The sequence below is a fragment of the Corynebacterium sp. HMSC074C01 genome, from assembly GCF_001814605.1.
Classification (GTDB): Bacteria; Actinomycetota; Actinomycetes; order Mycobacteriales; family Mycobacteriaceae; genus Corynebacterium.
In genome coordinates this window covers 1-112,800 of the sequence record NZ_KV817297.1, presented here as the reverse complement: position 1 = coordinate 112,800, position 112,800 = coordinate 1, and the positions used below count along the sequence as shown (strand labels likewise).

General features: G+C 60.5%; 100 protein-coding genes and 1 pseudogene (1 of these 101 only partly in view). 52 read left to right on the top strand and 49 right to left on the bottom strand.

Translation table 11 applies throughout. The annotated features are described in order from the left end of the window. From trxB to HMPREF2978_RS09830, 7 genes are all read right to left on the bottom strand, one after another. Window positions 1-813 carry the 5' portion of a thioredoxin-disulfide reductase gene (gene trxB / locus HMPREF2978_RS09860; protein WP_010188061.1) on the bottom strand. The gene continues 114 nt to the left of window position 1, outside the view, so the window shows 813 of its 927 coding nt (coding positions 1-813); its start codon is at window positions 811-813; its stop codon lies off the left edge, out of view. A 54-nt stretch (window positions 814-867) separates the two neighbouring features. Beyond that, window positions 868-1,410 carry a sigma-70 family RNA polymerase sigma factor gene (locus tag HMPREF2978_RS09855; protein WP_070745328.1) on the bottom strand — a complete coding sequence of 181 codons (543 nt, stop codon included), beginning with the start codon at window positions 1,408-1,410 and terminating at the stop codon, window positions 868-870. Window positions 1,411-1,549: 139 nt separating this feature from the next. Then, window positions 1,550-4,078 carry an aminopeptidase N gene (gene pepN / locus HMPREF2978_RS09850; protein WP_070745325.1) on the bottom strand — a complete coding sequence of 843 codons (2,529 nt, stop codon included), beginning with the start codon at window positions 4,076-4,078 and terminating at the stop codon, window positions 1,550-1,552. A gap of 163 nt (window positions 4,079-4,241) precedes the next feature. After that, entirely contained in the window at window positions 4,242-4,775 is a 534-nt protein-coding gene (locus tag HMPREF2978_RS09845) for a YceI family protein (RefSeq protein ID WP_010188054.1), read from the bottom strand. Window positions 4,776-4,995: 220 nt separating this feature from the next. Beyond that, window positions 4,996-8,238 carry a murein biosynthesis integral membrane protein MurJ gene (gene murJ / locus HMPREF2978_RS09840; protein WP_070745322.1) on the bottom strand — a complete coding sequence of 1,081 codons (3,243 nt, stop codon included), beginning with the start codon at window positions 8,236-8,238 and terminating at the stop codon, window positions 4,996-4,998. An 8-nt stretch (window positions 8,239-8,246) separates the two neighbouring features. Next, window positions 8,247-10,388, bottom strand: coding sequence for a hypothetical protein (locus HMPREF2978_RS09835; RefSeq protein ID WP_070745319.1), 2,142 nt, complete (start codon window positions 10,386-10,388; stop codon window positions 8,247-8,249). After that, complete coding sequence (locus HMPREF2978_RS09830; protein WP_010188049.1) at window positions 10,385-10,987, bottom strand: NUDIX hydrolase; 603 nt, start codon at window positions 10,985-10,987, stop codon at window positions 10,385-10,387. Before HMPREF2978_RS09830 ends, HMPREF2978_RS09835 begins: the two co-directional genes overlap by 4 nt. A gap of 28 nt (window positions 10,988-11,015) precedes the next feature. Between HMPREF2978_RS09830 and HMPREF2978_RS09825 the strand changes: the two genes are divergently transcribed. From HMPREF2978_RS09825 to HMPREF2978_RS09810, 4 genes and pseudogenes are all read left to right on the top strand, one after another. Continuing rightward, a complete protein-coding gene (locus HMPREF2978_RS09825) occupies window positions 11,016-12,449 on the top strand; it encodes a CCA tRNA nucleotidyltransferase (RefSeq protein ID WP_070524923.1) in 1,434 nt (477 codons plus the stop codon). Between the two features lie 2 nt (window positions 12,450-12,451). After that, window positions 12,452-13,051 (top strand): YqgE/AlgH family protein, encoded by a 600-nt coding sequence (locus HMPREF2978_RS09820; protein WP_070524921.1) that lies wholly within the window; start codon window positions 12,452-12,454, stop codon window positions 13,049-13,051. Window positions 13,052-13,086: 35 nt separating this feature from the next. Then, a pseudogene (locus tag HMPREF2978_RS09815) lies at window positions 13,087-13,804 on the top strand (AzlC family ABC transporter permease). Beyond that, window positions 13,789-14,121, top strand: a complete 333-nt coding sequence (locus tag HMPREF2978_RS09810) for a branched-chain amino acid transporter permease (RefSeq protein ID WP_070524917.1) — start codon at window positions 13,789-13,791, stop codon at window positions 14,119-14,121. The pseudogene HMPREF2978_RS09815 and the gene HMPREF2978_RS09810 overlap by 16 nt, the downstream one beginning before the upstream one ends. On the opposite strand, the gene HMPREF2978_RS09805 is transcribed toward HMPREF2978_RS09810, so the two are convergent. The 5 genes from HMPREF2978_RS09805 to HMPREF2978_RS09785 form a co-directional block, all read right to left on the bottom strand. Continuing rightward, window positions 14,118-14,426 (bottom strand): hypothetical protein, encoded by a 309-nt coding sequence (locus tag HMPREF2978_RS09805; RefSeq protein ID WP_070524915.1) that lies wholly within the window; start codon window positions 14,424-14,426, stop codon window positions 14,118-14,120. The genes HMPREF2978_RS09810 and HMPREF2978_RS09805 overlap by 4 nt on opposite strands. Before the next feature lie 6 nt (window positions 14,427-14,432). After that, a complete protein-coding gene (locus HMPREF2978_RS09800) occupies window positions 14,433-15,392 on the bottom strand; it encodes a bile acid:sodium symporter family protein (protein WP_070524913.1) in 960 nt (319 codons plus the stop codon). A gap of 75 nt (window positions 15,393-15,467) precedes the next feature. Beyond that, the gene (locus tag HMPREF2978_RS09795; protein ID WP_070745316.1) at window positions 15,468-15,839 is read right to left on the bottom strand and encodes a Rieske (2Fe-2S) protein; all 372 of its coding nucleotides are present in this window, start codon (window positions 15,837-15,839) and stop codon (window positions 15,468-15,470) included. A 51-nt stretch (window positions 15,840-15,890) separates the two neighbouring features. Continuing rightward, window positions 15,891-16,223 (bottom strand): hypothetical protein, encoded by a 333-nt coding sequence (locus HMPREF2978_RS09790; protein WP_143342286.1) that lies wholly within the window; start codon window positions 16,221-16,223, stop codon window positions 15,891-15,893. A 113-nt stretch (window positions 16,224-16,336) separates the two neighbouring features. Then, on the bottom strand, window positions 16,337-16,801 hold the full coding sequence (locus HMPREF2978_RS09785) for an SdpI family protein (RefSeq protein ID WP_070524908.1): 465 nt from the start codon (window positions 16,799-16,801) through the stop codon (window positions 16,337-16,339). Between the two features lie 157 nt (window positions 16,802-16,958). Here HMPREF2978_RS09785 and HMPREF2978_RS09780 point away from each other — a divergent pair, with 157 nt between their 5' ends. Then, entirely contained in the window at window positions 16,959-18,194 is a 1,236-nt protein-coding gene (locus tag HMPREF2978_RS09780) for a dicarboxylate/amino acid:cation symporter (protein ID WP_070745313.1), read from the top strand. 440 nt (window positions 18,195-18,634) lie between these two features. Further along, a complete protein-coding gene (locus tag HMPREF2978_RS09775; RefSeq protein ID WP_246818763.1) occupies window positions 18,635-19,753 on the top strand; it encodes an HNH endonuclease signature motif containing protein in 1,119 nt (372 codons plus the stop codon). Window positions 19,754-20,031: 278 nt separating this feature from the next. On the opposite strand, the gene trpA is transcribed toward HMPREF2978_RS09775, so the two are convergent. From trpA to HMPREF2978_RS09745, 6 genes are read right to left on the bottom strand one after another with little or no spacing between them, the layout of a single operon-like run. Further along, window positions 20,032-20,862: a tryptophan synthase subunit alpha gene (gene trpA, locus HMPREF2978_RS09770; protein ID WP_070745310.1), complete on the bottom strand. Its 831-nt coding sequence runs from the start codon at window positions 20,860-20,862 to the stop codon at window positions 20,032-20,034. After that, entirely contained in the window at window positions 20,862-22,076 is a 1,215-nt protein-coding gene (gene trpB, locus HMPREF2978_RS09765) for a tryptophan synthase subunit beta (RefSeq protein ID WP_070745307.1), read from the bottom strand. The genes trpA and trpB overlap by 1 nt, the downstream gene beginning before the upstream one ends. A 45-nt stretch (window positions 22,077-22,121) precedes the next feature. Further along, complete coding sequence (gene trpCF, locus HMPREF2978_RS09760; RefSeq protein WP_070745304.1) at window positions 22,122-23,504, bottom strand: bifunctional indole-3-glycerol-phosphate synthase TrpC/phosphoribosylanthranilate isomerase TrpF; 1,383 nt, start codon at window positions 23,502-23,504, stop codon at window positions 22,122-22,124. Beyond that, on the bottom strand, window positions 23,482-24,519 hold the full coding sequence (gene trpD / locus HMPREF2978_RS09755; RefSeq protein ID WP_070745301.1) for an anthranilate phosphoribosyltransferase: 1,038 nt from the start codon (window positions 24,517-24,519) through the stop codon (window positions 23,482-23,484). Before trpD ends, trpCF begins: the two co-directional genes overlap by 23 nt. Further along, window positions 24,519-25,163 carry an anthranilate synthase component II gene (locus tag HMPREF2978_RS09750; protein ID WP_070524896.1) on the bottom strand — a complete coding sequence of 215 codons (645 nt, stop codon included), beginning with the start codon at window positions 25,161-25,163 and terminating at the stop codon, window positions 24,519-24,521. The genes trpD and HMPREF2978_RS09750 overlap by 1 nt, the downstream gene beginning before the upstream one ends. Continuing rightward, window positions 25,160-26,659 carry an anthranilate synthase component 1 gene (locus HMPREF2978_RS09745; protein WP_070745298.1) on the bottom strand — a complete coding sequence of 500 codons (1,500 nt, stop codon included), beginning with the start codon at window positions 26,657-26,659 and terminating at the stop codon, window positions 25,160-25,162. The genes HMPREF2978_RS09750 and HMPREF2978_RS09745 overlap by 4 nt, the downstream gene beginning before the upstream one ends. A 432-nt stretch (window positions 26,660-27,091) precedes the next feature. Between HMPREF2978_RS09745 and HMPREF2978_RS09740 the strand changes: the two genes are divergently transcribed. Genes HMPREF2978_RS09740 through HMPREF2978_RS09730 form a run of 3 tightly spaced genes read left to right on the top strand, consistent with a single transcriptional unit; the run spans window position 27,092 to window position 29,721 of the window. Further along, a complete protein-coding gene (locus tag HMPREF2978_RS09740) occupies window positions 27,092-28,075 on the top strand; it encodes an ABC transporter substrate-binding protein (protein WP_070745295.1) in 984 nt (327 codons plus the stop codon). After that, entirely contained in the window at window positions 28,072-28,929 is an 858-nt protein-coding gene (locus tag HMPREF2978_RS09735) for an ABC transporter permease (RefSeq protein WP_070745292.1), read from the top strand. The genes HMPREF2978_RS09740 and HMPREF2978_RS09735 overlap by 4 nt, the downstream gene beginning before the upstream one ends. Before the next feature lie 3 nt (window positions 28,930-28,932). Beyond that, a complete protein-coding gene (locus tag HMPREF2978_RS09730) occupies window positions 28,933-29,721 on the top strand; it encodes an ABC transporter ATP-binding protein (protein WP_070745289.1) in 789 nt (262 codons plus the stop codon). 142 nt (window positions 29,722-29,863) lie between these two features. Here the strand turns inward: HMPREF2978_RS09730 and HMPREF2978_RS09725 are convergent, their stop codons facing one another. After that, window positions 29,864-31,714, bottom strand: a complete 1,851-nt coding sequence (locus tag HMPREF2978_RS09725) for an FAD-binding monooxygenase (protein WP_070745286.1) — start codon at window positions 31,712-31,714, stop codon at window positions 29,864-29,866. 223 nt (window positions 31,715-31,937) lie between these two features. Continuing rightward, window positions 31,938-33,302, bottom strand: a complete 1,365-nt coding sequence (locus HMPREF2978_RS09720; protein ID WP_070745282.1) for an MFS transporter — start codon at window positions 33,300-33,302, stop codon at window positions 31,938-31,940. A 124-nt stretch (window positions 33,303-33,426) separates the two neighbouring features. Here HMPREF2978_RS09720 and HMPREF2978_RS09715 point away from each other — a divergent pair, with 124 nt between their 5' ends. The 7 genes from HMPREF2978_RS09715 to HMPREF2978_RS09685 all read left to right on the top strand — a co-directional run bounded on the left by HMPREF2978_RS09715 (window position 33,427) and on the right by HMPREF2978_RS09685 (window position 41,429). After that, on the top strand, window positions 33,427-34,902 hold the full coding sequence (locus HMPREF2978_RS09715) for a fumarylacetoacetate hydrolase family protein (protein WP_070745279.1): 1,476 nt from the start codon (window positions 33,427-33,429) through the stop codon (window positions 34,900-34,902). Beyond that, window positions 34,899-35,561 carry a GntR family transcriptional regulator gene (locus tag HMPREF2978_RS09710; RefSeq protein ID WP_070745276.1) on the top strand — a complete coding sequence of 221 codons (663 nt, stop codon included), beginning with the start codon at window positions 34,899-34,901 and terminating at the stop codon, window positions 35,559-35,561. The genes HMPREF2978_RS09715 and HMPREF2978_RS09710 overlap by 4 nt, the downstream gene beginning before the upstream one ends. A 16-nt stretch (window positions 35,562-35,577) precedes the next feature. Continuing rightward, window positions 35,578-37,092, top strand: coding sequence for a 5-carboxymethyl-2-hydroxymuconate semialdehyde dehydrogenase (gene hpaE, locus HMPREF2978_RS09705; RefSeq protein ID WP_070745274.1), 1,515 nt, complete (start codon window positions 35,578-35,580; stop codon window positions 37,090-37,092). Between the two features lie 49 nt (window positions 37,093-37,141). Further along, window positions 37,142-38,218: a 3,4-dihydroxyphenylacetate 2,3-dioxygenase gene (gene hpaD, locus HMPREF2978_RS09700; RefSeq protein WP_070521828.1), complete on the top strand. Its 1,077-nt coding sequence runs from the start codon at window positions 37,142-37,144 to the stop codon at window positions 38,216-38,218. 158 nt (window positions 38,219-38,376) lie between these two features. After that, window positions 38,377-39,162, top strand: a complete 786-nt coding sequence (hpaH, locus tag HMPREF2978_RS09695) for a 2-oxo-hept-4-ene-1,7-dioate hydratase (RefSeq protein WP_070524878.1) — start codon at window positions 38,377-38,379, stop codon at window positions 39,160-39,162. Beyond that, window positions 39,147-39,932 (top strand): HpcH/HpaI aldolase family protein, encoded by a 786-nt coding sequence (locus tag HMPREF2978_RS09690; RefSeq protein ID WP_070745271.1) that lies wholly within the window; start codon window positions 39,147-39,149, stop codon window positions 39,930-39,932. Before hpaH ends, HMPREF2978_RS09690 begins: the two co-directional genes overlap by 16 nt. Window positions 39,933-39,941: 9 nt before the next feature. Next, window positions 39,942-41,429, top strand: coding sequence for an NAD-dependent succinate-semialdehyde dehydrogenase (locus tag HMPREF2978_RS09685; RefSeq protein ID WP_070745268.1), 1,488 nt, complete (start codon window positions 39,942-39,944; stop codon window positions 41,427-41,429). Window positions 41,430-41,514: 85 nt separating this feature from the next. Here HMPREF2978_RS09685 and HMPREF2978_RS09680 read toward each other — a convergent pair whose 3' ends face one another. After that, window positions 41,515-42,435: an AraC-like ligand-binding domain-containing protein gene (locus HMPREF2978_RS09680; protein ID WP_070745265.1), complete on the bottom strand. Its 921-nt coding sequence runs from the start codon at window positions 42,433-42,435 to the stop codon at window positions 41,515-41,517. Between the two features lie 151 nt (window positions 42,436-42,586). Between HMPREF2978_RS09680 and HMPREF2978_RS09675 the strand changes: the two genes are divergently transcribed. The 4 genes from HMPREF2978_RS09675 to HMPREF2978_RS09660 all read left to right on the top strand — a co-directional run bounded on the left by HMPREF2978_RS09675 (window position 42,587) and on the right by HMPREF2978_RS09660 (window position 46,314). Further along, window positions 42,587-43,996 (top strand): aldehyde dehydrogenase family protein, encoded by a 1,410-nt coding sequence (locus tag HMPREF2978_RS09675; RefSeq protein ID WP_070745262.1) that lies wholly within the window; start codon window positions 42,587-42,589, stop codon window positions 43,994-43,996. Between the two features lie 30 nt (window positions 43,997-44,026). Further along, a complete protein-coding gene (locus HMPREF2978_RS09670; RefSeq protein WP_070524133.1) occupies window positions 44,027-44,290 on the top strand; it encodes a hypothetical protein in 264 nt (87 codons plus the stop codon). Window positions 44,291-44,293: 3 nt separating this feature from the next. Continuing rightward, window positions 44,294-45,082 carry a zeta toxin family protein gene (locus HMPREF2978_RS09665; protein WP_070745259.1) on the top strand — a complete coding sequence of 263 codons (789 nt, stop codon included), beginning with the start codon at window positions 44,294-44,296 and terminating at the stop codon, window positions 45,080-45,082. A gap of 257 nt (window positions 45,083-45,339) precedes the next feature. After that, complete coding sequence (locus HMPREF2978_RS09660; RefSeq protein WP_070745256.1) at window positions 45,340-46,314, top strand: NAD-dependent epimerase/dehydratase family protein; 975 nt, start codon at window positions 45,340-45,342, stop codon at window positions 46,312-46,314. A gap of 265 nt (window positions 46,315-46,579) precedes the next feature. Here HMPREF2978_RS09660 and HMPREF2978_RS09655 read toward each other — a convergent pair whose 3' ends face one another. Beyond that, window positions 46,580-46,939: a VOC family protein gene (locus HMPREF2978_RS09655; RefSeq protein ID WP_198530976.1), complete on the bottom strand. Its 360-nt coding sequence runs from the start codon at window positions 46,937-46,939 to the stop codon at window positions 46,580-46,582. A gap of 104 nt (window positions 46,940-47,043) precedes the next feature. Here HMPREF2978_RS09655 and HMPREF2978_RS09650 point away from each other — a divergent pair, with 104 nt between their 5' ends. Beyond that, entirely contained in the window at window positions 47,044-47,769 is a 726-nt protein-coding gene (locus HMPREF2978_RS09650; protein WP_061925377.1) for a TIGR02391 family protein, read from the top strand. Between the two features lie 491 nt (window positions 47,770-48,260). On the opposite strand, the gene HMPREF2978_RS09645 is transcribed toward HMPREF2978_RS09650, so the two are convergent. The 6 genes from HMPREF2978_RS09645 to HMPREF2978_RS13475 form a co-directional block, all read right to left on the bottom strand. Further along, window positions 48,261-50,153, bottom strand: coding sequence for a heavy metal translocating P-type ATPase (locus HMPREF2978_RS09645; protein ID WP_070745253.1), 1,893 nt, complete (start codon window positions 50,151-50,153; stop codon window positions 48,261-48,263). Further along, window positions 50,150-50,509, bottom strand: a complete 360-nt coding sequence (locus HMPREF2978_RS09640; protein WP_070745250.1) for a Cd(II)/Pb(II)-sensing metalloregulatory transcriptional regulator CmtR — start codon at window positions 50,507-50,509, stop codon at window positions 50,150-50,152. The genes HMPREF2978_RS09645 and HMPREF2978_RS09640 overlap by 4 nt, the downstream gene beginning before the upstream one ends. A gap of 507 nt (window positions 50,510-51,016) precedes the next feature. After that, window positions 51,017-51,460, bottom strand: a complete 444-nt coding sequence (arfB, locus tag HMPREF2978_RS09635; RefSeq protein ID WP_070745248.1) for an alternative ribosome rescue aminoacyl-tRNA hydrolase ArfB — start codon at window positions 51,458-51,460, stop codon at window positions 51,017-51,019. A gap of 31 nt (window positions 51,461-51,491) precedes the next feature. Next, a complete protein-coding gene (locus HMPREF2978_RS09630) occupies window positions 51,492-52,082 on the bottom strand; it encodes a putative glycolipid-binding domain-containing protein (protein WP_210398346.1) in 591 nt (196 codons plus the stop codon). Further along, entirely contained in the window at window positions 52,010-52,465 is a 456-nt protein-coding gene (locus tag HMPREF2978_RS13480; protein WP_083312556.1) for a Fic family protein, read from the bottom strand. Before HMPREF2978_RS13480 ends, HMPREF2978_RS09630 begins: the two co-directional genes overlap by 73 nt. Further along, window positions 52,465-52,797 carry a Fic/DOC family N-terminal domain-containing protein gene (locus tag HMPREF2978_RS13475; protein WP_005530810.1) on the bottom strand — a complete coding sequence of 111 codons (333 nt, stop codon included), beginning with the start codon at window positions 52,795-52,797 and terminating at the stop codon, window positions 52,465-52,467. Before HMPREF2978_RS13475 ends, HMPREF2978_RS13480 begins: the two co-directional genes overlap by 1 nt. A 354-nt stretch (window positions 52,798-53,151) precedes the next feature. On the opposite strand from HMPREF2978_RS13475, the gene HMPREF2978_RS09620 reads away from it, so the two are divergent. Continuing rightward, the gene (locus HMPREF2978_RS09620) at window positions 53,152-54,711 is read left to right on the top strand and encodes an ATP-binding protein (protein ID WP_062036601.1); all 1,560 of its coding nucleotides are present in this window, start codon (window positions 53,152-53,154) and stop codon (window positions 54,709-54,711) included. Here HMPREF2978_RS09620 and HMPREF2978_RS09615 read toward each other — a convergent pair. Together HMPREF2978_RS09615 and HMPREF2978_RS09610 are read right to left on the bottom strand one after the other, a co-directional pair. Then, window positions 54,686-55,336 (bottom strand): MOSC domain-containing protein, encoded by a 651-nt coding sequence (locus HMPREF2978_RS09615; protein WP_070745245.1) that lies wholly within the window; start codon window positions 55,334-55,336, stop codon window positions 54,686-54,688. The genes HMPREF2978_RS09620 and HMPREF2978_RS09615 overlap by 26 nt on opposite strands. Before the next feature lie 29 nt (window positions 55,337-55,365). After that, a complete protein-coding gene (locus HMPREF2978_RS09610; protein ID WP_070745452.1) occupies window positions 55,366-57,894 on the bottom strand; it encodes a hypothetical protein in 2,529 nt (842 codons plus the stop codon). 115 nt (window positions 57,895-58,009) lie between these two features. On the opposite strand from HMPREF2978_RS09610, the gene HMPREF2978_RS09605 reads away from it, so the two are divergent. Together HMPREF2978_RS09605 and HMPREF2978_RS09600 are read left to right on the top strand one after the other, a co-directional pair. Beyond that, the gene (locus HMPREF2978_RS09605; protein WP_143342285.1) at window positions 58,010-58,732 is read left to right on the top strand and encodes a helix-turn-helix domain-containing protein; all 723 of its coding nucleotides are present in this window, start codon (window positions 58,010-58,012) and stop codon (window positions 58,730-58,732) included. Beyond that, window positions 58,732-59,466 carry a Fic family protein gene (locus HMPREF2978_RS09600; protein WP_070745239.1) on the top strand — a complete coding sequence of 245 codons (735 nt, stop codon included), beginning with the start codon at window positions 58,732-58,734 and terminating at the stop codon, window positions 59,464-59,466. Before HMPREF2978_RS09605 ends, HMPREF2978_RS09600 begins: the two co-directional genes overlap by 1 nt. 416 nt (window positions 59,467-59,882) lie before the next feature. Here HMPREF2978_RS09600 and HMPREF2978_RS09595 read toward each other — a convergent pair whose 3' ends face one another. Next, window positions 59,883-60,491 carry a CueP family metal-binding protein gene (locus tag HMPREF2978_RS09595; RefSeq protein ID WP_070745236.1) on the bottom strand — a complete coding sequence of 203 codons (609 nt, stop codon included), beginning with the start codon at window positions 60,489-60,491 and terminating at the stop codon, window positions 59,883-59,885. A 115-nt stretch (window positions 60,492-60,606) separates the two neighbouring features. Between HMPREF2978_RS09595 and HMPREF2978_RS09590 the strand changes: the two genes are divergently transcribed. From HMPREF2978_RS09590 to leuS, 7 genes are all read left to right on the top strand, one after another. Further along, entirely contained in the window at window positions 60,607-60,990 is a 384-nt protein-coding gene (locus HMPREF2978_RS09590) for a zinc ribbon domain-containing protein YjdM (RefSeq protein ID WP_070745233.1), read from the top strand. Window positions 60,991-61,081: 91 nt separating this feature from the next. Further along, window positions 61,082-62,653 carry a type I restriction-modification system subunit M gene (locus tag HMPREF2978_RS09585; protein WP_070745230.1) on the top strand — a complete coding sequence of 524 codons (1,572 nt, stop codon included), beginning with the start codon at window positions 61,082-61,084 and terminating at the stop codon, window positions 62,651-62,653. A gap of 1 nt (window position 62,654) precedes the next feature. Beyond that, on the top strand, window positions 62,655-63,851 hold the full coding sequence (locus HMPREF2978_RS09580) for a restriction endonuclease subunit S (protein ID WP_083316524.1): 1,197 nt from the start codon (window positions 62,655-62,657) through the stop codon (window positions 63,849-63,851). Further along, window positions 63,851-64,792 carry a restriction endonuclease gene (locus HMPREF2978_RS09575; protein ID WP_070745226.1) on the top strand — a complete coding sequence of 314 codons (942 nt, stop codon included), beginning with the start codon at window positions 63,851-63,853 and terminating at the stop codon, window positions 64,790-64,792. Before HMPREF2978_RS09580 ends, HMPREF2978_RS09575 begins: the two co-directional genes overlap by 1 nt. Before the next feature lie 110 nt (window positions 64,793-64,902). After that, on the top strand, window positions 64,903-65,379 hold the full coding sequence (locus HMPREF2978_RS09570) for an excisionase family DNA-binding protein (protein WP_246818762.1): 477 nt from the start codon (window positions 64,903-64,905) through the stop codon (window positions 65,377-65,379). A gap of 482 nt (window positions 65,380-65,861) precedes the next feature. Continuing rightward, complete coding sequence (locus HMPREF2978_RS09565) at window positions 65,862-69,575, top strand: type I restriction endonuclease subunit R (protein ID WP_246818761.1); 3,714 nt, start codon at window positions 65,862-65,864, stop codon at window positions 69,573-69,575. An 83-nt stretch (window positions 69,576-69,658) separates the two neighbouring features. Continuing rightward, on the top strand, window positions 69,659-72,508 hold the full coding sequence (leuS, locus tag HMPREF2978_RS09560; protein WP_070745219.1) for a leucine--tRNA ligase: 2,850 nt from the start codon (window positions 69,659-69,661) through the stop codon (window positions 72,506-72,508). 168 nt (window positions 72,509-72,676) lie between these two features. Here the strand turns inward: leuS and HMPREF2978_RS09555 are convergent, their stop codons facing one another. The 4 genes from HMPREF2978_RS09555 to HMPREF2978_RS09540 form a co-directional block, all read right to left on the bottom strand. Next, window positions 72,677-72,970, bottom strand: coding sequence for a type I restriction-modification enzyme R subunit C-terminal domain-containing protein (locus HMPREF2978_RS09555; protein ID WP_246818760.1), 294 nt, complete (start codon window positions 72,968-72,970; stop codon window positions 72,677-72,679). Between the two features lie 441 nt (window positions 72,971-73,411). Next, the gene (locus HMPREF2978_RS09550; protein ID WP_070745444.1) at window positions 73,412-75,154 is read right to left on the bottom strand and encodes an ATP-binding protein; all 1,743 of its coding nucleotides are present in this window, start codon (window positions 75,152-75,154) and stop codon (window positions 73,412-73,414) included. A 231-nt stretch (window positions 75,155-75,385) separates the two neighbouring features. Next, complete coding sequence (locus HMPREF2978_RS09545; protein WP_070745216.1) at window positions 75,386-76,669, bottom strand: hypothetical protein; 1,284 nt, start codon at window positions 76,667-76,669, stop codon at window positions 75,386-75,388. 27 nt (window positions 76,670-76,696) lie between these two features. Continuing rightward, complete coding sequence (locus tag HMPREF2978_RS09540; RefSeq protein ID WP_012715369.1) at window positions 76,697-78,397, bottom strand: FAD-binding dehydrogenase; 1,701 nt, start codon at window positions 78,395-78,397, stop codon at window positions 76,697-76,699. A 342-nt stretch (window positions 78,398-78,739) separates the two neighbouring features. Here HMPREF2978_RS09540 and HMPREF2978_RS09535 point away from each other — a divergent pair, with 342 nt between their 5' ends. Then, entirely contained in the window at window positions 78,740-80,359 is a 1,620-nt protein-coding gene (locus HMPREF2978_RS09535) for a sodium-dependent transporter (RefSeq protein ID WP_070745214.1), read from the top strand. A 25-nt stretch (window positions 80,360-80,384) separates the two neighbouring features. Then, entirely contained in the window at window positions 80,385-80,549 is a 165-nt protein-coding gene (gene metS, locus HMPREF2978_RS09530; protein WP_070525148.1) for a methionine/alanine import NSS transporter subunit MetS, read from the top strand. A 30-nt stretch (window positions 80,550-80,579) separates the two neighbouring features. Here metS and HMPREF2978_RS09525 read toward each other — a convergent pair whose 3' ends face one another. Continuing rightward, window positions 80,580-81,545 (bottom strand): MDR family oxidoreductase, encoded by a 966-nt coding sequence (locus HMPREF2978_RS09525; RefSeq protein WP_070745211.1) that lies wholly within the window; start codon window positions 81,543-81,545, stop codon window positions 80,580-80,582. A gap of 86 nt (window positions 81,546-81,631) precedes the next feature. Here HMPREF2978_RS09525 and HMPREF2978_RS09520 point away from each other — a divergent pair, with 86 nt between their 5' ends. Next, window positions 81,632-82,204: a VanZ family protein gene (locus HMPREF2978_RS09520; protein WP_168166446.1), complete on the top strand. Its 573-nt coding sequence runs from the start codon at window positions 81,632-81,634 to the stop codon at window positions 82,202-82,204. Window positions 82,205-82,207: 3 nt separating this feature from the next. Here HMPREF2978_RS09520 and HMPREF2978_RS09515 read toward each other — a convergent pair whose 3' ends face one another. Genes HMPREF2978_RS09515 through HMPREF2978_RS09505 form a run of 3 tightly spaced genes read right to left on the bottom strand, consistent with a single transcriptional unit; the run spans window position 82,208 to window position 84,980 of the window. Further along, window positions 82,208-83,218 carry an NAD(P)-binding domain-containing protein gene (locus HMPREF2978_RS09515; RefSeq protein WP_070745208.1) on the bottom strand — a complete coding sequence of 337 codons (1,011 nt, stop codon included), beginning with the start codon at window positions 83,216-83,218 and terminating at the stop codon, window positions 82,208-82,210. Further along, complete coding sequence (locus HMPREF2978_RS09510) at window positions 83,219-83,839, bottom strand: response regulator (protein ID WP_070524185.1); 621 nt, start codon at window positions 83,837-83,839, stop codon at window positions 83,219-83,221. It abuts the gene before it with no gap. Next, window positions 83,814-84,980, bottom strand: a complete 1,167-nt coding sequence (locus HMPREF2978_RS09505) for a sensor histidine kinase (RefSeq protein WP_070745205.1) — start codon at window positions 84,978-84,980, stop codon at window positions 83,814-83,816. Before HMPREF2978_RS09505 ends, HMPREF2978_RS09510 begins: the two co-directional genes overlap by 26 nt. A gap of 115 nt (window positions 84,981-85,095) precedes the next feature. Here HMPREF2978_RS09505 and HMPREF2978_RS09500 point away from each other — a divergent pair, with 115 nt between their 5' ends. Genes HMPREF2978_RS09500 through HMPREF2978_RS09490 form a run of 3 tightly spaced genes read left to right on the top strand, consistent with a single transcriptional unit; the run spans window position 85,096 to window position 87,616 of the window. Next, window positions 85,096-86,091: an ABC transporter permease gene (locus HMPREF2978_RS09500; protein WP_070745202.1), complete on the top strand. Its 996-nt coding sequence runs from the start codon at window positions 85,096-85,098 to the stop codon at window positions 86,089-86,091. Next, a complete protein-coding gene (locus HMPREF2978_RS09495; protein ID WP_070745199.1) occupies window positions 86,091-86,738 on the top strand; it encodes an ABC transporter ATP-binding protein in 648 nt (215 codons plus the stop codon). Before HMPREF2978_RS09500 ends, HMPREF2978_RS09495 begins: the two co-directional genes overlap by 1 nt. Before the next feature lie 53 nt (window positions 86,739-86,791). Then, a complete protein-coding gene (locus HMPREF2978_RS09490; RefSeq protein WP_070524193.1) occupies window positions 86,792-87,616 on the top strand; it encodes a YwaF family protein in 825 nt (274 codons plus the stop codon). Window positions 87,617-87,777: 161 nt separating this feature from the next. Here the strand turns inward: HMPREF2978_RS09490 and HMPREF2978_RS09485 are convergent, their stop codons facing one another. Next, complete coding sequence (locus tag HMPREF2978_RS09485; protein ID WP_070745196.1) at window positions 87,778-89,391, bottom strand: NAD(P)H-hydrate epimerase; 1,614 nt, start codon at window positions 89,389-89,391, stop codon at window positions 87,778-87,780. A gap of 10 nt (window positions 89,392-89,401) precedes the next feature. Then, window positions 89,402-90,217, bottom strand: coding sequence for an Fpg/Nei family DNA glycosylase (locus HMPREF2978_RS09480; RefSeq protein WP_070745192.1), 816 nt, complete (start codon window positions 90,215-90,217; stop codon window positions 89,402-89,404). 78 nt (window positions 90,218-90,295) lie between these two features. Between HMPREF2978_RS09480 and HMPREF2978_RS09475 the strand changes: the two genes are divergently transcribed. Together HMPREF2978_RS09475 and HMPREF2978_RS09470 are read left to right on the top strand one after the other, a co-directional pair. Further along, window positions 90,296-91,792, top strand: coding sequence for a DUF1846 domain-containing protein (locus HMPREF2978_RS09475; RefSeq protein WP_070524200.1), 1,497 nt, complete (start codon window positions 90,296-90,298; stop codon window positions 91,790-91,792). 53 nt (window positions 91,793-91,845) lie between these two features. Beyond that, window positions 91,846-92,775, top strand: coding sequence for an oxygen-dependent tRNA uridine(34) hydroxylase TrhO (locus HMPREF2978_RS09470; RefSeq protein ID WP_070525647.1), 930 nt, complete (start codon window positions 91,846-91,848; stop codon window positions 92,773-92,775). Here the strand turns inward: HMPREF2978_RS09470 and HMPREF2978_RS09465 are convergent. The 3 genes from HMPREF2978_RS09465 to HMPREF2978_RS09455 form a co-directional block, all read right to left on the bottom strand. Beyond that, window positions 92,772-93,254: a hypothetical protein gene (locus HMPREF2978_RS09465; protein ID WP_070525645.1), complete on the bottom strand. Its 483-nt coding sequence runs from the start codon at window positions 93,252-93,254 to the stop codon at window positions 92,772-92,774. The two genes, HMPREF2978_RS09470 and HMPREF2978_RS09465, sit on opposite strands and share 4 nt — an antisense overlap. A gap of 11 nt (window positions 93,255-93,265) precedes the next feature. Continuing rightward, the gene (locus tag HMPREF2978_RS09460) at window positions 93,266-94,249 is read right to left on the bottom strand and encodes a universal stress protein (protein ID WP_070525643.1); all 984 of its coding nucleotides are present in this window, start codon (window positions 94,247-94,249) and stop codon (window positions 93,266-93,268) included. 83 nt (window positions 94,250-94,332) lie between these two features. Further along, window positions 94,333-94,812 (bottom strand): MarR family winged helix-turn-helix transcriptional regulator, encoded by a 480-nt coding sequence (locus HMPREF2978_RS09455; protein WP_010187909.1) that lies wholly within the window; start codon window positions 94,810-94,812, stop codon window positions 94,333-94,335. A 170-nt stretch (window positions 94,813-94,982) separates the two neighbouring features. On the opposite strand from HMPREF2978_RS09455, the gene HMPREF2978_RS09450 reads away from it, so the two are divergent. The 8 genes from HMPREF2978_RS09450 to dnaB all read left to right on the top strand — a co-directional run bounded on the left by HMPREF2978_RS09450 (window position 94,983) and on the right by dnaB (window position 102,882). After that, window positions 94,983-95,342 carry a DUF5318 family protein gene (locus HMPREF2978_RS09450; protein ID WP_070525641.1) on the top strand — a complete coding sequence of 120 codons (360 nt, stop codon included), beginning with the start codon at window positions 94,983-94,985 and terminating at the stop codon, window positions 95,340-95,342. A 76-nt stretch (window positions 95,343-95,418) separates the two neighbouring features. Continuing rightward, window positions 95,419-97,635 carry a transglycosylase domain-containing protein gene (locus HMPREF2978_RS09445; protein WP_070745189.1) on the top strand — a complete coding sequence of 739 codons (2,217 nt, stop codon included), beginning with the start codon at window positions 95,419-95,421 and terminating at the stop codon, window positions 97,633-97,635. 63 nt (window positions 97,636-97,698) lie between these two features. Beyond that, window positions 97,699-99,054: a glycosyltransferase family 87 protein gene (locus HMPREF2978_RS09440; RefSeq protein WP_070745438.1), complete on the top strand. Its 1,356-nt coding sequence runs from the start codon at window positions 97,699-97,701 to the stop codon at window positions 99,052-99,054. Beyond that, window positions 99,051-99,233: a hypothetical protein gene (locus HMPREF2978_RS09435; RefSeq protein WP_010187901.1), complete on the top strand. Its 183-nt coding sequence runs from the start codon at window positions 99,051-99,053 to the stop codon at window positions 99,231-99,233. Before HMPREF2978_RS09440 ends, HMPREF2978_RS09435 begins: the two co-directional genes overlap by 4 nt. Before the next feature lie 147 nt (window positions 99,234-99,380). After that, window positions 99,381-99,671, top strand: coding sequence for a 30S ribosomal protein S6 (rpsF, locus tag HMPREF2978_RS09430; RefSeq protein WP_010187899.1), 291 nt, complete (start codon window positions 99,381-99,383; stop codon window positions 99,669-99,671). Window positions 99,672-99,722: 51 nt separating this feature from the next. Then, the gene (locus HMPREF2978_RS09425) at window positions 99,723-100,313 is read left to right on the top strand and encodes a single-stranded DNA-binding protein (RefSeq protein ID WP_070525637.1); all 591 of its coding nucleotides are present in this window, start codon (window positions 99,723-99,725) and stop codon (window positions 100,311-100,313) included. A gap of 46 nt (window positions 100,314-100,359) precedes the next feature. After that, window positions 100,360-100,812 (top strand): 50S ribosomal protein L9, encoded by a 453-nt coding sequence (rplI, locus tag HMPREF2978_RS09420; protein ID WP_010187895.1) that lies wholly within the window; start codon window positions 100,360-100,362, stop codon window positions 100,810-100,812. A gap of 645 nt (window positions 100,813-101,457) precedes the next feature. Further along, complete coding sequence (gene dnaB / locus HMPREF2978_RS09415) at window positions 101,458-102,882, top strand: replicative DNA helicase (protein WP_010187892.1); 1,425 nt, start codon at window positions 101,458-101,460, stop codon at window positions 102,880-102,882. A 1-nt stretch (window position 102,883) separates the two neighbouring features. On the opposite strand, the gene HMPREF2978_RS09410 is transcribed toward dnaB, so the two are convergent. From HMPREF2978_RS09410 to HMPREF2978_RS09395, 4 genes are read right to left on the bottom strand one after another with little or no spacing between them, the layout of a single operon-like run. Continuing rightward, complete coding sequence (locus HMPREF2978_RS09410; RefSeq protein WP_070525649.1) at window positions 102,884-103,348, bottom strand: VanZ family protein; 465 nt, start codon at window positions 103,346-103,348, stop codon at window positions 102,884-102,886. Between the two features lie 28 nt (window positions 103,349-103,376). Further along, complete coding sequence (locus tag HMPREF2978_RS09405) at window positions 103,377-104,711, bottom strand: MFS transporter (RefSeq protein WP_070745186.1); 1,335 nt, start codon at window positions 104,709-104,711, stop codon at window positions 103,377-103,379. 11 nt (window positions 104,712-104,722) lie between these two features. After that, window positions 104,723-106,894, bottom strand: a complete 2,172-nt coding sequence (locus HMPREF2978_RS09400) for a heavy metal translocating P-type ATPase (protein ID WP_070745183.1) — start codon at window positions 106,892-106,894, stop codon at window positions 104,723-104,725. Window positions 106,895-106,899: 5 nt separating this feature from the next. Then, window positions 106,900-107,100, bottom strand: coding sequence for a heavy-metal-associated domain-containing protein (locus tag HMPREF2978_RS09395; protein WP_070745180.1), 201 nt, complete (start codon window positions 107,098-107,100; stop codon window positions 106,900-106,902). Between the two features lie 147 nt (window positions 107,101-107,247). Between HMPREF2978_RS09395 and trxA the strand changes: the two genes are divergently transcribed. Both trxA and HMPREF2978_RS09385 read left to right on the top strand, forming a co-directional pair. Next, window positions 107,248-107,613, top strand: a complete 366-nt coding sequence (trxA, locus tag HMPREF2978_RS09390) for a thioredoxin (protein WP_010187883.1) — start codon at window positions 107,248-107,250, stop codon at window positions 107,611-107,613. A 158-nt stretch (window positions 107,614-107,771) separates the two neighbouring features. Then, window positions 107,772-108,587, top strand: coding sequence for a PspA/IM30 family protein (locus HMPREF2978_RS09385; RefSeq protein WP_070525631.1), 816 nt, complete (start codon window positions 107,772-107,774; stop codon window positions 108,585-108,587). Between the two features lie 107 nt (window positions 108,588-108,694). On the opposite strand, the gene HMPREF2978_RS09380 is transcribed toward HMPREF2978_RS09385, so the two are convergent. Then, on the bottom strand, window positions 108,695-109,933 hold the full coding sequence (locus HMPREF2978_RS09380; RefSeq protein ID WP_070525629.1) for an NYN domain-containing protein: 1,239 nt from the start codon (window positions 109,931-109,933) through the stop codon (window positions 108,695-108,697). Between the two features lie 226 nt (window positions 109,934-110,159). Here HMPREF2978_RS09380 and HMPREF2978_RS09375 point away from each other — a divergent pair, with 226 nt between their 5' ends. From HMPREF2978_RS09375 to HMPREF2978_RS09365, 3 genes are read left to right on the top strand one after another with little or no spacing between them, the layout of a single operon-like run. Beyond that, window positions 110,160-110,534: a GntR family transcriptional regulator gene (locus HMPREF2978_RS09375; protein ID WP_070745177.1), complete on the top strand. Its 375-nt coding sequence runs from the start codon at window positions 110,160-110,162 to the stop codon at window positions 110,532-110,534. Further along, the gene (locus HMPREF2978_RS09370) at window positions 110,531-111,331 is read left to right on the top strand and encodes an ATP-binding cassette domain-containing protein (RefSeq protein ID WP_070745174.1); all 801 of its coding nucleotides are present in this window, start codon (window positions 110,531-110,533) and stop codon (window positions 111,329-111,331) included. The genes HMPREF2978_RS09375 and HMPREF2978_RS09370 overlap by 4 nt, the downstream gene beginning before the upstream one ends. Next, a complete protein-coding gene (locus tag HMPREF2978_RS09365) occupies window positions 111,331-112,317 on the top strand; it encodes a hypothetical protein (protein ID WP_070745171.1) in 987 nt (328 codons plus the stop codon). Before HMPREF2978_RS09370 ends, HMPREF2978_RS09365 begins: the two co-directional genes overlap by 1 nt. Window positions 112,318-112,800: the final 483 nt, after the last annotated feature.

The following is a 112,800-nucleotide window of genomic DNA, read 5'->3' as shown; positions in this document are numbered from 1 at the left end:
ACCTGGCAGCGAGGTCTTGGTGGAGGGCTGCTCCACCACCACGTAGCCAGCCTCATCGGTCTCTACCTGGCCGTTTAGGAAGCCAGAGCGCGGATCGTGGCCAATGGCCACGAACATGGCGGTTAGGTCCAGCTCGCTGGTCTCACCGGTCAGCACGTTCTTGACCTCGAGAGCACCGACCTTGCCGTCCTTTTCCAAAACGCGCTCGACGGTGGTGTTGGTCAGCCACTTGATTTTTGGGTTCTCCTTGGCGCGTTCCAGCATGATCTTGGAGGCGCGGAAGTTCTCCGAGCGGTGAATAATGGTGACGGTCTCGGCGAACTTGGTGAGGAAGGTGGCCTCCTCCATGGCGGAATCGCCGCCGCCGACGACGGCAATGTTGTGGTCCTTGAAGAAGAAGCCATCGCAGGTGGCACACGCGGACACGCCGCGGCCAGTTAGCTCCGATTCGCCCGGAATACCCAGGTAGCGCGGAGCGGCACCGGTAGCGAGGATGACAGCACGGGCTTCATAAACCTCGTCGCCCACATGCAGCTTCTTCACCTCACCTTCGAGCTCGACGGAATCTACAACTTCCATGCGCAGGTCGGCACCGAAGCGGATGGCTTGGGCGCGCATCTCTTCCATGAGCTCAGGGCCCATGATTCCCTTCTGGAAGCCCGGGTAATTCTCTACCTCGGTGGTGTTCATGAGTTCGCCACCGTATTCAAAGCCCTCGAAGACGATGGGATTGAGTTCGGCGCGTGCTGCGTAGAGCGCTGCGGTATAGCCGGCAGGGCCGGAGCCGACGATGGCGACATCGTGGATAGTCACTAAAAACTCCCTTGTAACGATAATTTTTAAGTAAGACTCAGATTCTACTCGCCCTCAGTCTATCGCCGCACGCAACACTTGCCGAGCTCGAGCTCGCCGTGACTTCACCGTCCCAGGCGCCACGCCTTGTACCTTAGCCACCGTATCGATGGGATAGCCTGCAACATCGGTGAGGTAGAGCGCCTCGCGCTGGTCCTGGCGCAAGGTTTCCATCGCTTGGGCCACCGTGATGCGTTCCGCCAGGTTTTCGCTAGGGTTGTGCGCGAGCGCATAGTTGCGGTCATCCTCAATGATCTCTGCATCCAGGGAGGCGTTCTCTCGGTTCGAGCGGTGGTTGAGGAAGTCATAGCCGGAGTTCATCACCAGTCGGTGCAGCCATGTGCTCAGCGTGGCATCGTGCCGGTAGGAGGCCATATTGCAGCTGGCCTTGAGCAGGGCCTCCTGCACGATGTCCTGTGTATCATCATCGTTGCGCGTATAGCGCCGCGCCATGGCGGTCAGGCGCGCGCGGTGCTTTTCGACGATTGCTGAAAAGGCCTTGGTATCTCCGCCAATGAAGGCGTCGACGAGTTCACGATCGGTCGGCTGTGCTGACACTAAGAATCCCCCCGGAAACTTGAGCAATGACAAGTGGGTCAACACAGTCCCCCAGCCGAAGCTGACGGTTTGTGATTGTCCCCCCGTTAATGTGTCTGCGAGTTTACGGGAAGATTCTGCTGTCCGCTACGCGCCGCTTCTAACGTGCCGCGATCACTGCGCGGCACGCACGCACGCGTTGCGCGCGACGCAGCGCATCCTGGCATTCCAGCAGCACGCGGCGAAGTGCACGCGGACGTTCACTGCTCAAGAAATCGCTGGTAGCGGCGTCGGCCATTGCGAGATCCGGGTAGAGCCCGCGGACGAGGCGGTTGGCAATCTCGATGGGGTGCTCCTCCCAGAGCTTCGCCAGAGAATCGAAATACTCCTGGGCGAAGGCCTCGGTGAGGTGGGCCGAGCGCGGCGCGTTGAACGCCGCGAGCAGGGAATCCACCTCCGCGTTAGAGTACTTGCCCGGCGTGCGCACGAGGTCGAAGACTTCGCGCTTGAGCTCGGCAGATGGGAAGGCGTGGGAGGCACCCAGGTACGCGGCGGCACCGGTGAGCGTGTTATCGTGCTCCTTCTCCGCCTCCAGCTCTTCGGTGCTGACGGCATCGCGGGCGGCCAGCGCGCGCAGGATGGCCCAGCGGATATCCGGGTCGAGGGCGAGGCCGTCCAGGGAGCCGTCGTACAGCGCACGCAGGCGCTGCGTGCCGGATTCCTCCGGGGTGGCGGCGAGCGCCTGGATGGCGGCGCGTGCGAAGGTGAGCTGCGCGTCGGAACCTGCCGGTGCCTGCTGCAGCACCTCCCAGAGGCGCTCGGCATAGTCGGCGCGAATCTCTTCGCGAACACCCTCGCTCACGAAGTGGTCGATGGCATAGCGGGCATTGGCAAAGGCCGTGGTCAGAAGCGTCGGGTTGGACTCCGCCGGGGCATGGTTGAGCACCGTGTCCAGGTAGGAGCGTACGGGCCACTCGCCATCGCGGGTGAGGTTCCACAGGGAAGTCCAGATGACCGCGCGGGAAAGCTCATCCGGAACCGCAGACAGGCGCGTGCGGATGGTCTCCAAGGAGGTCTCGTCGAAGCGGACCTTGGCGTAGGTGTGGTCGCCGTCGTTCAGCAGGAGCAATGCCGGCGCCTGAAGTCCAGATGCCTCGTCGAGGATGGTGCGCTCGCCCTCCAGATCGACGTCGAGGGTGGCGTATTTGTTCAGGGAGTTGTCGAATAACGTCACGTTGAGGCGGTGCGGGCGCGTGGTGTCCTCGGCCTCGACCGCGATGGCGAGCTCGTGAATCTTGTCTCCGTCTGCGTGCAACTCCGGGGTCAGTGTATCCGGGCCCCACGTGCGCAGCCAGGCGGTGGACCAGGCGTCGAGATCGCGGTCGGTGTGCTTCTTCAGCGCCTTGAGAAGGTCGTCGAAGGTGGCGGCAGCAAAGGCGTGCTCCTGGAAGTAGTCGCGCGCGCCGGCGTAGAAGTTCTCCCGGCCCACGTAGTGCACCAGCTGCTTGAGCACCGCCGCACCCTTGGCATAAGTGATGCCGTCGAAGTTCTGGCGTGCGGCATCCACGTCCGGGATCTCGGCCTTGATCGGGTGCGTGGTGGGCAGCTGATCCTGCAGGTAGGCCCAGTTCTTGCGCTGGCCAGCGAAGTTTACCCACGCCTCGGTGTACTCGGTGGCGTGCACGGAGGAATCCGCGCCCATGAATTCCGCGAAGGACTCCTTGAGCCACAGGTCATCCCACCACTGCGGGGTGACCAGGTCACCGAACCACATGTGCGACATCTCGTGCAGGATGGTGTTCGTGCGCCCGGCATGCTGCGCGCGGGTGGCGGCAGAACGGAAGAGGTAGTGCTCCGTAAAGGTCACGAGGCCGGGGTTCTCCATGGCGCCCAGGTTGTACTCCGGAACGAAGATGGAATCGTACTTGCCCCACGGGTACGGGTAGCCAAAACTGCTGTGGAAGAAGTCCATGCCTTGTGCTGTGACCTGCAGGATTTCATCATCCAGGTATTCAGCCATGGAGGCGCGGGCAAAGGCGCGCAGCTCCACTTCCAAGGAGCCATCGGGTGCGGTCCAGGTGCTGTGCTTCTCGACGTACGGCCCCGCCGCAAACGCCGTCAAATACGTCGACAGCAGAGGGGTCGGCGCGAAGTGTGCCACTTCCCCGCCCTCAGTCTTCTCGCGGCCAACCTCCGGTTGATTGCTGAGCAGCTGCCAGCCCTGAGGGCCGGTGAGGTGTACCGCGTAGCTGGCCTTGAGATCCGGCTGGTCAAAGCAGGGGAAGATGCGGCGGGCATCGGATGGCTCGAGGTGCGAGTAGAGGTACGTAGTGTCATCGGCCTGGTCGTGCATGCGGTGCAGGCCCTGGCCGGTGCGGGAGTAATAGGAGGAGCCGGTGATCTCCACGGTGAGCTCCTCTCCCACTGGAAGATCCCGCAGGTAGACCCGTCCGCCGTCGAAGGTGTTCTCCACCTCCTCGCCGTTGACGCGCACTGCGTGCACGGCCTTGCCCAAGTAATCCACGAAGGTCTCGGGCTCGGTGGTGGTGAACGTGATACGCGAGGTGACCTCGTAAGAATCGGCGTCGGTGGGCGCGCTCGTGACGTCGAGGTGCAGCTCGTAGGTGCTCAGGCGCAGCGCGGCGCTGCGGGCGGTAGCTTCTGCATGGGTGAGGTTTGCGGTAGTCATGCGCTACATCTTAAACGTCGCTGCGGTGCGTATCACATGCCGGTCACTCAAAGTTGTTTCAAACAACTCCGCAACAAAAAAGCCGTTGCCCGCAGTACCAAAATGGGCACTACGGGCAACAACTAAGAACTACTTCCTACGAATAGGTTTCGCGCTTTATGGCTTACTGCTTGATGGCAGAAACCTCGAGCTCGATCTTGATCTCCTCGGAGACCAGCACGCCGCCGGTCTTCAGCGGAGCGTTGAAGTCGATACCGAAGTCGAGGCGGTTAATGGAGGTCTTAGCCTCAAAGCCCAAGCGGGTGTTGCCGAAGGGATCCTCGGCCACGCCGGCTTCGTCAACCTTGAAGTCGACGGACTTAGTGGTGCCCTTGATGGTGAGGTCACCAGTGACGGTGCCCTCGCCTGCCTCGTTAACGTCGAACTTGGTCGCGGTGAAGGTCATCTCCGGGAACTTCTCAACGTCGAAGAAGTCCTCGCCCTTCACGTGTGCATCGCGATCAGCGTTCTTGGTGTCGATGGATGCGGTCTTCACCGTGGCGGTGGCGGCGGAGTCAGCAATGTTCTCCCCTACGGTTAGGGTGCCTTCGAACTCGTTGAAGTTGCCGCGCACCTTGGTGATCATGGCGTGGCGTGCGACGAAGCCAATAGTGGTGTGTGCTGCGTCCAGTGCGTAGGTTCCTGCGGTGATAGTCATGGTTTCCTCGTTTCTTCTAGGTTTCTCTAGGTTGTTGACGTGACAACAATAATTATACGCTCCTTCTCTTATCTGTCAAGGGAGGAAATCGCAAGAACAATAAAGCCCCAGACCTGCAACCCGAAACCTGGGTGGGCGTCGTCAAGCGCGTTGCACGTCTGAGTCAGCGAGCCCAGGTAGTTTCGGGTTTCAGGTCTGGGGATGTGTGTGAGGCAGTGCGTTAGTTGGTGGGGATGCCCACCAGTGTGGCCTCCTTCAGAGTGACAGAACCGGACTTGGGCATGTCGGTGAAGATGATCAGGGCGCCGTCGAAAGCCACCGACTTCTCCTTGAGCTCGATGTCTTGGCGTGCGCTCGTCAGGGTGCCGTGTGCGAGCTCGGTCAGCGTCGCGGCTTTAGGGTTCGTGGGATCGAAGTCCTTGGTATTGACGCCATAAACCTCATACTTCGCGCCGGTGGACTTGCTCTGTTGCAGCGGAAGCGCGTGAAGTTGCGTGGGCTTGTCAATGCTGAGCAGGAGGCCGGTGTCTGCTTCCTTCGTGGACCAGGAGCCGGATACCTCCTTGCCTTCTGGGACGGAGGTGGTCTTTACGTCCTTGAAGAGCACCGGCGGCACGTTGGGGAAGGTCGTTTCCGTCGTGGATTCGCTCTTCGTCACCACTGGGGAAGTCTTTTCATTACCCACCTGGGAGAGAATCCACACGCTGAGTGCGGCCATCGCCACGACGAAGAGGGTGGCGAGTACGCCGAGCACGATGATGCCGGAGCCAGAGTAACCGCGGCCGCCGAAGCCCGGTGCAGGGCTCGGGTCCTCCTTGCGCGGGGTCTCCTCCACCGGTACCTGGAGGGTTTCCTCGCCGTCCTCGCCATCGCCGGCGAAGGCCGCCAAGCGGTGGGCGATGTCCTCGAGGTCGGAGTCCTCACCCTCTTCAGCGTCGGTAGCGATCTCCTGCAGCACCTCCGGTGTTGGGCTGGTGGACTCCACCAGGAGCGAGATTGCGGAGGCCAACGCTGAGCGGTCAGTTTCCTCATCGTTGCTGTGCAGTACCGCGGGGAAGGCCAGCGTGGCAATGCCCTCGGTGGAGATGCGGATGCGGTTGCGGTTTTCAATGCCCAGCACGAGACCTGCCGCGTGGGCGGCGGCCGTGGTGCGCACCAGCGGTGCCAAGGCATGGGCGACGGCGCGGGGATCGAGGTCCTCATCCTCCGAGACCGTCTTCAGGGGCGTGCCCTCCACCCAATCCGCCACGACGAGGCAGCCCTGGCGGTAGGACAGGATATCGATGTTCTTCGCCATGGCATCCAGCTCCATCTCCGCCAAGCGGCGCGTGGAGCGGGATACCTCCGCGGAGCGGCGGGCAGCCACGGCCGGGGTGGCCGGTGCCATCGGAGCTTCGCCCGTGGTGTCCACGAAGGTCAGAGATACGAGGCGTCCAGTTGCTTGCTCGCGGGCCTTCCAGAAGCGGGTACCCGGTGCGGAGCCATAGTCCTTGAGGAGGCGGAAGCGACCGTCGGAGACTGGGGCACCCGGAACCAGGCGCGGGCCGCGCACGATACCGGCAGACATTGGCGGCGGCACCGGCGAGGAGTTGAAGGCATCCACGCTGAAGATGGGCTGGAACTCCAGCTGCTCCGGGGCTTCGACCTCGATAGCCTCTGCATGCTCGATCTTGATGAAGCGGGACATGCCCGGAATACGCTGCAGCTGGCGGCCCAGGTTGATGACTTCCGGCAGGCCCGAACGCGAGAGCACGATGCCGGTCACGATCACGAACACTAGGCCCACGACGGCTAGCTTCAGCAGGTGTACGAAGGGCGGTAGCTCTTCCGGCAGCACCAGGTTTATGGCGTAGTTGATGACGAAGGCCACGAGGAGGCCCACGAGGGAGGCCAGCACTGACCAGATAGTCGTCGCGATAACCGCCCGGCCGCCCAGGCTGCCCAGCTTGCGCTTAAGCAGGAAGCCGCCGATCACCGCGCCGGCCACGAAGCCGAAGCCGTTGGCCGTACCCAGCAGGATGACCACGCGCTCCGGGGAGTCCGCAACGTGCGGGGCCAGCAGGGAAAGCACCACCTTGGTCAGCGTGATGCCGGCGATAATAAACGTCGGCGTCCACGCTTCCTCACGGGCGTAGAAGACGCGCAGGTGCAGCAGCACGAGGGCGTAGGGGATGAGGGTAAAGGCGGAGAAGCTCAACGTGAGGCCGAGCAGCTCGGCCGCGTCGGCGTCGAAGGCGCCGTACTGGAAGAGGCCGCGGGCGATCGGGATGCCGAAGCCCGTCATAAAGATGACGATCGGGATCAGGGCGATAAACGTCAGCTTTGTGCCGAGCGTGAGATCCCGGACCACGGCCTTGACGTCACCGTCCGCGGCGTTGCGGGACAGGCGCGGCATAATTGCCGTCAGCAGGGTAACGCCGATGACGCCATAGGGCACCTGCAAAAGCAGCCAGGCCTGCTGGTAGGTAAAGGGCGCGCCTTTATCCGCATGCGCCGCCACGCGGGAGGTGATGACGTAACCCAACTGGGAAATCGCCACATAGGCCACGATTGCCATGGCCATGCCGCCGAACTGCTTGAGGCGGTCATCCAAGCCCCAGAGCGGCTTGAGGTTAATGCCCGCCTTCTTAAGATAAGGGAAGAGGATGAGACATTGCACCACCACGCCCGCCGTGGTGCCCAGCGCAAGGAGCAGCACGTGCCTGTCCGTAATCGGCGAGGGCGCATCGGGATGCAGACTGCCCGGCACCAGCTGGTAGGCCACCAGCACCGAAATCGAGATGATGTTGTTGACCACCGGTGCCCACGCGCCCGGCCCGAAGATGTTCTTGGTGTTGAGCACCGCTTGGAAGAGCGCGAAAAGCCCGTAGAAGAAGATCTGCGGCAGCAGCAAGTAGGCAAACGAGGTTGCCTGCACGGCATTGACCTCGCCGTCTTCTGGCAACATCATGCGCGTTAACTGCGGGGCAAAAATACAGGAAAGCACCGTGATCGTGGCCAACAGGGAGAAGGCCAGTGTGAAGAGGCGCCGGACAAAGTCCTCGCCGCGGTCGGCATCTTCCTTCTCTGCGCGCACCAGCACCGGAACCACGAGGGAGGTCAGCACCGCACCCAGCACGATCTCCGTGATGAGGTTGGGCAGCTGGTTCGCCGTGGTAAAGGCGGAGGAAATGGCCGGGCCAAGCGAAGAGCCGATGAGCACGTTGCGAATGAATCCCGTGATACGGGAAATCAACGTGGCGATAGCCATGGAGCCGGTCGCGCGGACGACGGCGCCGTCGGAGTTCTTCTCGCCGGCGGACTCACTCGGGGCCGAGGCAGCCTTGCCCTTCAGTCCCGAACGGTCCTCGAGTTCGTCGTCGACAGCAACAACGCCGCTCGGCGCGCGCTTTTCCGGGACCGGTGCCGGCGGCGAGGGCGTGACAATGCGTCGACGGGCACCAGACATAGGTTCATGTGTCATAGAGAAAACTATCCGTGAGACTTCTTTTTCTTCCGCTTACCCAGCCGGAACAGTGCAGCTAGGACGAGGGCGAGCGCGGCGATCGCGCCGACTCCATAGACGCTAACGATACCGGCACGCGTCTGCACCGTGATGTCGATTGGATCCGAAATCAGGTGCTCAGATGGTGTTGCTAGCCACAGGCGCAGCGACATCTGGTCAGCATTGCTGGGCAGGTCAGCGGTCATGGACACGGTAATGGATCCCTTGGCCGGGATGTGAATCATGTTCTGCGTGTTCAACGTGGCGCCGTCGGGGGCGTCATAAGCCAAGTGGGCGTCGACAGGCAGCGGCAGGCCGTTTTCTGCCACGATGAGCAGCGGCGATGACTCTGAGACGCGGGTATACACGTTGCCCGGTGGGATGAGAGATACGGAGGCGCGGAGCTCGCGAAGCATATCCGCGTTCTTCTCCAGCCGGGAGCGGCTCTGCGTCACCGAAGTCGGAAAACCGTGCAGACTGGAGCGGCCCGTCGCGCTGAGCGCTGTGAGCAGATCGTGGCGCAGGGGCGCCGTGAAGTCGTAGCGCGTCATGGCAATATTGGGGTCGTTGACCATGATGGACATCAACTCGTCGGTATAGCGCGCCTGCTGTGTGACCTGTGTGATCTCGGCGTCGTGAAATGCTGAAGGGTCCGGGTAGGGGCTGCCGGGACTCCCATTTCCCTCCTCCACCTCTAGCGTGGTAACGGGGCGAGGCTGGAGGCGCCCAGAATCGAGGAGCCGCTGCGCTGCTTCCATCACCGCACGTGCGGCGGCAGGGTCCTGGTAATTCGGCAGTTTGGCCACGGTCTCCTCTTGTGCAGACGCCACGCTTATCGACGCCCCCGCCGTCAGCGCCCTCGCCTGCTCCGAATCGATCGAGAAGTCGTAGCGCAGCTCCGGATTGGAGTACCCGGTGGTTTGCGGCTTCGACCCGGTTTGGGCCAAAAGGGCACCGAGGGAGGCATCAAAGGTGGCGGCCCTGCCGGCCCACTCGGAGTTATCCGCCACCAACAGAGGGACGGGCATCGCATGCTCGCTCGTCCCAGAGGCAGGTGCGGTGAGCTGCGTGCTGAGCGGGGCACCGAGGATGCGCTCGATGGTGTCGGCGCCTTGCTCGACGGCCTCGTGGGTGAGCCACTCGTTGCCCACTTTGGCTACGGCGTCGGTGTCTGCGTTGGCCCAAGGCAGAAGCATGCGGCAGTCTACCTTTTTGAGCTTCTCCAGCCACGCGGCGGCGTCTCGGGCACCCGCGCCGGGCGTGCCACGATCGGAATCGGCGCTGCTGAACCAGGAATCGCGCAGGCGTGTGGGGTGTTTGGCTGTGGAGGGGCGTGTCTCGTTGACGGTGTAGCCGGCGGACATGCGGTCGGCGGCGTTGACAAGCGCGGGGTCCAAGGCCATACAGCCGGAACCGTGCAGATCATGCTGCAGGTATGCATCGAGCAGCTGATCGAGCCGCCCGCCCGGGGAGAGCTGCTCAGCCAGCTGCTCGCTTTCCAGGATGAGCTCCTCGCCACCGGTATCCCCCGGCACCACATCTACCTCGGCGGTGACGGGATAGACCAAGGAAAAGGAATGCTCGCCCTCGTCTTCGGGAGCCGTTTCTTCTCCTTGGAAATCCAGGATTGTCCGCTCCTCCGCGAAACTGGCAGCCTGGCCGTCGCGGGTGCCGGTGAGCGTGAACAGGAGCGGGTAGGCGCCAGGTTCCGTGATGGCGAGCGTGGAGTCCTCGCCCAATGCGGTGGGAACTTCCACGGTCAGCTCGCGGCTCTCCCCCGGTTCAAGCTTTCCTGCGCTGAGTGTCGCCCCATAATAAGGAAAGGATCCCGCAGCGAGCTCTTGGCGGGCCTGGGTGGTGGAGTTCACGGCAGTGCTGCGCCTGGAGGTTATCTGCAAGTCATCAACGGCGCTCTCGGTTGGGTTGTGGATGCGCAGTTGTAGCTTGAGCGTCTCCCCTACCCGCGCCTCCGTTGCGCTGAGCAGGCTGAGCTCCAGCTCGTCGGGACCGCGGGAGCCGAGCCAATAGTGGGAGTCAGTGATCCCAGTTTCGGGAGTTTGTGCCTGGGCCACGGGGACGGCGCAGCCCACCGCCAGCGCCGCGATGGCCGCCGCTGCGCGCCACCTCACCGTGGGGTCGCCTTTCCTGCGGCAGCTTCCTTTCGCGCGAGATCCGGGAGGAGGTCGTGGGCAATGCGAGCCAGCTTGCGTTCGTCCGCATAGGCCAAGTGCTCGATGAGCTCGGAGACCGGGATCCAGGACACCTCCGTGACCTCGGGATCCTCGTCATTCATGATGCCGTCCACGAAACGCAGCAGGTGGTGGTGCACGGTCTTGTGAATGCGCACGCCATCGGAGACGAACCAATAATCAATCATGCCGAGGTCTGCGAAGACCTTGCCGTGGATTCCCGTCTCCTCCCAGACCTCGCGCTCAGCGGTGAGCTCCTTGGCTTCGCCATTTTCCACATGCCCCTTCGGCATGGACCACAGCAGGCGCCCGCGGCGGTCCAACCTGCCGATGAGCGCCACATAGATCTGGGACAGGTCTACGTTGCCGTCTTCGTCGACGGCCTCCGCCAATCCGGACACGACGAGTCCGCCGGCGGAGGTCTCATCCCGCGTGGTCATGCGGTTGGTGGACGTGCGCTGGGGGCGTCCCGTGCGGTGGTTCCGGTGGCCCGCGCCCCGCCGGCGGCGGCGTTTGGACCCTGGCGTGTTCTTAGTCATCCCTGCTAATCGTAGTAGACTTCGATCCGTGAATTTTCAGGACACTCAGCTAATCGGCGTTCTTGCCCGCGCGGACGCTACCGTCAGCCGGCTCAGTGGCCTCTTAAGCGGCCTGGTGGAGCGCTTTGCGCTTCACGACGCCCCCCTCTACCTCGTTGGCGGCTCCGTCCGCGATGCCCTACTTGGCCGTTTGGGCAACGATCTCGACTTCACCACTCCGGCTCGGCCCGATGTGGTCTATTCCATTCTCGAAGAGTGGGCGGAGACCGTGTGGGATACCGGCATTGACTTCGGCACGGTTTCGGCGGCCTATAAGGGCCAGCAGATTGAGATCACGACTTTCCGCTCAGATAGCTATGACGGGCAGTCCCGCAACCCCGAGGTCATGTACGGCGATACCCTCGAGGGTGATCTCGTGCGCCGCGATTTCAAGGTCAATGCCATGGCCATCGAGCTGCGGCCGGACGGCACCCGTGAATTCCACGATCCGATGGGTGGCCTCGACGACCTAGCGAACCGCATTCTCGATACCCCGGATGCTCCGGAGATTTCTTTCCACGATGATCCCCTCCGCATGCTTCGTGCTGCGCGGTTTGCGGCGCAGTTGGAGTTTGAGGTCGCCCAGCGCGTGCGCGATGCCATGAAGGACATGGCCGCTGAAATCCAGCGCATCACCGTGGAGCGCGTGCAGGTGGAGCTCAACAAGCTCATCTGCGGCGTCGCGCCGTGGAAGGGTATTGACCTGCTCGTTGACTCCGGTATTGCGGACTATGTGTTTCCGGAGATCCCGGCATTGCGCATGGCCCCTGACGAGCACGCGCAGCACAAGGACGTGTACGCGCACTCGCTCACCGTGTTGCGCCAGGCCATGGACCAGGAAGAGGACGGTCCCGACCTGATTCTGCGGTGGGCGGCGCTGCTCCATGACATTGGCAAGCCGGATACCCGTGACACTACCGACGGCAAGGTCAGCTTCCACCACCACGAAGTCGTGGGTGCGAAGCTCACCCGCAAGCGTCTGCGCAAGCTGAAATTCCCCAAGGCAACGACGGAGGACATCGGCCAGCTGGTCTACCTGCACATGCGTTTCCACGGTTTCGGCGATGGCCAGTGGACCGATTCCGCCGTGCGCCGCTATGTCACCGATGCCGGTGATCTCCTCCCGCGCCTGCACAAGCTTGTGCGCGCCGATTGCACTACCCGTAATGAGCGCAAGGCCCGCCGCCTGCAGCGCACCTACGATCAGCTGGAGGAACGCATCGCGGATATCGCCGCCAAGGAGGATCTCGCTCGCGTACGTCCCGATCTCGACGGCAACGAGATTATGGAGATACTCGGCCTTGAGCCCGGTCCCGAGGTGGGCAAGGCCTGGTCTTACCTCAAGGAGCTGCGCCTCGAGGAAGGCCCTCTGGAGCGCGAAGTTGCTATTGCGAAGCTGCGCGAGTGGTGGAATTCTAGATAGGGATGTACGCAGACAGACTCTTCAACGCCCTTGAGCGCAACGATCCCGCCCCTGGCCAGCTTCTCGTGGCGGCTCCCGACGTCCTTGCGCCCCATTACAATCGCTCCGTCATCCTCATCACCGAACAGCATGCTGGGCGTACCTATGGCGTGGACCTGACTAAACGCTCCGAAGTCGCCGTTTTCAACGTCATGCCGGAGTGGCTACCCGTTGTGGCTAAGCCGCAGGCTCTTTATATCGGTGGTCCGCACGACCAGCAGGCGGCCATTGGTGTGGCGTTGACCAAGCAGGGCGTCGACATCGAGAAGCAGCCTTCGTTGAGCCGTCTCGCCCCGCGCGTGGCTCTCGTCGATCTGCGCGTCGGTCCGGATGCCGTCACCGAATTAGTGGAGGGCATGCGCCTTTTTGCCGGGCATTTCGAGTGGGGACCGGGCGAACTCGATGAGGAAATCGATCGCGGTGAGTGGTACGTGGCCCCCGCTCTGCCCCAAGACGTGGTCTCCTCCGGATCGACAGACACGTGGTCAGACGTCATGCGCCGCCAAGCCATGCCCCTGCCGTTGTTTGCCACCTTCCCGCGCTATATCGATGAAGATAATTAGAGTTCCTCTTCACCCTCTGCGCTAACATCTCTGCCATGCGTGCGGAGATCATCAAGGCAATACGGACCTGCATGCCCATCGCCGTGGGGGTGGTGCCGCTGGGCCTCGCCTTCGGCGTGCTCATGGTTCAGACCGGTTTCGACTGGTGGTGGACCCCCATCTTTTCCATCGTTATTTACGCCGGCTCGATGGAATTCCTCGCCATTTCCATGGTGACCGGTGGCGTGACGCCCGCCGTTTCCGCGCTGACGGGTTTCATGGTGAACTTCCGCCACATCTTCTATGGGTTGACCTTTCCACGCGATGAGATTCGGAATCGTTTCGGCCGCGCCTATTCCACGTACGCGCTGACCGACGAATCCTATGCCGTCCTCTCCGCCCTTCCCCGCGGTTCGCGCCCGAGCGGTGCATTTGTCTTCACCGTGCAGCTTTTCTGCCAGGTGCTGTGGGTTGTTTCGGGCATCATTGGTGCGCTGGCCGGCCAGGCTATTCCGCCCTCGGTGAAGGGCCTGGATTTCGCCCTCGTCGCCTTGTTCATCGTCCTGGCGATTGACCTCCTTCCAGAACAACAAGGACTACTCGCTTCCCCTGTCCGCGGCGGTCCTGGGCGTCCTCGCGGGATTCCTTTTCCCCGATCAGCTACTCATGGTGGCGCTGAGTGCCTACTTCCTGCTCTTGGTGGTGCGCTACTTTTCCCCGCGTATCGATAGCGCGATGATTCTACGGAGGGAGCCGTCTTGCCAGTCGGAGTAACCCTAGGGAGCATCCTCGCAGTTTTGATTCCTGTGGGGGTAGTGACCGTTCTTTTGCGTTGGCTGCCTTTCGGATTCGTCAAAGCGCTTAAAGGAAGCCAGTTCATCAGCATGCTGGGGTTCACTATGCCCGTGGGTGTGATGACTGTTCTGGTGGTCTATACCTTGTTTAGTCAGACTCAAGACACGGGAAGCGTGGTGGCTCCCCTCGTCGGTGCAGCGGCTACTGCCGTGCTGCACCTCTGGCGCCGCAATTCCGGCTTGTCCATCTTTGGTGGAACGGCCGTGTACATGGTGTTGGTGAACTTGGTGCTTTAAAAGTCGCCGTACAGGGCGATGGCCTCTGTCCACAGGGAGTGGAACTGGAAGGCGTCGATAAGCTCGGCGTCGATGTCGGGGAACTTATCGTAGGTATCGGGGTGTGGCACTACTTGCTGGGGGATGTTGGCATCACCCACGGAGGCGGTCGGGGTTGCGGCGCCGACGATGGCGTCATTCGGCGCGAGCGCGATCATGCGCAGCATCGAGCAGGCTTCCCCGTTAATCTCCTCAAGTTCTGCGATATGGATGGCGGTGCCGACCTCTGGGACAGTCATGGTGGTGCGAACGTAAAGCTTTTTCATGTGCTCTCACTCTACCCGCGCGTAGCGAGCCGCCATAGACGCGCAAATCATAAGCTGCACTTGGTGGTAGATCATGAGCGGGAGGATGAGCAGCCCCAGAGAGGTACCGCCAGAGGCAAAGATGACCGATGCCATGGGAAGGCCCGTGGCCAAGGACTTTTTCGAACCGCAGAACTGGATGGCGATGGTGTCTTCTCGGTCGAAGCCCAGCTTTCTGCTCACCACTTTGGTCAGCCAGAGCATGAAGAAGACGAACACAGTTGAGAATGCAATCTGGAAAAGGATCTGCCAGACGCTAATCGACGCCCATATCCCGTCCACCATTCCCTTTGAAAAGGCGGCATACACCACCATCGCGATGGAGCCGCGGTCTACTACTTTCGTGGCTTTACTGGCTGCGAAATTCCCTACCCATTTTCTAGTAAGTTGGCCGAGCACGAAGGGAAGGAGCAGGAGGATTGAGATCTCAAGGAATACTGAGCCATCGATGTGGATCCCGTCGCCGGCACCCATGAGCGCCATGACCAGTAGGGGCGTGAGGAAGACGCCGGCCAGATTCGATGCGGACGCGGAGACAATTGCGCCGGGAACGTTTCCGCGGGCGATTGACGTGAAGGCCACCGAAGACTGCACTGTGGACGGCACGAGCGTCAGGTAAAGGATTCCCAAGTAGAGGTCGGTCGGGATGAAGGAGGTGAGTGGCCGGAGAACAAGGCCGATGACTGGGTAAACCACGAAGGTGAATACCAGAATGGTCAGGTGAAGCTTCCAATGCTTGATGCCGTTGATGGCTTCGCGCGTTGAGAGTCGCGCGCCGTAGAGGAAGAAGAGGAGAGCGATTCCGATGTTGGTGAGGACATCGAAGCTTTCCGCAAAACTCCCCCGCGCGGGGAAAACGATCGCGAGCGTGACGGCGCAGAGGATGAGGACAATGAGGGGGTCGAGTCTTTTTAGGCGCTCAAGCATATAAGAGAGTGTAGACCCGCACCCACTGTTTCACGTGAAACACCGCTTTAGCCTCGTGAGGCCGCGGGGATTGTCCTAGGCGGTGACGTTCTTGATTGTTCCGCCGTTGGTTTCCACGCCATATTCCGTGAGCGGCTTGGGGCTGGGGCCGCCGGTGACCTCGCCATTACTGAGATCAAAGCTGGAGTAGTGGCTCGTGCAGGTGGCGGTCATGCCCTCAATTTTCGTAATGAGGGAGCCCTGGTGCGGGCAAGTTTGCGAATATGCCTTGAATTCGCCCTGGGTAGGTTGTGCGAAGATCACCTTGTCCACAATGATGGCTGAGCCAACGGGGATTTCCGTGGCAGCGATCTCCGCCGAGGGCTCCTTGCCGCAAGCAGCGAGGTAAGCTCCGGCAAAGGTTGTGGCGGTACCAAGCAGGAAGAGGCGGCGCGAACACGTAGTCATGTGGTTTACTCTATCTGATTCCCCGCCTTTGGTGGGGACCGTGTTGAATTGCTAGCTGAGATTGCCATCCCACAAGGGCAGCTCTTCTTCCCTACTGCCGCTGAAATCGTAGGCGCCGTAGGTTGTGCCGACATCGCTATAGATGGTTCCAGCTACGTTGCGCACGCCGCGGCTATCGCCTGCGAACGCATAGGTCGCTCCCGCGCCAAGAATGGTGAAACTGAACGCAGCTGCAGCGATGATTTTAAGCGCGCGAATATTCTTCCTCTTGTTCATGGGATCCATGGTGCGCCGTCGATAGTGAACATTCACTGTGCCGCGCCATCCTTCCATTGAGTTGGTGCGTGGTTCCCAGTGCGGACACAGGATAATTAAAAAGGTCACGCCAACAGTAGAGTTTCCCACTGTTGGCGTGACCAAGTATTAATTTAGTTGTTACGAAATGGGGGAAACGTCATTACGCGTACCTATTACGTCACTGTGCCATAATGACAGTGCTAGTCATTGTTCACGTTGTCGGCACGTTCCGCAGCTGCGCGGGCCGCGGAGACGTCGACTGTCGGCGCTTCTCCCCCGCACCCGCCATCGCCGCAGTTGCAGGAATCACCACAACCCTCATCCTCCTTGTGTGCCTGGTCCCACAGGTAGGCTGCGCGGGCACCCATGTTGGAACCGATGGAGAGCGCGAGGATCGCTACGACGAACGTGAGTGCAGGAATCAGCCACATCCATCCCTCGGCGCGCAGTGCGATGATGCCGCCGAATACTAAAGCGACGCCGCCCAAGAACCAGAACGGGCCCGCGACAGCGTGGGCGTTATCCCAGGCTTCTTTAGATTTGCGGATCTCGGCCAGGCGTAAACCAACGACGCTATTTCCAGGAAGCTTACGGAGCGTGGCAAGGCCGCCGACGATAATAAGTACCGCGGCCAAGATGAGGAAAATGATTCCGACTACGAGCATGCCCCTTAGTCTATCCCGCTTCCTAGCTGGCGAGAAAGCCAGTTCAAATTATTCGCATCCTGCTGTATTATACATTTCGTGTCGCTTGGTAGATATTAATGTACTTATCATCGAGCGAGAAAACCGACGTGGTAGCAACCATAGAAAAGACTCAATCATGACATTTAAGAGTGTTCTCAACTCTCTGTTGTTCAAGATTATCGTCGCGATAGTTTTGGGCATCATCGTTAGCCAGTTTGCCCCAGAGTGGTTTGGCAGGGCTTTCGCCACATATAACGGCCTGTTCTCAAACTTCCTCGGCTTCTTCATCCCCATTCTTATTCTTGCGCTCGTGGCTCCGGCAATTGCCGGCCTCGGGCGGGGTGCCGGCAAGTGGCTGGGCATTACTGCAGGAATTGCCTATGGCTCAACCATCGTGGCGGGCCTTGTTGCGTATGGTCTGACCCAGGCCCTGTACCCCACTTTGCTGGCTGGGCAAACGCTCAATACCGAGGTATCCGACATCGATGCTGGTGCACTCGAGCCCTATTTCACTGTTGAGATGCCAGCACCATTTGAGGTGATGACGGCCCTACTTCTGTCCTTCTGCATTGGCGTGGCCATGACCACTGTGAAATCCGACAATCTCTATGCGATTACCAAGGAATTCGAAAACGTTGTCATCAAGGTGATCTGGGGCTTCGTTATCCCACTTCTGCCGATCTACATTTTCGGTATGTTCCTCTCGCTGGGCATGAACGGAAACATCGGCACGGTTCTGATCGCCTTCACGAAGGTACTCTTACTCGCAGTTGTGATGACCTTGGTTTACCTTGTGCTCCAATACGTCATTGCTGGTGCCATCGCAGGTAAGAATCCGTTCAGCGCTTTGAAGAACATGGCACCGGCCTACTTCACGGCGCTGGGTACATCCTCCTCGGCGGCTACGATTCCGGTTACCTTGGATGCCACTTTGAAGAATGGGATTTCCAAGCCTGTTGCTGGCTTCGTTATCCCCCTTTGCGCGACCATTCACCTCTCCGGTTCGATGATCAAGCTGACTCTATATGCCTTTGCGATCGTGTTCATGGCTGACGGTATGGAAGCTGATTTGGGTAAGGCTCTCGGATTCATTCTTCTTCTTGGCATTATGATGATCGCTGCCCCTGGCGTTCCGGGTGGTGCTGTGATGGTCGCTGTGGGTCTGTTGCAGGCCAATATGGGCTTCGATGATTCGATGGTGGCATTGATGATTGCTGCCTACATTGCCATCGACTCTGTTGGTACTGCTGCGAACGTTACTGGCGACGGCGCTATTGCGATGATCGTTGACCGCTTCGCACGGGACAAGATCGAAGGCTTGGAAGCTGAAGTTGACTCCTCTGCCGCCAACGAGGAGGCCGCCACAGCCTAAGTTTCACGTGAAACGCTGATAGCTTCCCTCTCCCCTAGCCCGCTTCACTTCGGTGGTCTATTTACCGAGACCAACCTTCTGGAACGCGGGCTCTGGGAGGGGGACTTTTGTTTGCCCGAATAGTTCCTTCGCTAGTTGCGCAACCGCCTTCCGTGACTGGGGAGCCCTCGGTGGAAAGATTTTAGTTAACCCTTGCGGGCTCTCGTTCGAACAGGTATTCTATAGGTGGGCGTGGGGACGTCATTGTTCGGCTAGTTTAGGGGGTGCAACTACCCATGGGAACCACAACAAACTCTTCAACGTCAATACCTACCGCGTACTTCTCTCACTCAAACCCGCACGATCCTGATTGCAAGGCGGGCCAACTGATGCGGAGAATAGAGTACGAGTTTTGGTCCAGTGTCCAACCACCGCTCGATGCAGACTCAGGTACTGCCTTCATGCGCATTGGGCAAAAGACAGGAAAGTCTCTTGCCCATGTGGCGCGGAATGTTATGGGACTCATTCGTCTCAATGAGTTGCCGAAGGTAAAGGCTTTGCAAGACGCTGAGTTCTTGCTTGACATGCAGGCCTTGGTCGCTATCGATCAAGTAATGGCAAAGCTCGGAAACCCTATTTCATCAGTTGTTGCCGAGATTGATAGTCAATTGGCGGCGTGGTTAACGCCGACTAAGCCGAACCAACTTTTCCCAAGCGCAGATAAGATCCGGCGCAAGGTGCGTGACATTGCGAAGGTCTTAGATGATTCAATCGCCTTCCGAGACAGTCGGAGGAAGAATCGCTACTCGCTCCTCACTCGCGGAGAGCGTGCCTCGATTGAACTTGAGGTAGACAGCAATGTCGGCATCGTCATCCACGAAACCATCAAGTTGGCCGCTAAAGAGCACGACGTCTCAATGGCGGATGCCTTGATCCTCCTCATTACGGGCAAAATCAAACCTGAGGTAGGAAAGGTGGTCGTGCATGAATACAAAGCCACGGATGTGGAAGGAGCCCCAGTTTACGTCCAAGGACATGGATGGGCCGGCGAAGGAGTCCCGGCGTCGAAGACAGTGGCGCGCGACTTTAGTGATGCTCCAGAACCGTGCAAGGGTTACCAGCCTTCAGATGTCACACGAAAGTATGTCGAGGGGCGCGACGGGACTTGTCGCGCCCCCGGCTGTAATCGTCCAGCATGGACTTGCCAATTGGACCATCGGATCAACTATTCCGATGGTGGCCAGACGCATGCATCCAATTTGGTTGCTCTTTGCCAGCACCACCACAACATGAAAACTGATGGGCGGGCCTTCTATATCCTAGACCCAGTTACCGGTGACGTTGTGTGGTTGTTTGAGGACGGAACCTGGGCGGTGACCGAGGCAACTGGCCCCCTGGCTCCGGCGTCAAAGGTGTGGGCGCGAACCATTGCGGAGGATGTCATTTCTCACCGTCGGAAGATGCACGAAGAAGCAAAAGCCTTGAAGGTGGAGCTGGACGGCGGTGAAATGGTCGAAATATTCGACAGGACGGACCCAGCAGATCGTTACTCGAGTGGGCACGAGGATATCCCCTTCTAGGGGTCTAGGGTCGGAAGTTGTTAGGAACGCACGGGGAAGTGAGGAGGCATCTGGAGGGACATGGATTAGGCTCCACGGGTTGTTACCTATTTCGACGTCGGTAGTCATCAGGTTAGCGCACGCGGACAGTGCGTAGTTTCACGTGAAACGGCCCCTTCCATCGCGATGCGCGGCGGCGGACGACGTGATGGAAGAGGCCGAGGTGAGTTGACTAGTCTGGGGCGCTCCTAGTCATGGTTGCCCGAAAAGGCGTCCAGAAGGGTGCCTAGAAAGCTTGTTTAGGATTCCGCATGTTTGGTAGCGGCCTTCATCTTGGAGACAAAGTCGGTGACCGCAGTGGCGAGCCCGTCGGCGGGGCGGCCTTCTTCGTCGAGGTGGGCGTCGACAATCTTCGTTAAAGCGGAACCGGTGATTGCACCAGCTGCGCCGGCGGCGATTGCGTCGGCGACGTGCTGAGGCGTCGAGATACCGAACCCAAGAAGAATCGGCGCTCCACCGAAGCGCTTCACGTTATTCACCACTTCATCGAGCCCGCGGGTTTCTGACTCCTTCTCGGTGCCAGTGACGCCGTCGCGCGAGATAGCGTAGATATATCCCTTGGAGTACTGAGCCACTCCCTGGAGAGTCTGTTCAGATGCTTGAGCCGGGGCGATAAAGATTGGGTCAATTCCGGCTTTTTCGGCGGCGGCGACGAAAGGTGCGCCTTCGCGAACGGGGACGTCGGGAAGCAAGATGCTATCGGCACCCGCTTCCTGGAACTCGGAGTAGAAGGTCTCTAGCCCGCGAGTGAAGGGAACGTTTCCGTAGATGAGCATGCCGATTGGTAGGTCGGGGAATTCGCTTCGGATGCGGCGGATTTGTTCGATCGCGGAGTCGACCGTCGCGCCGCCTGCAAGTGCGCGGATATGGGAGGCCTGAATGGTGGGGCCGTCGGCGACCGGATCGGAGAAGGGGACGCCGAGCTCGAGCGCATCGGCACCACCGGCGACAGCGGCGCGAACAATGGCGAGAGCGGTGTCTGGGCTGGGATCGCTCAGCATGATGAAGGGGACAAATGCCCCTTCCTTGCGGGCGGCGAGGCTGGAGAAAAGTTTCTCGTAGCGGCTCATTACTTGTCCTCCGTGATCTGGAATTCGGGGTGCGCGTCGAGGGTGCGGCGAACGTGGTCGATGTCCTTGTCACCGCGGCCAGAAAGGGAAACGAGAATGGTGATGTCCTCATCTTTGCGCTTGAGTGCATAGGCAAGGGCATGCGAGGATTCGAGAGCTGGGATGATGCCCTCCCGGCGGCTGAGAATCTGGAAGGCTTCGAGTGCTTCGGCGTCGGTGATGCCGACATAAGTGGCTCGGCCGGTCTGTGCGAGGTGGGCGTGTTGTGGGCCTACACCCGGGTAGTCGAGGCCGGCAGAAATAGAATAGGATTCCTCAACTTGCCCGTCAGCATTGCGCATGAGGTAGGAGCGGGCACCGTGGAGGATGCCAATGGTGCCGTTGTTGATCGTGGCGCCATGGTGGCCGGAGTCTAGGCCCTCTCCCCCAGGCTCGGCACCGACGAGTTCGACTGATTCCTCGTCGATGAAATCCGCAAACATGCCAATGGCATTGGAGCCGCCGCCGACGCAGGCGACGACCACGTCGGGGAGCCCGCCAGTGCCCTCCAGCATTTGGGCCTTGGCTTCTTCAGAAATGACTTTGTGGAATTCTCGAACAATCGTCGGGAAGGGGTGAGGGCCGGCCGCGGTGCCTAGGAGGTAGTGAGACTCGTGGAACGTCGCGGTCCAGTCACGGAGAGCTTCGTTGACAGCATCCTTGAGGGTTCCTGAGCCGGAATCCACGGGCACCACCTTGGCGCCCATGAGTTCCATGCGGTAGACATTGGGCTGCTGCCTCTCGACATCCTTTGCGCCCATGTAGATCACGCAGTCGAGGTCAAGCAGCGCACAAGCGAGGGCGGTCGCCGTGCCATGCTGGCCGGCGCCGGTCTCCGCGATAATACGGGTCTTGCCCATTCGCTTGGCCAAGAGCGCTTGGCCGACTACCTGGTTGGTCTTGTGAGCGCCGCCGTGCACGAGGTCCTCACGCTTAAGGAAGATGCGTGCCTTTCCGCCAAGCTTGGTCGCTTCGGTGAGAGGCGTAGGGCGGCCCAGATAGTCCCGTAGGTAGCCGGCAAGTTCCTCGCGGAAGGCCGGATCATTCTGGGCGTCGACAAAGGCTTGCTCGAGCTGGTCGAGTGCTGGAATGAGTGATTCGGGAACAAATTGTCCGCCAAACTCACCGAAGTAGGCGGGAAGAATGGTCTCCCTGGTGTTCTGATCGTTGGTCATGATTGTCCTTTTGTCTCGGGCTGTTGCTAGGGCTCGGGTTGGGAATTAATACGTAAAGTGACGAATAGTATGGAAGGCCTGGGCGATGAGCGCACTGTCCTTTCGACCGTTGACTTCGACTCCTGAGTTAATGTCCAATCCGGCGGTGCCGACGCGAAGAGCCTCGGTGAGGTTCTCTGGATTCAGGCCCCCAGCGAGAAGTGACTTTGCCTTGACCTCGTCCGGGACAGACGTCCAGTCGAAGGAGGTGCCGGTGCCCCCGGTGCCGGAGTCGAGGATGAGGAGGTCGACGGCGTCGGCAAGCGCGGAGGCAAGGGCCGGGCCGTGGGGTGCCGTCATGTCGATGGCGCGCCACACCTGGCGCTCCCCCGCTGCTGCGCGTACGGACTCAATGAGTTCGAGCTCGGCCTTCGTGCTCCCCTGGTATGGCGCGTGGATTTGCAGGGCGGAAATACCGTCGAGGGCCAGTTCCTCCCAACCGGTAGTGCGGCGTGAGACCGCGACATAGTTAAGGTCGGGCTCATGAGCGATGATATCGAGCGCGGTTTCACGTGAATCATTGCGCGGCGATGCCTCTTCGAAGATGAGACCACCGTAGACCGCACCGGCGGCGCGGGCGGCTTGGGCCGCAGACCACGAGGTGAGGCCGCAAACTTTGTTGTGGCCATAGACAAGCTCACGGGCGGCGCGGTCGATGTCAGGTGTGCCGGTGAGCTGCGAGCCAACGAGGAAAGCATTGGCGTGAGAACCCAGGCGGCGAACGGTTTGGTTGTCGCGGATACCGGACTCCGAGACGATGACCTTGCCAGACGGCACGTGGTGCGAAAGGCGCTCGGAGCGAGTGAGATCGATGCTGAGGTCGTGGAGGTTTCGGTTATTGATTCCGATCACGTCAATGCCGAAGGCAGTGGCGCGGGCGACTTCCTTCTCGGTGATGGCTTCGGTAAGGACATCAAGTCCAAGGGAATCCGCGAGCTGCTTGAGTTCCGCGTAAGTCTTGTCATCGACGATCGACATCATGAGCAAAATAGCGTCAGCGCCGAAATAACGCGCGGCATAAATCTGGATCGGGTCAACGATGAAGTCCTTGCACAGCACCGGCAGGTGCGTCGACAGCGCTACGGTCTGCATGTGGTCATAGTCGCCGCCGAAGCGATCAGGCTCGCAGAGGACGGAGATAGCCGAGGCATAACGCGAGTAGACGCGAGCGATGGCCCCAGGCTCATAATGTTCCCGAATGAGCCCGAGCGATGGCGAGGCGGACTTGCACTCCATGATGAAACGGTTGGTGCCGTTGAGCGCATCGTAGAAGGAACGTTCTGAGCGCGGGAGGGCAGCGAGATCCACGTGTGCCAGGCGCTCACGGATGGCGGGCAGGTGCGTGCGGCGCTTGGCGACGATCCCCTCAAGCACGGTCGGCAGAGCCATAGTTCGCCTCCTCGTGCTTCTTCAGCCATGCAGCCACGGTGCCATCCTTGATGAGCTGGTCAGCATGCACAACGCCCTCGTGAATGGAGCCGGTAGTGCCATTGAGGTAGAACATCGCGCCGGCGGTCGCGGCGATCGCATCATGGTGGGCGGGCTTGCCGGTGCCGGCGAAGACGGCGCGCAGGGCCTCGGCGTTTTCCTTGCCATTGCCGCCGGCGAGGTCAGTTAGCTCGTGGCGGGAAATGTCCAGGTCCTCCGGGGTGAGCTCGTAGTGGGTTAAGGTGCCGTCGCGAAGCTCCCAGACCTGGGTGGTGCCGTGGACAGCGATCTCATCGGTGCCGGCGCCGTGGACGACGAGCGCGCGTGTGCGGCCAAGATCCTTGAACACCTCAGCAATGAGCTGACCCTGTTCGGGGTTGGCGATGCCCATGATCTGGAACTCCGGGCGGCCCGGGCTGAGCAGCGGGCCCATGGTGTTGAAGAGGGTCGAAATCCCGAGTCCTTTGCGCACCGGTTGCGCGTGGGCAACCGCCGGGTTATAAGCCGGCGCAAAGAGGAACGTGAAATTCGAGGCCTCGAGCTGGCGGACCGCGCGGTCCGGATCGAGATCAAGCGGAATACCGAGGGCCTCGAGGACGTCGGCTGAGCCAGACTTGGAAGAGACAGAGCGGTTGCCGTGCTTGACCATCTTGACCCCACCGGCGGAGGCGACGAGGGAAGCGCCGGTGGTGACGTTGATGGTGTTAGCGCCATCGCCGCCGGTTCCCGCGGTGTCCATGAGCCCCTCGCCGGTGACCGGGAAGGGGCGGCCGGCGTTGAGGAAGGCGCGGGCCGCGCCGGCGACATCGGCGAAGGTCTCCCCGCGGGTGCGGATGTGGGTAAGGAGGGCGGCGATATGGATGTCGTCGTACTCCCCCACCGTCAGTGGGGTGAAAACCTCGATAGCCTGCTCGAGGGTCGGCTCGGAGATATCGAGGAATGCCTGCAGCGTCTTTAGTGCTTTATTGTCTGTCATTACTTGATTGCCTCCATAGTAGGTTGAGTAGAAAGTTGTTTGATGCAGCGTTCGATCATGATTGGTCCCGTCGGAGTGAGCACCGACTCCGGGTGAAACTGCAGGCCGAGGGCCATACCGTCGAGAGTTTCCGCCGCCATCGTGACAGGACCGATGTCGGTCTCCGTCTCCGCGAGGCTGCGCATCTGGGCGGGAATGCGAGCACAGCCCAAGGAGTGATACCGCGCAACGGGGACGAGGCGGCCCACGTAATCCGGGTTATCTGGCTCGGAATCAGTAGTAAGCCCTTGGAAGAGTGGGTGCTTCGCGCCAGCGTCGGTCAGCGTCATGGGCACAGAAGAACCGTGTACCGGCCCGCAGGCTTCGACCGTGCCGCCGAAATGCTCGAGCAGCGCCTGAAAGCCCAGGCAGATGCCGAGGATGGGGATGCGGCCGAGGGAGGCGTCGATAAGCTGCATCATCGATCCGGCGTCGCGGGGATGGCCCGGCCCCGGCGAGAGGATGATGATGTCGGGCTCGGCGGCGAGGACCTCCTCCACCGGCACGGTGTTGCGGAAGACGGTGGTGTTATAGCCGGCGAGAGAATCGACGAGGTTATAGACGAAGGAATCGTGGTTATCGATGAGGACGACGTGTGGGTTCATCGGATGACCTCCAGGGAAGCGTTGTGGGCTTGGGCGATGGCGCTGAGCACCGCGTAGGCCTTGTGGACCGTCTCATCGGCCTCGGACTGGGGGATGGAATCGCGGACGACGCCCGCGCCGGCCTGGACGACGGCCGTGCCATCCTTGACATAGGCGGAACGGATAACGATGCAGTTATCCATCGAGCCATCGCCGCGCAGGTAGCCGATTGCTCCGCCGAAGGAGCCGCGGCGAGTACCTTCGGTTTCGCGGATGAGCTCCATGGCGCGCAGCTTCGGAGCGCCGGTGAGCGTGCCCATATTCATGCAGGCTCGGTAGGCGTCGAGGGCGTCGAAATCCTCGTGCAGCGTGGCGACGACCCGGGAAACCAGGTGCATGACGCGCGAGTAGCGGTCCACCTGGAGCAGGTCGGCGACCTTTCGGGTGCCGGGGACGGCGACGCGGGCGAGGTCGTTGCGGGCTAAGTCCACGAGCATGATGTGCTCCGAGACTTCTTTGGAGTCGGTGCGCATCTCCAGTTCATTGCGGATATCCAGCTCGTGAGTGGCACCGCGCGGTCGAGTGCCGGCCACCGGATAGAGCTGTACCTGCCGGTCAGAGGCCGTGTACTTGAGGTTGGATTCCGGAGAGGCACCGAAGAGCTCGTGGTCGGCACCGCGCACGTAGAACATGTACGGCGAGGGGTTGGTCTCACGCAACGTGCGGTAGGCGGCAAAAGCATCGGGGCACTCGAGGCTAAAGGCGCGGGAAGGAACGACCTGATAGATATCGCCCGCATGGACGTTGCCCTGGAGGCGCTCGACGTGGCGGCGGAAAGCAGCGTCATCAATCGAGGCGTGGGTGCTGATGGTCTCGCGCGGTGCCGGGGCCTCTGGGGTGATGGGCTCGGTGGCGGCGGCCCGGTCGAGCTCCTCTTCGAGGGCGTGCTTGTCGACGCCCCACCCCTCAATCTTTGCCGTCTGCGTCAGGTGGTCCACCGTGAGGACGTGCTCGGCTACGAGAAATTCATAGTCGGGGTATTCGTTAGGGCCATCAGGAATCGGCGGCAGTGCCTCGAAGGTATCGACGTAGTCGAAGGCGAATCCCCCACCAAGGAAAGGTAGCGATTCGCCGGAATAGAGCTGGCTAAACTGCAGCGTGCGAAGGATATCCGCGGTTGAGGTGGCGCGGAGGCGGGCGCGCTCATCGTGCTCGGTTGAGAGCTCAAAGCTAAAGGTGGCGGTCTCCTCACCGTTCTGCCTCATCCTGGAGCGGAAGTCCTGACGAAGCTCATCTAAGAGTAGGTGACCGGCTGGCGTTAAGGCCGTTGCGGTGACCTCCTGGCCACGGCATACGACCTTGAGTGCTGCCTTGGTGATGGCGATGCAGGTGAGGTTCTTCTTGGACTCGATGTCCGCGGATTCTAAGAGCAGGGAATCCTGCGGTGTGGCGAGGGCATAAAAGAGCGCACTGGCGTCGGGTGTGTACCTGACCTCGCGTTTGGCTGTAAACGGCATACTGTGTCTTTCTTTAACGATTTTGTGTGCTGCCGCGAGCTTCGCAAGAGAGCAAAACGCCGAAAAGCCCGCAGCTGCGGGCCTTAAATATGGGAGAACAACGAGGCCCGCGGGTTACGCGCGCCACCACCAAAGGTTAAATGTGTTCTTCACATCACTGACTCTAACACCGATACCTTCTGCCGTACAGATAAAGGGCGTGTGGGTACCCCCGTGCCCGAAAGGTGGTACGCCTTAACCAGCGATAGAGTGAGATAGGAAACATGCAGCTAAACGGTGTGATGTAGAACTCTAAAACTGTAGGACTATAGCTTTTGAGGGGCTAAGAATACCCCCGGCCGGGAAAAACATTCATAAAACTGCTGGTTAGAGGGATGGAAAAAGGATTAAATAGCGGTCACTACTGTCACTCTCGAGTAGATAAGGACCGATATGTTCTCTAAAACTTCCGCCGTTCTCTCAGCTATCGCCCTGAGCGCTGCTGCCCTCGTGGGCTGCTCCTCGTCGTCGGAAAGCGCCAGCGGGGATTCCGGGGGCGGAGACTCCTACTCCATCGGAATTAACCAGCTGGTTCAACACCCCTCCCTCGACGCCGCCGCGGAAGGGTTCCAGGAAGCCTTCGAAGAGGCGGGCGTGGACGTGGATTGGGATGTTCAGAACGCCAACGGCGAGCAAGGCACCGCGGTGTCCATCTCCCAGCAGATGGCGAACGCCAATCACGACCTCTACCTGGCAATCGCCACCCCAGCCGGCCAGGCCATGAGCAAGTCCATCAAGGACAAGCCGCTTCTGTTCACCGCGGTGACGGACCCCGTGGAGGCGGAGCTAGTGGAGTCGCTGGATAAGCCGGGCAAGAATGTCACTGGTACCTCTGACGCCGCGCCCATCGAGGAGCAGGTTGAGCTGATTACCCAGCTGGTCCCAGACGCCAAAACTGTGGGCGTCGTCTACTCCTCCGCTGAGGTGAATTCCAAGGTGCAGGTCGAACAGCTGACGGAAGCAGCCAAGCCGAAGGGCATTGAAGTGAAGTCGCAGACGGTGACCTCCGTGACGGAGATCCCGCAGGCCGTGGAGGCGCTGGGTGATGTCGATGCCATTTACATCCCGACCGATAACATGGTCGTCTCCGGCATCTCTTCGCTCATCAAGGTTGCGAATGACAAGACCATACCGGTCATCGCTGCGGACTCCGGTGCCGTTGAAGGCGGCGCTGCAGCCACCATCGGTATTGACTACAAGGAGCTGGGCCGCCAGACCGGTGAGATGGCGCTGCGCATCCTCCAGGACGGCGCTGACCCGGCCGAAACCCCGGTGGAAACCGCCTCCGAGTACACGTACGTGATCAATGAAGACGCAGTGAAGGCTCAGGGCGTTGAGGTGCCGCAGGAAATCCTAGACAAGGCTGAGACGCTGTGATTGGAGCACTCGAGCTAGGTCTCATCTATGCGGTCATGGCCGTGGGCGTTTACCTGACGTTCCGCGTGCTTGACTTCCCAGACCTGACAGTCGACGGCTCCTTTACCACCGGGGCTGCAACAGCCGGCGTGCTCATCACAAATGGGGTCAACCCCTTTGCGGCCTCGTTGGCCGGCTTCGCCACCGGATTCGTGGCTGGCTGCATCACCGGACTCCTCCATACCAAGGGCCGCATCGATGGGCTGCTTGCTGGCATCCTCACGATGATCGGTCTGTGGTCCATCAACTTGCGTATCATGGGCAGCGCTAACGTGCCGTTGCTGACGCAGGATTCGGTTTTCACTCCGCTGGATGCCGTCATGGGAACTTGGGCCGGGGTGGGGTTGCTCGCTGTGGGCGCGGTGGTGCTCTGTCTACTGATCGTGTGGTTCCTGTCCACGGACTTGGGCCTCTCGCTGCGCGCCACCGGTGACAACCAACAGATGATCACCTCCTTTGGCGTGTCCACGGATTTCACCAAGATTTTGACCTTGGCTCTGTCCAACGGTCTGGTGGGTCTGTGCGGTGCGCTCATCGCGCAATATCAAGGCTTTGCCGATATCTCGATGGGCATTGGTCTCATTCTGGTGGGTCTGGCCTCCGTCATCCTTGGGCAGGCGGTACTCCCCCAGTCGCGCCTGTGGATGGCCGTCGTGGCGGTGGCACTGGGTTCCGTGATCTACCGACTCATCATCTTCGCCGCTTTGCAGGTGGGCCTCAACCCGAATGACATGAAGCTCATTACGGCGCTGCTGGTTATCGTCGCTCTCCTGGTGCCTCGCATGACGCGGGTACGCGGCAAAAGGAAGGCCTAAATCATGCTCAACATAGACAAGATCTCAAAGACCTTCTTTCCGGGAACGGTTAATGAACGCCGTGCGCTTCGCGACGTCTCCCTGGAACTCGTCCCTGGTGACTTCGTTACCGTCATCGGTTCCAACGGTGCGGGAAAGTCGACACTGTTGAACTCCGTTGCGGGCCGGCTGATCCCGGATTCGGGAAGGATCTCGATCGACGGCAAAGACGTGACGAACCAGCCGGAGCATAAGCGTGCGAGGAAGGTTGGGCGCGTCTTTCAGGATCCTATGGCGGGTACAGCGCCGAACCTGACGATTGAGGAGAACCTCTCACTCGCTTATCTGCGCGGCAAGAAGCGCGGACTCGGCCTGGGCCTCAACTCCGCGCGCCGGGCTGTTTTTGTGGAACAGCTGGAGTCGCTCGAGCTGGGCTTGGAGAAGCGCCTTGGAACGAAGGTGGGCTTGCTCTCCGGCGGTCAGCGCCAGGCGCTGTCGTTGCTCATGGCCGGCTTTACCAACCCGAAGGTGATGCTTCTGGATGAGCACACGGCTGCCCTCGACCCGCAACGCGCGGAGCTGGTGACCACACTGACGAAGCGCATTGTCGAGCAAGGGCAGCTCACCACGCTGATGGTGACGCACAATATGGCACAGGCCCTGCAGGTGGGAAACCGCCTCATCATGATGCATGAGGGAGAGATCATCTACTCCGCTGATGCCGAGGAAAAGGCAAAGCTCACGGTGGAGGATCTCATGGCAGAGTTCGCGAAGATCAAGGGCGCGACTTCCGACAGGACCCTCTTGCAGTAGCGTTCCTCCGTGGTTGTTTCACGTGAAACCTAGGTGCCGCCTCTTCGGCACCTAGGTCTCTTTATGCCTTGTGCTGCGCCATTCAAGCACAAAAAGGGCCCAGCGTTGTGCTGGGCCCTTTTCGTTTTACGTGAAACCGAAACTACTTGAGCTTGATGAGCGCGGAGGAGAAGTAGTCCTCGACTGCTGATGGGTCATCGAGAGGGAGAACAGCGCCTACGTACTGGTCCGGGCGAACGATGACCACCGCTCCGTCACGGGAAATTCCGCGGGCATCGAAGATGTCTTTGTCGCCAGGGAGAGCGTTGAAGACATTTTCCCAATTCGGGATGTTGAACTTGCCGTTGCGCGGGCGGAACAACAGTGGGGCGTCAAGAATCTCATAATCGTGATGGTTGGTCTGCTGGTAGATAACCTTCACGTCGAAGTAGGTATTCTCATCAGCTCCCTCCGGGGTGAACTTGTCCAGGATGGGGCCGAGCTTCTCGGCCCACTCGCTCAGAGTGGAGTTCTCTCCGGCCTTGGGGGCATCGGCAAAGGCGTAGATGCGGTAGCGGCCATCGGCCGTGTGCTGGTGCCCCAGGTGCTGAGGGTAAGCATCGCAGCGGCGAAGAACCTCAAAGGACTTGAAACGCTTGCCCACCGGGAAGCCGGAAGCCAGATCTTGGTGCTGTGTTGTTCCGACGATCAGGTTTTCTTCGTACTGCGTCATCATGCCAGCGGCGAACTCCTCCGCGGCGACGTAGTACTTCTCCACTGCCTCCGGATCATCGAGTTCTTCGGTAGGTGTGGCCATGAGGGTGGACCACTCGCGGTCGAAATTAATGAGGTTCTGAGCAGCTGGCTGACGCTCGCCGTGGTAGGTGGTCAGGAGTTCCTTCGGGGCGCGGCCGTCGAGGACGTGACCGAGCTTCCACCCGATATTGAAGCCATCCTGCATGGAGACGTTCATGCCCTGGCCGGCCTTGGCGGAGTGGGTATGGCAGGCATCGCCGGTGAGGAAGACCCGTGGATCGTCGTCGCTATCGTCGAAGGCATCGACGAGCCGGTGGCCCACCTCGTAGACGGAGTGCCAAGCAACCATCTTGACGTCGATGAAGTAAGGCGAGTAGATCTCGTTGGCCTTCTCGATGATCTTCTCAATCGGGGTGGAGCGGACCTTGTGGTTGTCATCCTCGGGCACGACGCCGAGGTCGACGTAGATGCGGCAGAGGTAGCCGCCCTCACGCGGGATGTGCAGGATTGAGCCGGCCTGGGAGTGGATGGCACACTTGGTGCGCCAGTCCGGGAAGTCGGTGTCAACCACGACATCCATGACGCCCCACGCGTGGTTAGCCTGGTCGCCCTTGAGCGAGCGGCCGATGGACTTGCGGACGCGAGACTTAGCACCATCGCAACCGACGACGTACTTGGCGCGTACGTCGCGCGGGTTGCCGTCGACATCCTCGAGGTGGACCGTTACCGGGTATTCGCCCTCCCCTACCTCAAGGGAAACGAAGGTCCAGCCGTAATCCGGGGTGATGCGGCCCGGGGCGCGGTGCGCATAGCGAGCGAAATAGTCCAGCACGCGGGCTTGGTTGACAATGAGATGGGGGAATTCAGAGATGCCCTGCTCGTCATCGATGGGGCGAGCACCGCGGATAATCTTGGAACGATCCTGCGGATCCGGGTTCCAGAAAGACATCTCCGTGATCTCGTAGGCCTCTTCCGTGATTTCCTTGGCAAAGCCGAAGGACTGGAAGGTTTCCACGGAACGGGACTGGATGCCGTCGGCCTGGCCCAACTCAAGGCGGTGAGGACGGCGCTCAATGATGCGCGTGTTGACGTCGGGGAACATTGCTAGCTGAGCGGCTGCGATCATGCCGGCCGGACCGGAGCCCACAATGAGAACGTCCATTTCATCCGGAAGTTCAGAGACGCGATCGATGCCGTATCCGGCAGGTTCGTGCACGCGGGGATCTTCCGAAACATAGCCGTTGTGGTGGAACTGCACTGTGGACTCCTTAGTTGGCGGTTGTAGTGGACGAGAACAAAGAGAGTGATGGGGGTGGTGACTGCTCCCCCACTTCTATGTGAGCTTCGCTCGTTGTATTGGTGACTCAGTTCAAGGCTTCAGGAGGATGTGAGCTGGGTCGTATATGAGAATCATATATGATGCGCCCCCCGCGCACAATGGCTTGTGCAGAAAGGGGAGCGCATGGGGGGGGGGGCGTCGTCTAGCGCTGGCTGAAGATGAAGTGGCCCTGGGATTGCTCGGCCTCGTGCTCTGCGCCGAGGTCTATTCCCTTGCGCTCACGCAGGATAAATGTGCAGATAAAGCCGATAATCGAGGCCGAAACCAGGTAGCCCGACACTGCAAAGGTGGTACCCGTTGCCTCGACGAGCGAGGCGGCAATCATGGGGGCGAAAGCGCCGCCCAGGACAGAGCCGAGGGCATAGGTAATGGAGACGCCGGTGGCGCGAATGGAGGCGGGGAAAAGCTCGGCGTACATCGCGGACTGTGCACCGTAGGTGAGACCCAGACCCACAGTGAGGAAGAGGAGCGCACCGTAGAGCATCCCCAGGCTACCCGTGTTGACCAGGGGGAAGAGTGCGGCGGCGCCGATGCCCTGCAGGATGAACCCGAGGAGATAGGTCTTCCGACGGCCGATGTAGTCGGAGATGAATCCGGCGAGCAAGGTGGTCAGGGCCCATGCGAAGGCGGACACGGTCACCGCGTTAAGAACATCACCGCGGTCGAGTGCGACGGGGCCGTCGGGGTCGGTAGCGTAGCGCTGGATGTAGCCGCCCGTGGTCATGTAGCCAACGGTGCCGTTACCTGCGAAGACGAGCGCGGCGACCAGCACCAGCGGGGTGAAGTTCTTGAAGAGTTTGCCAATGGGGTTGGTGGCCTCTTCCTCTTCGCGCTCTGCGATTTCCTCAAAGACCGGAGACTCGTCGACGCCCATGCGGATGAGGTAGCCCACCAAGATGAGGACGAAGGAAAGGAGGAAGGGAACGCGCCAGCCCCAGCTCATGAAGGCGTCGCCAGGCGCGATGGTGTTCATGATGGAGAGCACGCCGGAAGAAAGCAGCAGACCGGCAGGAACGCCGATCTGAGGTCCTGCGCCGTAGAGGCCGCGCTTGTCATTCGGCGCGTGTTCCACAGCCATGAGCACGGCGGATCCCCACTCGCCACCTGCGGAGATGCCTTGGATCATGCGCAAGGTGATGAGGAGGATCGGCGCCCAGATTCCAGCGGTCTCGTAGGTGGGCAGAAGGCCGATGAGGGTGGTCGCACCTCCCATGGCGATGAGCGTGACCATGAGAACCACGCGGCGGCCAAGCCGGTCAGCAAAGTGCCCTGCTAGGAACGCGCCGACCGGGCGGAACAGGAAGGACAATCCCACGGTCAGGAAGGAAATGATGGTGGCTAGGCCACCCTCGAGCGGGCCGAACATGAGCTGGTTGAACACGAGTCCGGCCACTGCGGCATAGAGGAAGTAGTCGTACCACTCGATGGCGGTACCGATGGTAGTCGCGGCGACGACGCGGCGGCGTTCGGCCGTCGAAATTGCCGGCGTGACAGATGTGTGCGACATGGTGTGATTCCTTTCGGCATGTGGTGTGCCATATACGGAAGTGCGTGTGAGTTGAACCACTTGCGGTGGTGGTAGGGATAATATACGATCTGGGCAAGGATTTATTCACAATTAAGGATTCTTCATGGCTGTACCTGAGTTCTTGCCGGTTAAACCGGGCAAAATGATCGCTGTTCATGTGGCCTTTGAGTCCCGCGCAGCGCAGCGCGGTCGCTGGCCCAAGACCCCGAGTTACTTCCTCAAGGCAACCAGCACGCTGGCTGAGTCGGGCGGGATCGTCGAACGCCCCCAGGGGACAGAGCTGCTGGCTTTCGAAGGCGAAATTGCACTCATCATTGGCACTCCGGCCCGTAATGTCTCTCTCGAAGATGCGTGGAAGCACGTTGCGTACGTGACGGCTTCGAATGACATCGGCCTGTATGACTACAAGGTGCAGGACAAGGGTTCCAACACCCGCTCCAAGTCCCGCGATGGCTACACCCCCATCGGGCCGGAGCTTATCGACGCCCAGGGGATCGACCCGAAGGGTCTTCGCCTCCGCACGTGGGTCAATGGCGAAGTTGTCCAAGAGGGAACCTCTTCCGATGAGGATCTCATTTTCCCGCTCGCACAGTTTGTTGCCGACCTTTCCCAGCACATGACACTAGAGACCGGTGACATCATCCTCACCGGTACCCCGGCCGGCTCCTCTGTCATTGAGCCGGGTGACGTCGTTGAGGTCGAGGTTGACGTGCCAGGTGGCGTGAGCTCCGGCAGGCTGAAGACCACCGCGAAGGAAGTCCCCGCCTCCTTCGACCCGCAGCTGGGCAACCTGCCCTACGTGGACGATAAGCAGCGCGAGGACGCCTATGGTGACCGCGAATCCGCCGGCCTTCCTCCCAAGGATGAGGGCGGCCTCGACCCAGAGCTCAAGGCGGCTCTGGAGAAGGCCCCGACCGCTGGCTTGTCCGCCCAGCTGCGCAAGCGCGGCATCAACCAGTCCGTAATCGAAGGCGTGTACCCGCAGGCTAAGGGAACCAAGATGGTGGGCGTTGCCCGCACCCTGCGCTTTGTGGCTGGCCGCGAGGATCTGTTCAAGTCCCACGGCGGTGGCCTCAACGAGCAGAAGAAGGTTTTCGACACAGTCAAGGAAGGCGAGGTCATCGTCATTGAGGCTCGCCAGGAATCCGGGTCCGGAACGCTGGGTGACATCCTGGCGCTGCGGGCGAAGGTCCGCGGTGCAGCCGGTGTTGTCACCGATGGTGGCGTGCGTGACTACGAGGCTGTGAAGGAGATTGGCCTGCCCGTCTTCACTCAAGGCGCACACCCCTGCGTTCTCGGCCGCAAGCATGTCCCGTGGGATAGCGATATCGCTGTCTCCTGCGGCAATGCCACCGTCCTCCCGGGCGACATCATCGTTGGTGATGATGACGGCGTCGTGGTCATTCCCCGCGATATTGCAGCCGAGGTCGCTGAAGACGCGCTGGCTAAGGAGCACGAGGACGAATGGGTCGCCTCCCAGGTGGAGACGGGCGCCAGCCTGGATGGGCTCTTCCCGCCGACCGGAGCGAATAAGGAAGCCTACATCGCGTTCCGTGATGGAAAGGCGGGTGGTCAATGACGGAACCCGCACTACCAGCTGGGGAAAGCAAGTCCCAACAGGCCTATAACTGGATAAGCGAAAAGATTCGTACTCGCGAGTATGAACCCGGGTACCGCCTCGTATTGGCAACAATCGCGGATGACTTGGGTGTCAGCGTGGTCCCCGTTCGCGAAGCCATTCGGCAACTAGAAGCGGAAGGCATGGTTACCTACGAACGAAACGTCGGTGCCAGCGTGACCACTCACAATCGCGAGGCCTATTACGAATCGATGGACATCGTGGCCACCGTGGAAGCAAACGCTACCGCCCAATCCGCCCCGCATCTTGACGCGGAGGATCTTGCCCGGGCACGGGAGATCAACCAGCGCATGCGGGAGCTCGATATCCACCACGATCCAGAGGAATTTACCCAGCTCAATAAGGAATTTCATAGCGTTCTCTTCTCCAAATGCCCGAACGAGAGGCTGAAGAACTTGGTGATGGACCAGTGGAAGCAACTGGAATATCACCGCGTCTCCACCTTTCGGTACGTGCCCGAGAGAGCCCAAGAGTCAACGCGCGAGCACGAGCAATTGGTCAGCCTCATCGAGGCTGGCGCGGAACCCGCCTACATAGAAAAAGTGGCCAGGCAACACCGCCTGACCACCCTCAGCACCTATCGCAAGAAAAACGACTAAGGAGTCTCAAGCACCCATGGCTATCAACAACGATGCTGCTAAGCCCACCGATCTTCCCGAGAAGATTCTTCACTACATCAACGGCGAGTTTGTTCCGTCGATTGACGGCGATGAATTCGAGGTCCTGGATCCGGTAACGAATAAGACCTACATCAAGGCTGCTTCCGGCAAGCCGGCAGACATTGACAAGGCTGTCGCTGCCGCCAAGGAGGCCTTCGAGAACGGCCCGTGGTCCAAGGCCCTGCCGCGCGAGCGCGCACGCGTCCTCAACAAGATTGCGGACATTGTCGAAACCCGCGCAGACAAGCTTGCCGCGTGGGAGTCCTTCGACTCCGGCCTGCCCATCACCCAGGCCAACGGCCAAGCTAAGCGTGCTGCTGAGAACTTCCGCTTCTTCGCAGACCTGATCGTGGCGCAGGCTGACGACGCCTACAAGGTTCCGGGCCGCCAGATCAACTATGTCAACCGTAAGCCGATTGGTGTCGCGGGCCTGATTACCCCGTGGAACACCCCGTTCATGCTGGAGTCCTGGAAGCTTGCCCCGGCCATCGCCACCGGTAACTCCGTCGTCCTGAAGCCGGCCGAGTTCACTCCCCTCTCCGCACAGCTGTGGGCAGGAATCTTTGAGGAGGCTGGCCTGCCGAAGGGTGTCTTCAACCTGGTTAACGGCTTTGGTGAGGAAGGCTATGCAGGTGACCCGCTGGTCAAGCACCCGGATGTGCCGCTGATCTCCTTCACCGGCGAGTCCCGCACCGGCCAGATCATCTTTGGCAACGCAGCCCCGCACCTCAAGGGTCTGTCGATGGAGCTGGGCGGCAAGTCCCCGGCCATTGTCTTCAGCGATGCCGATCTAGAAACTGCCATCGACGCCTGCATCTTCGGCGTCTTCTCCCTCAACGGTGAGCGTTGCACCGCCGGCTCCCGAATCCTGGTTCAGCGCGATATCTACGATGAGTTCGTGGAGCGCTACGCCGCTCAGGCTAACCGCGTGAAGGTGGGCCTGCCCTCCGATCCGACCACCGAGGTTGGCGCACTGGTACACCCGGAGCACTACGAGAAGGTCACCTCCTACATTGAGATTGGCAAGCAGGAGGCCACCTTGGCTGCCGGTGGCGAGCGCCCGGAGGGCTTCGAGGAGGGCAACTTTGTTCAGCCGACCGTCTTCGTTGACGTCAAGCCGGACGCCCGCATCTTCCAGGAAGAGATCTTCGGCCCCGTCGTTGCCATTACCCCGTTTGATACCGATGAGGAGGCACTCGAGCTGGCCAACAACACGAAGTACGGCCTTGCCGCCTATGTCTGGACCTCAGATCTGAAGCGCGCCCACAACTTCGCTCAAAACGTTGAGGCCGGCATGGTGTGGCTCAACTCCAACAACGTCCGCGACCTGCGTACCCCGTTCGGCGGCGTCAAGGCTTCCGGCCTGGGCCACGAGGGTGGCTACCGCTCGATCGACTTCTACACCGACCAGCAGGCCGTTCACATCAACCTGGACAAGGTGCATAACCCGGTCTTTGGCAAGCAGGACTAAGACGTCCACTCTCTACTCCCCCACCACTACTTCTATCTAAGGAGCCATCATGGCTGACATTCAGGCCCCCGACATTCTGCGTTGCGCCTACATGGAGATCATCGTTACTGATCTCGCTGCATCCCGAAAGTTCTACGTTGACACCCTCGGTCTCGTCGTCACCGAGGAAAACGAGAACGAAATCTACCTGCGCACCTACGAGGAGTTCATCCACCACAACCTCGTGCTGCGTCAGGGCCCCGTCGCTGCCGTCGCTGCATTCTCCTTCCGCGTCCGTTCCCCGGAGGACCTGGACCTCGCGGAGGAGTTCTACAAGGCACGCGGCTGCGAGGTGCGCCGCAACAAGGATGGCTTTGTCAAGGGCATCGGTGATTCCGTGCGTGTGCAGGATCCGCTGGGCTTCCCGTACGAGTTCTTCTATGAGGTAGAGCACGTCGAGCGTTTGGCCTGGGCATACGACGCCCATATCCCAGGAGCGCTGGTCCGACTCGATCACTTCAACCAGATCACCCCGGATGTTCCTTCCGCTGTGAAATACATGGAGGAGCTCGGCTTCCGCACCACCGAGGACATCCGCGATGAGGAGGGAACTGTTTACGCTGCATGGATGCGCCGCAAGCCGACGGTGCACGACACCGCAATGACCGGTGGTGATGGCCCGCGTATGCACCACATCGCATTTGCTACCCACGAGAAGCACAACATCATTGCGATTTGTGACAAGTTGGGTGCGCTGCGCGAATCCGACCGCATTGAGCGCGGCCCTGGCCGCCACGGTGTCTCCAACGCCTACTACCTCTACCTGCGTGATCCGGATGGACACCGCGTAGAGATCTACACCCAGGACTACTACACCGGCGACCCGGATAACCCGGTCGTGACCTGGGATGTTCACGATAACCAGCGTCGTGACTGGTGGGGAACCCCGGTTGTTCCTTCTTGGTACCGCGATGGCTCCACGGTCCTCGACTTGGATGGAAACCCGGTGCCGCTGGTTGCCCGCGAGGATGAGTCCGAGCTGGAGGCCACCATTGGCGCGGATGGCTTCTCCTACACCCGCAAGGAAGATGCGGAGGAGATGCCGGAGTGGAAGCAAGGTGAGTACAAGCTGGGACACCAGCTCTAAACGACTAAGTACTCAGGTTGATGAACGTGGCCCCGTGGCGTCGAGAAGCGAGCGCACATATCGCGGGGCCGCGTTGTCGTTTCACGTGAAACCTTCAGGTTCAACAAACCTCTTAAACAGAACAAACACGTTCTACAACACCTTAAGGAGCGAAGTACATGCTGGATGAGAAACAGCACATCGCTATCGCAGATGAACTGGCGCAAGCCGAAAAGGACCGCACGATGGTCCCGCTGCTGACTGCCCGTTTCCCAGAGATGAGCATCGAGGATTCCTATGCGGTGCAGCGCGAATGGGTGCGCCGTGGTACCGAAGACGGCCGTCGCCTCGTCGGTCGCAAGATTGGCCTGACCTCGAAGGTCATGCAGGAGGCCACGGGAATCACTGAGCCGGATTACGGCGCAATTTTTGAAGACCAGGTCTACGAGAACGGTTCCACCATCGAGCACGCACAGTTCTCTAACGTCCGCATCGAGGTCGAGCTGGCCTTCGTGCTCAAGGAAGAGCTGAAGGGACCGAATTGCAGCATTTTCGACGTGCTGCGCGCGACGGAGTACGTCGTCCCAGCGCTGGAGATCCTCTCCTCCCGAATCGAGATGGAGGGCCGCACGATCGTCGACACGATTTCGGATAATGCGGCGCTCGGCGCCATGGTTTATGGCGGCAATCCGGTAGACCCTGCGGATGTCGATCTGCGCTGGGTGTCCGCGCTGCTCTACCGCAACGAGTCCATCGAAGATACGGGTGTGGCGGCTGCCGTGCTCAACCACCCGGCCATGGGCGTGGCATGGCTTGCCAATAAGCTCCACGCGCACGGCGATAGCCTGGCCGCCGGTGACATCATCCTGGCCGGTTCCTTCACCAAGCCCATGTGGGTCGAACCGGGCGATACCGTCCACGCAGACTACGGAAAGTTGGGGTCCATCACATGCCGATTCCAGTAAAGTTGCCGCCCACCTTCGCGGACGTCCTCGAGAAGGCTGAGCAGCCGCTCGTTGGCGCATGGATTTGTTCTGGCTCGGAGGCCGCGGCGGAGATCATCGCCTCGGCTGGCTTTAGCTGGACGCTGATCGATGGTGAGCATTCGCCCTATGGCCTGGAAACCATTCTTTCCCTGCTGCGAGCCACCGATGCCTATGGTCTTACACGCGTGGTCCGCGTGCCCGTGAATAACACCGCGTTGATCAAGCAGTACCTAGACCTCGGCGTACAGAACCTGATGGTGCCCATGATTGATACTGCCAAGGAAGCTGAAGCGGCCGTGGCGGCTATGCACTACCCGCCCCGCGGTGTGCGTGGAGTCGGTTCGGCGCTGGCCCGCTCCTCGCGGTGGAACGGCGTGGAGAACTACCTTGCGAACGCTTCGGACACGGTGAGCCTTACGGTGCAGATTGAATCTGCGACCGCAGTGGAGAACGTCGAAGAGATCGTGGCTGTCGAAGGCGTGGACAACATCTTCGTCGGCCCCTCGGACCTAGCAGCCTCAATGGGGCTTTTGGGCCAGCAGACCCATCCGGATGTACTCGAGGCGGTCAATCACACATTTGAAGTAGTCCGTGCTTCCGGAAAGAAGGTAGGCGTCAACGCTTTCAATCTTGAACAGGCCCAGAAATACATGGCTTCTGGCGCATCATTTGCGCTGGTTGGGGCGGATGTTCAACTTCTTTCGGGTGCGGCACGTCAACTGGCAGACAAATTCCATTTGGGAGGGTAAAAAAGAACCATGAGTGAAAACAACAAGGTCAATATTGACGAGCTGCTGGCCAAGGTTCCGACCGGCTTGCTGATTAACGGTGAGTGGGTAGACGCCTCCGATGGCTCCACCTTCGATGTAGAAAACCCGGCTACCGGTGAGGTTATCGCTACCCTCGCGTCCGCTACCTCTGAGGACGCGAAGAAGGCTATGGACGCTGCCTGTGCAGTACAGGATGAGTGGGCGCGCACGTCCACCCGTGAGCGTTCTAACCTGCTGCGCCGCGCTTTTGACCTGGTACAGGAACGTAAGGACGAATTCGCTGCGCTGATGACCCTGGAGATGGGCAAGCCGCTGGCGGAATCTTATGGTGAGGTCACCTACGGCGCGGAGTACCTGCGCTGGTTCAGCGAGGAAGCCGTCCGCAATTACGGCCGCACCCTGCCGGCGCCGGAGGGCACCCTGCGCATGGTGACCCGTCGTAAGCCGGTGGGTCCGTGCCTGCTCATCACTCCGTGGAACTTCCCGCTGGCCATGGCTACCCGCAAGATTGCACCAGCCATCGCCGCTGGTTGCACCATGGTGGTGAAGCCGGCCAAGCTGACGCCGCTGACCACCCAGTACTTCGCACAGACCATGATCGATGCCGGCGTTCCGGCAGGCGTGGTCAACGTGGTGTCCGGTAAGTCGGCCTCTGCCATCTCTGAGCCGATCATGGCGGATTCCCGCCTGCGCAAGGTGTCCTTCACCGGCTCTACTCCGGTGGGCAAGACTCTGCTCAAGGCCGCTGCCGACAACGTCCTGCGCACTTCGATGGAGCTGGGCGGCAACGCTCCGTTCATCGTCTTTGAGGACGCCGACATTGACCAGGCCGTCGAGGGTGCAATGGGCGCCAAGATGCGCAATATCGGTGAGGCCTGTACCGCGGCCAACCGCTTCATCGTTCACGAGTCCATCGCCGATGAGTTCGCGGAGAAGTTCGCCAAGCGCATCGGTGAGCTCAAGGTCGGCAACGGCCTCGACGAGGGCGTCACCTGTGGTCCGCTCGTGGAGCAGAAGGCGCTGGACAACATCACCGCGCTTGTCGACGATGCCGTGGCCAAGGGCGCCAAGGCCCTCGTCGGTGGCAAGCCGGGTGAGGGCAAGGGTTACTTCTACGCCCCGACCGTTCTGACGAACGTCTCCCGTGATGCCCGCGTGGCACAGGAGGAGATCTTCGGCCCGATTGCTCCGATCCTGACCTTCTCCGATGAGAAGGAAGCGATTGAGATTGCTAATGACACGGAGTACGGCCTGGCCTCCTACGTGTTTACCGAGGATTCGGACCGCATGTGGCGTATCGGTGACGGCCTCGAGTTCGGCCTCATGGGCTTCAACGCAGGTGTCATCTCCAACGCCGCTGCCCCATTCGGTGGCGTGAAGCAGTCCGGCATGGGCCGCGAGGGCGGCGCTGAGGGCCTGGACGAGTACACCTCGCTGCAGTACATCGCTATGCGCGACCCGTACGCGAATGCATAAATAGTGCATTAAATTCGCTGATAATGATGCTGGCACCTCCTTTGTGAGAGGTGCCAGCATTTTCTTTTATGCATACTCGCCTGCGTTAACCGCTAGCTGCCGCGCGGTATGCACTCGGCGACTTGTGGTACTCCGCCTTGAAGATGCGTGAGAGGTGCGAGGGATCGTGCAGACCATAGCGGGCGCTGATGTGGCTGATTGATTCCTCGGAGTGCCGCGGGTCCACGAGCTCGCGGCGGATGTGCTCGAGGCGCCTCGTTCTGATGTAGCTGCCTACGGAAAGGCCTTGCTCGGAGAACTTGGCGTGGAGGTGGCGTACCGATACGAAGAGTGCCTGGGCGATGCTGCTGGGGCCTAGGTCCGGGTCGCCCAAGTGCTTCTCGATGTAGGCGGTGGCCTGGTTGAACAGGAGTGTGCCTGCAGAGGGTTCGTCGGCGACGTCGGAAGCCAGGACTGACACCAGCATGGTCAGCGCCGAGCGGACTAGGGCCGTGGCGTGCGGGCCCTTCAATAGGTCCAGGTTCTTGGCCAGCTGTTCAAAGAGGGGCACGGCCACCGCGCCGAGGCCGTGTGAGCGTGAGATCGGATTCGCGGTGAGGCGTTGGATCTGCGCGGGTGAGATGTCGAGGAAGCTCTGCGGGAAGTGAACAACGAGGGTGTTTTGTTCCTCCGGATAGTGCAGGGTGTAGGGCCGCTGGGTCACATACAGAGCAAGGTCCCCTGGACGCAGTTCACAGGTCCGCCCGTCTTGGCTCATGGTTGAGGATCCGGTGATTTGTAGGCTGAGCTTACAAAATGGTGTCTCATCAGTGGCTATCTTGGAGCGATTCACGGTGTGCGGGGAGGTGCACATATCGAAGAGGGAAATATCCCCCACCTTCGTTGAGCGCAGCGTTGCGTGAAAGGAAGAGGGGTCCTCAGCGTCCACGTCGAGTTGGCCAAAAGACTCGGATGACGCGGTGCGCCATGACGCGATATCGAATTGTTCAACGGCGGAAGCAGACATAACTGGAATCATATCGTGAGAGCTGGCACATTTTTGGACAAATTGTGTGCACTCAGAGTCAATCCTGTAGATGTGGTGCAGGTAACATCGTGGGCAAAAGTTTCTTTGGGCTTTGTTCGCGGGGCCCACGACTTCTTCACAAGGAGATCTCATGACTCAGTTCGCCACCTACGCTGATCTGCTCAACGCCATCACGGACGAGAACGGACGCGACATCCTCAACCCCGCCACCGGAGAGGTTGTTGGCCGCGCGCCAGAGAACACCGTTGAGGACCTTAACGCCGCAGTTGAGACCGCACGCGCAGCGCAGAAGGGCTTTGCCAAGCTTAGCGACGAAGAACGTTGCGAGCTTCTCACCAAGGCAGCCGCCGCCATCGACGCTAATGCAGAGGCACTCGTTGAGCTTCTCTCCCGTGAGCAGGGCAAGCCGCTCAACGGCCCGAACGCCCGTTTCGAGGTCGGTGCGTGCTCCGGCTGGTTGAATGCTACCGCCTCCTTCGAGCACCCCAACTACACCGCTGTCGATGATGACATCACCGCCACCGTTAACTACCGCCCGCTCGGCGTCGTCGGCGCCATCGGCCCGTGGAACTGGCCGATGATGATCACCATCTGGCAGATTGCGCCGGCGCTGCGTATGGGCAACGCGGTCGTCGTCAAGCCCTCCGAGTACACCCCACTTTCCGTGCTGGGTCTGCTCAAGGTGGTCAACTCCGTGCTGCCGGAGGGTGTTCTCCAGGTCATCAGCGGTGATGGCGAGGTCGGTGCCGCGCTGACCACGCATGAGGACATCGAGAAGATCATGTTCACCGGCTCCACCGCCACCGGTAAGAAGATTGTGGAGGCCAGCGCGGACAATCTCACCCGCCTCACGCTGGAGCTCGGCGGCAATGACGCGGGCATCGTACTGGATGACGCTGACCCGAAGGAGATCGCCGGCGACCTCTTCTGGGGCGCGTTCATCAACACCGGCCAGACCTGTGCGGCGATGAAGCGCGTGTATGTGCCGGAGTCGCTGTACGACGCCGTCTGCGAAGCCCTCGTCGAGGTAGCCAAGGCCTCCCCGATGGGCGTGGGCCTCGAGGAAGAGAACGTGCTCGGCCCGCTGCAGAACAAGCAGCAGTTCGACATCGTGGACAAGCTCGTCAACGCCGCCAAGGATTCCGGCGCCCGCGTACTGCTGGGCGGCGACCCGGACTATGACGCGCCGGGCTACTTCTACCCCACCACCCTGGTGGCGGACATCGACCCGGATAACCCGCTGGTCGTCGAGGAGCAGTTCGGGCCTGCCCTGCCGATTGTGAAGTACACAGACCTGGATTGGGCCATCGAGCAGGCCAACAAGCTTGACGTGGGCTTGGGCTCCTCCGTGTGGTCCTCCAACCGTGAGCGCGCTCTGGACGTCGCTGCGCAGCTGGAGGCAGGCACTACCTGGATCAATGCCCACGGTGCTGTGGATCCGCGCGTGCCTTTCGGTGGCATCAAGTCCTCCGGCTACGGTGTGGAGTTCGGTACCGAGGGCCTCAAGGGCCTGGCGTACCCGCAGATCATCAACGGCTAAAACCGCCATGGCGCTGCTATTCTTAGCGCCATGAGCACCGCCAAAGTCCCGGAGATCGAGTACGCAGCCTTCGACGCCATGAAGGAGGTTGCGTCCTCGCTGAAAGCTGCCTACCTCACTCGGGCCGCTGAAGCAGGCAACGATGTTGAATCACAATGGTGGATTCGTCAGAATTGGCTGGTAGAGGACATAGTCAGTGGTGTTGATTCAACCGACATTGAAGCCATCCGCGCCGCTGCGGCTCTCTTTGCGCAGCGGCTTGAAGCCCTCTCCTCCGAGCACAAAGCGGCATAGCCTATGCTTTCCGCCGCTGACTTCCCCGTTGATCCGCAGGTCATGGAGCAACGGCTAAAGACTCTGCAAACTAGCTATTTTGGTCGGTCGAATGCTCATGGTCCGGCTGTTCCAGAGGTCATTTATGTGGCGGGGCAGCCAGCGTCAGGCAAATCAACGGCTATTGAATCTGTAAAGAATGGTCACGCGGTCCTTGATTCCGATGAGGTTCGGAAGCTGCACCCCGCCCTCGACGAGATCATGGAGCGCGACCCCCTGCGCATGGACGTGCTCACCAATGGTCCGGTGCCCTATTGGATGTCCTCGCTGATTGAGTATGGCCGGCAGCACGGGCACTCCCTCATCATTGAGAACACGCTGTCCAACCCGGAATTCATCGCAGGAGAGATAGCCAAGTTTCGCTCCGTGGGTTTCCGCGTAAAGGTCGTGGGGCTGGCGGTGGCGCAGGCGGTCTCCAGGCTGGGCGTCGCCCAGCGCTACCTGGAGGCGCAGCGCGTGAGCCGCTACCCGCGTTGGACCAATGAGGTTTCCCACACGTCGGGTTTTAAAGCCATCGTCCCAGGGCTTCAGGCTATTGCGCCGCTTGTCGACGACCTCGAGATCCGCACCCGCGACGGCCGCACTTTGAGCGGCATCGAGGATATTGAGGCTGAGCGCGCAACCTGGTTCGACTCCCCCGCTGTTCGGGCCGACTGGCTGGCCCGTTTCGACAGCTGTGACTTGAGTGGGCTTGAAGCTGAGAAGCTCACGCACAACCTCGTGGCTGATGCAGAGCGTATCCGGAAACTTTAAGGCTGTGCCCGTGGAACTGCGCGCCCGGTAGGCGGTGAGAGCCTCGTGTCGAAGCGGCTGCTGGCGAGCTGGCGGTCTGCGAGGTCGAGCAGGCTGAGGATGTCGTCTGCGTTGAATTTAAGTTCAATGTGTAGGTTAGCCGAATAAGAAGCTCTGACAGATGGTGGGGTAATCCTGCTCTGACATCTTATTCCAGCTTGGATGCGCTGGGATTAGGACTGGTCACGTGTGAGAAGGTTTCGTGTACAACTAGTGACATGAACTTTTTATTGCTCGGTGGTACCGGTTTCCTTGGAGGACACATTGCGGCGGCAGCAATCGACCGAGGACATCAAGTTACTTGCCTCGCGCGGGGTAACGGGAAGGTTCCCAACGGAGCCGAATTTGTGAGTTCAGACCGTGACCGTGACGGTGCGTACGATGAGGTTGCGGGGAAAACTTGGGACACCATTGTGGATCTGACGAGTCAGCCGAAGCATGCGCGGGATGCGGCGACGAAACTCCAGGCCAAGCATCGTATATTTGTGTCTTCGAGCAGCGTATATGAGGACCAAGGAAGTATTTCTTCCGAGTCTGATTCCGTAGTCACTCCGCTTGAAATTGACTACATGGAGAACATGGGGCAGTACCCGGCCGCAAAGTCTGCTTGCGAAACGATTTATCGCAACATAAATAGGTCGGTAATGGTAGTTCGACCCGGTCTGATCGCCGGCTACGGCGACGAAACAGGGCGCAGTGGTTACTATCCGTGGCGCTTCGCGCATCCCACGGGTGAGAACGTGATCGTCCCAGACCCGGCGTTTCCCGTCGCTATGATTGATGTGAAAGACCTTGCAGACTGGATAGTTGAGTCTGCAGAAGTTGGAACTTTCGGAACCTTTAACGCCACGGGGTTTGCTACTTCCTTGTCCGATGTGTTCAAGATTTCGCGTGAGTTAGCCGCATCGGAGGCTACGGAGCGACCTTGCTCTGATGAACTGCTTCTCGCTAATGATGTAACCCCGTGGATGGGCCCAAAATCGTTGCCGTTGTGGGTACCAGGTGAACAGTTTCGCAACATCGCGCTACTCGATTGCGCCACAGCCTACGAAGCTGGCCTGCAGATTCGCCCGTTGAAAGAAACATTGGCGGATGCGCTGCGATTCGAAGAAGAACAGCAGGGAGAAAGACTCGCTGGGCTCAGCGATGAAGAGGAAGTCGTGCTTCGCCAGCGGTTAGAAGATGGCATTTAGTTTCGGCAGGAACAGTTTTAGTTGCAGTCGGGACCGTACTAAGTTGGTTTTCGTTCCGCGACTGACTGTGAGAATGAGTCCGAATCTGACTTGAGGGGGACTTCGGCGGTGCTAGCTCTTCATGACGCGGAACGATCTAGCCTGCGGAGGCTGCCTTTTCGAGCAGGAAACGCCTTGCGGCACACTTTTCGGCTTCTCGAATCGCTTACAACTGAGTGAGGTAGCCTTCTTTCGCCACTCCGTCGAGTTTAAGTTCAATTTGTAGCTAGGCCCCGAGGTTGCCCACGCAGAACTCGTTGCCTTCCGGATCCTGCATGACGGTCCACACCAATCCCGGCGCCTCGTGGGTGGTGAGTTCGGTAGCGCCTAGGTCTTTGAGGCGCTCTACCAAGGATTCGCGCTCCGCCCCGCCAACGTCGATATGCATGCGGTTCTTGCCAGGCGTGGGATCCTCAACGCGCTGAAACCCTAGCGCCGGGGTCGAATCGACCATCACGAAATCGCCGTAATCCGCGGCGATTTCGCAGCCGGTTGCGACCGCCCAGAACTCGGCGAGCCTAGACGGATCGTGGCAGTCGAAGGTGATTTGGCGGATGATGAAGTTGGCGTCGCTCATGGTTTCCATTGTGGGCGCGCGTTAGCGCGCCTGCAATAACGAGGGGTGTTTCTGGTTGGGGTATCAGAACAGTTCTCTCCGGCCATGTCAGCCCCATACGTCATAATGGAGGCATGGCCGAGCTAGACCCCGAGTGGGCGATCAATGAGATAGACGCGTTCCTGCAAGTCACAGAGAAGGTAGTCCCCGACATGGGCCCGGGCATCGCCTACCTTGGAACCGTTATGAGCGGATCGCCGACTGAGGCTGCGGCACGTGCCCACGTCGTTGAAATGATCCTTGACCGAGCGCTTCCCGGGTGGAGACAAGGACTCCCAGTCCAGGACAAGGAGTATAGCTGGCTGAGGGACCAAGCCTCCCGGGCCAAGACAGTGCTTGAACGTAGGTCTGAACTCGCTGAAAAGCTCGGAGACAACACGCCAGACTTAGACGCCGCCAATCTGCATCCGTGGGCGTGGGAGAATGGCAAGGGTTACTGGAATCATGGGCACTACCATCAAGCCGTGATGCAGGCTGCCATCCGCATCAATGCAGAGACCCAAGCGAAACTGAACCGCCTAGACATATCTGAAACAGCACTTTTCAATGAGGCGTTTTCACTCCATGATCCGAAGCGTAATGTGCCGCGCCTTCGGCTTATGGAAAATGATGGCAGTAAGACGTTTGAGAACCTACATCGGGGCGCCCGCGCCTTTGCAGAGGGCTTGTACGCGGCTATCCGCAATCCCGGGATGCATGTTCCACACGACGGTGGTGAGGAGCAAGTCGCGTTGGAGCAGCTCGCGGCTTTCAGTCTATTGGCTCGCTGGGTTGATAAGGCTACCGTCCTGGAGGGGTGACTACATCGGTTTACGGAATAGCAGTCTGCTTTGAGCGAAGGATGTGGAGCACGAACGTCTGTGATGGGGGTGCCGGGCGCTCAGTCGGCAAGGCCGTACAGGGACCATCGCCGTGGCTGTGTGCAAGGTTCATGCCAGCGAGTGGGGTGGGGTCCAGAAATGATCCTCGCACACGTTAAATAGCGACGACACTCCGTCGAGTTCAAGTTCAACGTGTAACGCGAGGCGCTAATGACGTTTCGCGTTATTGGGGGTATGTTGAAGAGCGCTGTCTCTAACTCCGGTTTTCGTTCGGCCTCGGTCCATTCCGCTACCTCGTGTGAAGAATCTGCAAGCGCTATCGGGCCGTTGAACTATTAGGTTCACCCACAGTTCCCGTGCCTGCACGCATCGAGAAGGACCAGGTGGTGAACTCGAATGACTCGCCTGGTCCAACGTGTGTGTGCGCTCGGCGCGTGGTTTAACCCTTATAAGACTTGCCGGTCACAGCCTCAGCGTTTCGCTCGTGCAGCCCGCAGGCCGTTCAAGATCACGATGACTTCGGCGACTTCGTGTACCAAGACGACGGCGGCCAGGCCCAGTACACCGCTGATCGCCAGTGGCATCAACACGATGATGATGGCCAGAGACAGCACGATGTTTTGGTTGATGATCCTGCTGCCTCGGCGGGCGTGCTGCAGCGCCTGCGGGATCAGCCGGAGGTCGTGGCCAGTGAAGGCGACGTCAGCGGACTCGATCGCGGCGTCAGAGCCGGTTGCTCCCATCGCAATGCCCACCGTTGCGCCCGCCAGTGCCGGCGCGTCGTTGATGCCGTCGCCGATCATCGCCGTCGGCGTCTTGGAGGAGAGTTCGGCGACGATGCTTGCCTTGTCCTCCGGTCGCAGCTCGGCGCGCACGTCGTCGATTCCGGCGATTTCAGCCAGTGCCTGGGCGGTGCGAGTGTTATCGCCGGTGAGCATGCTCACTTCCACGTCGTTGTCGTGCAGGGATTGCACGGCATCGGGCACCTCGGGCCGCAACTCGTCGCGCACCCCGATCGCCCCGGCGAGAGCGTCATCGACGGTGACTAGGACGCAGGTCTGGCCTTCGGATTCCATGCGCTCAACGTCTGCCTTCAGTGGTCCGGCGTCGATCCATCGGGGGCTGCCGACCAGCACCCGTCGGCCTTCGACGGTGCCGCCGATGCCTTGACCGGCTTCCTCGCTGATATCCAAGGCGGTGGGTGCTTCGGGCTCCGCTGCCGCGATCGCCGCGGCGAGGGGGTGCGTCGACTGCTGCTCAACCGCCGCCGCGAAGGAAAGCACCTGCGCCCGATCGAATCCGTCTGCCGGGACCACTCCGGTAACCTCGGGCTGGTTGCGGGTAAGGGTTCCGGTTTTGTCTACCGCTAGGTGACGGATGCCGCCGAGTCGCTCGAACGCCGCGCCGGACTTGATGACTACTCCGAACTGGCTGGCCGCGCCGATCGCGGCCACGACCGTCAGCGGCACGGAGATTGCCAGCGCGCACGGCGACGCTGCGACCAGGACCACCAGCGCACGGGTGATCCAAGTCTCGGGGTCGCCCAACAGCGAGCCGATCACGCCGACCAGCACCGCCAGGATCATCACCCCGGGCACGAGGGGTCGGGCAATCCGGTCGGCGATCCGGGCGCGGTCACCCTTCTCCGCCTGCGCTTGCTCGACGAGGTCGACGAGTGTGGTCAGCGAGTTGTCCGTTCCAGCTGCGGTCGTCTCGACCTCCAGCACACCGGCGGAGTTGATCGCTCCCGCGGGTACCTCGTCGCCGGGCGCAACCACCTCCGGAATGGATTCTCCGGTGATCGCTGAGGTGTCAAGGCTGGAGTGTCCGGACCGAATGATGCCGTCCGTGGCGATCCGCTCCCCGGGGCGTACGACCATTAGCTCGCCAACCTCAAGGTCCTTCGCAGTGACCTTGGCCGTCGTACCGTCGCGCAGCACGGTCGCGGTTTGCGGTACCAGCTTCAATAGTGCCCGCAGTCCGCCTTGGGCCCGGTCCATCGCCTTGTCTTCCAGCGCCTCGGCGATCGAGTACAGGAACGCCAGCGCCGCGGCCTCTCCGACGAAACCAAGGATCACCGCGCCGACCGCGCTGATCGTCATAAGCAAGCCAATGCCGAGCTTGCGCTTCGTGACAAGGTTCCGGATCGCTCCAGGTGCGAACGTGTAAGCGCCCAACAGCAGGCCAAGCCAATACAGTACCGTTGCGGGCGTCTCCAAGTCGGACCAGTCCAGCGCCAGTCCTGTAATGAGGGCTACGCCGGAGAAGATCGGTAGCAGTAGCTCGGGGTCCTTCCACCATGGCCGATCGAGCTCTTCGATCTCCGTGGCGGGTTCGTGTTCGCATCCACATGCTGAACTCATGCGTCCGTTCCTTTCTCGCCGCAGCCGGGCACCGAGCACTCAGTGTCGATGCAGGGGGCATTCTCGTCGACGGCCAGCGTCGCGTTGACCAGCGCTTCGAGCGCCGCCGCGAGGTGCGGATCGGAAATTTCGTAGCGGGTCTTACGGCCCTCCGGCTCAGCGACGACGATGCCGCAATCGCGTAGGCAGGACAGGTGGTTCGAGACGTTCGAGCGGGTCAGATCCAAGCTTTGCGAAATCTCGGCCGGGTAGCCCGGACCGTCGAGTAGGGTCATCAGGATTCGGGAACGCGTCGGATCAGCCATGGCCCGGCCGAGCCGGTTCATGACGTCGAGGCGCGAAGCAATAGTCAGCATGTGCTGAATAATACAACGTGTGCTGAACTATTCAAAATGCACTGAACTGACGGTTACGCGTAGGTCCTGCGACCTGCAGGAATTAGTCGATGGGATAGCAGATGACTGATCCTTTGTGGTTCGGCTGCCACCCAACGCGGGAGCGACGTGGGCGGCGAGATTCTCCAGAATCTCACGTTGACGTCCACGCCATCCCGCAAAACCTTTACGTGTTTCCATGCGCCCATATGTTCTCTGTGCGCTGACGTAATTACAGTTTTCTGATTGTTGCAGGCTAACGAGAAAGTAACTTTGCAACTACATACCGTGGAGTTCAAACTTAACGTGTAGCGTTATTGATGTTTCGCGTTATGGGGGATAGGGTGAAGCATGATCCAGTCGTTCGCTGACAAGGACACTGAGCGTCTGTGGAATCGAGAGCGGATTCAACCGGTCCAAGCTGTCTCAGCGTAGCGGTTACCCGAACCAGGTCCGTCAGCGTGAGGATATGCACGCGGATGGTTCGAACTAGGAAATTTGGGGCCGCCGTCGCGTGGACTTGAGTTCCGAGCGCCGCTTTTTCGCTTCGAGACGGCGTCGCACCGAGCTCTGCGTCGGCTTGGTCCTGCGCCGCGGAGGAGGAAGCGGAGCGAGCGCCTCACGCAAGAGGGCGGCCATGCGCTCTCGCGCCTCGGTGCGGTTACGGACCTGCGAGCGCTGCGTCGACGCGCTCACGGTGAGCACTGTGTCGTCCAGGCGGTGTTCGAGGTTGTGAAGGACGCGGCGACGCTGGGCGTCGGAAAGCGATGAGCACGTAGCGATATCGACGGAAAGCTGCACTTTGCTGTCCGTAGTATTGACGCCTTGGCCACCTGGTCCCGACGACTTCGCGAACCGCTCCGTCAGGTCGGCGGCGACGATGACCAGACCCCCGGGGATCCCTGGGCCAGGCGCGATGGTCAGGTCGTTCATACCGCCCAGCTTAGTTAGAGTTGCTTCCGGATCAGACCCGCCGTGCGAGATCAGGGTAGTGTACGACCACGCCGTCACCGTCGACCTCCAACTCGACGTCGACTCCCCGTGTTCCGCTTTCATATCGGACAGTTTCAGCATCGACGGAGCTGTAGTACTGGTCTGATGCGATCACCTGGAGGGACGGTATATCAATCCAAGCCATGATCAGCTGCGTTTTCGGAACCTGAGTCTCAAGCAGCGTCAAGCGACGAATAGGCATTGTGTTGGTGAGAGGGCACAGACCGAGATCGCAATCGAGTGCGGCTTTCAGGTCGGCTGACTGGACGATACCGGGGGAGGGCAGCTCTTCAGGCTGGGCGCCCTCTTCATTGGTTTCCGCCGACCACACGCCTTGTTCGGACCTTAACAGCTCGAGGCTTCGCCCCCATCCGTCGCCTTCAACGTTCACCGACACACGTTCGGTCACCCAGTTCTCCGCGGCGCGCAGCTCCCACGTGGCCTTGTATCCATCGCCGTATTGCACTCCGGAAGCGGTCAAACCGGCTCCTAAAAAATGAACTGCGGCCTCGTTCCGGATGAGGGGAGTCTCGACATGCTCCCACTTATACGTGCGCTCCATGGTGAGGATTTTACCACGCTTGATGGTGCGAAAAGGCAGGTAGCTTTCGATTTGGACCACGTATCGAGGACGAGGCTTACCGGCAGAATGGTGTATTCAGTAGGTCCGCGACGCAGAAGAATCCCATGAATGAGAGCACGGCCCACACGGCCGTTGCCATCTGCAAATGGGTGAATCGTTTTGAATTGAGCGTGAGCAATCGCGGCTTGGATAAGAGCACCGTGCGAAGCGCCATCGAGGTAAAGACATAAGTCGTCTACGAGGTCATGGACTAGACGTGGGGGCGCTGGGATGAACTCGGCCCCAAAGAGTGTGTGGTTACTTCCACCAATCCAGTTTTGAATAGTGCGGAGACCAGTGGGGATAGAGCCCTTCTCCCCCATCAACTCTCTTTGGAGCTTTTCAAGAAGGCCGATGGAGATGTTGGTTCGGTGGCAAAGCTCTTCTCAATGGAACACAGAACGGTGAGGTTACGCGCAACCTCTTCCGCGCTTTCCTTAAAGCCGCGGACTTCCTCCTTTTGGGCGAGTTCCGCGAGGACAACCTTGTCGACGTTGGGCGCAATACCTTCAATGCGTGAGGAAGAAATCGCCTCAGAACGCATGAGTAAGCGGGCCACAGATTCCAACTGGCCAGAAGCAGCATGACGGTTGAGATCCAAGATCTCTCGCTCGATACGTGCTGCCCGGCTGGTGAGCTCTGGGGAAAACTCCATGCCTTACTTACAAGATGGTCAGGGACATAGACCTAAAAAGGACCTCCGGCCTTATCGCGCCGGGGAGTGCCGGAGCCTGATTCGGGGATCCAGCTCTCGGTAACGTAGTGAGGCTTGTAGAGGCTATCCATTCGTCAGACAGCAAATGAGTGGTTGGATAACTCTTATCCAACCACTCATTGCGGTTTATGCGCTAGATAAAGCTTAAACATACGGGGTTTCAGGGCCATAATTTGGCCTCAATGAGAATGTCAATGACACCTCAATGGGAAGATCAATGAGAACTCTTGTCATTGAAGAGGAATGAAGTTAGCATTGAGCCGTCATTGTTAACATTGAGGGCGGGTATTCATCGTGAACAATTGGTCCGAGAATCAGCTGAGAGAGCTATTGGCTGAGCTTGAGTTGCGCGGCGGTGATTCAACAACAGTCGAGGTCAAAACCGCTCAAGGGGGCATTCCGGACTCTCTACCGCAGACATTGTGCGCGTTCGCAAACATGCCGAGTGGCGGCCTTATCATTCTCGGTGTCAATGAGAAGGAAGGATTCATTGTCACTGGCATTGAGAATCCTTCGGAGATGGAGGCTGCTCTGGCCTCGCAGGCGCGTCATGCCATCACCCCTCCAGTCACAGTGCATACCGACAGTGTGGCAATAGATGGCACGCATGTCGTGATTGCGGAGGTTACGGGTCTTCCGATTATTGATAAGCCTGCTATCTACAGGGGAGAAGCGTATCTTCGAATGGCTGATGGGGACTACCGTATGAGTGCCTCGGAGCTGCGCATGATGGACGTGGCAAAGCTGCATGCCGAAGAGGCAGTGTCCTATGACACGACGATTGTGGAAGGCACGAGCCTTGCAGACCTAGATAGCGACGTGGTGCAAGATTTCTTGGTTCAGGCGCGGAAAAAGAATCGGCGACTATCGGGACTTACTCAAGATGAGGACGTCTTACGGGCGCTAGCGGTGACGACCGCGACTGGAGAGCTGACGCTTGCTGGCCTGTATGCGCTGGGTTTCTATCCCCAAGGGCATTTTCCCTCCTTAGCAGTAACGGTGGCGCAAAGGCTACCAAATGGTTCGAAGCACGGGCGAGTGTTGGGGTTGGAGACCTTTGAGGGGCCCGTTCCGGTGCTGTTGAACTCGGTAATGGGATGGGTAAGGCAACGTTTAGCCGCCGTACGGCGATATCGAGAGGACGGATCAATGGTGGAAGTTCCTGAACTTCCCCTTCCGGCCATTCGAGAGGCCGTGGCTAATGCATTGGTGCACCGTGATCTTGGGCCAAATACGTTGGGTGCGGGTAAATCGATTGATGTCCGCCTATTACCGGACAAGATGGTTATCTCCAGTCCAGGAGGCCTACGGGATCTGACGGTTGAACAGCTCAAGTCGAGAGATCTGGCGCGCCAGGAGATTAACCAGCGGCTCTATAGACTGTGCCGATATCTCAAAGCAGACGATGGCTCTTTTGTTATTGAGGGCGAAGGCGGCGGCGTGCAGCTCATGCTGGATGCCGCGCGAGAGCAAGGATTACCGGAGCCTGACCTGATAGATTCTGGCGTGCAATTTACGGTGAAGATGTGGCGGCCGGACACTCGTGGAGAGGCCCGTATCTGGGAGCCACTACGCAAGGAGGAATCAGGCACCGGCCCGGAACGACGAGTGGATGCACCAGTGACCTTGGAACGCCTGGGTGTTAACGCCCCGCGCGTAGCGGAGGCGCTGCGTACGGCGGCACAACCGCTGTCTATCGGCGAAATAGAAACAGCCACAAACCTTACTCGAGCGCAGGTCCGATATGCGCTGAAGTCACTGGTGAAGGCACGATTCGTGCGTATGGATGGCACGCGCGGTTCACAAGCGACAACCTATGAATGGCTAGCTAACCGCGGGGCTGCAGGCGCTTAACCAGCTGATCGTGGTGGACTGCGGCAAGGCAGCCGGCGTCCACGACGCGCCGGGCTAGCTCCTTGTCCCCCATCTTGGCCGCGAAGGCCATGCCCATGGTGATGTCATGGTCGGGGCGGCCGATAAGCGTAATTTCATCGCCAGGAGTGATGCGGCCAGGCTCGATGATGCGCAGGTAGGAACCGCAATCACCGCGCTCCGTGAAGGACTTGAGCCAACCGGGCTCGTCCATCCAGCCGGAGAAGGTGGCACAAGGCGTGCGCGGGATAGACACTTCAAGCACGCACTCCCCCACCTGAATCTGCTGGTTGATCAGCATATTCGACCAAGAAATCCCTTCGGTGGTGAGGTTCTCCCCGAAGTAGCCATCACGCAGCACGCGGTTGAGCGTGCCCTCCCAGTAATCGAGCTCCTCACGGGCCACCGCATACACGGCCTTCTCAGCGCCGCCGTGGTGGGCGTGGTCACCGATGGAATCCCCCACCACGCCAGAGCCGTCACCGTAGTTGGGCCCGGGTATTTCCAGATCCAGGAGGGGGCGTGGCTGCTTATCGATGCCCGTGTACTCGTGCCGCCCGTGCGGCTCGGGGCGGCGGACAGCGACGTTCGTGGAGATAACCTTCATGCTCACCTATTGTGGCACACCTCACGCGCTCACATGTCGCGATCGTGGAAGAGCGCCTCCGCGGTCACGAGGTCGTAGAAGAAGAGGCGGGGGGCGAGGGGGAGGACGTCGGCAAGCATGGGCATGTCCTCCTTGAGCAGCGGGCTTTCCATGATGATGTCATTCGCCGCAGCGCGGGAGGCCAGGGCGAAGGCATAGGAAATATAGGGCATCCAGGCAGCGGCGTTGAGCTCATCGGCGGTGTTGCCACTGGCAAAGGCGCCCAACGCGATAAGGGTGTGGCTGACGGACATGTCAACGCCTGCGTTTTGCACCAGCGAGGCCAGCGCCGTGGCGTCCTTGCGAAGGTGCTCGATGGTGCCCAGCGCATCGAGTGCGCCGTTGTTGGCAAAGCACTCGCGCAGCGCGGCGACGCGGCCGGCCTCCCCCATCAGATCATCGACGGGCGGCGTGGGGCTGTGAATGGTCGCAGCATTCAGCAGCATCGGGCGGGTTAGGCCATCGGCGCCGGATTCACGCACGGCGTTCAGCTCCGCGTTCTCGCTGGCGGAAGGATCGAGCAGGAGATCCAGGTAGCTATCGGCGCTCGACTCGGCGGTGGGCTCCAGCGGCGAGTGGAACAAGCGCGTGCGCGCGAGCGAGCGGGCCTGCTGGTTCACGCTAACGCCAGTGCGCGCCAGGGCGTGGAGCGCGTCCTCCGGTTGGGCGCGCAGGCGATCAATCGTGCTGTCGAACATCGCCTGCAGCTTTGGGTTCGGGCTGCGCTGCGAGAGCACGTGAAGCGCGCGGAAGGTGCCCCAGAGCTGCTCCGGGGTCCAGTCCTTCGAGGCGAGCGCCGCCGGCGAGCCTTCCGGCGTGACCACGATGGAGGCGCTGGAGGGGCGAGCGGGGGCGGCGAGGTTGGAGGAGGCGCGGAGCTCGCGGACGTCGACAAGCAATGAGCCCTGCTCGGCAAGGTCGGCGGGCAGCTCAAACCCCTCTTCGGTGGGAGTGAGTTGGGTAGGCGCCACGGTGGGCTCGGCCAATGGCCAGGCCCAGCCCACTAAATCTGCCTGCGGTTCTGCGTTCTGCTCGATGATAATCTCATCGCCGTTGAGCAGGCCGCGGCTGACGAAGGGGGACTTGCGGACGGTGGCCAGCGCCGCATAGATCAGGCTGGTGGATGCGGAAGCCTCGTACTCGACGATGCGCCGCTCCAGGCTGCGGGCCTCGTGGGCCGCGCGCTCCTCTGCCGGGAGCGAATCCAGGTAGTCCTCGTAGGACAGCGTGGACCACATGAGGAAAAGTTCGGCAGAGGGCTGCTTGCGCACGGCGTTGGCCAGCGCGGCGTTGGGAACGGCGAGGCTGGTGACCGCCTGCGTTGTCTTCGAGGTGCGCGCCAGCTCCTTGATTTTCTGCCGGCCATCGATGGTGACGAACTTCGCCAGCGGCAGCGGGCGCGGTGAGTGGACGGTAAACATGTCGTCCTGATCGAGCTGGCCGGCAAAAATCACCGGCTTATCGGAGTGCTCAGTGGGCTCCAGGCCGATGCGCTTGACGCGGCTGAACAGGGCCTCGGGCCAGACATCGAATTCCAGTTCATAGCCGGCCTCGCTGGCCACGACCTCGCGGCGCGAGACCTCGGTGTCCTCGAAGGTGCGCAGCCCCTTTTCCAACGCGATGGGCTTCTTCGGCGGGGAAGCCAACGTGTAGCTAAAGGCCGAGTGCGCGCCGAGAGCATCGATGATGCGGAAATCCATGCCGCGCGGACCGTCGTTGGTGGCGCGCATGTGGAGGCCCTCGGCGAGGGAAATGAAGCGGACGTCGACAAGCTCCTCGTCGTGCCACAGCGACACTTTGTAGCGGCCCACCCACGGGTCTTCGTAGAGGTCACCCGGGAAAGGTTCGGCGATGCCCGCGTCGAAGGTCTGCTCCGAAATCTCCTCCTGCTCGCCGCCGAGGGGCGCATAGGTGAGATCGATGCGCCACTCCCCTTCCGCGATGAGGTGCACGCGCGGGGACTTGGTGAACACGGGCTCGTTGTCGAGGCCACGGGCGTTGGGGAGGATGGCGACGTCAAAGTCCCACTCGAAATCGCCGTGCTTGGCGACGTCCACCGGTTCCCTCTGCGGAACCTTAACCTGATCCGGCAGTGGGCCCACTTCCCAGCCGGCCCAGATGCCGAGGGGCTTAGCGTCCTTGAGGGTGCCCTGCGGCGCGATAAGCGTGGTGCGGTCATAGACGATGAAGGGTGCGTCCTCGGTGATGCCGGTGAAGGTGATGGTTTCGATGAGGGCCTCGTCGCCATCGCGCAGCGTGACCTCGATGCGGGTAAACGGCCCGGGGATGCCGACTTCCAGCGGCTCTTCGGTGGCGAATTCACGCACCGAGTGGGGGCGATCGATGAAATGGGACTTGACCACCCATCGTGGATCCGTCAGTTCCGCTTCGGGGTACGTGGCGGGCAGTTGAAGCATGAGGATGTTGCTCCCCCGGCGCAGTGAAATCCGGGGACCCTGCTCGGCGATGTCGGTAGTGACCAACGGCGTTGTGGGAAGTGAATAAATCTCCGCGCTCATTTGCTTCATCATAGGACACGGCGGGGTCCTGTTGCCATGTCGCTGGTAGAGGGCTTGATTGTCCTAACGGTAGGACAGGTGTCCTAAGCATAGGACAGCTGGCTATAGTGGGGCTATGGACCCATTACAACTCCTCAAGAAAAGCCCGCTGAGCCTTAGCGAAATCTCGCGGCGCTCGGGAGTGTCACGAAATACGCTCAATCTGTGGTTGCGTGGGGCAGCTCAACCGAGTTTGGCCGGGTTGGCCAAGGTAATGCGCGTGCTCGGATACGAGGTTTCCGTACAGGTACACCGCATGAGCGATGCCGCCGCCGCGACAGCCGCCCGAGTTCTCCTGGGGGAGCTCAGCAGCGAAGAACCAGACGTTAAAGCCTGGATTGACCGCTTTGTGCAGTGGGGTGACGCTGCGGCCGTCGGTGGCAGCTACCAGGCTCTCATGGAACGGGCCGCGTGGGCCTCCAACCCATATGGCCGCCACGGGGCTCTCCACTTCTTACCGTCAAATCCCATAACGATTGCCTCGGCGGTTGATGCGAGCGGGCAGCCGTGGGCGATGTCGGGTGCTTTTGCAGCTCAACGCAGATCGAAGCAAAGCGCTGGTAGAGCAGAAAAGCCTCACTCGACGTTGATTTGGTGCACAAATCCAGCAGACATCGTGCCCTCGTTGCCCACTCGGATTCGTGCGAGTGCTGAGCCCGTATCCGGAGGAATCACCCTCGTGCCTGTCGCTGGTGAAGAGCTCACCGGCGCAACTAATGAAGCCGGAATACACTACGTATCACCGCATCAGCTTGCCATTGATGTGTGCGCAGAAAACTATGTGGGAGGGCATAGGTGATGAGAAGAGCGACGAGCCGAGTGAGCTGGGAGCACCATGAGCGACCTCTCATTGCGGAGTTGGGGACCAAGCGTGCGCTGTTTCGACTAACCAAGCAACTTCCTGACTTGGTGTGGAATGCCGCCGCGCTGGAAGGAAACACGTTCACTCTCCCGGAAGTCCGCACTCTGCTCGATGGCGTCACTGTGGGTGGGAAGGCACTTGCTGAGCAGCAACAGATCTTGGACTTGTCAGAAGCGTTCAACCTGCTCCATGAGCTGGTCATCCAACAAGAATTTGCGGTGGACAAAGCCACCAGTGACGCGCTTCATGCTGTCCTTGCAAGGAACGAGGCTCTCGATGCCGGCCTTTTCCGTGGTGAAGGCCACGTGGAGGGAGACGGCGGTGGCGTGCGGCTCATGGACGGCGGGTTCATCCCCTTCGACCCTGCTGAAGAGTTGGGCGAAGCCCATGCTGATCTGTTGGCTTCCCTTCAGGGAAGTGGTGACCCCGTCGAGCAAGCGTTGGCCTATTTCTGTTCTGCAACACGCAGCCAGTTCTATTTCGATGGGAATAAGCGGACCGCCAGGCTAGTGGCGTCCGGCCTCTTGCTGAGTCATGGATACAGCGCATTGAATACCCCTCACGCGCGGCGGCTGGAGTTCAACCTTGCCCTCGATGAACTGTTCCGATCCGATGACGCTACGACCTTGATGGACTTCCTGGATGACTGCCTAGAGGAGTCCTCCCAGTAGGCGCAGTAGGCCCTCCGCTTCCGAAGCGGAGGGCCTACGTGGGGGCTGAATGCTCAGCGCATCCTTTAGTGCATAGTGCTGTAGTGCTTAGCGGAACATCTTCTGCAGAGCGGAGAAGTCAGCCTTGACCACGCCGACAGACTGCAGGAATGCGGCGATGGCGCCGAGCAGGGCAGCCACAACGCCTGCGCCCAAGAAGCCGGCGCCGACGGGGTGGCGTGGCTAAAAGGAACAGAGTTGACGACACCAGCGGACTTGTTGTGGTCAATTGCCTGCTCGGAGATTTCTTCAGGGAGTGGCCGTATGGGGACTTGCCCAGAACACTGTTGACGTCGGCAAGCACTGCGTGGACACCATAAAACGACAAACGGTGAACCCCAGGAGGTGGGATTCACCGTGGTGAGTGAGTGGGCAGATTATGCCATCTGCAGCGTGGTCACGCAGGTACCGCCTTCGTCAGAGGTATCCAGGGGAACCTCGCCGGTCTTGCCGTCCTGCTCGATGGTGATGGTGCCCTTCTTGTCGGCCGGCAGCCAGTAGCCAATGAAGCCGTTGTCGAACGTCGTGGTGTCTTCGTTGACTAGCTCATTTCCTTTGTCATCCGTGATGGTGACGTGGATGTCTTCCTGGCTGAGCTCACCGGTGCAGGTGGTCAGGGAGTGGTTGAAGCAGTCGTGCGTACGGGAGAGGTACGGCGCAATAGAGAGGTAGAACTTGTCCTCCGGCAGCGGCAGGGAGGCCTGACCCTGTTCAGTAGCGAGGATGAGCTCGTTCGGGCGCACGGATGCGAGGAGATCGCTATTGCGCTCGTCCTTGGACTGGCGGTCCAGCTTGTCCACGATTTCCTGGCCATCCAACCCTTCGAGATCGAACCCGGCCTGGATCTCCTCGGCGGAGACCTGCTGGACCTCGGTGGTGGCAGCGGCGCTCTTCGAGGCTTCACTCGGTACGGGGCTGTCAGTAGAGCAAGAGGACAGGGTGATGGCTGCGGCGCAGGCAGTGGTGAGGGCGATGAGGCGTTTCATAAGTCTTCCGAATGGGTCCGATTGTGTTTACTCAAGCCTATACCCCACCCGGGTATCTATCAATGGAATGAGAGAAGGATCATCTTTTCGTGCTACGCAGGTTAAACTCTCCCCTATGTCTGATACTTCGGCCGCAACTCTGCCGCCCTGCCCCGAATGCTCCTCTGAGTACACCTACGAAATGCCGCCGCTTATCGTCTGCCCGGAGTGCGCGCACGAGTTCTCCACCGACGCTGTTGCCAGCGACTCGGCCGCAGAGGCAGCCGCCCTCACCATCGTGGATTCAGTGGGCAACGCGCTTGCCGACGGCGACACGGTCACCATCACCAAAACCCTCAAGGTCAAGGGCGCGCAGCAGCCGCTAAAAGCTGGCACCAAGGTGCGCGGCATCCGCCTGAACGTCGACGCCGGCACCGGCCAAGAGGACCACAACATTGATTGCAAGATTGATGGATTTGGCGAGATGAAGCTCAAGCCTGCCGTGGTGAAGAAGGTTTAGTACTAAAACCTGCGTGGGCAGATCTGGAGGTACTACCCCTACCGCGAGCTAATAACCAGCATGACTCCCCACGACAGTTACGCTGAATTACATGATTACCGGCGCCCTCAAAAACAACGTCGACCGCATCTGGGACACCTTCTGGTCTGGCGGCATTTCCAACCCAGTCTCTGTCATCGAGCAGTTCACCTACCTGCTCTTCATCAAGGATTTGGACGAGCGTCAGGTCCAGATTGATAAGCGCCGAGCGTTAGGAGATCCCACCGCGACGGAAGACATCTTTGACGCCAGCCAACAGGACCTGCGGTGGCGCAACCTCATCGAAGACCGTGACATTGCTCGCCGCAAGGCCACCATCATCACCAAGGTCTTCCCCTTCATCAAGGAGATGGGCGGCACGGGCTTCCAAGGGCACATGGCCAACGCCTCCTTTGAGATCGAATCTGAGGCCACGCTTTCGCGCGTTATGGAGCTCATTGACCAGTTGCACTTTCCGAACAAGGACATGAAGGGCGACTTGTATGAGTACATGCTGGACAAGCTGTCCACCTCGGGCACGAATGGCCAGTTCCGCACACCCAGCCACATCATCGAGCTCCTCGTCGCGCTCATGGAGCCGACGCCGGAACAGCGGATTATTGACCCAGCTTGCGGAACGGCTGGCTTCCTGGTGGCTGCCAATGATTGGATTGGCCACCATCACCGTGAGGACCTCTACAACAAGGACACGCGCACAACGTTCATCACAGAGGGCTTGACGGGCTTCGACTTTGACAAAACCATGGTGCGCATCGCGGCTATGAACATGTTCATGCACGGTTTTGAAGAGCCCAACATCTCGCACCACGACTCCTTGCAGAAGCTCCCCACAACATTTGGGGATTTCGACCTAGTCCTGGCCAACCCGCCTTTCGCGGGCAGCCTGGATAAGGACTCCATTGATCCCAAGCTCAAGTCCGTGACCACAGCCAAGAAGACGGAGCTCCTGTTTGTCCACCGCTTCCTGCAGCTGCTCAAGCCGGGTGGCCGCGCCGCAGTGATTGTCCCCGAAGGCGTCCTTTTCGGCTCCACCAAGGCGCACAAGGCCCTTCGCAAAACCTTGGTTGAGGATCAGCGCCTGGATGCTGTCATCAAACTTCCCTCCGGCGTATTCAAGCCCTACTCGGGCGTGTCCACCGCGGTCCTATGCTTCACCCGGACGGATTCCGGCGGCACCGACGAGGTGTGGTTCTATGACGTCACCGCGGATGGCTACTCCCTGGATGACAAGCGCACTCCGCTTCTCGAGCGCCCCTTGCTCGGCCCCTCCCCTACCTCCCACATCCAGGACTTAAGCGATCCCGCGCGTGCCGACGACCCCACTCCCGTCACCCTCACCGACGAGCAGCTGAAGCTCAACAACCTTCCAGACGTTGTTGCCCGTTGGCACTCCCGCACCACCGCCGAGCGTGAGCGCGCCCGCACGGACTACTCCTTCACGGTGCCGAAAGACGAGATCGCCCAAGCCGACTACGACCTCTCCATGAACCGCTACAAGGAGATCGTCCTCGAAGCACAAGAAACCCGAGACCCCATGGACATTGTCGCCGAAATCGAAGAACTCGACCGCGACATCACTCAAGGCCTTGCGAACCTCAAAGCCATGCTCAGCAAGGAGAAATAACATGGCAAGCAATGCAAAGCATGATTGGCCGATGGTGCGGTTGGGGGATGTGTGTGAGGTCGTTTCAGGCGGCACGCCGAAGACGAGTGTTGAGGAGTATTGGGGCGGTGAGATCCCATGGGTGACTCCTGCCGATCTGAGCAAGCTCAAGGGACTCGAAATATCTTCTGGGGAACGAGCTATTACTCAAAGAGGTGTTGACAAAAGCTCTGCCGTGCTTCTTCCTGCAGGCAGTGTAGTGCTTTCGAGCCGTGCACCAATTGGTTATGTCGCAATCGCACAAGTGCCCATGACTACGAATCAGGGTTGCAAAAGCTTCATTCCTTCCTCCGAAATAGATGCACGCTACCTAGCCCACTATTTGCTATCGCAGAAAGATGCCCTTCAGTCGCTGGGTACAGGTGCGACATTCAAGGAACTCTCAAAATCAAGGGCCGCGGACATCCGAATACCCCTCCCTCCCCTCGACGAGCAGCGCCGCATCGCGGCGATTTTGGATGAGGTCGGCCGGCTAACCTCAATACAGATTAAGAAAGTCGAAGGCCTTGAAGCTCTAAAGCGGGTTGTCGTTGAAGAGTTTCTAAAGGCAAGGGGGGATCAAGAAGTTGAGCTTGGTACCATCTCCGAAATTCAATCTGGAATTACAAAGGGTAGAAAGGTTTCGAAAGAGAGTACAACCTCGATAGTGCCGTACCTTTCGGTTTCCAATGTTAAGGATGGATTCCTCCAGCTGCATCCGATTAAGGAAATCAACGCGACAAATGACGAGATATCGCGATACCAGTTGCAACGGGGCGACATCGTTCTAACAGAAGGCGGGGATCCCGACAAGCTGGGGAGAGGAACAGTGTGGAATAACGAGATCCCGGTTTGCATCCATCAAAACCACATTTTTCGCGTCCGCATTCTGAAAGGCGCGACTGTAATGACGCCTGAAGTGTTGGCTGCGATACTTAGTAGTTCGAGGCCTAAGAAGCATTTCTTGAGGTCAGCGAAACAAACAACTGGAATTGCTTCGATAAATAAGTCGCAACTTTCTCGAACACCGATCCCAAATCTGACGCGAGATGAAGTAAAAGCCTTATCGCTTCAAATTGAGCTATTGAAGTCAGAACAAGAAAGAGCTGAAACTCAGCGTTCCTCTCTTGAGAAGCTTCGACAGTCCCTATCCACCCGCGCATTCCAAGGAGAGCTCTAATGGCTGTCAAAAGATGGGAAGCCTACTTGGTATCGGTGTTGGAGGCTCTTAACGCAAATGGAGCTGAGCTCCGACGTAGGGAGCTCATCGAGATAGCTGCGTCCTATGCGGGCATTACTGACGAAGAGAGGCTTGAGACCATTGCGTCGGGGCAGTCGCGTTTTGAAAACCGTATTGGGTGGGCGTTGACATTCCTCAAGAAGGCAAATGCCATTACCTCGCCTACGCGGGCGCGCTTTCAAATTACAGACTTTGGTCGTGATCTGTTGGCACGTTATCCGGAAGGGATGACGGAGAAACAGCTGTTGGGAGAGATTGCGGGCACGGAAGCGGCACTTACATGGCGGGGCCGGAATCGGGGAAGTAAGGCTGGGGACGAGGTAAGCGCTGATAAGCAAACCGCCCTTCCAGAATCCGAGAGCGAGCTGGATCCGGTAGAGCAGGTGGAAACCGGTGTGTCTCGCAACAATGAGTTTGTGGCTGGTGAGCTGCTGACTCGGTTGCACGACAATGAGCCGGCGTTCTTTGAACAGGCAGTATTGGACCTGCTCATGGCCATGGGTTATGGCGGTACGCAGGGCAAGGCTACACGCACGCAGTTATCCAACGATGGTGGAATCGACGGGATTATTGACCAGGATGCGCTGGGCTTGTCGCGGATTTACGTGCAGGCTAAGCGATATGCGTTGGATAAGAGCATCGGCCGACCGGCTATTCAGGGATTCGTGGGTGCGCTGCAGGGTGCGCAGGCGGATCGAGGGGTGTTCCTGACTACAGCGACGTTTTCAGATAAGGCGCAGGAGTATGCGGATGCGGTGTCGTCACGCGTCGTTTTAATCGACGGGGACAGGTTGGCGAAACTGATGATCCGCTATGGCGTGGGGGTGCAGGTCAAGAGGACCGTGGCCCTAGTCGAGGTGGATGAGGATTACTTTGAGTAGTTCGGCGCTGTGTTTTCCCTTTCGAATATTTCGAATTGCTCTATGATGGCCTCATGAATGAAGTACGGAATCGCCCTCACACGACTCTCCCGCCGCAAGACCTAGAAGCAATGCTCGACGTGAGCAGGTTCCTGGACCAACTGGAGGGACCTGCTGCGCTTGTGGGGCCTGACGGACAGACGGTAAATCTGCCCGAAGAAGCATTTAGCGTGCTGGCAGACGTTGTCCGGGCGATGAGACAAGGAAAGGCCATTACCCTTGCGCCCGTAGACCAGTTGCTCACGACGCAGGAAGCAGCAGATTTTCTGGGCATTAGTAGGCCGACTTTGGTGAAAAAGCTCGAAGATGGATCGATAGAGTTTGAGCGCACTACCGGTGGAAGGCATAGGAGAGTTCGGCTCGTTGACGTGCTGCAGTACCGGGATGGGCAGCGGGCTGAACGTCGTAAAGCGCTGCGAGAGCTCGTGTCTGAGGCGCAGCGCTCTGGCGGCTATGACGCGGGTACAGATGATGTAGATGCTGAGGATATTGCATTGGCCCTCAAGGACGCTCGCAAGGAAGCGGCAAAGAAAGCGCGGCGTGGCTAGGATTTCGGCTCTTTTGGCTGCGTGCACACTGATCCCAAAGGGGCCGGGAAAGCCGTCACACTCGGTCTTCCCGACCCAGAAGCGAAACAACGTCAGTCTTAGAAGGTAGATAGTTTGTGGTGTCCGGCTCTACATCCGTAGTGGTCAGCGGGGAGTAAGGCTCTGGGTCGTGGCTCAAGATCCCGGCAGCTACTAGTTGCTGCACGCGGCTATCTGGAGATGAAACGGGAACTATCCGAGCAATGGGTTGAGTCCGGTCAGTGTTGGTCACAGTCTCTCCGGTAATTGGTGGGCTTTGGGACAGCTCGCAGTTGAACAACGGGATAGTGATGATTTTAGTGGCGTGTGAGGAAAGAACAAGGGGGGAATCGGAGCGTTTGGCCAGGGAACGCAGTGATGGTGGTAGCTAGGCCTAGGGCGGTGACTTAGAATTACTGGAATCAAGACGTATCCGATGTGAAATTTTGTCCCTGGAGAACTCTATGGTGACCACTACTCCCCCGACTGCCGGGCGCAACACTGTGCCAGGTGGGCCTACACGCAGCAATTTCGGTTTCGTGCGCTACGTCTGGCCCACGGCGTATGAGGAGTGCCTGAAGGTAGAGCGCTTCGTGGACGCGGATCCGGTGATTTCCTGCTTCTATGCGCGCAAGGTGTTAGAGCGGGTGGTGAACCACATCTGGGCGTTCCGGAGCTTGGGCGATACTCGGTATCTCAGCTTGGCGGAGATGACCAGGGACCGTGGTTTCGTCAAGTGTGTGGGCAACGACACCATGCTGCGCAAGATGACCATCTTGCGCAAGAGCGGCAACGATGCCGCGCATGCAGACGACATGGAGGGCAAGCAAGCGCCGGCCACCCCGCAGAAGGCGCGCACGGTAACAGCGCACCTGTATGACCTTATGGTGTGGGCGGTCCGGCACCACTCGGCGAATCCAGTCGCCGCGCCGGGCCCTCAGGCGGCTTTTGATACTAACTTGTTGGGCCAGGCCGCAGCTGACTCTTCAGGCATTCACGTTGCCGGGCGCTCCCAAGCGCAGACCGCCGCGTACCTCAAAAAGCTGGCGCAGCAGGATGAGGAGCTAAAGAAAAGCCGGTTGCTGCTCGATGAGGCACAGGAAGCTGCGCGTGAAGCGGAGGAGAAGCGTCTTCGTGAGGCGGCCCAGTTCGAGCTCAAGCGGCGGAGCACGGAGATTAAGGCGAAGGCGGAGATCGCCGATGCCCAGGAGCAAGCCGAAGCGGAGCGCGAAGCTGCACGGCAGGTGAAAGACGAACTTGCTGCCAAGATTGAGGCCCTTCAGGAGCAGTTGGCTGAGCAGCAAGCAGCCGCGGCAGAGCGCGCTGGGGTGGCAACACCGTCGGCTGCGCCTTTGGCGATCAGTGAGGCCGAGACCCGCCGACAGCTCATTGCCCCGATGCTCGAAGCGGCAGGGTTTAGTGATGATTCAATCACTCGAGAGCTCGAGCTGCGCGGCATGCCCAATCCTTCCGGCGTTGGATTCGCAGATTATGTCTTGTGGGATGATGACCGCACACCGCTGGCCGTTATCGAAGCGAAGAAATCGATGGAGTCTATGAGCGTGGGCTCCCAACAGGTGAAGCTGTACGCGGACTGCATCGAGCGCGAATACGGAATACGGCCTGTCATGTTGTGCACTAATGGTTATCACATCGACCTGATCGATGATGCGGCCAACCTTCCTGGTTCTGGTGCGGGCTATCCCGCCCGCGAGGTGGAGGGCTTCCCCACCGCGCAGCAATTGCGCCGCATGATTGGCCGGCGCACCATGCGCACCCTGTTGAGCGAGACGCCGGTAGACACGGACATTGCTGGCGGCGGCGCCCGTGCGTACCAACTCGAGGCCATCCGTGCGGTGACGGAGACGTTGGAGGCGCGGAGGCGTCGCCAAGCATTGCTGGTTATGGCGACGGGAACTGGTAAGACCCGCGTGGCTGTAGCCACCGCCAAGCTGCTGCGCCAGGCCGGCTGGGTGGGCAAGGTGCTGTTCTTGGCAGACCGCACTGCTTTGGTCAATCAGGCGCATAAAGCCTTTGTGAGCATGTACGCCGAGTCCACGCCCGTAAACCTCATCAAGAATCCTGAGCAGGTGGGTGATGTGTATGTCACCACCTACAACACGATGATGAATCTCATCGGGGATGACGGTGACAAGCCGGCGAGGTTCGGGCCTTTCGACTTTGACCTCATCATCGTGGACGAGGCCCACCGCTCCGTGTACAACCGCTTCAAGCGGATCTTGGAGTACTTCGATGCCTACGTAGTGGGGTTGACGGCGACGCCGAAGAGCGAGATTGACCATGACACCTATGCACTCTTTGAGATGGAGGATAAGACTCCGGCCTTTGAGTACGGACTTGATGAGGCCGTAGCCGACGGTAACCTCGTGCCCTTCAAGACGGCTCGGCAGGACTCGCTCTTCCTGCGCCGGGGCATGGCCTATGACGAGCTTTCCCCGGAGGAACAGCTGGCGTGGGACACGTCCGACTGGGGTACCGATGAGGACGGCGGGCGCTTGGATCCGCCTGGTCAGGTTTCTTCGGCGGAGATTAACCGTTACCTGTTCAACAAGGACACCATACGCAAGGTGCTGAAAACCGTGGTGGAGAACGGGATCCGCGTGGGCGGCGACCAACTGGGCAAGACCATCATCTTCGCCCGGACTCAACGTCACGCGGAGCTCATCAAGCAAGTCTTTGACGCTACGTTCCCGGAGTATTCGCGTACTGGAGCCTCCGTGATTACCACGCACACGAAGTATGCGCAGTCGGCATTGGACGACTTCGCAGATCCGGACGGGGACGTCAACATCGCGATTTCGGTGGACATGCTTGACACCGGCGTGGACGTGCCCGAGGTGGTCAACCTTGTGTTCTTCAAGCCTGTCTACTCCCCCACCAAGTTCTGGCAGATGGTGGGCCGAGGGACGCGACTGCGCCCGGACCTCTTCGGCCCGGGGATGGACAAGACGCACTTCCTCATCTTCGACTTCTGCGGCAACGTGGACGAGTTCTTTAAGGGTGAAGCCCGTGAATCGGCTACTGGCCGCCCACGGTCGCTGTCGGAAAAGCTCTTTGATGCCCGCGTGGGGTTGCTTGCTCAGTTGGATAAGCACGCTAAGGCCCCAGAGATGCGCGCCGAGCTTGCTGATTCCCTTCACGGCTCGGCGGCGTCTATACCGCTAGGCCACATCATGGTCCGCCCCAGCGACAAGGAAACCTTGCTGCGATACCGCGAACGCTCTGCGTGGGATGAGTTAAGTGAGGAGAAAGCTGAGCAGCTGCGCCGCCATATTGCGCACTTGCCGCTGGACACGATGAAGGACTCTGAGACAGCTAAGCGCTTTGACCTGGTGATTTTGAAGCTCCAGGTGGGGCTGCTCGACCACAGCCCGGAGTTCGCGGCACTGCGCGAACGAGTCGAGAGGATGGCGAATGACCTCATGGCCGTGAGTTCCACCATCCCCATGGTGGCCGAACGGCGGTCCTTCCTCGAGCGCGCGCTCGATCCGGAGTGGTGGAATAACGTGACGGTCGAGGACCTCGAGACCATCCGCATCGGCATGCGTTCGCTCATTCAGTTTGTGCCCAAGGGAAAGCGCAACGCCGTCACCCTCGACATCCAGGATGAGATGGGTGAGCTCACGATTGATGACGAGATGCCGGCGCGGCTGCCCGGCACCGGTTCCTACCCCACCCAACTGGAGCAACGCCTGCGCGAATTGCTGCAGGAGCATGCCAACGACCTGGCGATGATCAAATTGCGCAGTGCACGGACGCTTAACGGAGAGGACGTCGCAGCGCTGGAGGCGATGGTAGCCCAGGCAGGCGGGGGAAGTGGGGGCTCCACGGAAAACGTTGATAAGCTGCGGGAACGCATGGGTGGAGACAGTATTCCTGCCTTCATCCGCCGCTTGGTGGGCCTTGACGAGGCGGCAGTCCGGGAGCAGTTTGCAGACCTGCTCAGTAATACGTCTTTCAATGCTGCCCAAATACGCTTTATCAAGATGCTGGTAGATGTGCTGGTTCACAACGGTGGTGTGGCCTACGAGGAGATCTTCCAGCCGCCCTTTGATGAAGAGGGTTCCGTCATCGACATTTTTCACAACAAAACCGACGTCATTGTCGATCTACGCAAGCGCCTTGAACGGATTGAAGCGACGGCGCAGGCTACCTAGTTACTACCATGCCTCAGAACAGGAATACGGTCCGGCTGGGTCTAACTGGGGAGATGTCCGTGCGGTGACTACACTGTCTAACCATGACTAACCCGAGCGATAACACCACCCACCGCTACACGCCGGAGCTCGCCGCGCAGATTGAAAGTGCCTGGCAGCAGTACTGGAAGAACAACGGTACGTTCAACGCGCCGAACCCAGTTGGGCCGCTCGCGGAGGAGGGTAAGGAACTTCCCGCGGAGAAGATGAACATTCAGGACATGTTCCCCTACCCCTCCGGCGCGGGCCTTCACGTAGGCCACCCGCTGGGTTATATCGCCACGGATACTTATGCCCGCTTTAACCGCATGCTGGGCAAGAACGTCCTGCACACGCTGGGTTATGACGCCTTTGGCCTGCCGGCTGAGCAGTACGCCATCCAGACTGGTACGCACCCGCGCACCACCACGGAGGCGAATATCAACAATATGCGCCGCCAGCTGGGCATGCTGGGGCTGGGCCACGATCCGCGCCGCTCGGTGGCTTCGACTGACCCGGAGTTTTATAAGTGGACGCAGTGGATTTTCCTGCAGATTTATAACTCCTGGTTTGATGAGGAGCAGCAGAAGGCACGCCCGATTTCTGAGCTCATCAAGGAACTTGAGGTGGGCAAGCGCACCACCAAGGATGGTCGCTACTACGCGGATCTGACCAAGGAAGAGCAGCGCCAGGCACTCGATGAATTCCGTCTGGTCTATCTGTCTAACTCCACCGTGAACTGGTGCCCGGGCCTGGGCACGGTGCTGGCCAACGAGGAGGTCACCGCGGAGGGCAAGTCCGAGCGCGGTAACTTCCCGGTCTTCCGCAAGAACCTGCGCCAGTGGATGATGCGCATTACCGCTTACTCGGACCGCCTGCTCGATGACCTGGAGCTTCTGGATTGGCCGGAGAAGGTCAAGTCCATGCAGCGTAACTGGATTGGCCGCTCCCGTGGTGCAGAGGTCAGCTTCCATGCCGAGGGCTACAACATCGACGTCTTCACCACCCGCCCGGATACCCTCTTCGGCGCCGAGTACGTGGTGCTGGCCCCGGAGCACGAGCTTGTCGACGCCCTCCTCTCCCCCATCCCTTATGACGATGATGTGGATGACCGCTGGACCTTCGGCCACGATGATCCGAAGGAGGCCGTGGAGGCTTACCGTGCATCCATCGCCGCGAAGTCAGACCTGGAGCGCCAGGAGAACAAGGAAAAGACCGGCGTCTTCCTGGGCACTTATGCCACCAACCCGGTCAACGGCAAGAAGGTCCCGATCTTCATCGCGGACTACGTCCTCACCGGCTACGGCACCGGCGCCATCATGGCGGTCCCGGCGCACGATACCCGTGACTACGAGTTCGCCACCGTCTTTGGCCTGCCGATTACTGAGGTGGTCGCTGGCGGCGACATCACCAAGGAGGCCTATACCGAGTCCGGCAAGGCCGTGAACTCCGCCAACGATTCCCTGGATATCAACGGCATGTCCAAGGATGAGGCCATCGCCGCCATCATCCCGTGGCTGGAGGAACAGGGCGTGGGCCGCGAGAAGATCCAGTACAAGCTGCGTGACTGGCTGTTTGCCCGCCAGCGCTACTGGGGCGAGCCCTTCCCCATCGTCTACGACGAAGCCGGTCAGGCCTACCCGCTGCCGGAGTCGATGCTGCCCATCGAGCTGCCGGAGGTAGAAGACTACAAGCCGGTCTCCTTCGACCCGGATGATGCCGATTCCGCCCCGCAGCCGCCGCTGGCCAAAGCCCGCGAGTGGGTTGAGGTGGAGCTGGACCTGGGTCTGGGCGATGGTCCCAAGACCTACTACCGCGATACCAACGTCATGCCGCAGTGGGCAGGTTCTTCCTGGTACCAGCTGCGCTACATCGATCCGCCGAACGATGAGATCTTCTGCGACTTGGAGAACGAGCGCTACTGGACTGGCCCGCGCCCAGAGGAGCACGGTGCTAACGATCCGGGTGGCGTTGACCTCTACGTCGGCGGTGTTGAGCACGCCGTGCTGCACCTGCTCTACGCTCGCTTCTGGCACAAGGTCCTTTTTGACCTGGGCTACGTGAGCTCCAAGGAGCCCTACCGCCGCCTCTACAACCAGGGCTACATCCAGGCCTACGCCTACACCGATTCCCGCGGCGTCTACGTCCCGGCCGCCGAGGTTGAGGAGAAGGATGGCAAGTTCTTCTACAACGGCGAAGAGGTCAACCAGGAGTACGGCAAGATGGGCAAGTCCCTGAAGAACTCCGTCGCCCCGGATGACATTTGCCGCGATTATGGTGCCGATACCCTGCGCGTTTATGAGATGTCGATGGGTCCGCTGGATACCTCCCGCCCGTGGGCAACAAAGGACGTCGTCGGTGCGCAGCGCTTTTTGCAGCGCCTGTGGCGCCTAGCCGTCGACGAGAACTCTGGCGAGCTGTGCACGACGGACGCAGAGCTCTCCGAGGATGACCTGAAGCACCTCAACCGCACCATCGCCGGCGTGCGCGATGATTACGAGAACCTGCGCCTGAACACCGTGGTGGCCAAGCTCATCGAGTACGTGAATTACCTGACCAAGGCCTACCCGAAGGGCGCGCCGCGTGCCGCCGTGGAGCCCTTGGCCCAGCTGGTCTCCCCCGTTGCCCCGCACATCGCGGAGGAGCTGTGGAAGCGCTTCGGTCATGAGGGGACCATCACCTACGAGGCTTTCCCGGAGTTCGACGAGAAGTACCTGGTCGATGACGAGATCGAGGTTCCGGTGCAGATCAACGGCAAGGTCAAGGCACGCGTGATGGTGCCTGCTGACGCCGACCAAGCCACCGTCGTGGGCATCGCCAAGGACGATGAGCGCATCGCTGAGCTGACCGCTGGAAAGAACGTGGTCAAGGAGATCTACGTGCCGGGCCGCATGGTCAACCTCGTTGTGAAGTAACTCGCCCCAAGAAAGCGCCGTTCCTGCGGTTACTCCGGCACCGCCTCTGAGGTGCCTCAGGAACGGCCTTAGGGGCACCTCATCCACGCTGTGTTCAATGCGCGCTCTAGGCGCTCCTTGATGTCATGGATGGTGGCCACGTTGCCGTCAAAGGCGTCGAAGGGGGAACTATAGTTGTCGTAAGGTGCTCTCAAAGAGCTCCGCGACAGTGACGATTCCGTTGTGGACTAACCCGCCGATGATCTGGTTCATGAAGGCCAGCTGCACCGAGTTCAGGCGTGCGCCGTCCATCATGTCCGCAAACGCGGAACGCGCCGCGGATTCGTCCAACCCGATGATGGTGCGGACTAAGCGGGGAAGGCCCACGCCGAGCTGTTCCTCCAGGGCGGGGGAGACCGCGACTAAATTCCCCAGCTCATCGGCTAAATCCATGACCGCGGCCTTGCGCGTGTCACGGTCCATGCCATTAGTAAAAGCTATCTTCTATTAAGTAGCCATATGTAATTTTCGGGGCGGCGCGACTTTTAGGGTTGAAGGCGCAAATGACGGTACGTCCAATTCTGCAGGTGGAATTCATACTCATTCCTTCTTTCAAAATTGCTGGTTGTATGCGGTTGGCGCTCCTTCTTTGAGTCCAAAACATGGACGTGCGCATTCCCTCGAGCGTGAATTTTCAAAAAATCCCTTGCCTGGTTCACCTCTCTTCGGTATCCATTTCCCAGGAAGTTGTTTTTCTGAGGCTTGAGTGTCGTGAAAAACAACTCTGAAACAACTTTGCCAACAACTGTGTCTAGTTTAGAGCTCCCCTTTGTTGTGAAAAAGCAGGTCAGACAGGTTGTTGCTGGTTGTTTGCAGTTGTTTCGAGGTTGTTGTGGGTTGTTTGTCGTTGTCTAAGGTTTTCGCCTACGGGGCGATCCAGCGGGTGTTTGGGCCGCGCTGTGGTCCGGCGGGGTCGATGATGGCGCGGCCGAGAGTGCGCAGGTGGCGCAGGATATTGGTGACTTCAGTTCGGCTGAGTCCGGTGTCTTCAGCAAGTTCGGAAGAACGTAAAGACTCACCGGACTTCAGGCGTTCCTCTATCCACTCCTGGACGCTGACAGTAGATAGATCCCCCGGGGATTCCTTGCCCATTGCCTTACGTGCGAAGTCGCTCAGCACCCATTCTTTGGCATCCCTTACCTTTGTCAACAGGTCCTTTTCCTCGAGGGCCGCCACGAGTTCCTCCATTTCGATGTCGGAAGTTTGAGTCTTTTTCTTTATCTGGTCGGCGGTGATAAGCGGAGCTTCCCACAAGTGCTTCAGTGTGAGGAGGGTATTAAGGTTGCCGATGAGTTGGGATCCCTTGACGTCCGCCAGGCGCTGTAGGCATCGAACGAAATCGACATCTGGCTTTCCTGCGGACATGATGACCTCCACATCAGTGTCGGTGGCATCAACCTGTGGAATCTCACGACCAGTGGACAACATCGCGGCCCACATGCGGTCAAAACCGCGAGAAGACTCCTCCGCGAGGCCAAGCATGCGCATGCTTGCCATCAGACGCGGATTGCGAGGAATGGACTGGGTAGTGAGGAGACGATGGGGTTCCACGCCCACGGGCAGCGGCCCGGGTGAGAATATCTTCAGGGTCCGGGGTGATTGCTCAATGACGATGGGGCGGGAGAGCTGCCAATCGCGGTGAATAACCGCATTGGTGACGGCTTCATCCACGGCCTGCGACGGGAAGCGAGGAATGGCGAATTCTTGACCGTTATCCAGCTGGACGCGTTCGACCTCTTGGTCGCCGCGCTCAGCGATGAGGCGGCGGACTTGGGGGAGTGCCTGGATAAGCGGTGCAGAAATCTCAGTAACTTGCGGGTCGGCGCCCACCATCGGGCGCCACAGGTGGCGGATTATCACCTGGGGAACCTCTGGTGGGAGCAGGAGAATTTCGCCGGCACGCTTGAGCCGGCCAGCCTCGTCGATAAGTCCCAACTCGCGGAGGAGGCCCGTGGTCGTCTCGGGTGCGTGTACGCTTTCGCCCGAGCGGCTGCGCTTTACCTGGAGGAGTCGTCGCGCTTCGTTGAGTGACGCAAGATCGATGTCTTGTGTGGCCTTCTGGGACAGGGAGTTGGAAAAATCGGGGTTGGCGCGGACACGTGAAATAGCGCGACGTAGCTCTTCAGGAACGGGGGTGCAATCTGTTCCCACGCGGCGGGAAGCCTGCCCCTTCTTGCGTCGATAGAAGGACAGGGCTTCCGGGATGCGAACAAGAACAAGGCGGCAGCCGCGGTAGTCGAATTCGGTCGCTTCAACCCGCAGATTGGGCTCTGTTCCGTGGAAAACTTTCTTCTCGATCCTTCCCGGATCCATTGCCGTTCCCGAAAAACCTGCGGGACCGGGTGTTTTATCGGCGACACCGAGGACAATGTGCCCAGAACCGGTGTCGCCGTTAGCAAAGCACACGGACTCGTCGATAAGTTTTTCAATGATGTCGCCGTCCGGATTCCCGCTGCGGCGAGCGCCCACCTGGCGGGCGGCGGGGTCCTCTTTGAATTCGAGGACCTCTGATTCCACCGCGTCGGCCTTCGCCCCGGCCCAGATTGCATCCAGGGCATCGCGGACGTGGGCGGGGAGAAAATCAAGCTCGGGAACTGTTGAGTCCATGTTCTTATTGTACATTTCCCCAGGAAGTTGTTTTTCTGAGGCTTGAGTGTCGCGAAAAACAACTCTTAAACAACTTTGCCAACAACTGTGTCTGGTTTAGCGCTCCCATCGGTTGGAAAAGGGCAGTTCAAAAGGGTTGTTGCTGGTTTTTGTAGTTGTTTCGAGGTTGTTGTGAGTTGTTCGCGGTAGTTGTAGGCAGCGGCATGCGGCCTGGAGGGGGCTGAACCAGGGCTAATCCAGCTCTTGGTTCAGCTCCTGGCGGACGTTAGTGATGATCGCGCCGAGGAAGCCCTCGCACCCATCGGTGATGATGGGGAATGTGGAGTCATCTTCGATGACACCCAGCGTGAACAGCAGATCGCGGGTGATGGCGTGCGTGTAGTCGTATTCCGGATTGAACTCCCACTCACCGCGCAATAGGTGGACTAGTTCGAAGGAGAGCTGAGGAATGCCCTCCGGTTCGGCGTAGGCATAAGGGATGTTGTTCATGATGACCTGCGTTGCCCAGAGCGGATCGCTCATGGCCTTGCGGCCATATTTGGTGAGCTTGATCTGCGTCGTTGTGGTCTTGAGCCAATCCAGGTCCGTGAGGAATCCGCGCAGGTTCAGCAGCGGCTGGTGGTAGTCCTCGCGCTTGACCTCATCAAAGTCATTGGGGCTATTCAGTCCCTCCTTAAGGCGCGCGACAGCCGCCTGCTTGAGGTAGCCGGCCCCGGTCAGGCGTGGATATTCCTCGATGACCTCGAGGTATTCGCGTATACGCTGGCCTACGTGGTGAGCGGTGGCGTCGTCAAGCGCCGGCAGCTCATAGTCGGGGCGCAGCTCCGGGTAGGCCTCGTGGATATCCGCGCGCCATTGCTCCAGGATCTCCAGGGATGGCACCGGGATGTCCTCGAAGGGTGTGGAGCGGAAAGGATCGAGGGGGAGATCCCCAGGCAGCGCGGGCTTGGTGCCGCCCTCCAGGTTGGCGGCCTCCGTGCCCATGGTGGCCAGGCGCTGCGCCACGGCCGGCGGGAAGAACGTGGTGAGGCGTTGGTGTATTTGGTCCAGTGTGTAGTTGGGGAAGAGCTCGAAAATGCGCTCCATACTCTCCGTGGGCACGGCCATGTAGGCCATAGTCGCTTGGACATCGAGGACCACCTTGAACATCGCTTCGGCGCTGCCCAGCTCGCTCATCAGATCGGGGCCCTCACCGGCGATGAGGGCCGGAAGGCCCATGACGACGCGCGAGCTATCGGCCACGCTGATGCTGATATTCCATGCGCCGTCTGAGGGGTGGTAGTGCGCTACTTCCCGGAAAGTCTCGAAAAAGTCCTGGTCGATGATGCTGAGGACGTCGATCGGCGTGCCTTCCTCGCCCACGAGGATTCCCGGATGAGAGGGCTCAAGGCCGAGTGCGGCGTGGACGATGATCATCATCTCGCCCACGGTGAGTTCCGCGGGGGCGGCGACGAAGCGGGACGTGGTGAAGAAGGGATTCTCCACGTCGATGCGGACGTTCCTAGCGAGGTTCATAGTGACCGACAGTATTAGAAAACCGTGCTAGCCGCGCGCCAACGCTTCGCCCACGCGCTTGCCCGAATGGATGCACCCGCCGAGGAAGGTGCCTTCCAGCGCATTCTTGCCGTGCATGCCGCCGCCACCGAAACCGGAGGCCTCGCCGCAGGCATAGAGGCCGGGGAGGACCGTGCCATCGGGGTTGAGGCACTGGCCATCGAGGTTGGTCTCCAGGCCACCCAGCGTCTTGCGGGTGAGGAATTTCAGGCGCACTGCGATGAGCGGGCCCTTGGATTCATCGAGGATGCGGTGTGGGGGAGCCACGCGGATGAGCTTGTCGCCCAGGAAGCCGCGGGCCACGCGCAGGTAGTTGACTTGGGCGTCTTTGCTGAAGGGGTTATCAAGCTGGGAATCGCGATCTTCCAGGACTTTTTTCAGTTGGGTTACCTCAATGGTGGGGGAGCCCTCCGGCGAAATCTGGTTCATTCCGGCGACGAGATCCTCCAGGTTGTCTTCCACGACCCAGTCGATACCGTTGTCCATGAAGGCCTTGACGGCCACGTGCGTGCCGGGGCCAAGCTTGCCGGCGAGTTTCTTGAATTCCTTATCCGTCAGATCCGGATTCTGCTCGGAACCGGAGAAGATGAACTCCTTGTCCACGATGGCCTTGTTGAGCACGAACCAGGAGTAACCGTGGCCGGTCTGGCCAATGTGGGCCAAGGCCGCAAGGTTATCGGTGCCGGGGAAGAGGTTGGTGGGCAGGCGGTTGCCTTCGGCGTCGATCCACAGCGCCGAGGGCCCGGGGATGATGCGGATGCCGTGGCCGGGCCAAATGGAGTTCCAGTTGGTCATGCCCTCGGTATAGGCCCACATGCGGTCGGTGTTGACCACGGAGGCACCGGCCTGTTGGGCGATGTCGATGCCGCGGCCGTCGACATGCGCGGGAACACCCGTGACCAGCTCGTTCGGGCATTCTCCCCAACGCTCAGTGGGCCACATCTTGCGTACCTTCTCCAGATTGCCGCCGATGCCGCCGGTGGCGATGACCACGGCGGAGCCGCGCAGCTCGAAGTGCTTGACGACGTCCCTCGGGCTCGCCTCGCCACGTACCTGGTTGGTGGGGGAGAGGACGCTGCCGCGCACGCCGACGACCCGCGGATTGCCGGCGTCGTCGTTCTCCACGACGAGCTCATCCACGCGGTGGCGGAAATGGAACTCTACCTGGCCTTGTTCTTCTGCTTTAAGGAGCGGCTCGCGGAAGACGCGCACGACCTCCGGGCCCGTACCCCACGTGAGGTGGAAGCGCGGTACGGAATTGCCGTGGCCGGAGGCATCGCCCGAACCACGCTCGGCCCAGCCGATGGTGGGCAGGACGTTGAGGCCCAAGGACTTGAGATAGCCGCGCTTTTCATTGGCGGCGAAGCGCACGTACTCGCGGCCCCATTTCGCGCCCCAGAAATCGTGCCGGTCATCCTCGGTCACCGGGTCATAGTCAGCGGAATTGGCCCAGTCCCGCCAGGCCAATTCTTCGGAGTCCTTGACCCGCATCATCTTCTGCTCGGGGGAGTCGACATAAAACAGCCCGCCGAGGGACCAGAAGGCCTGGCCGCCCAGGTTATTGCGGTTTTCCTGTTCCAGGAAGATGACGTGCTTGCCGCCCTTGAGGGCCTCGTAGCCGGCGACCATGCCGGCGAGGCCGCTGCCGACGATGATGACGGAGCCAGTGACCGAGTTAGTTTCTTTCATGACAGTAATGATAAAAGAAACCGGCCGCGATTGTGTGACTTGGCTCGCACGCTGAGTGTCTCAGCTTAGCCATGACTCTGCACGATATCAGGCCTCATCGCTCGGGCCTCTTCCGGATTTACCGTTCCGGACAGGAGCTAGGCGTTGAAGGGGAGTGGTGGTTTTGAGGCCCTGGCCATGGGGTTTGGTCAGAGATAAAGATCTAGAAATAAATATTCAAAACGGTACCTATAGGTCGGCAGGTAGGCTATGCTTCTCGCTAATACTCGTCGTACGCGGCCCGTATAAACGATTCCTACGGTCTTGCCGTGCGCGATATTTGCTCAAGAAGAAAGTTCTCTCATGACTACATTGACCACGCATAAGACTCGTTCGACGCGCGATACTTTTAATACGCGTTTTGTCTTCCTCATGGCCGCCATCGGCTCCGCCGTCGGCCTGGGAAATATTTGGCGCTTTCCTTACGTTGCCTATGAGAACGGCGGCGGCGCCTTCCTCATCCCGTACATGGTTGCCCTGCTCACCGCGGGTATTCCCATCCTGTGGTTCGACCTGGCCATTGGTCACCGCTTCCGCGGTTCTGCACCGCTAGCATTCCGCCGTATCAGTAGCCGCTGGGAGGGAATCGGCTGGTTCAAGGTCGGCGTGAACTTCTTCATCGCCATCTACTACGCCGCCATCATTGCCTGGGCGGCGCTCTACACCATCAAGTCCGTGACCCAGGCATGGGGCGATGATCCCGCGGAGTACTTCATGGGTGATTTCCTTCAGGCAGAGCCGGAGGCGACCTACTCAGGGCACATCGTCCCGTCCATCCTTGGCGTGATGATCCTCGTGTGGATTGTCTGCATCGCCACGCTGGCCACGAGCATCAATGAGGGCATCGGCAAGCTGACGTCAATCTTCCTGCCGGTCCTGGCCGTCATGTTCATCATCTTGGTCATCCGCGCCTTCTTCCTCGACGGCGCCGCAGAGGGCCTCAACGCCTTCTTCAACCCGGACTGGTCCGTGCTGAGCAACCCATCGGTATGGATCGCAGCCTACGGACAGATTTTCTTCTCCCTGTCCATTGGCTTCGGCATCATGATTACCTACGCCTCCTACCTCAAGCCGCGCACCAACCTCACCAACACCGGCCTGGTCACGGCCTTTGCCAACTCCTCCTTCGAGGTTCTCGCCGGCATCGGCGTCTTCGCCACTCTGGGCTACATGGCCGCCCAGCAGGGCGTGGCTGTGGATGAGGTGGCGTCCTCCGGAATCGGCCTGGCCTTCATTGCTTTCCCGACGATCATCAACCTCATGCCACTCGGCGGACTGTTCGGGGTCCTCTTCTTCGGCTCTCTCTTCCTGGCCGGCGTGACCTCGCTGATTTCCATCATGGAGGTCGTCGTCTCCGCCGTGGCAGATAAGTTCAACATCTCTCGCCGCGTTTCCGCCATCACCGTAGGCGGCACCATGGCTGTGGTGTCGTGTGTTCTTTTCTCCACGTCCTCGGGCCTGGTCACGCTGGACATCATGGATAAGTTCACCAATAACCTGGGCATCGTCTTCGGCTCCATCTGCGCCTTGGTGGTCGTCGGCTGGGTCACTGGCCGCCGCCGCGAGATCCAGCAGCACCTCAATGCGGTATCGCAGTTCAAGGTCGGTGGCTTCTGGCAGTTCCTGACCTTCATCGCCACCCCGCTGCTCCTAGTCTACTTCCTGGTCAACGAAATCCTCACCATTGCCCGCGAGGGCTACGAGGGCTACTCCTCCACCCAGATTGGCCTCTTTGGCTGGGCGGTGCTGGGAATCATCCTGCTCGCCAGCTTCCTCATGCCGCTGGTGGCCTTCCGCGGGAACAAGTATCTGGATGGCATGGAGACCTCGGACTACGGCGTCCCCGTAGGTGGGCGCCCAGCCGGCACCCCGAACCCGCTTGCCACGGGTACTACAGCCGCACCGAACACTAACGACAAGTAACGAGTATTAGGAAAGGCCAACGACAATGACTACAAGCGCAATCCTGCTCTTCATCCTCTTCGTCGTCGTCATCTGGGGCGGACTGGTGCTCTCCTCCATCTGGCTGGCCCGCAGTGACGATGACACCACGGGCGAGTTGGGCAATGCCCCCGGCACAGACGACGAATCTCTGTCCCACCGCGTGCACTAAACAGCGGGACGCGGTGAGCTCTGCGCCCGCTTAAATCTCAACCACCGTGCGCCCGTGGCGCGAGCCGGCGCGCAGCTCGGTGGCCGCGGTGGCGACATCGGCCAGCGGCACCGTTTCCGTGATCGAGTTCAGCATGCTGAGGCCGAGGTGTTCGTCGAGAAGCTGCCAAGCCGCCTCGCGCACCGCGCGGGGCGCGTCGACCGAATTGCCGCCGGCCAGGACGATGCCGCGCAAGATGAACGGCAGCACCGAGGCAGGAAGGTCCGGGCCGGCCGCCATGCCGGTGGCCGCGACCACACCACCCCAGCGCACCTGTGCCAGCACGTTGGCCAGGACGGTGGAGCCGGCGGTGTCAATGGCGCCGTCGTACAGCGCTTTCTGCAGCGGGCGGCCGGTCTCCGACAACGCTGCGCGATCCAGAACGTGATCCGCGCCGAGTGCGGTGAGATATTCAGACTGGGAATCCACGCGGCCGGTCACGGCGGTGACCTCGTAGCCAGCGGACTTGAGCAGCTGGACCGCGACGGAGCCCACGCCGCCAGTGGCGCCGGTGACCAAGATATGGCCCTGCGTGGTGCCGTGCGCGCGCAGCTGGTTCACGCAGATAGCGGCGGTGTAGCCGGCCGTGCCGATCGCGGCGGCATCGTGCGCGCTGAAGCGCTGGGGCACGGGGATGGTGGCCTCTGCATTGACGCGCTGGCGGGTGGTGTAGCCGCCGTGGCGGAATTCGCCCAAGCCATCGCCGCAGGCGACGACCAGCTGGCCGGGGCTCAAGCGAGAATCGGAAGTCTCCGCCACAGTGCCCACCACATCGATACCGGGAACGAGGGGATCGATGCGCATGACGCCCTTATTGCCCTCCAGGGCCATGGCGTCCTTGTAATTGAGGGAAGAAAATTGCACATCTACAACCGTGTCACCTTCCCCGAGCAGGGGCTGCTCCTGGAAGGAATGGGTTACTCCGGACTCCGTGCGAGTGACAATGAGTGTGCTCATGGGCACTATCGTACAGAGGATGTGAAGCAGCGTTTTCCGGCTAATGCTTCAGCCAGCGTCCAGAGAACATCGTTAGGGTGAAGCGCATGACTGGGATTAAAGCTCAACACCCGCGCAATAGGCTGCGGCCCGCGCCGGATCCGTATCGGCACCTGCTTCGTGATTCCTTCCTGGTCGCGGCCCTGTCCTTGGTGGTCGTGATGCTGGCGACGGTGGGCAAGCCATTCATGGACATCCCCGGCGTGGTTGATGGATCCGCGCATGCCGTGCGCCAGGTGAACACTCAGCTCTTTGGCGGTTTTGAGAATTCTTCCGTGTGGTACGGCGCGTGGACCGATCTCGTGGGAAACATCGCTCTCTTCATGCCTTTGGGCGCGGCGATATATATGGCCGGGCGTAACCGTGCCAGGATTCGCTGGGGCCTGGGCGGGGCGATGCTCATCGGCCTCATGGTCAGCCTGTGCATAGAAAGCGCCCAATACATCTTTGCCCTGGGCTTTAGCGATGTCGATGACCTTCTCTACAACGCCGTGGGTTCGGTCCTCGGCGCCGTACTCATGGCGCGCTTGGGGCGCGAAGAGCAGACAAAGATCCTGCGCCGCCTGGGATTCCTCCTTGCGCTCGCAGTGGTGGTGCTCCTCGCCATGGTGGTGCTGTAGTACTTAGCTGGGCGTACGCACGAGCTTGGCGACGTCCCCCGCCACCCGCCGCGCATAGGGTGAGACGCCAGTAATCGTGGCCGAGCCCGGGCCCGTCCACGAGCCATAGCCCACGGCGAAGAAGCCTTCCACCGTGGGCTTTCCTTCTGCCAGCAGCCCGGGGAATGGGCGCAAGGCCGGCCGGAAGCCGGTGGCCCAGATGAGATCGCTAAAACCGTCGCGGTTGAGCTCCTCGAGTGAGGAAAACATGCCGGTGGCGCGTAGCAGCCCACTATCACGGGCCTTGAGTACCGGCGGGACCATGACGATATCTCCCAGCTCACTTTCCGGCCCTGGGTCCGGCTCGCCCCGCAGCTTGGCCAGCATTCGCTGACGGTTGCGGCTAAAGAGCACGCGCCCGTCTACATCATCCGGCATCCAGCGCGGAGGGTGCGCGGTAAACCACGTGGTGTCCACGCCGGCGAGGGAGAGCTCGGCGGCGATCTGCGCGCCGGAATTACCAGCACCGACAACGGCTACAGGATTGTTGTGGCCGCGCTCTAAGAAAGGACCACACCCCGGGTAGCTCGCCGTGTGCCATTGGCGCCCCTGAAAATCACCGGGGTAGAAGGGGATAAAGGGCGCGGACCATGTGCCCGTTGCGGCCACGACGGTGCGGGCACGGAACTCACCGTGGGTGGTGAGGAGGCGGAAGCGGGAGGCGTCGTCAAGCACGCGCTCCACCGCCACCCCGTGCCGGACCGGCAGGTCATAGCGCTGCTCATAGCGGGTGAGGTAGTCCACCACGTGGGAAGCCGGCGGGAAGCCCGGGTAGGCGGGCATGGGCCAGCCGGGCAGGGTGGAGGACTGAGCATCGCTAAAGAGCGTGAGTGAATCCCACACGTGCTGCCAAGCTCCGCCGGGGGAGGGGTTGGCGTCGAGGATGAGGAAGTCGAGCTTCTGGCGGCGCAGGTAGTAGCCGGTGGCCAGGCCGGATTGGCCGCCACCCACCACGATGCAATCGTAGGTATGCATCTATTGGATGAGCTTTCGTTCGCGGGCGGCGGAGACGGCTGCGGTGCGGGTTTCCACGCCGAGCTTTTGATAGACGTGGATGAGGTGGGTCTTGACCGTGGCCTCGGAGATGAAGAGCCGCTGGGCAATCTGCTTGTTGGAGGCCCCCGTGGCCAGCGCTTGCAGGATCTCCAGCTCGCGGGGAGACAGCGCGGTTTCCGGCTGCGCCAAGCGCTCCGCCAGGAGGTTCGTGACTTCAGGCGCCAAGGTCCGCTTGCCCGCGGCGGTGTCGAGCACCGCGGCGTGCAGGGTGTCCTCGGGGGCGTCCTTGAGCAGGTAGCCCAACGCGCCTGCCTCCACGGCGGCCAGGATATCCGCCTGCGTGTCATAGGTGGTCAGTATGAGCACCGGGGGCCCATCGAGCTCGCGCACGCGCCGGGTGGCGGCGATGCCGTCAACATCCGGCATCTGAATATCGCAGACGACCACGTCAATGTGGGGAGCATCAGCATCCGCCAGCTTTTCGACGGCCGAGCCATCGGAGCCTTCCAACACCACCTCGATATCGGGGAAAGCGTTTAGAATCGCGCGCAGCCCGGCGCGGACCACGGGGTGATCATCGATGAGCATCACGTTGACCATTGCTGCTGCCTCCTGTTGGGATTCGCACCGCGAGCGCGGTGCCGGCGGGTGATGATTCTACTTGGACGCTGCCGCCGACGCTGCGAACACGCTGCTCCAGGCCGGTGAGCCCGAAGCCGCGCGGACTGTCGATGCCGCGGCCGTTATCGACGACATCCAAGGTGATCTCATCTGTGAAAGAGCCGAGGGTGACCACGGCTTGGTCGGCGTCGGCGTGTTTCATGACATTGGTCAGCCCTTCGCGCGCGGCGCGCAGGATGACGTGGGAAAACTCGGCGGGTACGTCAGCGCTACCGGTGAACTTGAGCCCAAAATAGGTACGCAGCCCGAGCCCTTTGGCCTGGGCTTGGAGCTCATCCACGAGTGCGCGCAGTTCCTTATCGATGGAGGAGGCAGGCGCCGCGAGCTCCTTGACGAAGCGCCGGGCCTCGGCCAGGTTGTCCTGGGCCACCTTCTCAATGAGTGCGAGCTGTTCGGTGACGTCCTGCTGCGTGGACGTGTTCTTGGCGGCGCGGCTGAGCAGGACGATGGAGGACAGCCCCTGCGCTACGGTGTCGTGGATCTCGCGGGAGAGCCGCTCCCGCTCCTCGAGGCGCCCGGCTTGATGCTCGCTGGCGGCGAGCTCTTCCTGGGTCTCACGCAGCTGCTTGGCGACGGCCTCGTGGTGCGCCGCCTCCGCCTGAACCCGGCGGGCGGCGTGGTAGACGGCCACGGCGAAGCAGGTGCCGATGAACGGGCCGATGGCCGCGGCGGCGGTCCAGAATTGCGGGTGGATCCATGCGGGGACGAAGGCGGCCACGGCCCACAGGACCACGCTGGCGAGAATGCCCGGCCAGAAGGGCAGTGCATGGATGAAGACGAAGACCAGCGGGAACTCGAGCCACATGAAGTCTTGGGCGTGCACCATGAGGCCGATCCACAACAAGCACAAAGCGGCGAGCCACAGCGTGGTGGGGACGGGGCGGGTAATGGTGCGGGAACCGAAGATGACGAAACACGTGTAGACCACTGCGAGTGCAATGGAGAGGCCGAGGACGCGGGCGTCGAGGCGCTCATCGGCCCAGGCGCGGAGCACACCGAACACGAGGAGGAAGCCGAACATGGCATGCAGGCCTACGGTCCACAGTTTGTTGCTCATCATCACGAGGCACCAGCCTATCGCCTAGGTGGGGGAGTGCGAATCAACCAACTGGTTGAGTAGAGGTTCAACTGGCTACCCGATTACTTTCGGTGCCCGCACACGCAGGATAAATAGTATGTTCCTGGCATTGAGAGAGATAGTCACCGCCCGCGGTCGGTTCTTCCTGATCGGCGGCGTCGTGGCTCTAATTACGTTGTTGCTCGTTATGTTGTCCGGCCTGACCCAAGGCCTGTCCAAGCAAAATACTTCTGCCCTCGAGGCACTCGGGGAGCAGAATCCTTATGTGACTTTCTCGACGGAAGATCCCTCCTTCACCGAATCGGAGATCTTCGCCGAGGACGTTCCCGCTTCTGGTATTCCGCTGGGCACCTCCCAAACCAAGCTGGAGGGCCACGGCGGTGTGGCGGTTATCGGCCTGCCCGCCGGCACCCAGATCCCCGGCTCCAGCACCGTGATTCCGGAGGAAGGCATGGTCTTGAGCCAGTCCATCGACGAGGCCCTGAACGTGCCGTCCCGGGGCACCCTCGGCGGCGTGGACTTGGCCGTGAATGCAGTGGTTGAGGATGAGTACTACTCCCACTCCCCGGTGGTGTGGGTCTCCACCGAAACCTGGCAGAAGGTTTCCCATTCCCCCGAGGACATGGTGGGCGTGGCCGTGCTTTCCCACGAGCCGACCGACACCTCCGTGTCCATGGGCAAGGCCCTGTCCGGCCTGCCGGCTTATAGCTCGGAGCGCGGTTCCCTGCTGACCATGCAAGCCTTCCTCTACGGTATCTCCGCGCTGGTCACCATCGCCTTCCTGAGCATCTGGACCATTCAGCGCACCCGTGACCTGTCCATCCTGCGTGCCCTTGGCGCCAGCGTGAAGTACCTGCTCAAGGATGCTATCGCTCAGGCAGCCATCATCTTGGCGATTGGCGTTGGGGTGGGCGCGCTCGTCGGCTGGCTGCTGGGCCTTGCCGCCCAAGGTGCTGTGCCCTTCGAGGTCTCCGCCATGACCGTCATCGTCCCCGCGCTCGGCATCTGGCTGCTCGGCATCGCCGGTGCCTTCCTGGCCACCCGCCGCGTTTCCAAGATCAACCCGCTCGACGCCCTAGGAGGCAACGCCTAATGACTACCACCGTTACTCCCGCCCTGTCACTGCGCGACATCGTGGTGACCTACCCCGACGGCCAGTCCCGCACAACTGCGCTCGACGGCGTGAGCCTAGACGTTAAGCCCGGCGGGCTCACCGCCGTGATTGGTGAGTCCGGTTCCGGTAAATCCACCCTGCTCTCCGTGGCCGCTGGACTTATCGAGCCGGACTCCGGATCCGTTGAGATGCACGGCACCCGCGGGCTCATCTTCCAGCAAGCCAACCTGTTGGCAGCCCTGACTGCGCGCGAGCAGCTGCTCATCATTGACCACATGGAGGGCCGCAAGCCCCGCGGTGACCGGGCTGACGAGCTGCTCAGCTTCGTGGGCTTGGAGGGCTTTGGCAACCGCCGCATGAACCAGCTCTCCGGTGGGCAGCGCCAACGCGTCAACATTGCGCGTGCGCTCATGGGCCAGCCTTCCGTGCTGCTTGCTGATGAGCCAACCTCCGCCTTGGACTCCAAGCTCTCCCGCGAGATTGCCAAGTTGCTACGTGGTGTCACCGATGACTTCGATACCGCAACTCTGTTCATCACGCACGACCGCAGCCTGCTCGACTATGCCGACAACGTGGTCGAGGTCAAGGATGGAAAGCTCTCCGAATATTCCGAGCTAGCCGCGTAAGAACCCGCTCATCTCTCACATGTTCATACAAAGGGGTAAATTAATACCCCGTTATGATTCGACCCCGCAAACCCCGAGTAAGCCCGACTGACTACCCGCGCATGCAGCAGTGGACCGCATTGCATGCGCTTATGTTGAGCATCACCGTGGTGGCCTGCGGGGTCTTTATCGTCGCTGCCCGCAGAATCAAGGGAACCTCCCGCGAGACCTTCATCCGCCGGATGGTGGGCTGGGCCTTGCTGGTGGCGGGTACTGCGTGGACGGTTATCTCCCTGGATCCGAAGCAATTCGATATCCGCGAGTCTTTGCCTTTGCATCTGTGCGATGTGCTGCGCCCTATCCTGGCGCTGGGGCTCATTACCGGCAACGAACATGCCCTGACCTTGACCTACTTCTGGGGCATCATCCTCAACCCGCAGGCCATCATTACCCCGGATGTCATCTACTACTTCTCCCCGCGCTGGCTGCGGTTTGGTACCTATTGGTTCTTCCACATCGTGGCCCTTGCTGTTCCGCTAGCGCTGACCTTTGGTTTGGGCTACCGGCCGACGTGGAAGGGCTATCGCTTCGCCGTGAAGGTCACCCCTGTATGGATGGCCACCGCCATGGCGGTCAATGCGAAGACCGACGGCAATTATGGCTTCCTTAACCACGCGCCGGGAAGCCCCTCTATCATCAACCTGCTGGGACCCTGGCCCGGCTACATCGCGGCAGAGACTCTCGCCGTCGCAGCAGCATGGGCGGGGATGACGTGGCCCTGGGAGAACACTTCGCTGCGCCGCGGCACGGTGGCGGTGGGGCCACGCGGGCTCATGCGCAAGTCCGTCGGTACCGCGTCCGGGATCCTGCGCCGGGCCACGGTACGTTTTCGTAAATAGTGGCCCGCGAACCGCGAAATTCGAGGGCTTCGTTGCGAAAACGTACCCACACGGTGGTGGCTAGGTACGGATCGATCAAATAAGGTCCCAGATCTTCGAATTTCTGGGGTGCTATTTGATCGAAACGTACCTTGCTGCGGAGCTAGCGCCGGGCCACGGAGCTAGCGTTGCGCGTTGAGGAGCCGCGCAATGGCTTGCGGGATGGCTGCCGCGATCTGGGACGCAGAACAGGGTGCGAAGCCCTCGGGGGTCTCGGCCGCGATGGCCGCCGCGTGTGCGTGGATAGCGCCGGCGTGGAGGACCTCGGTGATGGTTCGGGCGGTGGTCGCGGCGGCGGTTTCGGTGGAGGTTTCGGCGAAGAGCTGGGCCATGACCGCGCCGAGGATGCCGGAGAGCACGTCCCCGGAGCCCGGGGTCGCGGCAAAAGAGTGACCGGCATTGAAGGAATAGAGCGGCTGGCCCGGGGCGGTAATTCGGGTGAGACGGCCTTTGAGCAGGATGATGCTGTCCAACTCTTCGGCTAGCTCGTGGAGGGCAGCGCCCCACCCAGCAGACGCATCGGGCGTAGAGCTGAAGGCGGCCTCGTAGAGGCGGCTGAACTCGCCTTCATGCGGGGTGAGGATGGTCATCGGGTGCTCGGTAGCTTTCTGGCGCAGGGAGGTGTTGCGCGCCAAAAGTGTCAGGGCGTCGGCATCGAGAACGGTGGGCAGGTCCTGCGCTAGCACCTTGCGCAGTTCGGTGGCCGCCGCTGCATCGGTACCGCGGCCGGGACCCACGACCCAGGCCTGGGCCTGACCGGCGGAGGACACATCGGGATGGCAGACCAGCTCGGGCAGAAGAGAAGTGATCGAGTTATCGCCGATGAACCGCACCATCGAGGGCGTGGCGCGCACCGCCGCGGTAGCGCAGAGGATTCCCGCACCCGGGTAGGTGCCGCTTCCGGCGGCCAGGGCAACGACGCCGCCGGAGTACTTATCGGAGCGCGCGCTCGGTGTGGGATCAACGATGGGGCCAGTGCAGCCAACTGGCCGGGGGCGGGAAGCGCGCCCGCCCGGCAGATCGAGTTCGCCCGATTGCCACGCAAAGGGCGTCGGCACGGAGGGCTCGTGGGCGATGAATGCCGCTGGTTCATCGAGTTCGGCGAGGGTCGCAGCGAAAGAAGGTGCGCCGGGCAAGAAGAGATCGGAGACCACAACCTGCCCGCATTCGGCGGCCAGCGCGTGACCGAGCCGTGGCGAGCCAAAGGTGACGGTGACATCGGCGTGGACGGCATCCGCGGCGCACACTCCCGTGTCGGCATCGACGCCGGTAGGCATGTCGACGGACAAAACTGCCGCCCCGGCAGAAGTGGCTTCGCGGTGGAGCGAGAGCGCAGCGCCGCTCAAGCCCCGGGCGGATCCGAGGCCGGCGATTGCGTCGATAAGCAGCGCGCTTCCTAAGGGCGCGCTGCCGTTAGGCAGCGCGTCGGAAGGAAGGACCGTGCCACCGGCGGCACGGAACGCGGCGAGGGCCTCCTCGTGGCAGCGTTCCGGAACCAGAGCATGGACCGTGACACCGCGCGAAGCCAGCTCCGCCCCGGCAAAGAGTCCGTCCCCGCCGTTGCCGCCGGAACCAGCGAGTATGAGCACCGCGCCGGGGCGAGCCTCCAGCATCACTGAAGCAGCGTCTGCCACCGCCGCGGCGGCCAGCTTCATGAGCTGATCCTCATGAGACTGCTGTTCCAGCAGGTGCTTTTCAGCGGCACGGACAGTGGCAACGGTATAAGCGGGGCGCATAACCCACACCCTAGCGCGCGGGTTGGCAGGTAGGGCACCAGAAGAGGTTGCGGCCCTGCATGACCTGCTCCCGGATTTCGGTGCCGCACACATGGCACGGCAGCCCGGCGCGGCGGTAGACATAGACCTCGCCGCCGTGGTCATCTTTGCGCGGCTCGCGGCCCATGGCCTCCGGTGTGTGCGCGGGACGGACCGTGTCGATGCGGCCGTGCTCGACGCCATAGTCCATGAGCTCCACCAGGTCCGACCAGATGGCATCGAACTCCGCGCGGTCGAGCTGCGTGCCCGGAATGAAGGGGGAGAGTTCTTGCCGGAATAGGGCTTCTGCGCGGTAGATATTGCCCACACCAGCAAAGAGGCCTTGGTCCATGAGCATCGCGCCGATGCTGCGCCGCGAGGCATGCACGCGGGCCCATAGGGCATCCGGGTCGGCATCCTCCCGGAGAGGATCCTGACCCACCTTCGCCACCTTGGCCTTGTACTCCTCCTCCGTAATGAGCGTGCAGAACTGCGGGCCGCGCAGGTTCGCGGCCATCGTTCCGTTATCGATGCGCAGCCGGATTTGCCCCCACACATCAGCGGAAGGCTCAAAGCGCAGGGACCCAATGAGCCCCAAATGGATGTAAATCACGTGGCGCGGGCTGTCCGCATCGAAGTGGAGGAAGAGGTGCTTGCCAAAGGCTTCGGCGAGGGAGAGGGGTGAGGCGTCGACAAGCGCGGCCTCCGCAGCAAACCTGCCCTGGGGGCTGCTCACAGCCAGCGGCGCGCCGCGAAAGTCCGCATTGAGTGTCCGAGCAAGGCGGTGAATAACGTGTCCCTCAGGCATGTCAGGAAGTCTACGCGGGGGCAGTGCTGCTGTAGACTTTCCGGGTACTACCCGTTGAACGGAAGGGCCATAAATACTATGGGGCGCGCAATCGGTTTTGACCGTGAAAAATACATTGAGCTGCAGTCGGAGCACATCAACGCTCGACGCAAAGAAATCGGCGGGAAGCTTTACCTGGAAATGGGTGGCAAGCTTTTCGATGACATGCATGCCTCCCGCGTGCTGCCCGGTTTCACCCCGGATAACAAGATTGCGATGCTTGAGCGCATCAAAGATGACGTAGAAATCCTCGTCTGCATCAACGCAAAGGACATCGAGCGCCAGAAGATGCGTGGTGACCTGGGGATCCTCTACGAAGACGATGTGCTGCGGCTTGTCGACGTCTTCCGGGGCCGCGGCTTCCTTGTCAATAACATCGTCATGACGCAGCTCGAGGACGGCAACAGCCAGGCGGAGGCCTTCATCGAGCGCCTCGAGCGCCTGGGGCTGACGGTGGCGCGCCACCGCGTCATCCCGGGCTACCCCGCCAACATCGACCTCATCGTCTCCGAGGAGGGGTTGGGCAAGAACGACTACGTGGAGACCACCCGTGACCTCGTGGTGGTCACCGCGCCGGGGCCGGGCTCCGGTAAGTTGGCTACCGCACTATCGCAGGTCTATCACGAGAACGTGCGCGGCGTGCAGGCGGGCTACGCCAAGTTTGAGACCTTCCCCATCTGGAACCTGCCGCTCGACCACCCGGTGAACCTGGCATACGAGGCAGCCACGGTGGACCTTAACGACGCCAACGTCATCGACCACTTCCACCTCTCCGCGCACGGCGAGTCCACGGTGAACTACAACCGCGACGTCGAGGCCTTCCCGCTGCTGAAGTCCCTGCTTGAGCGCCTGACCGGCACCGTTCCCTACCAGTCCCCGACGGACATGGGCGTGAACATGGTGGGCTTCTGCATCACCGACGACGAGGTCTGCCGCGAGGCCTCCCGGCAGGAAATCATCCGCCGCTATTTCAAGACTTTGGTGGAGGAGGCCCGCAACGGCCTCGACTCCACGCAGTCCGAGCGTGCCGCCGTGGTCATGGCGAAGGCCGGCATCAAGTCCACCGACCGCCCGGTGGTGCTCCCGGCGCGTCAGAAGGCGGAGGAGACCGACGGCCCGGCGTCCGCGCTGCAGCTTCACGACGGCACCATCATCACCGGCCGCACCTCCCCACTTCTGGGCTGCTCGGCGGCCACCTTGCTCAATGCGCTCAAGCACCTGGCGGGCATCGACGATGACCTGCACCTGCTCTCGCCGGAATCCATCGAGCCGATCCAGACGCTGAAGACCAAGCATCTGGGTTCGCAGAACCCGCGCCTGCACACCGACGAGGTGCTCATCGCACTCTCTGTCTCCGCGGCCAAGGACGAGAACGCCCGCCGCGCGCTCGACGCACTGAAGGAACTCGAGGGCTGCGATGTCCACACCACCACCATCTTGGGTTCCGTGGATGAGGGCATCTTCCGCAACCTAGGTGTCCTGGTGACCTCCGATCCGGTCTTTGCCCGCAAGAGCGCGCTGTACCAGAAGCGCTGAGACTCCACCGAAAAATTGGGGATCTTGCCATTAGCAGGCCTAGACTTGCGGGCGTGACTATTGGCAAGATTCTCCTCTACTACTGCTTTACTCCCATTGAGGACCCCACCGCGATCATGCTGTGGCAGCGTAACCTCTGCGAGAAGCTCGGGCTGAAGGGCCGCATCCTCATCTCGGAGCACGGCATCAACGGCACCGTGGGCGGGGACATGGAGGCCTGCAAGCGCTACGTGCGCGAAACCCGCGAGTACCCGGGCTTCAAGAAGATGGAGTTCAAGTGGTCCGAAGGCGGTGCGGAGGATTTCCCGCGCCTCTCGGTTAAGGTGCGCGATGAGATCGTGGCCTTCGGCGCGCCGGGTGAGCTCAAGGTGGATGAGAATGGCGTCATCGGCGGCGGCGTTCACCTCAAACCCGAAGAGGTCAACAAGCTAGTAGAAGAGCGCGGCGAGGAGGTCGTCTTCTTCGACGGACGCAATGCCATGGAGGCGGAAATCGGCAAGTTCAAGAATGCCGTGGTGCCGGACGTGCGCACGACTCACGATTTCATCGCCGAACTCGAGTCCGGCAAGTATGACTGGATGAAGGATAAGCCCGTGGTCTCCTATTGCACGGGCGGCATCCGCTGTGAAATCCTCTCCGCGCTGATGAAGAACCGGGGCTTTAACGAGGTCTATCAGATTGACGGCGGCATTGTCCGCTACGGCGAAAAGTACGGCAACGATGGCCTGTGGGAAGGCTCGATGTATGTCTTTGACAAGCGCATGCATCACGAGTTTGGCCAGGGCCTAGAGGATCCAGGCTTTATTCAGCTCGGCCACTGCGTGCATTGTGGAAAAGGGACGAATACCTTCCACAACTGCCTCAATGAGGACACGTGCCGCAAGCAGGTGCTCATCTGTGATGATTGCATCCAGCACGTAGAGACACAGCACTGTGGGCGCCCAGATTGCGCCGAGGTGGCTGCGTCCCAGGCACAGGCCTAGTTTTCGAGAACCGGGGCCAGCAGGATCTGGATATCGTTGATGCACCAGATCATGAAGTTGCCGGCCATGACCCAGAAGATGGCCATCCAGCCGCGCCAGCGCACGTAAGCCTTGAGTTTGCGCACCATAATGACTGCGCAGCCGATCATGCCAATGAAGGGGATGATCAGCGTCGTCGTGGCGAACACGGCGCGCTGGGTCCTCGTGCAGAGCCAAGCGGCGTATTCGGCTTGCAGGCAGTTGGTTGTGGTTCCAGCGACCTTGAAGATGCCCGCGAGGAGAAGCGCATAGAGCGCCGAACCGACGAGGATGAAAATCATAAACCACAGCGCTTGGCGCGAGGAACGGCGATTAGCCTCGGCGACGGTGAGGGGATCGGGTTCGTCGGCAAGCTCGTCAAAGCTGCGAGGCTCAGGGCGAGGCAGGTTGGTATAGTCCGCGTCGGACGTGAGATCGTTTTCGGGGTGCTCTGCTGCCATGGTTTGTCAGTCTAACGTGCTTCTTTATCGTAGGTGCTGGGGCAGACCAGTACTGGAACGCCCAGGTGGGGAAGCAGCTCGGTGGCGGTGCTGCCGATGAAGACGCGTTCGATGGGCCCCATGGGAGAGGAACCCAAGCAGAGCAGATCGCCCTTCTTCCACTTCAGTGAATCCACCGCGCCGGACCAACCATGGCCGCTGCCGATGGCCGTCGTGACCGAAAGCTCGGGGTAGGCATCCGCGATGAAATCGTGCGCCCGGTCCAACAGTGAGAGTGAGTGCTCGCGCCAATTGGGGGCATCGGAGGGAAAGGTCGGAGAGTATTCGAGGGGGACGTCGACAAGCCCCTTGGGGGAAAACGCCAGGATACGCAGGGGGATTCCGCCGCGCTGTGCAATGCATGCGGCATGCAGGAGGGCGGGGTCGTCGGCACTGCCCAAGTCGGTGAAGGCGAAATTGATGCGGGTGACGCCGTGCTTGGACAGCTTGATGCCACGCGGGATGAGACCGACAGGGAGGGGCGAATAGTGCAGAAGCGCGTCAGCAGTAGAACCAGAGAAGAAACGGCCCTTCGGCGCGGATTGATTGGCCCCAAGGAGGATGACGCTCGCTTTGAAATCCTCAGCCGCCTGCTCCAAGAGCTGTGGGCGAGAAGGCCCTGCCAAGAGAACGGAGACGTTTTTATCGAGCTGGTCCTTATCCACCCCGGCTGCGTGCAAGGCCTGCTTGACGGCGCGTTCGCAGGTGGCGTGCTCCTTCTTGAACCACTTCTTGTAGGAACCGCTGAGCTTGCTGAGCGACGTCACGGTGAGGGGCTGCGAAATCGTTGAAACCACGCGAATCCGAACGGAGGTGGAACGCGCGAGCCACGCTGCAAACTCGATGGCCTCCGTGCCGGTGGAGCTAGGGCTCCACGACACGAGGACGCGGAGCGGAGGGAGCTGGTCGTCCGGGGAGCATGGCCCTTCCGCAGGGTGTGAAGAATTCTTAGCCATTCAATAAAAAGTTCGGGGTCGTTTTCTTCATTATCGACCCTTCATGCCGGAAAATAAAATCCGCTCTACCGGCACTTTTTGGTCTATTTCCCTTCCATGATTGGACGGTAGACATCAGCAAGCTTGGAAATGAGATTGACCAAAGTGTCTGCGTCCTTGATGTCCTCTGGGTCGAGCCAGCGCAGGATCTCAGCCAAAGCCGCCGCGCGTTGGCGGGAGACAATGGTCAGCTCCGATTCCCCAAGCTGGGTAAGGGCGACAAGTACGCCGCGGCGGTCTTTTTCATCGCGGTGCCGTTCCACGAATCCCTGGCGCTCCAATTGGTATAGCGCATTGGAGGCGGTAGGCATGCGGATGAGTTCTGCTTGCGCGATGGTGCTCACACGGGAGGGACCACGCATGCGCAGCTGGTTCATGATGGAGACCTGCGACGTTGTCAGGGACGTGCCCTCCGTGGTGCGCTGGAAGATGAGCATGAGCTTGTTGAGCGCCGGCTGGATCTGGCGGGCGACTTCCAGGGCATCCTCGTAGGGGACCGGGGATTCGATAGTTTCTTCACTCATGGAAAATAAGTGTAGCTAGAGATCGTGCGCTTCGGTAGTTAGTTATTTGAAAAATTAGGTTTTCTATCACGAAGTGCTTAGGAGCGCTCTAGATTGTTGGAGTCGCCGGCACTACACTGTCCGGCGTGAATTCTCCGTCTAAGGCAGAGTCGGCAAAAGCAAAGCCAACCGTGGCCTACCGTAATGAGGTCTCCTATGAATGGGAGCGCGCGCAACATCTGCGTGAACTTCGTGCGGGGAAGCTCGGGCGCGAAGAGGTCTGTGATGCCGATTTTCTCCTTCGTGCTGCGGCGAAGCATCACGGCGTCGACATGCACAAGCCGTGCCCGGTCTGCGGTGAGGACATGCGGCTGACTCGGTGGGTGTACGGAGATGCCTTGAAACGCCGAGCAGGCAGCGCGCGCAGCGAAGCAGAAATCGCAGAGATAGCCGCTGAGGGCATCGAATTCACCGTGCATTTCGTGGAAGTGTGTCCGGCGTGCCGCTGGAACCATCTGCTTCGAGCCGCCACGGTCTATGCTTTAGGGTAGTTTTGGCTTCCCAGTTCGCGCCGGTAAGCTGCATATATTTACAGTTTCTGTACAGGATTGATGAGGACACGGATCAGTGACCGAGAAGGAAACCTCTGGGCGAAAGTCCGGTAAAAGTAGGAAGAGCCCCTCGCGCAGCGCACGGCATTCGTCGAGCTCTAAACGCCGCTGGCCGTGGATCGTGCTCACTGTCTTATTTGTTTTGGTGGGCATCCCCGCCCTTCTCTTCGGCTTCGCGTATACGCAGTACGACGTCCCCGAGCCCGAGGAGCTGCAGCCGAGTCAGATTTCCCCCATCGTCGCCGGCGATGGGGAAACGCAGTTGGCCAAACTGGTGCCGCCCGAGGGCAACCGGCGGCAGGTGACCCTAGACGAGATCCCGGATTATGTAGAGGGCTCCGTGCTGGCTGCCGAGGACCGCGAGTTCTGGACCAACTCCGGCTTTTCCTTCACTGGATTGGGCCGTGCTGTCTTGGGCAAGCTCACGGGCGATAGCACCGCCGGCGGTGGTTCCACGATCACCCAGCAGTACGTAAAGAACACGCTGGTGGGTGACGAATACTCCTACGTCCGCAAGATTCGTGAGCTCATCTACTCGGTGAAGATGACCAACGAGTGGTCCAAGGAAGAAATCCTCAATGCCTACCTCAATACGGTCTACTTCGGCCGTAATGCTTATGGCATCGAGGCTGCATCTAACGCCTACTTCAACAAGGACGCTAAGGACCTCACCGTGGAGGAAGGCGCTATGCTCGCCGGCCTCATCCAGTCCCCATCCGTGTTGGATCCGTGGGTGGATGAGGAACGCTCGCAGGCCCGTTGGAACTACGTCATGGATGGACTCGTTGAGATGGGCGATCTGGATGCGACTGAGCGTTCCCAGATGACCTTCCCAGAGACGCGCGACCCAAGCGAGTACTCTGCCTACACCGAGGCGCCCGGTGCCTACGGGCACATCAAGAACCAAGTCGCCGGCGAGCTGGCACGCGTGGGAATCACCGAAGATCAGCTGGCCACCGGTGGCCTCAAGGTGACCACCACCATTGATATGACCGTGCAAAACGCGTCAACCGACGCCGCCCACGAGCAGCTTGCGGTGCTGCAGGAGGACGCCCGTGCTGCAGCCGTGACCATCGACCCAGCTACGGGTGCTGTGCGCGGTTACTTTGGCGGCGATGACTCGAATGGTTGGGACTACGCCAACTCTCCGCTGCAGACCGGCTCGGTCTTTAAGATTATGGCGCTGGCTGCGGCCCTCCAGCAGGGCATTGATCTCAATACCTATTACTCCTCCGCTCCCTACCAACTGCCTGGTTCCCAGACCGTGACCAACGTTGGTGGCGGCTGCGGAAGCTGTTCCATCGCTGAGGCGCTGAAGAATTCTTATAACACCTCCTTCCTGCGCCTCCAGGATGACCTGGAAAACAAGATGCAGGACACCGCGGACATGGCGCACGCGTTGGGCGTCGCCCGCAGCCTGCCGGGGATTGAGAAGACCCTAACGGAGAACGGTGGCACGCCGTACGAAGGCGTGGTGTTGGGCCAGTACCAGTCCCGCCCGCTCGATATGGCAACCGCCATGGCTACCTTGACCAACCAAGGCGTGTGGCACCAGCCGCACTTCGTGCAAAAGGTAGAAAACGCCGCCGGCGAGGTCCTTTACGAGAATCCGACCGATGGCGGTGAGCGCCGTGTCTCCGCCAACGTGGCTAATAATGTCATTTCTGCGATGCAGCCGATTGCCGCATGGTCGAATGGCGCACTGGCTGGTGGACGCCCGTCGGCCTCCAAGACTGGTACCACCCAGCTGGGTGATACGGGAACCAACAAGGATGCCTGGATGGTTGGTTCCACGCCGCAGCTGGCTACAGCAGTGTGGGTAGGCACGGCTGATAACACCTCCGCAATCTTTAATCAGTGGGGCGGAATCATGTACGGCTCGGACGCACCGACGAAGATTTGGAAGTCCATTTTGGACACCTCTCTGGCTAACGTCGAGCAGCAGTCCTTCCCGCAGGCTTATCCGATTCACTATGGCGTCGGCAGCTGGGGCTCCGGGTATGTCTATGACCCGAGCCAGAGCACCACGTGGAACCAGGCGCCGGCAAGCCCGGAGAACGAGGGCGACGAGGAAGCCCCAGCCGAAGACGGCGAGCACCACGATGAGGGACAGCGGGAGACCCCAGACCAGCCAGCACAGCCTGAGCAACCGGCCCAACCCGCAGAGCCCGAGGTCCCTTCGCTCGATGACATTCTCAATGGAGATAGACTCGACCAATTACTTGGTCAATAGGAGTTTGATCGCCCGGTGAGCCATCACACTACTTCGCAGATCGTGTCTCTCTCATCCGAGTCTATGACCCACAACGCGGTCGACGCCCTGGGTGGGCCGACGGGACGCTTTGCTCGTTCGGCTTATTCCGGGTGGTGGACGCCCTTGCGCGTGGTTATCACGCTGGCGTGGACGTTTTTGGCGTTTGGGTTTTTAAGTAAGGCAACCTGTGCAGGTAGTCGCCGAGGCGAGGATGGCCTCATCAGCCTGAACTGGGATGGCAACCGCCAATATACGGCTTTTTGCTACAACGACATCGTCCCGCTCTATGGTGGGCGCGGACTCGATCAGCCGGGCTTCCCCTATGCCTATTCCTGGGTTGAGGGCGATCTCACCCGCTACATGGAGTACCCGGTACTGGCTGGCCTCTTTCAGGGCGCCGTCGGATGGCTGGCGCGCACCACCTATCCGGCCGTCGAGTGGCTTGGGATGGCAGATGTCAGCTGGTACTTCGGATTGACCGCGTTCATCATGTCCCTCGTGTGGGTCGGCACCGTGGTGATGGTCTTCCAGCTCACGGGCAACCGGGCATGGGACACCATCCTCATGGCGGCCAGCCCGCTCGTGGTTATTCACGCTTTTACGAACTGGGACATCCCGTCGGTGGCTTTCATGGTCGGCGCGCTTCTTGCAGTGACAAAGCGTAAGAACTGGCTCGCCGGCATCCTCATTGGCCTCGGCACGGCGTTTAAGCTGTGGCCCCTGTTTATCCTGGGCGCGTTTCTGGTGCTGGCCATCCGTCACAAGCGCTGGGCGCCTTTCTTCAAGATGGTCGTGGCAACCGCTGTGACGTGGCTCGTGGTGAACCTTCCCGTGGCGCTGGCCTACCCCGAAGCGTGGGGCGAGTTCTTCAGGCTCAATCAGGAACGTGGTGCGGAGTGGACCACGATCTATGCGCTGTTGAGCCGCGTGACGGGCGTGGGCTTTGAGGCGGAATTCCTCAACACCTTCTCCTTCGTGGCTTTCCTGGCGTGCTGCGCTGCCATCGCCATTATGGGACTCAAGACGCCGCGTGCGCCGCGGGTGGCTGAGATGATCTATCTCATCATCATGGCCTTCCTGATCTTCAACAAGGTGTGGTCACCGCAGTACTCACTGTGGCTCGTCGTACCGGCGCTCTTGGCCCTGCCACGTTGGCGCCTCATCTTTAGCTGGGCGCTTGCCGACGCCCTCCTCTGGCCCATCCTTACCTGGCACATGCTCGGGGCTGAGAACAAGGGCCTGCCGCACGAGATGCTGGATATCGCGGTGATTACCCGTGATGGCTTCATCATCGCCATCGGCGTGTTGATTATCCGTCAGATGTGGGGTAAGTCGGAAGATAAGGTCCGTGCTGCGCACGGCGGTAGAGACCCGTTGGGCGGTGATTTTGCGCGATGACTATGACGATCCTGGGCATCATCTCCATCACGCTGGGTTTTATCTGCGTGTTGAGCGCCTATTACCTGTTTCAACGCTCTCAAGACCGCACCTGGCCCATTGTGCTGGGGCTGCTGGCCCTCCTGTTTCTCACCGTGATTCCTGCTGGTTCGGCGATCTTTGTCGCGGCGACCCACTAGATGCGGCCGAGGAGATAGGGGATTTCCTTTTCCGCCGGTCAGTGCGGTACTGTGTGAGGGTTGCTTGACGCAACAGACCCTCCTGCCATATCCGCAAAGGTGATATGGCCGATACCAATTACTAGACCATAGGAGGTGATGAGGTCCGTGCGTCACTACGAAGTCATGATCATTCTGGATCCTAATCAGGATGAGCGCACCGTAACCCCGTCCCTAGACAAGTTCCTCGAGGCAATCCGCAAGGATGGCGGCAAAGTCGAAAAGGTTGACGTGTGGGGCAAGCGCCGTCTTGCATACCCGATCAACAAGAAGGAAGAGGGCATCTATGCAGTCGTGGAGCTGGAGTGTGAATCCCACTCCGTTCTCGAGCTCGATCGCCGTCTGAACCTGAACGACTCCATTCTGCGTACCAAGGTTCTGCGCACCGACAGCAAATAGCGGATACTGGGTTTCGAGCAATCCACGTAACCGATATTAAGGAGTAAAGACATGGCTCAGGGAGATACCAACATCACGGTTGTCGGCAACATCGTTGCTGACCCGGAACTGCGCTTCACCCCGGCGGGTGCCGCAGTGGCGAATTTCCGTGTTGCCTCCACCCCGCGTCGCTATAATCAGCAGACTTCCCAGTGGGAGGATGGCGAGGCCATGTTCCTCACCTGCAACGTGTGGCGCCAAGCCGCAGAAAACGTTGCGGAGACCCTGACCAAGGGCATGCGCGTTATCGTTACTGGCCGTTTGCGCCAGCGCTCTTACCAGACTCGTGAGGGCGAGAACCGCACTGTTTTTGAGATTGAGGTCGATGAGGTCGGCCCGTCCCTGCGTTATGCATCCGCACAGGTTAACCGCAAGTCCGGCAACGGCGGCGGCAACTATGGCGGCGGCCAGCAGCAGGGTGGTGCTAACTACGGCGGTGGCAACCAAGGCGGTTTCTCCGGAAACCAGGGTGGTTTCTCCGGAAACCAGTCCCAGTCCTCTGCCCCGCAGCAGTCCCAGCAGTCGGCTCCGAGCAACGATCCGTGGAATTCGGCACCCCAAGCAGGAAGCTTTGGTGGTGCGGATGCAGAACCCCCGTTCTAAGACTGTCACGCAAGTATTCATTTAACTCAATTGAAAGGCAGGGATCATGAAGCTGATCCTCACCGCTGCCGTTGAGAACCTCGGCGCCCCCGGCGAAATTGTAGAGGTTAAGGACGGCTACGGACGTAACTACCTGCTTCCGCGCGGCCTGGCTATCGTTGCCACCCGCGGTGCTGAGAAGCAGATCGAGGGCATCAAGCGCGCCCAGGAAGCTCGCGCAATCCGCGACCTGGACCATGCACGCGAGATCCGTACCCAGCTGGAGGAGCTCAAGGACGTTAACGTCCCGGTGAAGACCTCCGAGTCCGGTAAGCTCTTCGGCTCCGTGTCCGCAGAGGACATCGTGAACGCCGTTGCCGCCGCTGGCGGCCCGAAGCTGGACAAGCGCATTGTTGTGCTTCCCAAGGGCCTGGTCAAGAAGACCGGCAACTACCAAGTCGAGCTGAAGCTGCACGCTGACGTTATCGGCAAGGTGAACTTCTCGGTCGTCGCTGCCTAAGAATTAAGGCGCACGACGGTCACCCTCCGTCCGCCCGCGTGTGAGGCGCGGCGCCGGTACGCAGGACGTGACCTTAAGACAACAGCAAGGCTTGAGGCCGTGCTCCTCCCACTATGTGAGGTGGTGAGAGGAAGCACGGCCTCAGGCCGTTTTGTGGGCCAATGGGGGATGGAGCTTTGGGATCAGAGCCATACTGTGGATAACTCACACTATCTGTGGATAACTCGGTGGCGAGTTAACGGTGAATTTACTCACGGCGTATGGTGTTAACCCGCTGGTAGGGGCGATTTCCAGTTGAGGGGCCTACTTTTCCACCGGTTTTGTGCGGATTTTCACACCACGAAAAACCTGTTTTGAGCTGGGAAAACAATATGTGCAGGTCACAGGCTTGGGGAGTTATCCACAGTCCTGACCACTGGCTTTGTATAACGTGTTCGTGCTGACCTGGTAATTCCACAGGTCTCTGTGGATAACTGTGAAAGTTATGCCCAAGGGGTAGTGTCTTGACCCTCGGCTAGACTGTTGTGTACTACGCGCGGTTGCCGCTTGGCACTGCATCGAAGCCTGGCCGTCCGGTGCGGAGAAAAGTGAGAACTTCAGGCACACGGCCAGGGTGGGATTAATGAACGGTGGGATTAATGAGCAATGACTAATGCCAGTTTTGATGATGACCAGGTTCCACCACCACCGGAGCCGGTAGAGGAGGAGCCTCGCCGCTCTTACCGGCAGGAGGAGCCCAAGCGCTACGGCGAATTCCGCCAGCCGCCCGCGGACCGTGAGGCAGAGCAAGGCGTTCTCGGCGCCATGCTCCTGAGCCCGAACACGGTCATGGAGGTCATTGAGGAACTAGAGCCGGAGGATTTCTACTACCCTGCGCACACGCTCATCTACCAGGCCATGATCGACCTTTATGCAGCGGGCACCGATATTGATGCGGTGATCGTGGCGGCCCGTCTCGATCGCTATAACAATCTCGAGCGCGTCGGTGGTGCGCCCTACCTGCACACCCTGCTGGCCACGGTGCCGACTGCCGCCAACGCTCGCTATTACGCGGAGATCGTCGCGGAAAAGGCGGTTCTGCGCAAGCTGGTGGACGCCGGAACAAGAGTCGTCCAGCTCGGCTTCCAAGGCTCCGAAGACATGGAGATCGAGTCCGTGCTGGATCGCGCCCAGCAGGAAGTTTTCGCAGTGGCGCAGAAGAAGACCACCGAGGACTACCGGGCCTTAAGTGACCTCATTGATCCCACCATTGATGAGCTCGCTGCACTGCAACAAAACGGTGTGGAGTCCGGCGTGCCCACAGGGTTCATCGACCTCGATAACCTGACCAATGGCCTGCGCGCCGGCCAGATGATTATCGTCGCCGCCCGCCCCGGCGTGGGTAAGTCCACGCTGGCCATGGACTTCATGCGCTCGGCCTCCCTGCAGCACAACAAGACCTCCGTGGTTTTCTCCTTGGAGATGTCTGCCTCAGAGATCGTCATGCGCCTGTTGTCGGCGGAGGCGGAAGTGAAGCTGTCGGATATGCGCGGTGGCCGCGTGTCCACGGAGGATTGGGCCAAGATCGATGACACCCTCAACCGCATCCAGGATGCGCCCCTGTTCATCGATGATTCCCCGAACCTCACCATGATGGAAATCCGTTCGAAGGCCCGCCGTCTGAAGCAGCAGCACGGGCTCGACCTCATCGTGCTGGACTATATGCAGCTGATGTCTTCGGGCAAGAAGGTGGAGTCCCGCCAGCAAGAGGTCTCAGAATTCTCGCGCCAGCTCAAGTTGCTGGCCAAGGAGCTAGAGGTTCCCCTCATTGCGATTTCGCAGCTGAACCGTGGCCCAGAATCCCGTACCGATAAGAAGCCGCAGCTGGCGGATCTGCGTGAGTCCGGCTCGCTTGAGCAGGACGCCGATATGGTTATGCTGCTCTACCGCCCGGACTCACAAGACCGCGATGATCCCCGTGCTGGTGAAGCAGACATCATTTTGGCTAAGCACCGTGGCGGCCCGATTGACACGGTGAAGGTGGCGCACCAGCTGCACTACTCGAAGTTCGTCAACATGGCGCACGGTTAAATTAAAGGTCCACGACGGCGTTGGGGTCGCCCAACCGTGGTCCGAGGATGACCAAGATCAGGAAGACCGCAGCCGCGGCGAGCGCCAGCCACCGCCACATTGGGAAGAAGCGCTCGCCACAGAGACGGGCAAACCCCGCGCCGATGAGCGCACCCAGGGTATTGAAGATGAGGTCATCAATATCAGTGCGCCCGAGCGCGAAGGCATACTGGGCCGTTTCCAGTGCCAGGCTCAGCGCGAAGCCCCAGGCCGCCGTTGCCTTGACTGACCGGCACATGCTGAATACGAGCATGCCAAAAGGAATGAAGAAGGCGGTATTGCCCGCATACTCAAAAAGCGGGCCAAACCAGGTGCCGCCGGAGAACTCATCAAGTGGCACCAAGCGCAGGTCGCGAACCCGCTGGTTCTCCGGCTTCCAGAGGTAGCCGATTTGGTAGAAGGGCTTGAGCGTGGTGAGCGCGACCATGACCGCGACCCACGCGCCGAGGGCGGCCTTATTGAGCAAGGGTCCGCCCCTTGAATTCTGGCAGGGTCAGTGCCGCCAGCGCTGCGAGGCCGAAGGCGGCGGCGAAGAGGACGAAGAGCCAGCCCGCACCCGCCACCGCGATGAGCGGCGGAACGATAAGCGGTGCCAGGATGGAGGCGAGTCGGCCGAAGCCCGCGGCAGCGCCGGTACCGCGCCCGCGCAGTGCGGTGGGGTAGAGCTCCGGGCCGATGGCGTACAGCGCACCCCACGCGCCCAGGTTGAAGAAGGAGAGCAGGCAACCGGCCAGAATGATCGTTGCCTCAGAGCTGGCGAAGCCGAAGAATCCGGCGGACAGGGCGGAGCCCACGAGGAAGGTCGCCAGGGTAGAGCGGCGTCCCCAGATCTCGATGAGCCAGGCCGCTGCGGCGTAGCCGGGCAGTTGGGCCAGGGTGATAATCAGTGTGAAGCTGAAGGACTTCACCAGGGAGAAACCGTCTGCGACAAGCAGCGACGGAATCCAAATGAAGGCGCCGTAATAAGACAGGTTGACGCAGAACCAGATGGTCCACAGCGCCAGCGTGCGCCCGCGCAGGGATTTCGACCAGATGCTGGTGGCGGTGACATCTTCCTCGGAGTAGGTCGGTGCCGGGGTCGTGCGGTCGATGTCCGCCTCATCCACCTCTGCCTCAAACGAAGCAACGATTTCTTCTGCTTCCTCGTGGCGGCCCTTCGATTCCAGGAAGCGTACTGATTCGGGCAGGTGGAGGCGTACATAGAGGGCGTAGAGCGCGGGTACCATGCCAAGTGCCAGGGCCCAGCGCCAGCCGCTTTCCGACGCCCCCACGATGAACGTTCCAATTACCGCAGCGAGGATCCACCCCACTGCCCAGAAGGCCTCCAGCAAGACCACCATGCGCCCACGGACCTTGAGCGGAGCGAACTCGGAGATCAGCGTGGAGGCCACCGGCAGCTCGGCGCCGAGGCCAAGTCCGATGAAGAAGCGCAGGATGATGAGCACAACCAAGCCGGTTGCCAGTGCGGAGGCGCCCGTTGCGAGGCCATAGACCAGTAGGGTTAGCGCAAAGATGTGGCGGCGGCCGAACTTATCGGCCAAGAGGCCGCCGAAGGTGGCACCCAAGGCCATGCCGATGAAGCCCACGGACGCCAGCCAGGAGGATTGGGTCGGTGTGATGCCCCAGTGCACGGCTAGAGCAGCCATGATGAAGGAGATGAGGCCCACGTCCATGGCATCGAGCGCCCAGCCGATGCCGGAGCCGAAGAGGAGACGTTTGTGTTTTCCAGTGACGGGAAGGCGGTCGAGCCTCTCCGTGCGTGAGATAGAGCGATGATCAAGACGATTCATGCAGGCTAAGCTTACTCCCCGGGGGTAAAGCTTTTCAGCCGCAAAGAATTGGTCACCACAAATACTGAGCTCAGGGCCATTGCCAACCCCGCTAACAGGGGGTTGAGCAGCCCGAACGCTGCCACAGGAAGAAGAATAATATTATAGGCGAAGGCCCAAAATAGGTTGCCCATGATGATGCGCAGGGTAGCGCGCGCCAGGCGTACGGCATCGGCGACGGAGCGCAGGTCGTTGTTCATCACCGTGATATCGGAAGCTTCGATGGCAACGTCGGCTCCCGCGCCCATCGCAATTCCGAGGTCCGCCTGCGCGAGCGCCGCGGCGTCGTTGACGCCATCGCCCACCATGGCCACGGTCCGCCCCTGTTCCTGCAGCCGAGCGATAGTCTCTACCTTGTCTGCGGGCATGACCTCCGCTGTCACGGCTGCCTCATCAATGCCAACGGCCCGCGCCACTGCATGCGCCGCGCCGGCATTGTCCCCGGTGAGTAGATGCGGGGTAAGCCCTAGCTTTTGCATTGCGGCGATGGCGGCGGCGGAGGATTCCTTGATGCGATCCTGTAGCTCGATGGTTCCCACCAGGTCATCTTCCACGTAGACGCCCACCTGCGTCCCGGTGCCGTCATAGCCCGCAGGCGGCCGGCCCACCCGCACCCGGGAGCCCTCTATTCTTGCCTCGATTCCCTGGCCGGGAAGCTCGTGGAAGCCCTCGGCTGCGGGGAGCTCATCGTCGTAGGCTGTGCGGATGGCTCGTGCGATGGGGTGCTCGGAACCCTGTTCCGCGCCGGCCGCGAGACGGAGAACTTCCTGCTGCGTGCGTCCTGCCGTAGGTTGGACTGCTCCCACCGACATCTGGCCTTCGGTGATGGTGCCAGTCTTGTCCAGCACGATGGTGTCGATTCGGCGCGTCGATTCCAAAATCTCCGGACCCTTGATGAGGATTCCCAGTTCGGCGCCGCGCCCGGTGCCCACGAGGATTGCGGTGGGCGTCGCTAAGCCCATAGCGCATGGGCAGGCGATGATGAGGACGGAGACGGCGGCCACGAAGGCCGGGGCAACTCCGCCGACCCACAGGTGAACCACGAGCGCGAGGATAGCGATGCCGATGACGATGGGAACAAAGACAGCGGCGATGCGGTCGGCGAGGCGCTGCACCGGGGCCTTCGAGGTCTGTGCTGCGGTGACGAGTGCGCCCATCTGGGCAAGGACGGTGTCGGAGCCGACGCGGGTGGCGCGCACCTCAAGCCGCCCGGAGGCGTTGATGGTTGCGCCCGTCACCGTGCTGCCGGGTGAAACCTCAACCGGTAACGATTCGCCGGTGAGCAGGGATTCGTCCACGGCTGAATGGCCGGTGAGGACCACGCCATCGGTGGCGATCTTCTCACCGGGGCGAACCACAAAAATGTCGCCCTCGTGAAGGTCGCCGATGGGTATGCGGGTTTCGGTATTGCCGCGCAGCACCGTGGCCTCTTTAGCGCCCATGGTGAGCAGCGTAGTGAGCGCCTCGGAGGAGCGGCCCTTTGCTTTGAGCTCAAACCAGCGCCCAAGCAGCAGGAACGTAATGACCATCCCCACTGATTCGAGGTAAATGTGGTCCATCTGCGCGTCATTGGAGCGCAGCGTCATGTGCATGGTCATGCCGGGCATGCCGGCGTTGCCGAAGAAGAGCGCGTAGAGCGACCAGCCAAAGGCGGCGGTGGTGCCCAACGTGATGAGCGTGTCCATCGTGGTGGCGCCGTGCTTCAGGTTGGCCCACGTGGCGCGGTGGAAGGGCGCGCCTCCGATAACGTAGACGAGCGTTGTGAGTACCAGGCACGCCCATTGCCAGTTCTGGAATTGGAGGGCCGGGACCATGGAGAGGAGCATCACGGGCAGCGAGAGCGCCGCAGAGACGAGCGTGCGCTGCAAGATGTCGGAAGCCTCACCCTCGCGGGCGGTGTCCGCCGTGCTTGCCGACGCCTCCCCCTCATCGTCCACCGTGAAGGCTCCATAGCCGGCGCCTTCGACGACGTCGATGAGATCGGCGGGGGTCGTCGTCGCTGGGTCATAGCTTACGGAGGCAGATTCCGTGGCGAAGTTGACCGTGGCTTCAACGTTATCGAGCTTGTTGAGCTTGCGTTCCACCCGGGATGAGCAGGAGGTGCAGGTCATCCCGGTGATACCGAGAGTGAGGCTGGTGGTCATGATGCTTAGGCCAACTCGTAGCCGACTTCGGTGATGGCGGCGGCGACCTGGTCATCGCTAAAGCCCTCACCAGTCACGGTGACGGCGCCGGTGGTGTGGTCAGCGGTGACGTCGGTGACGCCCTTGATCTCCGAGATTTCTTCCTTCACGGAGAGCTCGCAGTGGCCGCAGGTCATGCCGTTAACGGTGTAGGTGGTGGTGCTCATGGTCTGAATCAGTCTCCTTAGCTAGTGGGTAATTCCACTGTTGAGCGTATACCCCCCTGGGGTATATATGCAAGGAATAATCGAGCCTTGTGTACCGTTGGTGGAGGAAAGAAGCTACAAATTTCCCCGAAACAGATAGGAAGAAACATGGCAACGATTGACATCACTGAGGACACGTTCCAGGAGACCATCTCCGGCGACGGCATCACGCTCGTCGATGCTTGGGCGGAATGGTGTGGTCCGTGCAAGCGCTTCGGCCCAGTATTTGAGAAGGCATCTGAAGAGCACCCCGATGCTACGTTTGCCAAGTTGGACACCGAAGCCAACCAGGAGCTATCCGCGAAGCTGCAGATTCAGTCCATCCCTACCTTGATGGTTTTCCGCGATGGCATCCTGGTCTTCCGTGAGGCTGGCGCCCTGCCGCCGGCAGCTTTGGAGGATCTCATTGGCCAGGTTAAGGCCCTCGACATGGACGAGGTCCGCGCCCAGGTGGAGAGCCAGAAGGCGGAATAGTCCCGAAGAATTCTCCTTGGTGCGGAGGGCTCAGGTAGGTCCGCCGCGCGCGCTTTCCTGTGAGTATCGCTACACTCGCAGGAAAGCGTCTTTTTATATAGGGCACTAATAAGAGCTGCATTAAATACTCTTGCAGGAACCACTAAGGAGTGAGTGCGATGGCAAATCCATTTAGCAAAGGCTGGAAGTATGTGATGGCTTCTTTCGATCAGAAGATCGACGAGAACGCTGACCCCAAGGTTCAGATCCAGCAGGCCGTGGAAGGTGCGAAGGAGCAACATCGCCAGATTTCCGAACATGCGGCGGAGATTATTGGACGCAAAACCCAGCTGGAAATGCAGCTCAACCGTCTGGTGAAGACCCAGAAGGACTATCAAGACCAGACCCGCCGGGCGTTGGAGCTGGCAGATGCTTCTGAGGATCCGCAGAAGGCCGCCGAGTACAACCAAGCGGCGGAGGTCGTGGCGAGCCAGCTGGTAGCCGTAGAGAATGAGTTGGCCAATCTGAAGTCCCAGCACGAGGCGGCTACCCAAGCTGCCGAGCAGGCGAAGGCCCAGCAGCAGCAGTCGGAGGCCCGCCTTAAGGAGCAGCTCGCACAGGTGGACCAGTTGCTGTCCCAGGCAGATCAGGCAGCGATGCAGGAGAAGAACGCTCAGGCCTTGGACTCTATGAACGAGCTCAAGCCCGATGATTCCACGCCGACGCTGGATTCGGTACGCGCCAAGATTGAGAAGCGCTACGCCGATGCTCTCGGCGCTCAGGAGCTGCACCAGGCAGCTGGCGGCAGCCGGATTCAGGAGATTTCGGCCGCGGGCCACGATATGGCCGCCGCGTCCCGCTTGGACGAGATTCGCGCCGAGATGGCCAAGAATAAGGAGATCGAAGGTTCTCCCTTCGCTGGCGACCAAGCGCTTGAGGCCGGCACCGAAGCTGGTGCTGGTTCCGAATCGGACACCGCCGAGGGTAAGCAGTAGCCACCGCGGAGCACATCACCGTATAGAAAAGGGACCTTTGAGAGTGGGCCGCATAGCGCGGTCTGGGTGTTTCAGCACCTTATGCTCTCAAAGGTCCCTGTGGTGTTTTAGCTATCTTGGCGGCGGATATTGATGAGCACGCCGCGGATGCCCGAATGAAAGCCATCGCGCAGGTTGACGCGCTGGGTTTCGGTGAGCGTGTACTCGTGCAGCGTTTCACAGGCGAACTGCAGCAGTGGGCGATCGATCTCCGGTGGCAGGCCACCGCCCGAGAGCAGGTGGGCCTGGTCGCGCTGATCGGCGCTCGCGGCGTTGTCGAACCACCACGAGGCATATTGCTGCCCCACGTCAAAGGGGGACTGGAAGCCGGCGGAGCTCCACACTTCTTCGGGGAGCGGAACGTACTTCGAGCGCAGCTTGCGGCGCGGCGCCATCATCGACGGCTTTGGCGCTGCAGGCTTGGGAGCAGGCTTCGGGGCTTCGGTGCCCGTTTCCTCTTCTGAGTCCGTGGGCTTCTGATCCGCGGCGCTGGGCTTTGTGGTTTGTTCGCCGCAGGGGGCGGGCTCTTCTTCGTCGGTGGGGGCGCTCGGTGCAGCCGACTCCGGGTGCGAGGCGGTGGCAGCCACGTCTTGCGCTGCGGCGGAAGGTGTTGCAGGCCCAGGCTTTGGCGCGGAGGGGAAGGCGGCTTGCGCCTCGGTAGGTTCGTCGCATTCCGGCGCGAGTTCGCTAGCGGCATCGCTCACTTCCTCGCTGCCGTCCTCGGAATTGTGGGGTTCGCGAATGGTCGGCGGCAGCGGGCCTTCGAGAACCTCGAGCTCCATTGCATCGGCGAAGTCCTCGCGCGGATCAAGGATTGTGGTGGAATCACACGCATGGCGCAGAGCGGAAGACATTGAATCCCAGCCGAAGCCGTAGAGGTGCACGCGCACGCCGTTATTGACGGCCTCCTGAACGCCGGGGATCATGTCGGCATCGCCGGAGACCAAAACAAAGTCCGTGACTTGGCCCTTCATGGCGGAGACGATCATGTCAGCGACAAGGCGAGTATCCACCGCTTTTTGGGTGCGGCGCTCGCCCCATTCGATGAGTTGGCCGGTGCGCAGTTGCACGCCATCGCAGACGCGCAACGCTCGCTGGTAGCGGTGGGGCCCGGTGTCGGGGATTCCGTCGTACCAGTATTGGCGGTGAATGCGGTTTCCAACCTGGTTCTCAATCATGGAACCAAGGGAGCTGACTACTTCGGGTAAATCAATCTCTAGCTGGGCTCGGGCACCCGTTTCCCACGAGTTATAGAAACTGGCGAGTAGATATGACGTGTCGACGAAGACAAGTGTTCGTTCAAGCATGGCTCCTAAATTCCGTTCTATTTCTTCTAACTAATTTTCTTAGGTCACTTCTGTGAGGTCTTCCAGCCTAGGGCCGGTGTATTCCAGTGTGCCCCATTAGTCACAAAACGTCGATAACCTTGAGGGAATTCCCAGGTAATGAAGGTGTTAGTCGGAGGGCTTGCGGCGGTCATGGGGCTGGTTATATGGTTAGCTACATGAGTAACCAACCAGCTAAGGGGACTGCATGGATAACTCCGCGCAGCCGCTCTTCCGTCAGATAGCGGTGCTCATCGAGGACGCCATCATTGAGGGCACCCTTGCTGAGGGTGCCCAGGCGCCGTCCACGAATGAGCTCGCAGCCTTCCACAGCATCAACCCCGCCACCGCCCGCAAGGGCCTGACCCTCCTCGTGGATCTCGGAATCCTCGAAAAACGCCGAGGTATCGGCATGTTCGTCACCTCTGGTGCCGCAGGCCTTATCCGGGCGCGGCGTCGCCAAGACTTTGCGGCTGAATACGCCGCACCGCTTATTGACGAAGCCGTGCACCTGGGCTATACCCGCAAGCAACTCCATGACCTCATCGACCTTGTCGCAGAAAGTCGAGGACTCTACTCATGATTTCTACCCCGCACTTCACCTTCGACGACGGCCTCACGCATGGCCTCGTTGGCCCCAACGGCATTGGCAAGACCACTTTGCTGCGTAAGATTGCTGGCCAGCTGAATGGCTCTGGCGTCAAGGTCGACGGTGACAAGCCCTATGACAATGAAAAAGTCCTCAACAAGGTTGTCCTCATGGGCATAGATAACCCACTGCCTGAAGGTTGGAACGTGAAGAAGGTCTTCACCGTGGCAAGTCTGCGTTGGCCCACGTGGAGCGCAGCGCGCGCTGAGGAGCTGGTCGAGCGCTTCGAGCTTCCGATGAAGAACTACTCGGGTCTTTCCCGTGGTCAGAAATCGGCGGCGAGCTTCATCGTTGCGGTGGCCTCGGGGGTGCCGTACATGCTTCTCGACGAGCCCTATCTCGGCCTCGACGCCGCCAAGCGGGAGGTTTTCTATGACGTCCTGCGCGAGGAGCATGGTCGCACCATTATCGTCTCCACCCATCACCTCAACGAGCTGTCCGGTTTGCTCGATACCGTAGCTCTGATGGGGGAGAACCCGCTCTCCGGTCCTATCGATGAGTTTATCGAGGGCGTCGTCCAGCTCACCGGCTCTGCCGAAACCCTCGATCGCGCGCTGGGGCGCCTACAGCTCCCGGTGCTCGAGCGCGAAAGCTCCGCCGTGGCGGACCGCGCACTTGTCGACGCCCGCCCCAACCACACCGCCAACGTCTTCGACATGGCCCAGGAGATGGGGCTGCGCGCCACCGAGGTATCCCTCGAACAGGCAGTTCTGGCATTGGGGGAGGCGTGATGAAGCTTTATAGGCATATGGCGCTGAGCTGGAACAGCTTCTTCTACGCCTTGTGGATTGTCATCCTTCCGGTGCTGGGAATGGACCGTGGGCAAGGGTGGGCCATCGGGTATTCACTCCTTATGGCGCTCCAGCTCTACCTGGTCCAGCCTGACTTCTCGCGCTACCTCACCTTTGGTCTCAGTACGCGCGTCTGGAACGGGCACCGGCGAATCAATGCCTCCCTGGCGCTTTTGCTCCTTCTCGTCAGCGCACCCTGGGCTTTCCCGTGGTGGGTCCTAATAGCTCCAACGGCAGCGTGGATATTCTGCATGGCCAAGCGCGTCGAGCCATCGCGCATGACCGCGAGCTCCCTCATCGTAGGCAGCGATGGTGATTCTTCGACGGGCTGGTTCTCAGCGTCCCCGGTCTCCCAGATTGTGTTGCGACCTCAAGCTCGCGCGTGGATGTGGGCTGCATTCGGTTTAGCCATCGCAACTGCGATAAGCATCGTGGTGAGCAAGCTGTGGGATACCGGCGTGGGCATCGTGGGTGTCATTGTTACGTTGATTGTCCTGCCGCTAGTTACTGATTCAATCCGCAGCTCACTCAAAGATGCAGTGGCCTTTGGACTGCCGCGCGGTGCCTGGGCCAAGGCGACGTTGTTGTGCACCGCGATTCCGGTGGGCTTGGGAGCTGTCACTGATGTGGTGACCTTGATGTGGACCGGAAGCCTCGCCGGATTCACCATCGTTCCCCTCGCAGTGGTTGCTGTTCTAGTGAGCTTCGCGATCACCGACAAAGAGACATGGCCCTATACGGCGGCCACGGCCGGAGCCATTGCTGCCGTGTTGCTTGCGTGGCTGCTTAAATCTGACATTCCTGTGTGGTGGCCGCTGGCCGGAATGGGCGTTCTCTACTTGGTATGGGCGGCAGTGCTCCCGCGGATGGCGCAGAAAGCAAACGTATTTACGCCGGGACTCATGGGCTGGTTCGGGGTGCGCTAGGTGCTGTCCGCAGAGCCGCTTTGAAGGCGCGTTTAAGTGCCTCTTTAGGCGCCCGAAAACCTACTATGACGTGCGTATTTGTGTTTCTTTGGGGCCGTGTGTAACTTTATATGAGTCAGCGCGACCGACAGCGCCCCACAGGAACTGAGGTTCTTGAAGCGAGGCGGTAGGAAAACAGGCCCTGACAACAAATATTTTCTTTACTCGCAGTACTGCGTTTCGCTTAAAGCGGGCCGTATGGCTGTGTGGTGACGATGTCTGAGAACTCAATAGTGCGCCAATGTACTTTTTTGTTGGTTGATTTTTTGTTCTGGCCGTGTTGTGTCGTATGTATGGCACGGTTGGTGTATGCCGGATGGCGCTTTCCTTTAAGCGGCGTCATTGTAAATAACATAAGTTGTTTGGGCATAATTGTTTAAAATCTTCTAACTAGGCCAGCCTCTTTTTTGCCCCGTCGGGTTGGGGGTTGGTTTTTGGATTTTT

Bases quoted from the DNA above. Each gene is read 5' to 3' on its own strand.
- pepN (WP_070745325.1), bottom strand. From the start codon at position 4,078: ATGACTACCGCAAACCTCACCCATGCAGAAGCTACCGCCCGCAGCGCC.
- HMPREF2978_RS09845 (WP_010188054.1), bottom strand. From the start codon at position 4,775: ATGACTATCACCGCAGGAACCTACGCACTGGACGCAGCACACACCACT.
- murJ (WP_070745322.1), bottom strand. From the start codon at position 8,238: ATGACACATGAACCTATGTCTGGTGCCCGTCGACGCATTGTCACGCCC.
- HMPREF2978_RS09830 (WP_010188049.1), bottom strand. From the start codon at position 10,987: ATGACTAAGAACACGCCAGGGTCCAAACGCCGCCGCCGGCGGGGCGCG.
- HMPREF2978_RS09820 (WP_070524921.1), top strand. From the start codon at position 12,452: ATGTACGCAGACAGACTCTTCAACGCCCTTGAGCGCAACGATCCCGCC.
- HMPREF2978_RS09805 (WP_070524915.1), bottom strand. From the start codon at position 14,426: ATGAAAAAGCTTTACGTTCGCACCACCATGACTGTCCCAGAGGTCGGC.
- HMPREF2978_RS09800 (WP_070524913.1), bottom strand. From the start codon at position 15,392: ATGCTTGAGCGCCTAAAAAGACTCGACCCCCTCATTGTCCTCATCCTC.
- HMPREF2978_RS09795 (WP_070745316.1), bottom strand. From the start codon at position 15,839: ATGACTACGTGTTCGCGCCGCCTCTTCCTGCTTGGTACCGCCACAACC.
- HMPREF2978_RS09785 (WP_070524908.1), bottom strand. From the start codon at position 16,801: ATGCTCGTAGTCGGAATCATTTTCCTCATCTTGGCCGCGGTACTTATT.
- HMPREF2978_RS09780 (WP_070745313.1), top strand. From the start codon at position 16,959: ATGACATTTAAGAGTGTTCTCAACTCTCTGTTGTTCAAGATTATCGTC.
- HMPREF2978_RS09775 (WP_246818763.1), top strand. From the start codon at position 18,635: ATGCGCATTGGGCAAAAGACAGGAAAGTCTCTTGCCCATGTGGCGCGG.
- trpA (WP_070745310.1), bottom strand. From the start codon at position 20,862: ATGAGCCGCTACGAGAAACTTTTCTCCAGCCTCGCCGCCCGCAAGGAA.
- trpB (WP_070745307.1), bottom strand. From the start codon at position 22,076: ATGACCAACGATCAGAACACCAGGGAGACCATTCTTCCCGCCTACTTC.
- trpCF (WP_070745304.1), bottom strand. From the start codon at position 23,504: ATGGCTCTGCCGACCGTGCTTGAGGGGATCGTCGCCAAGCGCCGCACG.
- trpD (WP_070745301.1), bottom strand. From the start codon at position 24,519: ATGACAGACAATAAAGCACTAAAGACGCTGCAGGCATTCCTCGATATC.
- HMPREF2978_RS09750 (WP_070524896.1), bottom strand. From the start codon at position 25,163: ATGAACCCACACGTCGTCCTCATCGATAACCACGATTCCTTCGTCTAT.
- HMPREF2978_RS09745 (WP_070745298.1), bottom strand. From the start codon at position 26,659: ATGCCGTTTACAGCCAAACGCGAGGTCAGGTACACACCCGACGCCAGT.
- HMPREF2978_RS09740 (WP_070745295.1), top strand. From the start codon at position 27,092: ATGTTCTCTAAAACTTCCGCCGTTCTCTCAGCTATCGCCCTGAGCGCT.
- HMPREF2978_RS09730 (WP_070745289.1), top strand. From the start codon at position 28,933: ATGCTCAACATAGACAAGATCTCAAAGACCTTCTTTCCGGGAACGGTT.
- HMPREF2978_RS09720 (WP_070745282.1), bottom strand. From the start codon at position 33,302: ATGTCGCACACATCTGTCACGCCGGCAATTTCGACGGCCGAACGCCGC.
- HMPREF2978_RS09715 (WP_070745279.1), top strand. From the start codon at position 33,427: ATGGCTGTACCTGAGTTCTTGCCGGTTAAACCGGGCAAAATGATCGCT.
- HMPREF2978_RS09710 (WP_070745276.1), top strand. From the start codon at position 34,899: ATGACGGAACCCGCACTACCAGCTGGGGAAAGCAAGTCCCAACAGGCC.
- hpaE (WP_070745274.1), top strand. From the start codon at position 35,578: ATGGCTATCAACAACGATGCTGCTAAGCCCACCGATCTTCCCGAGAAG.
- hpaD (WP_070521828.1), top strand. From the start codon at position 37,142: ATGGCTGACATTCAGGCCCCCGACATTCTGCGTTGCGCCTACATGGAG.
- hpaH (WP_070524878.1), top strand. From the start codon at position 38,377: ATGCTGGATGAGAAACAGCACATCGCTATCGCAGATGAACTGGCGCAA.
- HMPREF2978_RS09690 (WP_070745271.1), top strand. From the start codon at position 39,147: ATGCCGATTCCAGTAAAGTTGCCGCCCACCTTCGCGGACGTCCTCGAG.
- HMPREF2978_RS09685 (WP_070745268.1), top strand. From the start codon at position 39,942: ATGAGTGAAAACAACAAGGTCAATATTGACGAGCTGCTGGCCAAGGTT.
- HMPREF2978_RS09680 (WP_070745265.1), bottom strand. From the start codon at position 42,435: ATGTCTGCTTCCGCCGTTGAACAATTCGATATCGCGTCATGGCGCACC.
- HMPREF2978_RS09675 (WP_070745262.1), top strand. From the start codon at position 42,587: ATGACTCAGTTCGCCACCTACGCTGATCTGCTCAACGCCATCACGGAC.
- HMPREF2978_RS09670 (WP_070524133.1), top strand. From the start codon at position 44,027: ATGAGCACCGCCAAAGTCCCGGAGATCGAGTACGCAGCCTTCGACGCC.
- HMPREF2978_RS09665 (WP_070745259.1), top strand. From the start codon at position 44,294: ATGCTTTCCGCCGCTGACTTCCCCGTTGATCCGCAGGTCATGGAGCAA.
- HMPREF2978_RS09660 (WP_070745256.1), top strand. From the start codon at position 45,340: ATGAACTTTTTATTGCTCGGTGGTACCGGTTTCCTTGGAGGACACATT.
- HMPREF2978_RS09655 (WP_198530976.1), bottom strand. From the start codon at position 46,939: ATGGAAACCATGAGCGACGCCAACTTCATCATCCGCCAAATCACCTTC.
- HMPREF2978_RS09650 (WP_061925377.1), top strand. From the start codon at position 47,044: ATGGCCGAGCTAGACCCCGAGTGGGCGATCAATGAGATAGACGCGTTC.
- HMPREF2978_RS09645 (WP_070745253.1), bottom strand. From the start codon at position 50,153: ATGAGTTCAGCATGTGGATGCGAACACGAACCCGCCACGGAGATCGAA.
- HMPREF2978_RS09640 (WP_070745250.1), bottom strand. From the start codon at position 50,509: ATGCTGACTATTGCTTCGCGCCTCGACGTCATGAACCGGCTCGGCCGG.
- arfB (WP_070745248.1), bottom strand. From the start codon at position 51,460: ATGAACGACCTGACCATCGCGCCTGGCCCAGGGATCCCCGGGGGTCTG.
- HMPREF2978_RS09630 (WP_210398346.1), bottom strand. From the start codon at position 52,082: ATGGAGCGCACGTATAAGTGGGAGCATGTCGAGACTCCCCTCATCCGG.
- HMPREF2978_RS13480 (WP_083312556.1), bottom strand. From the start codon at position 52,465: ATGGGGGAGAAGGGCTCTATCCCCACTGGTCTCCGCACTATTCAAAAC.
- HMPREF2978_RS13475 (WP_005530810.1), bottom strand. From the start codon at position 52,797: ATGGAGTTTTCCCCAGAGCTCACCAGCCGGGCAGCACGTATCGAGCGA.
- HMPREF2978_RS09615 (WP_070745245.1), bottom strand. From the start codon at position 55,336: ATGAAGGTTATCTCCACGAACGTCGCTGTCCGCCGCCCCGAGCCGCAC.
- HMPREF2978_RS09610 (WP_070745452.1), bottom strand. From the start codon at position 57,894: ATGAGCGCGGAGATTTATTCACTTCCCACAACGCCGTTGGTCACTACC.
- HMPREF2978_RS09605 (WP_143342285.1), top strand. From the start codon at position 58,010: ATGGACCCATTACAACTCCTCAAGAAAAGCCCGCTGAGCCTTAGCGAA.
- HMPREF2978_RS09600 (WP_070745239.1), top strand. From the start codon at position 58,732: ATGAGAAGAGCGACGAGCCGAGTGAGCTGGGAGCACCATGAGCGACCT.
- HMPREF2978_RS09595 (WP_070745236.1), bottom strand. From the start codon at position 60,491: ATGAAACGCCTCATCGCCCTCACCACTGCCTGCGCCGCAGCCATCACC.
- HMPREF2978_RS09590 (WP_070745233.1), top strand. From the start codon at position 60,607: ATGTCTGATACTTCGGCCGCAACTCTGCCGCCCTGCCCCGAATGCTCC.
- HMPREF2978_RS09585 (WP_070745230.1), top strand. From the start codon at position 61,082: ATGATTACCGGCGCCCTCAAAAACAACGTCGACCGCATCTGGGACACC.
- HMPREF2978_RS09580 (WP_083316524.1), top strand. From the start codon at position 62,655: ATGGCAAGCAATGCAAAGCATGATTGGCCGATGGTGCGGTTGGGGGAT.
- HMPREF2978_RS09575 (WP_070745226.1), top strand. From the start codon at position 63,851: ATGGCTGTCAAAAGATGGGAAGCCTACTTGGTATCGGTGTTGGAGGCT.
- HMPREF2978_RS09570 (WP_246818762.1), top strand. From the start codon at position 64,903: ATGCTCGACGTGAGCAGGTTCCTGGACCAACTGGAGGGACCTGCTGCG.
- HMPREF2978_RS09565 (WP_246818761.1), top strand. From the start codon at position 65,862: ATGGTGACCACTACTCCCCCGACTGCCGGGCGCAACACTGTGCCAGGT.
- leuS (WP_070745219.1), top strand. From the start codon at position 69,659: ATGACTAACCCGAGCGATAACACCACCCACCGCTACACGCCGGAGCTC.
- HMPREF2978_RS09555 (WP_246818760.1), bottom strand. From the start codon at position 72,970: ATGGACCGTGACACGCGCAAGGCCGCGGTCATGGATTTAGCCGATGAG.
- HMPREF2978_RS09550 (WP_070745444.1), bottom strand. From the start codon at position 75,154: ATGGACTCAACAGTTCCCGAGCTTGATTTTCTCCCCGCCCACGTCCGC.
- HMPREF2978_RS09545 (WP_070745216.1), bottom strand. From the start codon at position 76,669: ATGAACCTCGCTAGGAACGTCCGCATCGACGTGGAGAATCCCTTCTTC.
- HMPREF2978_RS09540 (WP_012715369.1), bottom strand. From the start codon at position 78,397: ATGAAAGAAACTAACTCGGTCACTGGCTCCGTCATCATCGTCGGCAGC.
- HMPREF2978_RS09535 (WP_070745214.1), top strand. From the start codon at position 78,740: ATGACTACATTGACCACGCATAAGACTCGTTCGACGCGCGATACTTTT.
- metS (WP_070525148.1), top strand. From the start codon at position 80,385: ATGACTACAAGCGCAATCCTGCTCTTCATCCTCTTCGTCGTCGTCATC.
- HMPREF2978_RS09525 (WP_070745211.1), bottom strand. From the start codon at position 81,545: ATGAGCACACTCATTGTCACTCGCACGGAGTCCGGAGTAACCCATTCC.
- HMPREF2978_RS09520 (WP_168166446.1), top strand. From the start codon at position 81,632: ATGACTGGGATTAAAGCTCAACACCCGCGCAATAGGCTGCGGCCCGCG.
- HMPREF2978_RS09515 (WP_070745208.1), bottom strand. From the start codon at position 83,218: ATGCATACCTACGATTGCATCGTGGTGGGTGGCGGCCAATCCGGCCTG.
- HMPREF2978_RS09510 (WP_070524185.1), bottom strand. From the start codon at position 83,839: ATGGTCAACGTGATGCTCATCGATGATCACCCCGTGGTCCGCGCCGGG.
- HMPREF2978_RS09505 (WP_070745205.1), bottom strand. From the start codon at position 84,980: ATGATGAGCAACAAACTGTGGACCGTAGGCCTGCATGCCATGTTCGGC.
- HMPREF2978_RS09500 (WP_070745202.1), top strand. From the start codon at position 85,096: ATGTTCCTGGCATTGAGAGAGATAGTCACCGCCCGCGGTCGGTTCTTC.
- HMPREF2978_RS09495 (WP_070745199.1), top strand. From the start codon at position 86,091: ATGACTACCACCGTTACTCCCGCCCTGTCACTGCGCGACATCGTGGTG.
- HMPREF2978_RS09490 (WP_070524193.1), top strand. From the start codon at position 86,792: ATGATTCGACCCCGCAAACCCCGAGTAAGCCCGACTGACTACCCGCGC.
- HMPREF2978_RS09485 (WP_070745196.1), bottom strand. From the start codon at position 89,391: ATGCGCCCCGCTTATACCGTTGCCACTGTCCGTGCCGCTGAAAAGCAC.
- HMPREF2978_RS09480 (WP_070745192.1), bottom strand. From the start codon at position 90,217: ATGCCTGAGGGACACGTTATTCACCGCCTTGCTCGGACACTCAATGCG.
- HMPREF2978_RS09475 (WP_070524200.1), top strand. From the start codon at position 90,296: ATGGGGCGCGCAATCGGTTTTGACCGTGAAAAATACATTGAGCTGCAG.
- HMPREF2978_RS09465 (WP_070525645.1), bottom strand. From the start codon at position 93,254: ATGGCAGCAGAGCACCCCGAAAACGATCTCACGTCCGACGCGGACTAT.
- HMPREF2978_RS09460 (WP_070525643.1), bottom strand. From the start codon at position 94,249: ATGGCTAAGAATTCTTCACACCCTGCGGAAGGGCCATGCTCCCCGGAC.
- HMPREF2978_RS09455 (WP_010187909.1), bottom strand. From the start codon at position 94,812: ATGAGTGAAGAAACTATCGAATCCCCGGTCCCCTACGAGGATGCCCTG.
- HMPREF2978_RS09440 (WP_070745438.1), top strand. From the start codon at position 97,699: ATGACCCACAACGCGGTCGACGCCCTGGGTGGGCCGACGGGACGCTTT.
- HMPREF2978_RS09435 (WP_010187901.1), top strand. From the start codon at position 99,051: ATGACTATGACGATCCTGGGCATCATCTCCATCACGCTGGGTTTTATC.
- HMPREF2978_RS09425 (WP_070525637.1), top strand. From the start codon at position 99,723: ATGGCTCAGGGAGATACCAACATCACGGTTGTCGGCAACATCGTTGCT.
- rplI (WP_010187895.1), top strand. From the start codon at position 100,360: ATGAAGCTGATCCTCACCGCTGCCGTTGAGAACCTCGGCGCCCCCGGC.
- dnaB (WP_010187892.1), top strand. From the start codon at position 101,458: ATGACTAATGCCAGTTTTGATGATGACCAGGTTCCACCACCACCGGAG.
- HMPREF2978_RS09410 (WP_070525649.1), bottom strand. From the start codon at position 103,348: ATGGTCGCGCTCACCACGCTCAAGCCCTTCTACCAAATCGGCTACCTC.
- HMPREF2978_RS09405 (WP_070745186.1), bottom strand. From the start codon at position 104,711: ATGAATCGTCTTGATCATCGCTCTATCTCACGCACGGAGAGGCTCGAC.
- HMPREF2978_RS09400 (WP_070745183.1), bottom strand. From the start codon at position 106,894: ATGACCACCAGCCTCACTCTCGGTATCACCGGGATGACCTGCACCTCC.
- HMPREF2978_RS09395 (WP_070745180.1), bottom strand. From the start codon at position 107,100: ATGAGCACCACCACCTACACCGTTAACGGCATGACCTGCGGCCACTGC.
- trxA (WP_010187883.1), top strand. From the start codon at position 107,248: ATGGCAACGATTGACATCACTGAGGACACGTTCCAGGAGACCATCTCC.
- HMPREF2978_RS09385 (WP_070525631.1), top strand. From the start codon at position 107,772: ATGGCAAATCCATTTAGCAAAGGCTGGAAGTATGTGATGGCTTCTTTC.
- HMPREF2978_RS09380 (WP_070525629.1), bottom strand. From the start codon at position 109,933: ATGCTTGAACGAACACTTGTCTTCGTCGACACGTCATATCTACTCGCC.
- HMPREF2978_RS09375 (WP_070745177.1), top strand. From the start codon at position 110,160: ATGGATAACTCCGCGCAGCCGCTCTTCCGTCAGATAGCGGTGCTCATC.
- HMPREF2978_RS09370 (WP_070745174.1), top strand. From the start codon at position 110,531: ATGATTTCTACCCCGCACTTCACCTTCGACGACGGCCTCACGCATGGC.
- HMPREF2978_RS09365 (WP_070745171.1), top strand. From the start codon at position 111,331: ATGAAGCTTTATAGGCATATGGCGCTGAGCTGGAACAGCTTCTTCTAC.